This is a genomic window from Candidatus Cryosericum hinesii (assembly GCF_003570985.1).
Classification (GTDB): Bacteria; Caldisericota; Caldisericia; order Cryosericales; family Cryosericaceae; genus Cryosericum; species Cryosericum hinesii.
Genome location: NZ_QXIW01000031.1, coordinates 171066 through 286408, shown reverse-complemented (window position 1 = coordinate 286408; position 115343 = coordinate 171066). Strand labels below are relative to the sequence as shown.

Below are 115343 nucleotides of genomic sequence, written 5' to 3'. Positions count from 1 at the left end.
TTGGTCGGGATAACCAGAACCTTGATTCGCGAAGATGGTTTGCTGATGTCTGCCGCCTCACCGCGCTTCTTGGTGCGATTCGTTTCGGCATCGAGTTCTACGCCCAGGAACTCCATGTCCTTGACGACCATTTCACGAACGATATCGCTGTTTTCACCTATCCCGCCTGTAAATACGATCGCATCGGCTCCGTTCATGGCCGCAATATACGAGCCAATATACTTCTTGAGCCTGTAACAGAACACTTCCAGTGCCAGCGTCGCACGCTTGTCGCCCTTGGCAGACTCTTCCTCCAGAGTGCGGAAGTCATTGCTGACGCCCGAAATGCCCAGAACGCCTGAGTGCTTGTTGAGCAAAGCATTGATCTGCTGAAGGTTCAGTTCTTCCTTCCCCATAATATAGAGGGGGACAGCAGGATCGATGTCTCCACAGCGCGTCCCCATGGGTAGCCCTTCGAGAGGAGTGAACCCCATGGATGTATCGACGGATCTGCCGTGATCGACAGCGGTAACGGAAGAGCCATTGCCCAGATGACACGTGATAAGCTTGAGTTCATCGACGGCCCTTCCCAGCATTGCGGCAGCCTCATACGAAACGTAGTAGTGGCTGATGCCGTGAAAACCGTATTTGCGGATGTGGTTCCGGGCGTAGAAAACGTAAGGGATCGCATACATGAACGCTTTGTCCGGCATCGTCTGGTGGAATGCGGTGTCGAAGACGGCAACCTGGGGAACCTTGGGCAACAGCTCCGAGATGGCGTAGATACCCGCAAGATTCGGCGGGTTGTGGAGAGGTGCGATGTCAATGCACTCCTCGATTTTGGCCACCACCTCGGGGGTAATCAGTGTCGATTCCGAGAACGATTCGGCACCATGGACCACACGGTGCCCGACAGCCTGAATGTCCTCAATGCTCGTGAGGACACCTTTTTCCGGGTCAACCAGGACTTGCAGGATGAGCTCGATGCCGGCGTGGTGCTCAAGGACCTCGTGAACAGAGACAAGCTTCTTCCGTCCGGCAACCGTGTGACCGAGCTGTGCCTCGGCAGTGCCGATCTTCTCCAGCAGGCCTTCGGCCAGCTGCTGGTCATCGTCGTACAGCTTGTACTTGATAGAAGAGCTGCCACAGTTCAGGATCAGAACCTTCATATCTTCTCCTCCGCGTTGTCGACAGGAGTCTCATAGCTGTAGAAGCCCTTGCCCGTCTTCACTCCCAGGTGCCCACGTCGAGCCAGATTCCGGACAAGCGCCTGTGGACGATATCGAGTCTCGCCAAGCTCGCGGAAGAGGTGCTCCGACCACCCGAGGACGATATCCAGCCCGATCTGGTCGGCCAGAGCAAACGGGCCCTTGTTGAAACCGAATCCAAGGCGCATGGCGACATCGATGTCCTCCTTGCTGGCCGTTCCTTCCTGGTAGAGCATAATGGCTTCGTTGATAAGGGGCACGACAAGGCGCGCCGTGATGTAGCCTGGGTTTTCGAGCACGTCGACGGGGGTCTTGCCCATGCGGCGTGCCAGTTCCTTCGCACGGTCGACGGTCGCTTGAGACGTGTGGACGCCTCGCACCATCTCGACCAGTTTGATCGCCGGGACAGGCGCGAGGAAGTGCATGCCTACGAGACGCTCCTTGTTGACCATCTTCAACGCGATGTCAGTGATGGGCAGGATAGCAGTGTTGCTGACGTAGGTGACCTCAGCGGGGCACATCTGTTCAAACTGAGACTCAAGTTGGGCAAACAGCTCCTGCTTGGCCGCAAGGTCATCCGGAATGGCCTCGATGACAAGGTCGACGCTGCCCACGTCACTGCGATTCAACGTGAACTTGATGTGGGAAAGCAGGACCTTCTTCTCCGATCCTGTAATGCCCCATCGCTGGAGTTCGAGATTGAGACTGTTCTCGATGCTCTGGCGGGCATGCGTCAGTCCGTCCTCCGTTTGGTCGACGAGCACCACCTCGAGACCGTGCGCTGCTGCGTCCTGAGCAATTCCCGCTCCCATGACACCGGCACCAAACACCGCAATCTTTCGAATTTCCATGTTCACCTCTCCTGGTACGAGATAGGAAGAGTGGCACGCAGTGCGCCCACTGTAATCCTCACGTTAGTGCAGGTCTCCTCTACTTTCGCGCATCTCCTCGTCGCTGAGACCGAAGTAGTGGCCCAGTTCATGCAAGACCACGTGCTGGACAAGAGGCATCAGCTCGTCGACCGTATCGACCGAGGATTCGAGAGGCACCTTGAACACGCTGATCTTGTCGGGCAAAGTACCACTGTAGTGCGGTCCCCGATCCCTGAGCGGAACCCCCTGGTACAATCCCAGCAGGCCGTAGCCGTTGACAACTCCGGTACGCTTCAAAACATCCATCGGAGGGAAATCCTCGACGACGACGTCGATGTTCTTGAGCGCCGTCCTGAACTGGTCAGGAAGCGTGACAAGAGCGACGAGCACGAGTTCTTCGAAGTCCTTCTGTTCCAGTTCAATCACGACGCATCCTGCTCCCTGATCCGACCGATAGATATCATATACTTATCATACCACAACCATTGGAGAGGCCAACACCGTTGTATGACGCCGGCATCTGCAACGCCGATCCCGGCGGCCGGCCCTCTCGCCATGACACCGTATATGCTCACAATTCTTGCATTACCGCAGGACTTCCTTTAGTATATCGATGAGGGATGCCGTAAGGCATGCAACTGGGCACTAGGAACGGCTGGAGCTTTCTGGCTCATCTCCTGGTGTCCAGCCCCTCAGCGATCGATTTCACCGTGTGCCTCGGGAGGTGTCCATGAAACAACGCAACGTCGTTCGCACCATCTACTTGTATCTCGTCACAGTAGTCGGGATCGTCATGGCTCTTACCGGGCTTATCGGGGCAATCACCAATGTCCTCAATATGTATGTCTTCCGTCTGATCACGTCGGACAGCATGCAGAACGAACTGGCGTCACTGCTGTCCTTCGCCTCCGCGGTGGCAGTCGGCGTGCCGGTCTGGCTGTACCACTGGGACATCATCCAGGAAACACGCCAGCATGCGCCAAAACTTGCGACAGCTCCCGCCGCAGTGACAAACGAACCCATCGCAGCTACTATGCCACCACAGCCGGAGGCTCGCCGGGATCTCATCAGAAGGCTCTACATCTATCTGCTATCCGCCATTGGGCTGTTCATCGTCATGTTCAACCTCATCAACATCGCCCCCGATGTCTATCGGGCGTTCTTCATGTCGCTGAGTCCGGTGACAACCCCCGTACAACCCAACATCACCGGTCCCGCCTCGTTGAACAATACGTACGCGATCCAGAGCCTTATCAGAAACATCGTCGCCGTTCTCGTCGGGACTCCCGTCTGGTTGTACCACTGGCATCTCGGACAGCGCGAACATCGGGACCCGCTGGGCAACTGACACAAGCGAAGCAACACACGGACCTCATCAGAACACTCTGTCCACGAAGGCGCCAAGTCCCTTGCAGCAGCTCAATCGCAAGTCTGTAAAGGGCTTTGCGTCTTCTTGTTTTGAGGCCGTTTAGTATATAATGGCTACGTGGCAATCAATCCTGCAGAGGAGAAAAATGGGTAAGAAAAATGTTCCCCGGTCCCTTGGCCGTAGCTCCCGCAGTCGCCGTGTCGATGGGTTGCGAGAGGACCCGCCTGACGGCGGGAATAATAGCACCGTAGTTCCGTTGACCCCAGGGCTGTCTCGGCCTGGACGGTCCCAACTTTCTGCCATGGTGGGTGTCAGACCGTGACAGGAAGATTCTGGCGCCAAGAGGGGCAGCACCTGCCCTCTCCACCGCTGTAAGGGAGTGAGGCCATGAAAGCACTGGAAGTACGCAACATCTCCAAGATGTTCCCCGGAAATCTTGCGAATGACAACATCTCGTTCTCAGTCGAAAAGGGAGAGATTTTTGCCATCGTCGGCGAAAACGGTGCGGGCAAGAGTACTCTGATGAACATCATCTACGGCATCTACACACCATCGGGCGGAGATATCCTGGTCAACGAGAACGAAGTCAATATCCGTTCGGTCGAGGACGCAATCAAGCTCCGGATGGGCATGGTGCACCAGGAATTTATGCTGATTCCAAGGTTCACCGTCACCCAGAACATCGTCATCGGCGATGAGCCGCACAAGGGAATCTTCCTTGACTACGGCAGGGCGGTGCGCGAAGTCCGGGAACTCTCGGAGCGCGTCTCGCTGACCGTAGATGCCACAGCTCTTGCGGGCGACCTGCCCGTCGGCGTCCAGCAGCGTATCGAAATTCTCAAGGTGTTGCGCAGAGGTGCCGAGATCCTCATTTTTGATGAGCCCACGGCCGTTTTGACACCCGAGGAGACTGTCGAACTGTTCGTGACCATGCGCAAGCTGCAGGCTGAGGGAAAGACCATCCTGTTCATCAGCCACAAGCTGAAAGAGGTCATGGAGATCGCCGACCGCATAGCGGTCCTGCGTCGCGGCAAGCTCCAGGGCATCGTGAACAAGAAGGACACAAACGAAGAGGAACTGGCTCGCATGATGGTCGGCCGCAACGTCGTCCTCGAGATTCCCAAGATCGACGTAGAAGTAGGAGCTGTGGCATTTGCATGTCACGATCTGCACGTCAGAAACAACCGTGGATACGAGGCCGTCAAGGGTATGAGCTTCGACGTTCACGGCGGAGAGATCGTCGGCATTGCAGGCGTTCAGGGCAACGGCCAGGATGAACTGGTCAACGCCATGATCGGTTTCTCGCATCCAGTCTCGGGTTCGATGGAGCTCAACGGAAAGAACATGCGCATGGTCACGACGGCGCAACTGCGCAAGGAAGGCATGAGCTACATCACCGAAGACCGTGCACGCAGAGGTCTTGTCATGCCATACACAGTACGCGAGAACTCCGTCATGGGTCAGCACCTGGATAGACCGTTCAGCAGGGGTATCAGGATGGACTACGACAAGATCGGGGAGTTTGCTGAAGGGAAGGTCAAGGAATATGATATACGCCCTGGCGACGTCTATGACACGGCAGGATCCCTCTCCGGCGGCAACCAGCAGAAGCTCATCCTGGCCCGTGAGCTGTCGATGCCACACAACTTCCTGATCGCTTCACAGCCGACACGCGGCCTGGATGTGGGCGCCACTGAATTCGTCTATCGCAAGCTGCTTGAGGAGAAGAAGGCCGGCAAGGCCATCCTGCTCATCTCGCTCGAACTTTCTGAAATCCTCGGCCTGTCCGATCGCATTCTGGTCATGTTTGAAGGCCGCATCGTCGGAGAGACAACCCCGGACAAAACGACCGAGGAGGCCCTGGGTCTCCTGATGCTCGGCGTTGGTATCGACGAGAAGGTGCAATCGTGAGCGAAAGCAATTTCACCACCAAGTTCCTCAAACTCTTCGGCATCGACAACCAGGGACACAGTCGGAGAGACTATCTGAATATCTGGGTCCCTCTCATCTCCGTGGGCCTGGCTCTGATCCTCGGCATGATTGTCATAGCCGCCTCCGGGCGAAATCCCTTTCAGGCATACGGGCTCCTGTTTGGCGATTCGGGACTCATCCCCGGTGGACCAGCATGGCGGCGCGAGTTCGCCGAACTACTCATCAAGAGCGCCATGTACATTGCGACAGGTCTTTCGGTCGCACTGGCATTCAAGGGTGGCCTGTTCAACATCGGCGCCGAGGGTCAGTTCTGGGTAGGCGCCATTGTAGCGACCTTCTTTGGATATTGGTCTCCCGTAGCCCATACTTTTGGGGCGATGTACATTGCCCTGGGGAGCTTCGGCTGGATAGCGCAACTCCTGCATGGAGCCATCTGCATCATCATGGGCATGCTTGCGGGCGGTGCATGGGCGGCAGTCGCCGGCTATCTCTATGTCAAGCGCGGCGTCAACATCGTCATCGGCACGATCATGCTCAACTGGATCGCCTGGTTCCTGATCACAAGCTGGCTGGTGATTGGGCCCATGACGCCTCCCTCCCAGACGTTCACTTCCGGCACCTTCTATGTGGCTGACACAGCCAAGCTGTTGCGGATCATGATGCCGACACGCCTCAACACCAGTATCCTGCTGGTGTTGCTTGCGGCGTATGCCACCTGGTTCCTACTGTACAAGACGACGATCGGCTACGAGATCCGGGCCATCGGCTACACCGCCAACATCGGCATGGAAGCCCCGCGTGCACAGGGGATCAACATCAGCCGCCGCATCATGCAGCTCATGTTCTTGTCCGGAGCCCTTGCAGCGCTTGGTGGCACCTTCTTCATCCTGGGTATGCAGTACCAGTTTCCCAACACCGCGATCATGGGGTACGGCTGGACTGGCATCGCCATTGCATTGATCGGCCAGAGCGAACCCATGGGTGTCGTGCTGGCAGGGCTGTTCATCGGCGCACTACGCACCGGAGCCACGTCCATGCAGGTCGCCAACATTCCCAAGACATTCTCCGACATCATCGAGGGCATGGCCGTCGGCTTCATCGCCATGCAGGTCGCCGTGCGGTACTACCTTGTCAAGATTATCCAGCACCGCCGCGCCCGCAGGGATCCGCCGGCGGACCAGGAGGCCGCAGCATGAACATCGCACAGATCAACCTCACGATTGCCCAGATGCTGGACTACACCATGCCGATCCTGTTTGCCGCGCTGTGTGGCGTCCTCAGTGAAAACGCAGGCGTCGTCAACATTGGTTTGGACGGCATCATGCGTTTCGGCGCGTTTTTCGGGCTGCTCGGCGCATTTTTCTCTCACTCCCCGTGGATCGGCCTGCTGTTCGGTATCGCCATCGGTTGCCTGGTGGGAGCACTCCACGCCTTCATCACGATCAGGTGGAATGGTGACCAGACCGTCTCCGGAGTAGCCATCAACGTCATCGCCGTTGGCCTCATGACGTACTTGCTGGAATTCGTCTTCAGCACGACCGGGTATTCGCCGCAGATCCAGAACTACTTTGGAGCCCAGGCCTACCGCGTGCATCTCCCTTTCCTTGCCAAGATACCCCTTCTGGGCGCCTTCTCCAACCTGTCGTTCATGATATGGTTCGGCTTTATCTGTACGGTTCTCATGCACGTGCTCCTGTACCACACGGTCCTCGGCCTGCGCATCCGTACCTGCGGTGAGAATCCCAAGGCAGCAACGACACTCGGTATCAACGTATTCCGTATTCGCTGGTTCGCTGTCGTCGCAGGAGCCGCACTCGCAGGCATTGGTGGTGCTACGCTGTCCATTAGCTCATTCTCGGGATTCAGCGACTCCATGCCCAACGGTGTCGGGTTCATTGGCCTGGCCGCCATGATCTTTGGCAAATGGACCCCATTTGGCGCTCTTGGAGCGGCACTGCTGTTTGGGACAGGCCAGATCGTGCAATCCATCATCGCCGTCACGGGTATTGCTCCCAAGCTGGCGCCCGGGCTCACTCTTATTCTGCCATACGTTCTTACACTGGCTGTCCTTGCAGGTTTCGTCGGCAAGTCTATCGCTCCCGCGGCAGACGGCCTCCCGTATTACAAGGAACAGCGCTAGTCGATCCTTATACCGGTCGCCGTGGGGACATTGTCCTCCGGCGACCTTTTCACTACTCCCATGGAGGTGAGTCATGAGCAGTCAATCGGGTGAACAAAAAATGCAATGGGCGATCCGTCACATGCCGATCCTGTCATCAGTTGCCGAGCGCTTCGAGAAGGAACAGCCCTTTGCCGGGCTCAATGTCGTCATCGCTCTCCACCTGGAGGCCAAGACAGCCAACCTGGCCTGCGTGATGCAGCGTGGCGGCGCCAAGGTCGCCATTACGGCGTCCAACCCCATCACCACACAGGACGACGTGGCTCAGGCACTTGCGGAACGTGGAGTCACGGTCTTCGCCAAACGCGGCGAGACGCCGGCTGAATACAAGGAATATTTCAGCAACGTCCTGGCCACCAAACCCAACCTGCTGATCGATGACGGTGGGGATCTCGTGAGCGCCGTTCACTTCGAGCATCCAGAACTATTGCCCGCCATTGTGGGAGCATGCGAAGAAACCACGACCGGAGTCACCCGCGACCGTGCGTTGGCCCGCGCGGGCAAACTGGCCTTCCCGATCATCGGGGTCAATGAAGGCCTGTGCAAACACCTCTTCGACAATCGTTTCGGCACAGGACAATCCGCCTGGGACGGCATTCTGCGGACGACCAACATGAACATCGCCGGCAGGATTGTGGTCGTTGCCGGGTATGGATGGGTTGGCAAGGGGGTAGCCATGCGTGCCAGAGGCCTCGGCGCCCAAGTCGTCGTCACGGAAGTCGATCCTGTGAAGGCCGTCGAAGCCCACATGGAAGGCTATCAGGTCATGCCAATGCTCGAGGCCGCAAGAATCGGTGAGATCTTCATTACCTGCACGGGCGATGCGAAGGTCATCTCCAAGGAACATTTCGCCGTCATGAAGGAGGGTGCCATCCTGTGCAACGCTGGGCACTTCGATATCGAAGTCGACGTTCAACATTTGCGGAACAAGGACCCTCAGCACCACGAAGTCCGGCACAATATCGAGGAGTATACTTCCGATGGCAAGCACTTCTATGTCCTGGGCGAGGGGCGCCTTGTCAACCTGGCATGCGCCGACGGGCACCCCATCGAGATCATGGACCTGACATTCGCGTTGCAGGCGTTGTCGGCTGAGTACCTGGTCAGACACCAGGAGTCACTGCCTAATGAACTCATTAATGTACCCGAGACGATCGACGACATGGCATCGAGAGCTTTCCTTGCTTCCTGTGGCCTGTCCATCGACACACTGACCGAAGAGCAGAGAGCGTACCTCAGCTCATACTAGACCTCAGAGATAGACATAAATCATGCCGAAGCCAAGGGCCGGACGTTACGTCCGGCCCTTGGCAATGGAACGTTCATGAAACGGTTCTAGCCCAGAGCGTACCAATCTCCTCCGTCCCGCTTGACTCGGTGCAACGCTTCATCCGCTCGTGCGATGATGTCGGCAGCTGACGCGTCCTTGTAGTCAACCATCGACCCTCCGACCGAAACGGAGACCTCAATAACGTTCTTCAGACTCTCCGGCGATGACAGGACCGAGTGGTGGACGAGCCCGACGAGCCGTTCGCTGAGCTTCTCAACCCCATCAAGTTCGATAAGCGGACACACGATGATGAACTCGTCACCACCAAACCGGGCGAGGAAATCCATCGAGCGCATCGTGCGCTGCACAACAGAGGCGACAAACTTCAGCGCTTCGTCTCCTGCCAGATGTCCAAAGGTGTCGTTGATATTCTTGAACTTGTCGACATCGATCACGACAAGCCCAAATCGCTGAAAATGCCGCTTGAACAGCCCGTATTGCTGATCCAGGATCGTGTCGATGTAGTGCCGATTGTAGAGACCGGTCAACTGGTCGATGATCGATGCGTCAGATAGCTGCTTCAGCCTCTCCGTAAGAGCGCTTCCAGCCACCGATTGGAGTTCACCGAATACCTCCACGCCATACCGTTCATCTCCGACCTGCAGGACCAACGCCTTGATGTAGACAGCCAACCGCTCTCCGTCTTTCCGCTTAAGGAAAACTTCCTTGGCCTCCTGCCGCTCGCCGGTCTCGATGCATTTCTGCAACGGGCACCCGTCGAAACACAGGTTCTTGCCGAGAACATCGGTATGAACCAGGATGTTGTCGTAGCAGTGCCTGTTCAGAACTTCGTCAGATGAATAGCCGGTAATGCGTTCCGCCCCCTTGCTCCAGAAAACAATCTGGCGCTCTGCGGTCGTTACGTACACGCCGTCCGAAACAGCGTCCAGGATTCCGCGCAGGCTCTCATCAAGTACTCCCACATTCATCATACCCTCCTGATTGGCAAAAATCGTGCGCCCCCCACCCCGCAATCACGAGATCGTGACAACGACGGGGGTATGGTCTGACGGCTTCTCCCAGCGCCTCGGCTCGACGTCGACCACGCAGTCGACAATATGCACGGACAACGCCTCCGAACCCCAGGCATAGTCGATGCGCATGCCCATGTGGCGCTTGAACATGTTCATGCGATAGTCCCACCAGGTAAACTGCTGCTCACTGTGGAATTTCCGGAACAGGTCGACGAAACCCCACCCGCATAGATTCTCGAGTGCCTCACGCTCTTCCTGCATGAAGCCGATGGCGTCCTGCATCTCCTCGGGAGCCCAGACGTCCCGGGGATCTCTGGCCACGTTGAAATCGCCCATGAACAGCAGGCGATGGTCTCTGGAATATGTTGCGTCGAGATACGTCCGAAATTCCTGGAAGAACTGAAGTTTATGCAGAAATGCCTCGTCGCCACGTTCGCCACCATGCGGCAGATACCCGTCGATCAGCGTGACGTCACCGACGTCCACTGCCAAAATCCGGCTCGGATCATTGCCGGCCCAGCCCTTGACGACCCTGGAAATGGGTAGTCTGGACGCAATGGCAACGCCGTTGTAGGTCTTCTGGCCTGACATCGCGACCTGATATCCCAGCGCCTCGAACTCTGCAACAGGAAATGTCTCGTCGACCGTTTTGGTCTCCTGCATGGCGAGAACGTCCACCTGCGACTCCTGCAGCCACTTCTGGACAACAGGCAAACGGGCGCGCACCGAGTTCACGTTCCACGTCGCTATCTTCATGGCTCACTCCTCATGTTTAATGCAGGCAGGTTTCCGCCCGACTTCACGGCCTCTGGTCACTATCCTCGCCATAGCGGCTGCAAGCCGCTGTCTATCCCACAGTTCGACCCCCGACCTTGCCGCCAGCTCTCGGGCTGATTCCGTGAACCCGCTGCTCGCGACGACCATGCCACGCGTGCCACGGTAATACTGCACGGCCCCCAGAGCCTCCTGCACAGCGCCGATGCCGACGTTGCCGCTATACCTCTTTGCCTGCACGACGATGCGCTTACGGGACGACGTCAGCACCAGGTCGGCCCCGAAGTCATGACTCATGCCAACATGCTGGACGCGGTAACCCAGATGGACAAACAGCACTGCCAGAAACTCCTCGAACTGCGTACCGTCCATGGCGTCGATGGAACTCAGCGTTGCTCCGTGAAACACTCGGTCGCGACGCATCCGGATGACGATACCGGCCACTGCTATCAGAACAAGAAGCGCGGCAGTTGCCACCAGAGAAGGAACGAATGGCAGAAATGCATTCCAGCCGGCAGACACGGTCCTGGAGGCCCACTCCGCGGTCCACTGCTGCAGTGCACCCAGAATCCTCTGGATGTCAGGCAAGCAGCGCCTCGATCTCCGCCTTTCTGCTCATGGCTGCATCATACCCTCGCACGACATACCCGTGGACGTCCGCAGGCGCACAGCCCTTGAGATCAGGCCGGATAACCAGATCAGCCGCCTCGAGCTCCGGCCTTGCGATGTTGTTGAACATCAGGTTGAGCGAACGTTCGAGCAGTTTTGGGATGTTCAGGCTGGGCTTGTACTCTTCTTGCTGATCCGGATCATACAGTGATACCGCAATGACCCTCGTGGCGCCCCGCTTGCGCAGCTCCGTCACGGGAACCGGCAGCGACATGCAGCCATCCAGCAGATGCTGGTCGCCGGACTCAACAACCGGAAACATGCCTGGCAGGCTGAAGCTCCCCGACAAGGGACCCCAGATGTCCCCACTGTCAAAAAGAAGGGCTTTACCGGTCTGCACGTCGGTCGCGGCGATGCAGACGGGTTTCTTGAGAGCCTCGAAAACCGTCACCGGGAGCGATTTGCGGAGAGCGGCGCGCAGGCGCAAGGGCGTCGTCAGGCCACTCACAGAAATGGCGGACCCGAGCAGCGTGGCCACCTGGGCGCCGTGCTTGACGCTGAGGGCTTCCAGGGCTTCGGAGTCGAGGCCCGCCGCACTGAACACGGCTACCACGGCGCCCATCGAAGCACCCGAAAACAGGTCAACCTGAACGTGAAGCTCTTCCAGCGCCCGCAGCACGCCTATGTGCGCATACGCAAGGACCCCGCCCGAACTGAGAGCCAAGCCAAGCTTTTGCTTCCTGTGAGTCCTCATCGTCACTCCTCCTGTTCCGGGGCCGGGAATAATCCTCTTCTTAGTAATATATTAGTATATTGCGGATACGGCAGCTGGGCAACAGCGCTCCTCACCACATCTGTCGGCTTGACACGACCCCCTCCATCCTATACTTGGAGTGACATCAGGAGGCACACATGGCCATTTTCGACGTCATGGGGCCGATCATGATCGGACCCTCCAGTTCGCACACGGCAGGCGCTGCCAAGATCGGCTATCTGGCACAGCGCGTCTATGACAAGCCTGTCAGAAGAGTTCGAATCATACTCTACAATTCGTTTGCAGAGACCGGACGGGGCCACGGCACGGACAAAGCGATCCTGGGCGGCATCCTGGGATTGCGTGTTGACGACCCCCGGATCAAGCAGAGCTACGACATTGCCGCGCAAGAAGGGGTCGATGTCGCCTTCGAGCAGGCAATCGACCCAGAGAAACACCCCAACTGCGCCTCCATCACCTTCACCGATCCCGACGGGGACCACCCATTTGTCGTTGAAGGCATTTCTGTCGGAGGGGGTTCCGTCAAGATTGTCGGTATCAACGGCGCACGGGTCGATTTCTCAGGAAAGCATAACTTGCTCTTCGTGACATATCGCGACGTTCCCGGCATGATGGCGCTGCTCGGCGATGCGCTCGGCGCACGCGGCATCAACGTCGCCTATGCCCAAATCTCACGTGACAAGAACACGGGAGGTGCAATGGCGATCATGAAACTCGACCAGCCCTGTCCGGGCGACCTCGCCGACTATTTCCGGTCAAACACAGACGTTACCGACGTCGTGACTATCAACAAACTGGGGAACGAATATGAGCGTGCCGAAGAAGACTGAAGTGCTGGACGAGATCAAGCGCATCCGTATCCACGGGCTTTCGGATGCACGTCGTCTCATGGAAGAGTATGACATCCTGACACTCGCCGGGTTCTTCGTGATGTATGAGTCCAAGAACCAGGAGCTGCCCGAATCCGAGGTTATCTCGCGCATGCATACCGTCCTCGACGCCATGCACGGGACGCTGCGAGAGGGACTGGAACACCCGAACCGAACCCCCTCACGCATGATCGATGGAGGTGCCGCCCATATGGATGCCCTCATCCGAGGCGGCGGGTCACTACTCGGCAATCAGTTCAGCACCGTCATCCGCAATACCCTGGCTGCGGCCGAGAACAACGCGTGCATGGGACGGATCGTCGCGGCCCCCACGGCAGGCGCAAGCGGTGTTCTTCCAGGCGCCTATCTGACGATCGCCGACGCTCACCATGTCGCCGAGGAACGCATCGTGCAGGGACTGTTTGTCGCCGGGGGCATCGGGGAGTGCATCGCCCTTCAGGCCTCGTTATCAGGTTCACAGCACGGCTGTCAGGCCGAGAACGGTTCCGCCGGCGCCATGACAGCCGCGGCCCTCGTTTCCCTCTTTTCCGAAGATCAGGAGGCGATCGAAAGCGCTGCGGCCTTTGCGCTGAAAAGTGTCCTCGGGCTGGTGTGTGACCCCATCGCCGGACTGGTCGAGATCCCCTGCGTCAAGCGCAACGTCATGGCCGCCGTCAACGCAGTTGCCAGCGCGGAGATGGCACTCGCCGGCATCCGGACGGTCGTCCCCTTCGATGAAGTCGTCCAGGCCATGGACCATATCGGCCGCGACATGTCGAGTTCCCTCAAGGAGACGTCACTCGGTGGACTCGCAGCCACGCCCACCGCGGTTCGCATCGCTGCCGAATTCAAGAGGATACGACCGTAACGCTTCGCATCAGCGATATATAGGATGAAACAGACGACACTTAGCCAGGAACAACAAGTTGCCAGCTCTGTCCGCGATCGCTCGGACCTTGCGCGTGGGTATCCCATCGCTGTGGCCAGCGCCATCATTCTGTCGACCACGGCCATCTTCATCCGCTACCTCACACAAACCTACAACATGCCGGCGCTGGTTCTGGCCTTCTGGCGAGACTCGTTCGTGGCGCTCACGATGCTGATTGTTCTCGCCATCCTGCATCCGCGCCTGCTGCACGTGGAGCGACGCCATGCGGGCTACCTTGTTGCCTATGGTCTCATACTGACGATGTTCAATTCCTTCTGGACGCTGTCCGTCTCTCTCAACGGAGCAGCCGTGTCGACTGTTCTGAGCTACTCCTCGGCGGCGTTCACCGCTCTTCTGGCCAGATGGCTCCTGAAGGAACGCCTCGGATGGGTCAAAATTGTGACAATCGCAGGCTGCCTGGGAGGCTGCGTTCTGGTTTCCGGCGCTCTCGAGCCCGGCGCATGGCAGGGAAACCTGACAGGTATCGTGACAGGAACGCTGTCGGGTCTCTGGTACGCGGGTTACAGTCTGATGGGCCGTTCAGCCTCTCAGCGAGGTCTCAACCCCTGGACGACCCTGCTGTACACGTTCGCCTTCGCAGCGTGCTTCCTGCTTCTGCTCAATCTGTCGTTCGGGAGGTTCCTGCCCGGCGCGGCCGTTCGCCCCGCGGATCTGCTGTGGCTTGGAAAAGCCGCGCGGGGCTGGTTCATCCTCTTCCTCCTGGCGGCAGGTCCCACTCTCGCGGGTTTTGGACTGTACAATGTCAGCCTCGGCTACTTGCCGTCAAGTGTCGCCAACCTGATTCTTACCCTCGAGCCGGCATTTACCGCAGTGATCGCCTACGTCGTGCTGGATGAACACCTGAACGGTATCCAGATCGCCGGCAGTCTCCTCATCCTGGGTGGCGTCGTCTTCCTGAGAGTCTACGAGAGCCGGCACAGCATCCAAGTACCGATCACGCCGTAAACCTCGACACCGTGTACATCTCCCCAACTCCCCGCACTACATATCCGACGTCACACACCCTCGGTGAGATGATGTGACACCTGCGCCCTGCCTCGCATCCTTGCGCTCTTCATCTGCGGCAGTATCATGAATTGTTACATGATTCGAAAGGAGCAGCGCACATGAATCAGCCTCAGGTTCGAAAAGGTGGAATCCTGGTCGCCATCGCGTCGGCCGTCATCTACAGCGGCGTCTCGGTCCTCGCCAAGTTCGCGTACCGGTACAACCTGAGCCCTCTGGAGCTGCTGAAGGAGCGCTACCTCCTCGCCAGTATCATCCTGGTCGTGGTCATTGGGCTCTCAAACTGGCACCTGCTGTTTCCGCGCAACTGGCATGAGGCAGGCGTCCTCCTGGGCTTCTCGGCCGTGTTCGTCACCGGGCCGACGTTGCTATACTTCACCGCCCTCCGGCTGCTGCCCGTGTCGACCGCCATGTTCCTGTTCCACTGCTACCCCGCCTTCGCCGGCCTGTTTGCCTGGATCTTCCTGCATGAACGCGTGACGCGCGCCTACCTGGCGTCCGTAGGAGTCATCGCCGTCGGCCTGCTGCTCCTGCTGGGCGCGAGTTTCCGCAGCGTCTCCGGGATCGGCGTCCTGACCATGCTGGCCTGCACAGTGGCCTATGCGCTGTACGCCGTGCTCTCGCAGCGCGTCATTCGTGGAGTCGACCCGCGCACGCTCGGCCTCTACAACCAGGTGGCTCCCGCTATAGTTCTGTGCCTCCTCACCATAGGCCAGCCCGTCTTCTACCCGGTCGTTTTCAGCTCTCGCACGGCTATGCTCGCCTTTGCCGGCATCGGTTTGTCGGCCGCAGGCGGCATGTTCCTGTTCGTGCAGGGCATCGCCATGATCGGCGCTCAGCGTGCCGTCATCATTGACTCCCTGGAACCGGTCCTCTCTGCCTTCTATGCATTGGTTCTCCTCGGCGAACACATGAAGCCTGTTGCCCTTGCCGGAGGTCTCCTCATCGTGACCGGTGTCGTCGTCGGCAACCTCCCGACACCGAAACTCAACGTACCGTCGACATTGCCTTCAACCACTGGTCAATGAAGAAGGGGCCAAAGCGATTGTCAGCCTTAGATAACTTGTCGTACCAAAATACTTGCCGTTTTGCATCTCGTGTTATACTCTCCACAGCCAGAGAACACTGAGAGGAGTTTCAGGGGAGGAACAATGGCAAGAGGCCACAGCGAGAAGTTCAGGCGCACAATAGCGGCTTCCGTCCACAAGCGGACTGAGACGTCCGGGGTATCACGCGGTGACAAGGCGTTCATCTACGAGGGCGAACTGGAGACCATGGCCCGTTTCGTCTCAGACTATCCAAGTATCGAGACCGGTGGAGACCTCTTTGGTTTCTGGACCCATACGGGTTCACCGATGATCGAGTATGTGCTGGGCCCAAGCGAAACTGCTAAACACGACGACGCAGCATTCCACCAGGAGTCTTCGTTTCTCAAGTCTGCCGGCGGAATCCTCCACGACCTGCACGGCCTGCAGCATGTCGGCACCTGGCACTCCCACCACAGACTCGGGCTCACCGTACCGTCCAACGGCGACTCGAACACAATGCAGCGTGCACTCGACAAGAACGGGTTCAATGCCTGGTTGCTCACGATATGCAATTTCGCCGACAAGTCCGACAGAGTCGAGATGCGCGCATATCTGTACCATGCACACGGAGGTGGAGAACGCCGGCAGCTAACGTGGCTCATCCTGCCCGGTTCCAGCCCCGTACGTACTGCCATGGAGGCCGTCAAAGGATTTCCACACGGAGAGCCACGCACTCCCGTCTCAACCTATGAAGCCATCCCCAGCACAACATTTGCCGTCATGGCAGCCACGCCTCAGACAGCCAATCCAACCTTCCCCAGCTCCTCGTTCATGGCGACACCCGAAGGGCGGGGCGAACTGTACCGCCTGTCCCAGGAGTTGTCGGCGCTCGAACGAGACGTTGAGATCCTGCAGCGAGAGGATGGACGAGTGTCGTTGGCCTTTGAGCGCGATGGCTACTCCTTCGAGGTCGTTTTTCCACATTCCTACCCTGTCGTCAAGCCCGTCGTCGAATGTCGGCCCGTGGACATTCCAGCAGGACAGGAGGAGTCCTGGAAAACCCCGCGCACCCTGTTTGTAGCCATGGACCGTGGTGACAATGTCGTTACACACATCGAGGATCTGGTTACAACGTTCCTTGTCAATCGGGAACACACGGGGTCTGACGCCCCCCGCGACAGAGAGGGCTGAGTCCCGTGGGCTGGTCTTCGCAGCAGTCAACGAGACTGCATCTAGAAATGGATATCCTGTCGCGCTATTTCCCGACCTTCTTCCTGAAGGACAGCATCATCCCCGGTCATGCCATCATCGAGGGAACCTTGCGCTCCAATGCGGGCCACGAATATATCGTCCGTCTCCACGTGCCCGCCGACCTGCCAAACTCCGTCCCTATCGTCGAGATCGTCAGTCCCGTCCTCCGAGACCGCTTTGGGCACTCCCTGGCCGACCTGGGGACATCGTACCCAATGCACCTGCTGAAACCGGAGAACGGCGTCGTACGCATCTGTCACTACAGCGCCTCTCACTGGAGCCCCAATATCACATTCTCCAAAATCCTGCTAAAAATCCGGGCCTGGCTCGAAGCCTATGAAGGCCATCTGGACAGCGGCTATGCCATAGACCACTATCTGCCACACATGACAGCCTGATCACGAGGAGGAACACGATGGAAGAGAAAGACTCAAAGAGCGTCCAGGACCATCTGGCACAGATAACACAGGGCAAGATGACGACCAAGAAGCTGGTCTTCGACCCGCGAACACAAGAGCTGGTACTTGTCGACGCCAAGTCCCCTCAGCTCTCGCCGGATGCTGTGACGGCGGATGACCCAACGCGCGACGGCTTCTTCGCCTGCGGACTGCCATGACACCCCTGGTCTATGTCTTTGAAGAGCAGGTCCGCGACCTGCTCAGCCAGGCGGGGGACGTCCGCCTGCTCGATGGTGTCGCATACGGGTTCGACGACTGGACGGTCTTCCACGCGTATACCGAGAAGCCTTCTTTCACGCCTTCTGGGCACATCTGCCCTTGTGTCGCGATGCGTTCGGACGCTACGGGGTTCGTCGACGAAGAGAAGCTCATGCTGCAAGTTCGCAGTCGTGTCGACCCTGACGGGGGACCCATCGTGGTCCTGTTGGTGGGGACCGGCGTGGCGGATTCACCCTCCTGCCGCGCACTTGTCCTGACCGAGAAGGGCGTAGCCGGCGCAGACACGCGGTTTGTCCCTCGCCGCTCCGAGTTGTTCTCCCGCAACACCGGGCTCCTCGAGACGTCGGCGCTGGCCGAGAAAAAAGTCGTCATCGTCGGTCTTGGCAGCGGCGGTTCCCCCATCGCTCTGGAACTGGCCCGCGCGGGGATCGGCCATTTTACTCTTATCGACTTCGACCGACTCGAGCTGGGGAACATCAGCCGCCATGTGTGTGGCGTGAACGATCTGGGCCGGTACAAGACGCTCGCGGTACGGGACCAGCTGCTGCAGAAGAACCCTTTTGCCGAAGTCTCCACGATGGAAGTCAACATCAACCAGGCACTGAGTCAAGTCGAGGATGCGGTCGCAGCCTCTGACTTGCTCATCGTCGCCTCTGACAATGACCAGAGCCGTTTCAACCTCAACCAGATGTCCCTCAACAACAACAAGGTCGCCCTGTATGGACGCGCCATCACACGCGCCGCAGGCGGCGACGTCCTGCGCGTACGACCCTGGAAGGGCCCCTGCTACAACTGCATATTCTCCTCGGGCCTTATCGACGGCCGCGAAGAGGAGATGTCACAAAAGCGGCAGGCTCTCGCCATATTGCCCGCCTACGTCGAGGAAGACAAGATCAACACCATGATCCAGGTCGGGCTGTCCTCCGACATCGCTCCCATCGCGAATATGATGACCAAGATGGCACTGGTGGAATTGTCACGCGGTATCGAGACCGGGATGAGTACGGTCGACGAAGACCTCGCCTCGGATTTCTACGTCTGGGCAAACCGGCGCGAAGAAGCCTATGCGAACTGGCCGCGCATGGGGTTCAAGTGGACACACCCGAGCATTCTTCGGTGGTATGGCGCCCGCGTCGACCGTGATCCGAACTGCCTGGTGTGCGGTGGCCATCTGGAGGAAGAACCAGCGACATAACGTCACGCCCAAACATGACCGAAATGGCCCACCCCGCGGGGTGGGCCATTATCATATTCTGTGTGCAGGACACGTGCTAGAAGAAGTCGTTGCGATCATCCACCCTCGTGTTCAGCAAGCGCAGTACAACAAACAGGATACCAAACACGATACGGACGATAAGCCAGATGACACGCCCGGCCACGGCCCAGCCGCTCAGGTCTTCCTGCGCACGCTGATCCGGGACGTTGGCCCACACGTCACTGAACTGACCGCCTCTCGTGCGCTCCTGAGAGCGCATCGCCTCCCACATCGCCTCAGCTTCGGCCTGCCGCTCACGCGGGTCCGCCCCCGCGTTGCCCCACTGTGGATTCCATGTGGACTGAGGTCCCGCGCCGGCAGCAGGGTTGCGGTATACAGACTGTCCGTAGCTGCTGGGAGCAGCGGTCTCACCCCAGCTCTGCGACGATGCGCTGATCTGGGCGTCGTACTGCTGCCGCTCCTCAGGGTTGCCGAGGACGTCGTATGCCGCGTTGACCCGTTCCATCATGAGAGCGGCACTCGCGTCGCCGGGGTGCAAGTCCGGGTGGTATTTCCTCACCAGGACCCGATACTGCGAACGGATCTGCTCCTGGGGCGCTGACGGGCTCACGCCGAGAACGCCGTACAGGTCCTTCTCAGGCGTCACTGTCATTATCCTCCGCGTCCGTCGGGAGCCCGACCGCTTCGGCCAGATTCCGTTCCTGTGCCGCCCTCACAGCGTTGCCCATGGCATCGCACGCCACACTCATGGCGAAGTGGAGCTGCGCCCGTACCTCGGGATCCGATAACATCACCTCGAGAGCCAAACCCTGCTCATACTGGCGGATGGCCTGTTCGTGCTCCCCTGCTGCCTCCGAGACATCTCCGACCGCTCGCATGGCCTCGGCCTCGAGCAGACTGTCACTGCACGAGTGAGCCAGTGAGAACGCCCCCATGGCCTCGCTGCGCGCAGACACCAGGTCCTGCCGGGCAAGGCTGACCTGTGCAAGAGCAAGCAACGCATTGATCTGCCCGGCACAGTTGTCCGTGGCGCGTGACACTTCGAGAGCGCGGCTGTCCTCGTACATCGCCTTCTCCCAGTCTCCCACCTCCGCGTACATCGCTCCCAGGTCGGATGAGATGTGGTAGACAAGTTCAGGGTCTGGCTCCAGGTGAGCCGCCAGTTCCTCAGCCTTCCTGGAGAACCTGATGCCGCGCGGGATATCTCCCGTCTGGGCAGCGATCGGACCCATGTTGGCGTACAACTGAGCAACCTCTTCGAGACGCGACTGCTCCTCGTACATTTTCGCTGCCTTGTCCCAAAGCTCCAAAGAGCCAATGGCCCTATCCTCGGAAGCAAGCGACACGCCCATCTCGTCCAGGAAGCCTGCGACATCACCGTCTGGCGGTACAAGCGCTTCGACTGCGCGTACGAATGCCCGCAGGTCCTTGCGATTTGCTTTCAGCAGGGCGACCACACGCTCTTCGACCGTCTGGCTGTTCCTGTCATTCATTTTCGTCTCCTTTGGGGTCAGCTGGTAATTACGCCTCATGATGGTACATTCGTCGCTCCAGCCGGGCCGACATGTCCATTATTGTAGCAGAACACCTGGCGACAACCATGACCATGCCACGGACATCGTGTCCAACAGGCATGACCTGCTTTTCACAGATTGCCCTCCTGGTTTCGCAAGATGAACAGACGAAGTGCCTCTCAGTCGGCGACGCCGGCTGCTTCCTGAACGTCCACTACAATGGCAGTACTGTTGTCCGGCCCTCCACACGTGTTGGCAAGGTCCACCAGACGGTGCGCAGCCTCCTCTGGAGATCCCTCTGTCAGGCCGGCCTTGAGGTCGGACTCGGAAATCGTGCCCCACAGCCCGTCTGAGCAAAGAAGATACCGGTCGCCAGCGCACAGCTCGTCCGACACGACATCGACCTCGACCCTCGCCGCAGTCCCGAGCGCCCTGGTCAGGATGTTCCGTTCGCTGACGTTCCGCGCATAGGCGGGGTCCAGCAGTCCCTGGCGTATCATGTCCGCCGCCATGGTATGGTCCTCCGTCAGCTGAGTCAGTACATCGCCTCGAAGGCGGTAGCACCTGCTGTCACCGACGTTGCAGATATACGCACGCTCTGCGTGCGGCACGAACCCCACCAGTGTCGTCCCCATGCCCGCCAGTTCCTCCGACGAAAGCGACAGGCGGTAGACGACCGCATTCGCTTCATGGACGGCGAGCCGCAGCCGCTGTTTCGTGTCTTCGGCCGACAACTCCCGCGAGCACCATGCCGCGACAAACGTCTCCACAGCCGTACGCGAAGCGACTTCTCCTCCCTGTGCTCCGCCGAGACCATCGCAAACGACGTAACACGCGCCCTGACGCTCGACCTCCTTGCCCTCCTGCGTGATGGCAAAGCTGTCCTCATTGGTGTCCCGCTGCAATCCGATGTCTGTCCATCCAGCCCCGGTGATTCTCATGGCCACCTCCTGACACTGAGTATATTCTTCCCTGGAGGCGATGGCAAACTCGTGCGATTCCTCCCAAATGAATTGCGACACCGTGGCATGCTTGTACCAGATGCACACAACCAACCCAACTCTGGAAATACTAAACGCCCCATAGCAAGTGAGACGTTCGTCTTCGCCATGTCAGAGTTCGCACTCCGACACATTTAGTCTATCGGAACCGTAGCCAATGCAACCTCCGGTTTTGCGCAGAAACGGTAGTAACATCCGATCCCCCTCGGCAAATGTCCAACACCGAAGCTAATGGTCGGGCTACCAACGGCGGCGGACTTCTCGCAATGCGGAAATGAGAAGCGCAGGTCACAGCGGTGCAGAATCTCCTTCCTGCTTGCCTGTCGCTTCCGGGAACCCATCCGAGGTGCTGGCCAGTTTCGCCGCCCACGTGCCCAGTCTGTTGGCGAGCCAGTCCTGCTGCAGCCAGAACCAGTCGGCCCATTGCGTAGTATCCTTCCGGTGCCAAGAGGAATAAACAAGGAAGCATGTCATGGCAACGTAGCAGGAAACGAATGCCCCTTGTAAATTTCTGACAGTATGCATAAAATGCAAACACGATGGCCATAGAAAATGAAGAATTCTTCACATCTTCTATGGACGATTCTTTAGGGTGAGGGGGTAGAGAAGAATGAAAAAGCTTCTGACAGTGATGATCGTTCTGGCAATGACCCTGAGTCTCGTCGGGTGCGGTAAATCAAGCAACACAAGCAGCAAGACGCTGAGTATTGGTGTGTTCGAACCGGCCTCCGGCGATAACGGCGCTGGCGGCAAGCAGGAAACCCTGGGTATGCAGTACGCCAACTCCGTGACTCCCACCGTTGCGATCAACGGCGAAACCTACAATGTGGTTCTGAAGATCGTGGATAACCAGTCTGCCACCGACAAGGCCCCTACGGCCGCACAGCAACTGGTGTCCGATAACGTGTCTGTGGTGCTGGGCTCTTACGGTTCCGGTGTGTCCATGGCTGCGGCGCCTATTTTTGAGCAGGCAAAGATCCCCGCCATCGGCGCTAGCTGCACCAACCCCGCCGTCACACAGAACCGTCCTTACTACTTCCGGGTGTGCTTCATCGATCCTTTCCAGGGCAGCGTCATGGCCAGCTTTGTCAAGGACCAGTTCAATGCCAAGAAGGCATACGTTCTCAACATGTTGGGCGAGGACTATGGCAGCGGACTTGCCACTTACTTTGCCAACGCGTTTAAGAAACAAGGCGGCGAGGTCAAATCGGAAGCGTTCCCCGAGGGCACGTCTGACTTCTCCGCCTATATCCAGAACGCCATCTCCTACGGTGCGGACGTGATCTTCGCTCCCTCCGCCACCACCTATGCCTCCCTGATCATCAGCCAAGCGGCATCCGCCGGGTGCAAAATCCCCATCACCGCTGGAGACACCTGGGAGTCCTCCGTGATTCTGGACGCGCAGAAGGGCACCAATCTGAAAGTATATGTCTCCACCTTCTTCGACGAGAACGACAAATCCGGCGTGGCCGCGACCTTCGTCTCGGGCTTCAAGGCATGGCTGAACGCCGATTCTCAGCACAAGACCGACAACGGCGGCAACGACATTGTTGCAGCTGTGTCTGCACTGGGCTATGACGCCTATATGACCGCCATCGAGGCCATCAAGATCGCCAATTCCACCACGGGCGAAGACATCAAGAATGCCATGCCCAAGGTCAGCTTTGACGGAGTAACAGGCCACATCAGCTTCCCGAATGGCGGCGATGCAGCCAAGAGCGATGCCTTCATCAAGCAGGCAGACAATGGCGTCTTCAAGTTCGTCAAGCGGCAGTCTGGTGCAAGCTGATACGTATCAGTTGTAGAGCAGCGTAAGGCAAAAAGCGCCGGTGGAGGCCCCCCCGGCGCTTAAATATAGGCTTTGGAGGTTCCCTTATGGCTAGAATATTGCCCTACTTGCTCGGCGGCATCTCCGTAGGTGGTCAATACGCTCTGATTGCCATAGGCTACACGATGGTCTACGGTATTCTGCGACTGATCAACTTTGCCCACGGCGATATTTTCACCGCGGCCGGCTTCTTCATGGTGTACGCCGCCGCCAGCCTTCCTATCTACGTCTCTGTTGCCGTCGTGATTCTGTTGACCATTTTCATGGGTGTTCTGGTGGAACGAGTGGCGTATAAGCCCCTGCGCTCCGCGCCCCGCATGTCTGTCATGATCTCCGCCATCGGCATGAGCTATCTTCTGCAGAATGTGATGTGGTATATCACCGGCGGTCTGGCCAAGCGGTACCCCATTATCCCCTGGATCAGCAACTCCGTCACCATCCTGGGCTACACCACGAAGCGCGTGACCATCATCACGCCCTTCTTGACGCTGATCCTGGTGGTAGCGCTGGTCATCCTGATTCAAAAGACAAAAATCGGCATGGCCATGCGCGCCGCGTCCCGTGATTTCGAGACAGCTCAGCTCATGGGAATCAAGATCGACAACGTCATCAGCTTCACGTTTGTCGTCGGGTCTGCACTGGCGGCGGTGGGCTCCCTGCTGTACTTCTCCAATTACGCCACTGTCACTCCCGTAGTGGGCGCCATGCCCGGCCTGAAGGCCTTCGTGGCCGCAGTGTTCGGCGGCATCGGCTCCATCCCCGGCGCCGTGCTGGGTGGCTTCATCATCGGAATCTCCGAGACCTTGACCAAGGGTGCCGGCCTGACCACTTTCTCCGACGCCGTCACGTTCGCTCTGCTGATCATCATTCTGGTAGTCAAACCCACCGGCCTCTTCGGAGAAAAGCCGACGCAGAAAGTGTGACGGCATGAAAAGAAATAGAATACCTCAGTTCTTCATAATCGTCGGGGCCTTTTTGCTTCTCCTTGCGGTCGTGCTAATGCTGGACAACGTCCCCGGTGTTCCCGTCATGCTGCTGATTGTCTTGCGCAAGGGCGCGATCTACGCGCTGGTAGCCGTGTCCATGAACATTCTTAACGGCTTTACAGGCCTGTTCTCCCTGGGGCAGGCGGGCTTTATGCTGCTGGGCGCCTACACCTACGCCATCCTGACCGTGCCGGTGGAGAACCAGGCGTTGGTCTATCAGCGCTATCCGAACGGCGGCATCGGCTTTTCTGTCACGGAGAGTCTCGGTAGAGTTCTTGGTCAGCCGGGACTGCTGTTGGGCGTTATCATCTGCCTGATTCTGGGAGGCATCGTGGCGGGCGTCTTTGCATATCTGATCGGACTGCCAGTGCTGAGACTCAAATCCGACTACCTGGCCATCGCCACCCTGGGCTTTGCCGAGATCATCCGCGCCGTGGTGCAATACGAAAAGCTGGGGCCCATCACGAACGGCTCCAACCTGCTCAGCAACTTCACAAACTTTTCGAACTTCCATCTGGGCTCTCTGAAACTGGACACCGTGATGCCGTTCGTCTTCGCGGGCGTCTGCATCTGGGTCATTACTTTGATAATCAACTCCACCTATGGCCGAGCGTTCAAGGCCATCCGGGACGACGAGGTAGCCGCCGAGGCCATGGGGATTAATCTGGCGAACCACAAACGCATGAGCTTTATCATCAGCTCGTTCTTCGCCGGGATCTCTGGCGCCATGTTGGCCATGTATCAGGCCAGCGTCCAGGCTACGATCTTCAAGGCGGCCATGACCTATGAAATCCTGCTGATCGTCGTCCTCGGCGGCATCGGCTCCATCTCCGGCTCCATCATTGCCGCTTTCCTGTTTGTCGGCTCCTCCGAGTGGTGGCTCCGCTTTTTGGACAACACGACTGTGTTGCCCAACTTCAACGCCAAGCTGCTGTTCGCGATTATCTTCGCTGCCATCGTGGTGAGCATCGTGTTTCTGGTGGTATACAGGCAGAACAAGGCGCAGAAGAGCCGCCCTGAGGCCGTCGGACGCGGCAGGAAGATACTGTCGCTCAAGCTATCCGGGGTCATTACCCTCGTGGTGGGGACGCTGTTGCTCCTGGGGGATCTACGTTTCCTGATCAGCCCGGATCTGCAGGTGCCTCTGCTGCGCTCCGGGTTCCGAATGGTGGTCTTCTCCATTATCGTCATGATCGTCGTGCTGTTCTTCAGCAGGGGACTGATGGGCGACAGGGAGCTGCCAGATCTGTTCCGCACACGACACAAAAGACTCTGAACGTCCAGGGGATGACTGCAAATGAGCGACAACGTACTGAAGGTTGAGAACGTTACCATGCAGTTCGGCGGCGTGGTTGCCGTGGATAATGTGAACCTCGAGGTCAACGCAGGAGAGATCGTCTCCCTGATCGGGCCCAACGGTGCTGGAAAAACCACGGCCTTCAACGTCATCACCGGAGTATACCCCCCAACCAATGGCGTGGTGTACTTCGAGGGCAAGAAGATCGTAGAGAACTATCCTCGCGGGAAAATGAAAAAACTGTACAAGACTGAGAACAACGGAGCGTATACCCACGCGATTGAGCCAACCCCTGATAAAATCACCCGGATGGGTGTGGCCCGCACCTTCCAGAACATCCGCCTCTGGTCGTCTCAGACGGTGTTTGAAAACATCCTGATCGCCAAACATTGCCGCGTCACGGCGGGATTGTTGTCGGCCACCTTCCGTATGAACAAGCTCGAGGAACGACGCCAGCGGGAGGAGTGCGACGAGCTGCTGCGAATTCTGGGATTGGAGGGGGTCCGCAATGAACTGGCAACCTCACTACCCTATGGCCAACAGCGCCGCGTGGAGATCGCCCGGGCACTAGCGACTCAACCCAAGCTTCTCCTCCTGGACGAACCGGCCGCTGGCATGAACCCCCAGGAGACGCAGGAACTGACCGCCTTTATCAGCCGTATCCGCACCGACTTCAGACTGACGGTGTTCATCATCGAACATCACATGGCCCTGGTCATGGATATCTCCGACCGAATCTATGTCCTGGACTTTGGCAAGCTGATCGCCAGCGGCACACCCGCCAAGGTTCAGAACGATCAGCGCGTCGTTGACGCGTATCTGGGGGTGAGCGAGGATGCTTAAGATTGAGAATCTCCATGTCTCCTACGGAGGCATCCGCGCGCTTCGCGGCATTTCACTGGAGGTGCCCGACGGCAAGATCGTCACGTTGATCGGCGCCAACGGCGCTGGGAAATCTACCATGCTGCGCACCATCACCGGTCTGGTCAAGGCAGAGAGCGGCTCAATCCGGTGGAATGATCACGAGCTGCTGGGTCAACCTACTGACCGGATCATCGGTACGGGTATCGCCATGTGTCCTGAGGGCCGCCGCGTCTTTGCCGACCTGACCGTTCTGGAGAACCTGAAGATTGGGGCCTACCTTCGTAAGGACAGAGCAGGCATCCAGGAAGACCTCCAGTCGGTGTATGACCTGTTCCCCCGTCTGAAGGAGAGGGTCTGGCAGATGGCAGGCACACTATCCGGTGGCGAACAGCAAATGCTGACCGTAGGCCGCGCCCTGATGAGCCGCCCCCAACTGCTGCTTCTGGATGAGCCCTCCTTGGGCCTGGCGCCCCTGGTGGTGCAGGATATTTTCTCTATCATCAAGAAGATCAACAAGCAGGGCACCACTCTGCTCCTGATCGAGCAGAACGCGAATATGGCATTAAGAACGGCGGATCTGGCCTACGTGCTGGAGACCGGCAACATCACCATGTTCGGCACTGGCGCCGACCTGCTGGCCGACGAAAAAGTGAAAGAGGCTTATCTCGGCAAGCACAAGAACTGACAAGAAAGGGGGAGCGGTATCTCGCTCCCCGCTTCTGTAGATTACGACAGAATCCTCACGTTTCGTTGGATTCCCCGGCTTGCGCTCAGTCCGTCGCAAACGACGTAACAGGCGCCCTGACGCTCGACCTCCTTGCCTTCCTGAACGACGGCAAAGCTGTCCTCATTGGTATGACGCTGCAGTCCGATGTCCGTCCAACCCGCTCCAATGACCCTCATGGCGACCTCCTGACTGAGCCTATCCGATCCCGTCAACAGTCACAAGTCTAGCACGTTCCTCGCGGACAAACCGGTCCTGCGTCACACGGCGTATACTGCGATCGCGGCAGTGACCGCGAGCAGCGTCAGCGTGAAACTCGACGTGGCCGCTTCCAACGCATCGTTTCGATGCCACGCACGCGACGGAACAGCACAGTGACACCCCGCACACGACGGCCGATGCCAACGGGCCTGCGACGTGTTCCCGCTACTGCGTCCACGATGACACTTCCAGCCCTCCAGGCAAGCAGTTCATCCATCGATGCCTCCGGACAATCTCAACAAATGCCTCTCCATATTCAGTGTAGTTCGCAGAAGATAAACTCAAGGGCAGGGACAAACCGGACAAGAATTGTACTTTTGTCGGCTAAGGTACAATTTCAGCACGACGAATTGTACCTTCACATACAATGGGGTGGTCGGGTTGCCGACCCTCTCAATTACCAGATGTGACATGGCAGGCACGGTGACCAGGGCAAGTTTGCTCGCAAGCCGTTGCGCGTTAGTACGCGATTCCATAATCAGCTAGCCTGCTGCCTACTCGGAGACCACAAGGGTCTTGGTGGCCATGCACAGTCGTGCGGGCATGGGATACTGCAGCTCCCACACGATGTTCATTGGGTGACTGCCAGTGGATTCCACGAACGTCGCCGGACCCAAGTAGTAGTAGGGTGCTCCGATTCCGTGTGACTGCTTGTTCTCTCGAACGAACAAGAGAACGGTATTTCTCTGCTCAGGTTGATGGATGTACCTCTGTCCTGTGATCGATGTCTCTGACGTTGTGCTTTGTGACTGCCAGTGGAACAGGCGGTCGCTGATGGCGTAGTCTTGATACATGGTGGACTCAGAGTAGTCCTTCTCGGACTTGTTCAGCGTAACCAGTAACACGTCACAGTCCTTGTCCGGCAAGTAACGCACACCTTCGAGCAGCGATGGTTGGCGCTCCCATGAATAGTGGCCTAGACCAGCCAAGAGCTCGTCACGGAGATAGGAGCGATGTAGCTCCAGAACACTCACAAACGGCAGCCGCACTGATTGAGAGCTGATGCTGACGTGGTCAAGGCACCACTTTGTCAGTTCCACGTACTCGCTACGCATTGTGGGGTTCCTAGCGAAGACTTCAGCAACCTGCTGCCACGAGGAACAAGTGGCTCGATCAGGCTTAGTTTGCCACACATCGCACCACAACATTACCGCGAATGGACTCTCCGACTGTGAGAGGTTCATATCCCCTTCAAGGGCGTCGATAATGAAATGCAGAAACGAGGGCGAATCAGCGTGCGCAAGTCTCAACAGCCCCTTGGTGAGACGATCCTCGTCTGGTTCCGCCCATGCTGTCCTCTTACCTGCTTCAGAGCATAGTCGACTCCAAGACCTTCCTGTCTCGTAGATGCTGTAGGCTTCCAGTTGGTGGTACTCAAGGAATGCGGCCATCGTAAGAACCTGTTGGGCTTCGTCTTCGAACTCAGCAATTCGCTGGACCATCCGGTTACGCCCAGTTCGTACTGCAGACCTAATGTTCTCCAGGACACTTTCCTTGGCTACGCGCTCAAGTTGTATGTTGCATCCTTTGGGAAGAAATGGGAAGTCGTCATTGACCTCTGCCTGGATTGACCGGGCCGTATGGCCAAGGAGTGCTTGAAAGCGAGCCTCGAAACTGTAGTTTTGTTGCGCCTTCCCTATGAAATCAAGCACCGTCAGACACTCTTTTCCTTCATCGATTCGCAGCCCTCGCCCAAGTTGTTGAAGAAACACTGTAAGGCTTTCAGTTGGTCGAAGGAACAGGACCGTGTCGATTTCCGGGATATCGATGCCTTCGTTGTACAGGTCCACGGTGAAGATGAAGTTGACTTCCTTGTTACGGAGTAGACTCTGGGCTGCGATGCGATCCGTCGGGGCAGTTGCAGCCGAGACTGCAACAGAGGGAATGCCCGCACGTCGGAAGAAGCCGGCCATGAACTCTGCGTGCTCGATACTCACACAGAAACCTAATCCACGGGTATCTTCCGCTTTTCTGCAGTAGCGTTGGACGGCATCCACTATGAGGCGTGCCCTGCTCTCGTTTGCTGAATACGCTTGATTCAACTGTTGGATATCGTATCCGCCACGACTCCATCGGAATGTATTGAGGTCAACAACGTCGGTCACGCCGAAGTACTGGAAGGAACATAGTAGTCCGCGATCAACGGCCTCCGGCAACCGAATTTCAGCTGCTATGCGACCCCCAAACCACCTGAGTATGTCTTTGCCATCCATGCGTTCTGGCGTTGCAGTGAGTCCAAGGAGAATATCCGGCTGCGCATATTCCAGAAAATCGACATACGTCGGCGCTTCAGCATGATGGAACTCATCGACTACGACGTAGTCGTATGTCGTGGGGTCGCGAAAAAGCGCCCCCAAACCTCGTGCAGCGAGCATCTGGATCGAGACAAACAGGTAGTCTGATTGCGACGGTTCCGAGTTGCCTACAAGTACGTCGCCGAAGTTCGCATCGTGGAGGACATTCCGAAAGCATGCCAGCGACTGCCATAGGATCTCTTGTCGATGCGCGACAAACAGTAGGCGATTCTTCTTTCCTGGATGCTCTTCGCAGTACCGCTTGTAGTCAAAGGCAGCAACAACTGTCTTCCCAGTGCCAGTTGCCGCAACGACGAGATTCCGTCTTCGACCGTGCAGTTCTCTTTCCGCGTTCAGCCTTTCCAGTATGTCTTGTTGAAACCCGTAAGGGTGCATGTCCACTAGGTATTGGTGTTGATCGGTAGTCCTCTCGTTTCCCAGAGCTACTCTGAGAGCAGGTTCGTCCTCTAGCGAGTAAGCCCGAAACTCGGCATCACTCCAGTAGGTCTCGAACGTCCCAACGAATTTGTTGATGATCTCTACGGCGTCTCTGGCAGTGACTTTGATGTTCCACTCCAGCCCACTCGTAATCGCGGCACCTGAGATATTAGACGAACCGATATAAGCGGTAGTGAACCCGCTGTCGCGATGGAACAAATATGCCTTGGCATGCAGACGTGTGCGGTCAGTGTCGTACGATACCCGCACCTGAGTGTGCGACAGAGAGGCCAACAGCGACACAGCCCGAAGGTCAGTTGCCCCCATATACGAAGTCGTGATGATTCTCAATGTTGCGTTGGGGCGTGACGTAAACTCGCGCAGCTCCTTTTCGATGAGGCGTAGCCCGCTCCACTTGATGAATGACATAAGAATATCGATCCTGTCTGATGACAGGATTTCTTTCCTCAATTCACTGGCCAGGCTTGGCTCCCGCGGAGAACCCGTGAGTAGAGCGGACTGGCTCAGGCCTGTCTTGGGTCGAAGCTCGCCCAGCCGATCGATGCTTACGTCTGGTAATGTTGGTCTATCAAGCAGTGCAAGAAGAATTTCAACTTGTGGAGGTATGGTGCTGCCACCCAGTTCGGCCGCGGGAACCCTTGAGCTGGTCAGTTCGACAATGTCATTGCAGAGAGACACTCGCTGCTGCAGCGCTTGGTCCCCAGTACATGCATCGAGTGCGCGACGTACCACTCTTTCCAGATATCGGGACAGAATGATGGGGCTCTCTGCGGCATCAATGGCTTCCTGGGTCCATGCCCATCGGGTTGGATCGAGGTCGCTCAACTCTCTCCGCATCAACTCGTCGATGAGTTGCTCGTAAAGACCGGAATTTGGTTTCAATTGTCCTCCTCCGCCTAGTGCGCCCAGTCGAAAAACTAACAGCATACCATATTGTCACGGGCTCTTCTCGAGAACTGAACATCAACCGGTCCTGACCCCAGCGACCACTTCGTCATGTTAGGAATTGTGTATACCTATTTTCCTCAGCAGAGTAGATGCAGCAGGGTCGCTTGTGTGATTTAGAATGACAAACCGCACCAGAGACTCCTGGTGCGGTGTCGAATCGTGAGCTCCAAGCCCAGGTTCAGGCTGCCTGCCATTTCCTGTGCGGACACCGTCCACGAGCGCGGCGACCGTCTCAGAGAAACAACCTCGCTGTGCCGGCACGTGTGCCAGCACAGCGAGGACAGTTCTTATATCAGTATACTACTTCTTGGCTACGAGTTTCTTGACGACCGGCTTCTTGGCTACGGGCTTCGCGGCCTTGACAGCGGGTTTGACTGCAACAACCTTCTTCCCTGGAGCTTTGGCAGCAACAATCTTCTTTGCCGGAGCTTTGACGACCAACTTCTTGGCTGCCGGCTTCGCGGCCTTGACAACCGTCTTCTTGGCCACTGGCTTCGCCACGGCCTTGACAGTCTTCTTGGCGACCGGCGTAACCTTCTTCACTGCCTTCGGTGCAGCGACGACCTTCTTTACTGTTACTGCAGACTTCTTTGTTGTTCCAGCCATTGCCATCTCCTTTGTTGAGATTCATGTTGAGATTCATGTTGACGTTGATACCAGCACTTGATGTCAATACTCTACGACAAAACAAGTTTCATAAAAGATGTCAAGCCCCCGCGCGTGGGCACGTCGCAACATCTCACTACCACCAACGCCGCTTCTGGAGATACGATACGGACTTCGTGACGTTTTTGCGCGTACGGTTCAATTGTCGACGTTTGTCTCGAAAGGCATAGAAATCGCTGCTCCGGGCACTTCTTCGTCCGGTGGAGCATAGTCCGGAATCAGAACCTCCACATCGCGGATATCGCGCACCATGAAGCTCGCGACGCTCACCACGAGCGCCACGCCACCAAACAGCACAAACATGAGAGCCATGCCGGCACCACGACCGACGCCGACCAGTGGGCCAAACACTCCTGCCAGGATCCCTCCTGGCATCATCCGGGGCTCAAATACGAGGTCCGCCAGTGGTCCAGCCGTCAGCATGGCCACGGGCACCGAGACTTGCGCGATCATCAGGCGCGTGCCAAAGACCTTGCCCTGCACGTCGTGGGGCACCTTCGTCTGCCAGATAGCGTCGTTGCAGCCGTTGAGAAACGGGATAATGAGCGATCCGAGAAATCCGGAGACGAGCCAGATGGGCAACGTTCGACCAAATCCCATGAGCATGATGCCCAGAGCGGACACAGACACCATGCCCCACAGGACGCCGTACACCTTGCGGCGTGGACCACCCCAGGCCGTCATGAGAGCGCCTCCGACGACACCACCAACAGCGGACACCGTGTTGATGATGCCCAGTGTGGTCGGCCTGTCACCTGTACGCGCCAGGATCATGGGAGTCCACAGCGTCATGCATACTGACGCGATGAGGTTCGAGACGAAGAAGCTGAGCTGCAGCAAGAGCAAAGGTCGACGCGCCACGATGTAGCGCCAGCCGAAGACTGTTTCCTTCCAGAGGCTGCCGTGTGCCTCTTCACCTGCCTGTGACCGCAAAGGACGGGGAACAGCGACTGCCAGCAGCAATGCGACGGCGATGCAGAATGAAGCGATGTCGAACAGGAAAATCGGCACCAGTCCCCACATGACGACAACCGCACCCGCAATGATGGGCGCAAGGATGCCGGAGCCGCTCTGCGCCAGCGACATCATGCCCGCAGCCTGGCCATACTTCTCCCTGGGCATCATGGTGCTGATCGCGGCCTGATACGCAGGCCACTGGAATGCCTGGAACGTCCCCGACAACGCCCCCACGACGCAGAGGTGCCAGATCTGCAGGTGCCCAGTAGCATACAGGACAAGCATGATGACCGTACCCAGTCCTGACGCTACATCCGAGACCCCCATGGTCACCTTGCGGTTCCACCGGTCGACCAGCGCTCCAGCAATCGGACTCATAATGATAATGGGCGTGAAACTACAGAACGCGACGATGCTCAGGGCGGTTGCACGACCTGTGACCTGCCACGCCCACACGCTCACACCAAAAGCAGTCATCGCGGACCCGATCAGCGAGACCACCTGACCAGCCCAGATGAGAGTAAACGCCTTCATTCCCTTCGGTCGAACTCGAGCCATAGAGCCCTCCTTATGGGTTTCTACAACTAAATGCTCGTGCACAGAGGATAGAGACGTCCTTGACTTTTGCAACAAGCGCGGCGGCCCGGAAGAGAAAGGCGCCGCACCAAATTTGGTGCGGCGCCTGGAAAGAACGTGCCGGCAGGAAGATGTCTACTCGACGACCACCATCTCGTACTGCCGCGTACCCAATCCGATCTCCTCGGCATGGGCGACCTGGGATTCCCAGTGCGTATCAGGGTGGACATGGGTGAACTTGTCGCCCTGTTCGAAGTGGACGTCCCCAAGGACGCTCCCCTGATTGGCGACGGCTTTGTTGACAAGGTCCACGCATGCCTGGTCGAGAGCCACCGGGTCGAAGCTCGCGGCGATGCCAATGTCGGGCACGATGGCCGCATCATTGAGGCCCCAGCAATCGCAGTTGGGGCTGACGTTCATGATGAAGCTGACGTGGAACGCCGGCTTACCATGCAGGACGGCATAGGCGTATTCCGCGATCTTCTCGTTGAGCGCGTCATTGGTCCCCTGGAACACGGGGCGCGCTGCGCCATACATGCAGACCGCGACGCACTGCCCACAGCCGACACACTTCGTGTAATCGATGAAGGCCTTGTGGTCAGCATTCCATCCGATCGCGACCTGCGGGCAGGAACGGACACAGGTACCGCAAGCGGTGCACTTGACGACGTCGATACGCGGCTTGGATTCAGAATGCATTTGCATCTTGCCGCCCCGCGAACCACTGCCCATGCCGAGATTTTTGAGCGTGCCGCCGAAGCCGGCCTGCTCATGCCCCTTGAAGTGCGTGAGCGAGACAATGATGTCGGCGTCGGCTATTGCAGTGCCGATCTTGGCTGTCTCGCAGCGCTTCAGGTGGATGGGGACCTCCCGGTAGTCCGTGCCCTTGAGGCCGTCGGCGATGATAACATCTGCCCCGATGGCGATACGGTTGAAGCCGTTCTCCTGGGCAGACTGCAGGTGATCGACCGCGTTGGAGCGGCCTCCCGAATACAGCGTATTACAGTCGGTAAGAAAGGGCCTGCCGCCCAGTTCATGAATCAGCCTGACGACCCGCGCCACATAATTGGGACGAATGTAGGCGAGATTACCGGGCTCTCCCAGGTGCAGCTTGAGGGCAACGAACTTGTCCTTGAAGTCGATGGTTTCGATGCCGGCAGCGCGCATCAAAGCCTCGGTCTTATCCAGCAAATTGTGACCGGGACGCGTACGCAGGTCCGTGAACCACACTTTCGATGCGTTCATGACTGCTCCATTGCGGTTTGCAGCCATCGCAGCTCTATTGTTCGATCGATACAATGATCCTTCATCTGTTCCTCCTGACGTGTTATATCTCTTAGTTACTGTAGCGTGAGGACGCCCGTGCGCAACCTCCGCGTCGTTGGGTGAAATGAACTCCCGCGAGCAGTAAACCACATCGAGGAGATGCTGAGAAGATGGGAGACCAGAAACGCATCTCGTTCACAATCGGTTCACGAACAAGTGACATACCTGTTCGACCAAGAATGGCTCTCCAAAACGACCTGGACGGCAATTCGAACCGCCCAGCCCCGCATGTTGACTTTTTCCTTCTGCGTGCGACAATCTTTTATGGTTATACGTGCAGTACTGCTCTCCATGACAGTCGAACCATCTCACCCACTCACTATGGCCACGTTTCATGTCTTCCGTTCGTCTGTTCTCAGCAGGAGAACGACCACAGCGACGCCGAGCACAACTGACCCAGCGCACGTGTCTGACCGCGCCAACATACCGGACGAAACCGGCCTTGCAGGGGAGATTTCTGCAAGGCCGGTTTGCGTTCGTCGAAGGAGGTGATGCCACGACCGGCGATTCCGTAAAGCCTCTGTACCCACACACCACAAACCTATATCCCGGAGGAACCATGATGAAACGAACCATCGCATTTTTGCTTGTTCTTACAGTACTCGTCGCAGGCGTTACCGGTTGCAGCACCGCCACCAAAGTAACTGACCAGGTTGTCAATCTGGGCGGTATCTTCCCGATGACCGGCGCCGCAGCCACCTTCGGTGTTTCCAGCAAGAACGGTGCAACCATGGCCGTCGAGGAGTTCAACGCTGCCGGCGGAGCAACGATCGGCGGTGTCAAGACTACGGTCAATTACATTAACGAGGACGACACTGGTTTACCCGAGGTCGGCGCCAGTGCTGCTCAGATGCTCATCAACCAGGACAAGGTCATTGGTATTGTCGGCCCCCTCATGAGCAAAGTCTCCCTGGCTGTCGCGCCTATCTGCCAAGCTGCCAGCGTCCCCATGATCGCGACAGGGTCCACTGCCACACAGGTCACACTGGTTGGTGACTACATCTTCCGTGCCTGCTTCATCGACCCGTTTCAGGGCACGGTGATGGCAAACTACGTCTGGAACACACTGAAGCTCAAGACAGCGGCTGTCCTTTATGATAATGGTAATGATTACAACAAGGGTCTTGCCGAGTACTTCAAGGCGGGTTTTGAGAAGAACGGCGGCAAAGTCGTCGCCTTTGAAGCATTCACGGACGAAGCGAAAACGGTCGACTACAAGGCTCAGCTGACCGTTATCAAGGCCGCCAACCCCGCGTTCCTGTATCTGCCCAACTACTACGCCTCAGTAGCCCTCCAGTTGAAGCAGGCACGCGAGATGGGTCTGAACGTCCCCGCCGGCGGTGGCGATGGCTGGGACTCACCCGACCTCGTCAAGATAGGTGGTGCAGCTGTCGAGGGTGGCGTCTTCTCTAACCACTTCTCCAAGGACAACCTCAGCCCCAAAGTCCAGGCTTTCGTCACGAAATACACGACCAAGTACGGGGCAGCACCCGACGCGCTCGCTGCTCTTGCATATGACGCCGCGGGGTTGTTCCTCGACGCATTTAAGACTGCCGGCTCGATCAAGGGCTCGGACATCAGGGATGCCATGAAGAATACGATCTTCTCGGGCGTCGCCGGCGCCTACAAGTTCGACGCAAACCGCAACCCCATCAAATCCGCAGTCATTCTGCAGATCAAGAACGGCCAGCAGACGTACCTGACGACCGTCAACCCGTAACCGATACGATGACAGTCGCGGCGACAGGGTACGCCCCACGCCGTGACTGTCATCACCAGCGACGTACGTCCGTGCGCCGCAAGCCTTATCCAGACCCTGCACGCATCCCTGGCGACCTTATTTATGCCAATCTGCGCCTCGACATGCATGTCGGTACTCGGGCGGCCCATGGACAGGAGGTCACGTACACCTTGACAATTCTTACGGCATCGCAATAGTGTGCGGTAGAAGGTTGAATACATGAAACGGCACTTGGAATATCTCAAATTAGCAATATCAGACCTGATGCGAGGTGCTGAAATGCGGCGCACAGAGATCTATTCCGTCACAATCGGATCCGCCCCTTACGTTGCTGGTATGCCTATGTCGATTCTTCTGAACATCTCTCCGGGACTTATACAAAGACACGTCACAGTACAGCACGTCGAACCTCTCCCCTGTTGTCTGTTCACAGACCCACGTGCTCGGTCATGCCGAAAGATGCCGCTAAATGCACTCCTATAGCTCCTTTACTGTCCTTGGCCCCTGTTTGTTGACTTTTTTGTCGATTTTGCGAGAATTCACCATGGACATCAAATGGTTCCCTTTTCTTGTCTCATACCTTGACTCGCCACACCCATTCGGTTCATGCTCACGCCTGGTGCCAGATGGCTGTGCCTCAGACCCGCCGGACAGGATTCTGCCCGGAATCTGCAGTGAGCAGGGACCCAAGCCCTCAGCTTGTGCAGTAACTAGAAGACCTCACGGAAAATATGTCGTGAGGCCTTTCCGCTTTCTTGGAAAGGGGGTGTCGACAGGCCTGCAAGCCTGACGATGCTCTGGCATTCCACGAACAGGTTCTACACATCCGCATCAAGAGAGGAGAAAACATGAGAAGAGTACTTGCCATTATTCTTGTCTGTACACTGATTGCCGGCGTTGGCGTTGGATGCAAAGCAAAAGCTGGGGTTGTCAACCTGGGTGGTATCTTCCCGATGACCGGCGCCTCGGCCACCTTCGGTACTTCCAGCAAGAACGGTGTAGACATGGCCGTCGAGGAATTCAACGCTGCCGGCGGAGCAACGATCGGAGGCGTCAAGACGACGGTCAACTACATCAACGAGGACGACACTGGTCTGCCAGAGGTCGGTGCCAGCGCCGCCCAGATGCTCATCAACCAGGACAAGGTCATTGGTATTATCGGTGCCGTCATGAGTAAGGTCAGCCTGGCTATCGGGCCTATCGCGCAGGCTGCCGGCGTGCCGGAGATCTCGCCCACGTCCACCAATACCAAGGTCACGCTGGTCGGTGACTATATCTTCCGCGCCTGCTTCATCGACCCATTCCAGGGCACGGTCATGGCCAACTACGCGTACAATACCCTCAAGGTCACGACTGCCGCAGTGCTGTACGACAACGGCAACGACTACAACAAGGGTCTTGCCGAGAACTTCAAGGCGAGTTTTGAGAAGCTGGGCGGCAAAGTCGTCGCCTACGAAGCATTCACCGACGAGGCGAAAACGGTCGACTACAAGGCCCAGCTGACCGTCATCAAGGCCGCCAACCCTGCGTTCCTGTATCTGCCCAACTATTACGGCTCGGTTGCTCTCCAGTTGAAGCAGGCACGCGAGATGGGTCTGAACGTCCCCGCCGGCGGTGGCGATGGCTGGGACTCACCTGACCTCGTCAAGATAGGTGGCGCGGCTGTCGAGGGTGGCGTTTTCTCCACCCACTTCTCCAAAGACGACCCAGCCCCCAAAGTTCAGACTTTCGTCAAGGCATACACAGCCAAGTACAATGAACCGCCCGACTCAATGGGTGCTCTTGCATATGACGCTGCAGGACTGCTCCTCGACGCCTTCAAGACTTGCGGATCGATCAAGGGCTCGGACATCAGGGATGCCATGAAGAACACGACCTTCTCGGGCATATCCGGCGCCTACAAGTTCGATGAAAATCGCGACCCGATCAAGGCCGCAGTCATCATCAAGATCGTGAACGGCCAGCAGAGCTTCCTGACAACTGTCAACCCGTAACCTGGCACGCATCTCGGCGCAGCGGGGACCAGGTACCTCCCGCTGCGCCCCCTGTTGGAGGAGAAAACATGGGTCAGTTTCTGCAGCAACTCATCAACGGCATTCAAATAGGCAGTATCTATGCCTTGATTGCCCTGGGCTATACAATGGTGTATGGCATCGTGCGCCTCATCAACTTTGCCCACGCCGACATTTTCATGTTTGGCGCATACATGGGATTCTTCCTTGCCCCCGTCATGGCCAAGATCTTTGGTGGCGCCTTCATCCCGACAATCATCGCAGCCATGCTTATTACCGGCCTGCTTGGCTTCATCATGGAGAAACTTGCATATCGCCCGCTGCGCTACAAGTCCCGCCTTTCGGCACTGATCACGGCACTGGGCGTTTCCATATTCCTCGAGAACTTCTGTGCAATGCCCTTCGTTTTCGGCCCTACGTACCGCGCCTTCCCTAGCATGATCGTGGCCAGAAACATCACCATTCCGGGCAACCTGGGCCTCGTCATTTCCAATGTGCTGTTACTCGACGTCGGCGTTTCGGTCTCCCTGATGGTCCTGCTGTTCTGGTTTGTCAACAAGACGCTCATGGGCAAGCAGATGCGCGCAGTATCGTTCGACAAGCCGACGGCCAGCCTCATGGGCATTAACATCGACGTTGTCATCAGCACGGCGTTCATCGTGGGTCCTGCGCTGGCAGGCGCCGGCGGTATCCTTTATGGCACGACCTACGGCATGCTGGCATCCCCATTCCTGGGAATATGGCCGGGTATGAAGGCGTTCATCGCAGCGGTCCTGGGCGGCATCGGTAACATCCCCGGCGCCGTGCTCGGCGCCTATGTCATGGGCATCTCGGAGGCATTTGCGACGTCGGTCAACTCCAACCTGGGTTATGGTATCGCGTTCGTCATCCTTATTGCCATACTGCTTATTCGACCTAGCGGCCTGCTAGGCAAGTTTGTGCCAGAGAAGGTCTGAAATGACGTTTCTCCGTACACACCGCACCATAACCACAATCATTGCATTCGTGCTGTTGTATGCCGTCTTTAAGGTCCTGTATCTGACGGGTATCCTGAACACGTACTACATCCAGCTCATCATCCTGGTTGGTATCAACATCGTCATGACCGTCAGCCTGGGTATGGTCAACGGTTTCACCGGTCAATTCTCCATCGGACACGCCGGCTTCATGGCTGTCGGCGCCTATACGTCAGCCATGATCACCACGACCTGGTTGCATGTGAGTACGGCAAATCCATGGGTCGGCTATCCTGTCTTCGTTCTATCACTTCTTGCCGGCGGGTTGCTGGCTGCAGGAGTAGGCTATCTTGTCGGTGCGCCATCACTCCGTCTCAAGGGCGACTATCTGGCGATCGTGACGCTATCGGCCAACGAGCTGATCCACGCGATCCTCAACGCTACTGAAGCCGTCGGCGGCCCCCGTGGCCTGGGCGGCATCCCCAAGTTCACCAACTTGGAAGTCGTCTTCGTGTTTGCAATCGTAAGCGTCGCTCTCATGCGCAACTACCTGTTCTCCTCGCCCGGACGCTCCATGAAGGCGGTCCGCGACTCAGAGATCGCCGCTGAATCCACCGGAATCAACACGACAAAGCAGAAGGTGTTTGTGTTCGTTTTCTCGGCCTTCTTCGCCGGCGTGTCGGGCGGTGTCTTCGCGCACCTGCTTCAGTTCATCGATCCGAGTAGCTTTACCTTCGTGAAGTCGCTGGAGTATCTTATCTATCTGTACGTCGGCGGTGCCATGTCAATCAGCGGTGCCATAGTCGGCCCGGTCATCTTCACGCTCCTGCCCGAACTAATGCGCAGCCTGCAGTCGTGGCGTATGGTCATCTATCCGCTGATCCTCATCCTGACCATGATCTTCCGGACGGAAGGCATCATGGGCCTCAAGGAATTTAGCTTCATCCTCATTCCCCAACGTCAGAGAAAGGAGGTGAGCGCATAATGGCTCTCCTCGATATTCAACATCTCACGCAATTCTTCGGTGGCCTGCGTGCCGTTTCCGACTTCAACATCCAGCTCGAGCATGGTGAGATCGTCGGCCTCATTGGACCCAACGGCGCCGGCAAGACGACCGTCTTCAACGTGATCACCGGCGTTTATGCGCCGACCAAGGGTACCATCGTCTTCGACGGGCAGAGCATTGTGGGCAGGAAAACCTACCAGATCACCCAGGCAGGGATCGCCCGCACGTTCCAGAACATCCGCCTGTTCAGCCAGTCCAGTGTTATCGACAACATCAAGATTGCCTATCATTTCCGAATGTCCTATGGCAACACTGATGCGTTCCTGCACACACGCAAGTATTGGCAGGGTGAGCAGCAGGTCGACGACTACGCTATCGACCTCCTGCGCCTGTTTCACTTGGAGGGACATGCCGACGACATCTCGGGTTCCCTCCCCTACGGGGCTCAGCGCCGGCTGGAAATCGCCCGCGCTCTTGCCACCAAACCCAAGCTTCTCATCCTGGACGAGCCCGCAGCCGGCATGAACCCGGCAGAGGCAGACGAACTGATGGAAATGATCCACTGGCTCCGTGACAAGTTCGACCTGACTATCCTGCTCATCGAACACCAGATGAGGGTAGTCATGGGCGTGTGCGAACGCATCAAGGTCATGGACTTCGGTGAAACCATCTGCGAAGGCGTGCCCGAGTACATCCGCAACGACCCCCGGGTCTGCGAAGCATACCTTGGAAAGGGGGCCTGACATGTTACTCGAAGTCAAGAACATCGACGTTTTCTATGGCTCCATCCGTGCGTTGAAGGGCATCTCCTTCAGCGTAGAAAAAGGCGAAATCGTCTCAATCATCGGCGCCAATGGCGCCGGCAAGTCGACGACGCTGCGCGCCATCTCCGGCATTCTGCGCGCAACGTCCGGCAGTATTATTTATGACGGACACGATATCACCCACACGCCGCCGCATCTCATCGCACGCATGGGTATCTCCCACGTTCCCGAAGGCCGTGGCATCTTCGGCAACCTGACGGTACAGGAGAACCTGGACGTGGCTCTATCGTCGGTCAAAGATAAGAAAACGGCCGGCCCCAACCTGGACAAGGTATTCTCGCTGTTCCCGCGTCTCAAGGAACGCAGACGACAAGTCTCTGGCACACTGTCAGGCGGTGAACAACAGATGCTGGCTGTCGGCCGGGGTCTCATGCAGAACAACCCGTTCATGCTCCTCGATGAACCTTCCATGGGTCTGTCGCCCGTCCTGGTCGAGGAGATCTTCGGCATCATTGTCGAGATCAACCAATTGGGCAAGACCGTGCTGCTCGTCGAGCAGAATGCTTTCAAGGCACTGTCTATCGCTCACCGCGCATACGTGCTGGAAACCGGTTCCCTGGTTCTGTCAGGGACGGCCAAGGAACTGCGCGACAACCCCGACGTCAAGAAGGCCTACCTGGGCGGCTAACCTCCCCGCCCTTTTCCTCCTGTACGGCCTGTCGGGCAGCGGAAACGAGCAGTCGCTGCCCGACACGATGTTCTGGACACCCGGCAACAACGAGCCCCTCCTGACGGAGGGGCTCGTTATCTCGACCTTTCAAACCAGGGGATCAGACCCCTCAGCACGTTGTGGACTAAGCGCGCTCCAGTTCGGGACCGTAGGAGCCGGAACGGGCCGCGCTATTGCACTTGCTTCGATGATAGAAGGCCGCCTGCGCTGCCACCACGTTTGCCTGCTCGCCGTGCCAGATGGTGAGCGCGGGTTCCTGCAGTGCCCGTCCGTACGAGTAGCTCAGTTCCCACGGATGCGGTCCCAGCTTGTTCATCGCATTGAGATGAGCGGTCGCCAGTTCGGACGACTGCCCTCCCGAAAGGAAGACGATGCCCGGAACGGCGGCAGGAACGGTACGGCGCAGTGTGCGCACGGTCGCCTCGGCCACGTCCTGGACCCCCGCCTGCCGGGGGCAGGACTTGCCAGAGATCGTCATGCTCGGCTTGAGTAGTATACCCTCGAGCAGGACCCCTTGCCGGGCAAGCTCGTTGAAGACCGACCTCAAGACGCCCAGGGTGACGAGTTCACACCGCTCCTGATCATGATCGCCATCCATGAGGACTTCGGGTTCGACGATCGGAACAAGTCCAGCTTCCTGTGCCAGGGCCGCATAGCGCGCAAGAGCCTGTGCGTTGGCACTGACACATGCCCTGCTGGGGATACCCGCCCCAATAGTGATGACGGCACGCCACTTGGTGAACCGCGCGCCCAGCGATCGATACTCGGCCAGCCGTTCACGAAGGCCATCCAGTCCCTGTGTGACCTTCTCCCCGGGGTGAAGCGCCAACTCAACCGTTCCCGTGTCGACTTTGATGCCGGGGATGATAGCCTTCTCGGCCAGCAGCCTGGGAAACAGCGTTCCACCGAGGGACTCCTGGCGGATCGTTTCGTCATAGAGGATAACGCCTGAGATAAATTCCTCGACACCGGGCGTCGTAAACAGCATGTCCCGATAAGTGCGATGCGTCTCGGCAGTCGACGCCACGCCCAGTTTCGCAAATCTCTTGCCGATGGTTCCTACACTCTCGTCGGCCGCCAGGATTCCCTTGTGCGGTGCCACCAGAGCTCTGGCCGTCTCCTTCAACTCACGTTCGTACAACATACCATCCTCCTTATCCGCAGGTCATCTGTGACAATGCGGCACATACGCATCCAATACACGATCAGTCGGCTGAGTCGTCCGGCTCGTCCATATCCTCGTCGGTTTCGTCGAGGTCGGCAGCGCGGCTGCGATAGTCTTCTGCCAGCTCTTTGTTTCCCGCTTCCTCGTACGACTCGCTCATTTCCCAGAACAACTGCTGTCGAAGATCGAGATCGGGCTGGTCGGCTTCGAGGTCCAGCGCCTGCTGGAACAGGACGACAGCCTGCTCATGGTTCCCGTCAAGTGCGCTCGCATCGCCGATCGTCTGCAGTGCACGCGCCTGAAAAAGCTTATCGTGCAGAGCCTTGCCAAGAGCACCACCCTTTTCCGCCAGCTCACGTGCCTTGGCTGCATCTCCCTGGGCGATGGCCACCTGGCTCATGATGAGAAGAGCATCAGTTTCAAGGTCCTTGTTGCCCATACTCTTCGATGTGGTACAGGCGACCTGGAAGTAGTGCATCGCCTTGTCCCACTCCTCCATCTCCGTATACATGCCACCGAGGTCACTCGCGTAATGCAGCGTGAGCTCAGGATCCGCCGGCAAGTCCTTGGCCAGGGCTTCGGCCTTCAATGAGAAGGTAATGCCCTTCTCCATCTCGTCGAGCATGCCATACAACGGACCCATGTTGACATAGACGTGGGCCAAGCCGGCATTATCATGCTTGGCCTCGTACAGCGCGATCGCCCTGTCCAGCAGGGCCAGCGCGGGTTTGAACTCGTCCTGCTCCGCAAGAACCACCGCTGCATCCAGCAACGCGGTCGCAGGCGGCGTGCCCACCGGACACGCCTGTTCCACCTTCTGAACGAAGTCCTTGGGGTCCTTCTTGAACGAACGCGTCAGCTCGGCGAGGCGTTCCCGCTGTCTGCGGTCCTTGCGGTCCTCCGCGCTGCTGCTCATGGGTTCTCTGCTCTTGTCTGTCATGTTTGGTCCTCCTGTGCTGCTCTGCCGCGGCTACGCGCGCGGACTGGCCAGCTGACCCGCGGCAAACGCGATCGCGCGCCGCATGTATGCCTCGTCGAACCCGCTTAGAACGGCTGGTGTTTCAAACACCCGGTGCGGGATCGTCAATTTGTTGAAGTCGAAGCCGTTCGCAAACTTGAACGCGAACTTCGCCCGATAGATATCGTCTGCGGTTGCTGCCAACTGTTCCGCCGTCAGGTCGTACCCCGCCGCGGCAAGCGCCCGCAGTGTCAGCTCCGGCGTGTAGATGCCACGGGCGAAGAAACACACCGTGAGCGAACTGAGCACCTGGCGCCAGCGCTCCTCGTCCATGAGCTTCTGAGCTAGCTGTTCGGCCGGAATGAGTCCTTTGATCAGCTCCTTCTGGTCGATGGCATAACCGGCATTGTCCAGATGGCTGTGACGTGCTCCCAGCATGAACCCCAGGTAGCCGGCCGGGCCCGTGTGGTACCCGGGCATCTCGTTACCACCAAACGCCATGGCAAAGTCGGCGCCACCATAACGGGCAGCCGCTGCGTCGACGCCATGGCTCAAAATGCTCCAGAACTCGTTGGCCTTGCTGGTGATGGCCTCGACGCCTGCGACATAGCCATCGACCTTCCCGAACTCGAGCTTCATGCCTCCCGTGTCCTGTTCCGTGACCAATCCCTTTTCCATTGCTTCGGTCGCCCAGGCCAGGCACACGCCGGAGCTCATGGCGTCCAGTCCCAGGACTTCTACCTTGTCCATGAGGCTCAGCACCTGCTCAGGATTGCTGAGGCCAAGCATCGAACCGAGCGCATAGATAGGCTCATAATCATAGGAGATCATCGTCGTCTTGTAATAGTACGCCTCATCCTGATAGGGTTCACGCAGCGCCGCGATGTGGATACAGGCGACGGGGCAATGCGAGCAGGCCAGGCGACGGCCGAGGTAATGCTCGGCGTAGTGCTCGCCCGAAATAGCTTCAGCAGACTCAAAGTGTCCCGCCTGCACGTTGCGCGTAGGAAGCCCACCGAGGGCGGACAGCGGCTGGATGTTTTCCGCTGTTCCCAGATCGTGGTACTTCTTCATGACGGGGCTTCTGACCGCCGCGGTGTTGATCTCGTCGTAGAGTGCCCGGTACACGACCTTGTCCGCGACTTCAAGCGTCCGATTGCCCGATACCACGACAGCCTTGAGCTTCTTACTGCCAAAGACCGCCCCCATGCCGAGCCGCCCGAAGTGCCTGTAGGTCTCCGTGCTGACGTCGGCGTAGGTTACCAGGTTCTCCCCTGCACGACCGATGCGCATGATGCTGCGCAGGCCCGCCGAACTCTCGCTCTGCCGTAGTATGCGCCCTGCCGTCACGCTGGATCTCATGCCCCACAGTGTGGTGGCATCGTGGAAATATGCCTTGCCTTCCTCGATGCTGAGGTATCCCGGATTGACGTTGGCGCCGGTGATGACGATTGCGCCGATCCCCGACATACGGATGGCGACTGCACTACGGCCGCCCGCATGCGATTCGCCCAGGTTGCCAGTGTGTGGCGACTTGAACATCGCCACGGTCTTGGACCCGAGAGGGAAGAGTCCATCCAGAGGTCCGGTCGCAAGTACGACAGGCGCCTCGGGGGCCAGCGGATCCATGGCCGCTGGGCAGTTCTCGGTCAGAAGCTGAATAGCGACTCCCGCCCCTCCGAAATACTTCCCGAACAGGTCCTCGCGACGCTCGACCCATGAGCGCTTCTTGCTCAGGTCGACGTACAGGACGTTGGCAAGCGGATCATTTGGCAGCATTGGAGACCTCTTGGCGGCGTTCTTCGAGCGCCAGTACTCCATGCGGGCAGTACTTGGCACAGTAGCCACAATGCACACAGATGATCGGCTTCTCTGCTTCCTTGTCCCAGAAAATGGCACTGACGATGCACGCTTGCCGGCACAGTCCACAGCCGGTGCACTTCGAGGGATCCAGAAGGACTCCTCCGCCCTTGCGCAGGACCAATGCATCCTCCGGGCATACCTTGGCACACGGGGGGTCCTGGCATGCTCGACAAACGACCACCGAAAGACCATGTTCCATGCCGCCCACGGACTTGACGTGGATTGCCGTCTTGCCCATTCCCGCATAGCCCAGCCGGCGAGTGCACGCAAACATGCATATCTGGCAGCCTGTACAGCGTTCCGCGTCAATGACGGATAGTCTCATGGATTCTTCTCCTTGCACTGCTACGTTGTTGGTGGCTACATCCGCCTGATCATTTATAGTATATGTCCAGTATGGCTATGTCATGCTTACATAGTGACTTATCCAACATACACGTGAATCGTTCCGTCAACTCATGAAGCACAGAACTGATTGCTTCCAGGCCAGAAGCCGCTCTCCAGAACCACAATAGTCATCGACCATCAAAACCAGACTGTCAAGTTTCCTTTTCTGGCGAGCCTGCGGCCCTGTGGTTCGTATAAGGTCTGGTTTGGATATACTTTCTTTACAGTACTGGGAGGTTCTGATGGAACAGTTTCATGAGACAATGAGTGGAGCAACGGTCACGAGGATGCCGGTCGGCCCCCTGCTGACCAATTGCTACCTGGTGCAGTCAGGAACGGAGCTCATGCTGGTGGACCCTGGCATGGTCTGGAACCGGGAGCTTGAGGAAGTGGCCACCGTCATCGAGAGCGCTAACGCCCGCCTCCGGTGGATCGTCTGTACCCATGGGCATTTCGATCACATCTCGGGCGTCGACACGGCGATGAAGCGTTTCCCAGACGCGACGCTCCTCATGGACCCTCTGGAGGTTGAACTCGCCAGAGACCCAGTGGCAAACTACGCCACACAGATGGGGTCCACATTCGCAATGCACGCTGAGCCATCTCCGCTGATTGTCGGGCAGGAAGTACCCCTGGGACTCATCACCTATCGCATCGCGACCATACGAGGGCATACGCCGGCCAGTAGCGTCCTCATCGCGGGAGACCACGCATTTGTCGGCGATACACTGTTTGCCGGTAGCGTCGGTCGCGCGCCCAACCAGAAAGAGTTCGAACAGCTGCTTGACGGGATACGCGTGACCCTCATGACGCTCCCCCCGGCCACACGCATCTTTCCGGGGCACGGAGAACCGACGAGCATCGGTGCCGAACTGGGCGCGAATCTTTGGCTGTAGTCAGGATCGGGACCTCGCTCGCAGCTGCGAGCGCGTCTGTTCCAGATCGCGGGAGATGCTGGCAAGCGCAATCAGGTAGAAAGGTGTCCAGCACATCGCAGCACCCGCGACGACCACGATGAATGCCGTGCCTAGACTCGCCCGATCGGCAACAAGCCCAGCCAGAAACGGTGCCAGGGCCGCGCCAGTCGCCTCGACCAGGCCCTGCATCGCAAGGGCGGTACTCCGAACCTCTGGCAGGCTCACGTCACTGATCGTCGCCCCTATGTTCGGAGCTGCGAACGAGGTCAGGAAGACTCCGGTCGCCGCCAGCAGGACAAACAGGACCGGCTCCGTTGTCGGTGTAAGAAGCGCCGTGCACAGCAGAACAGACCCTGGGAGCGTTGCTATGCCCGCAAGGAGACGGCCCTGGGGCATCCTCCGGAACAGTCTGTCACCGAGCACTCCCCCCAGCGGGAAGCCCACGCCGAGTCCCAGGACTGTCAGGGTCGCCACCGAGAGCGACGTTGTACCAGTGTAACCCCGTTCAGTTTCGAGATACCGAAAGAACCAGAATGTCACAACATTGATGGGCAGAACGGCAAAGAACCCCTGGGCATACAGTGCCACGAGGGTCCTTCGCCGCAGCAGGCTGCGCGCGACCGCCCAGCTGAACCGTGCTGCCACAGCCGGTGCCCCTGCGAGCTCCGGCTCTGTCGCTCCCCGTGCAACGTCCTTGACGACGAGCGCGACGAGCACGGCAACGACCAGGCCCGCCCCTCCGGTCATGACGAAGATCCACCGCCAGCCGACGCGCGGAGTGAGGGTCGTCGCCAGCACCGCACCAAGGACATACCCAGCCGGCATCGCCGTCTTGAGCAGAGCATACACCCTCCCCCGCACGCGCGGATCGAACGTGTCGGCAAGCAGGCTGTAGACGCCAGGCGTACTGGCGTCATCGACACCGGTGGCCGCCCGTGCCACGACGAACCAGCCGAAGGTGGGAGCGAGCGCCGAGAGCCAGGTTGTTGCGCCCCAGATGGTCGCGGCCAGTGCAATGAGTCGCGCCCGTGAAAACCGGTCAAAGAGATATCCCCAGACCGGGAAAAGCAGACCGCCGACGATAAGTGCCCCCGAGACTACCGCACCCATCTGCCCCTCATCGATCCTGAAGGAGGCCATGATAGAACTTGTCAGTGGGCCGATGAGCAGCCGGTCTGCCTCATGAAGCAGTGTGAAAAGGGTCAGTACTGCCAATACGGCCCACTTGCTGAATCGTCGGTGCTTCATCCTCATCTCTCCGGACGTTACGCCACTACTGTAAGCCAACTCACGCGATGTGTCCAGCCACAGATTTGAAGTCAGATATCAGTTCTGCACATTCTTCCTTTGGGCCATCACCATGCCAGTGGTATCATGAATTGATAAAAGACACAGTTCACGGAGGTTGACATGATCGACGTTTTTGTTATCGGTGGCGGACCCGGAGGGTACGTCGCTGCAATCAAGGCATCTCAGCTGGGTCTGTCGGTCGCGCTGGCAGAAGAAGCCGACATGGGCGGGGTCTGCACAAACTGGGGCTGTATCCCCACCAAGACAATGCTGGCCAGCAGCAAGCTCTTCACGCGCATGCAGGAGGCGCGCAAGTTTGGTCTGACTGCTGACAACGTGGGTGTTGACTTCGGCGCCGTCATGACCCGCAAGGACCAGGTCGTCGTCCGGCTGCGCAAAGGCATCGAATTCCTGATGAAGAAGAACAATATCCAGGTGTATAAGAGCCGCGCAACACTCAAAGACCCGACTCATGTCTGCATCGACGCGACCGGCGAGGTCGTTGAAGCGAAGAACGTCATCATTGCCACTGGCAGCTCTCCCATCAAGTTTCCCCCCTTCACCGACCCGGGCATCTGGACCAGTGACGACGTCTTCCGCAACAGGGAACAGCCGAAAGAACTGGTCGTGATCGGTGGCGGTGTTATCGGCGTGGAGATGGCGACATTTTTCAGCGCCATCGGAACAAAGGTCACCATCGTCGAGCTCATGCCACATATCCTGCCTGCCGAGGATGAGGACGTAGCACTGGCCATCGCTGCAACCCTCAAGAAGCGAGGTATCACCATCATCACCGGGGCGAAGACCCAGTCGGTCATGCCCACGGAGACTGGTTATAGCCTGACACTCGATGTGAACGGCGTCACGCAGGAAGTCCACGGTGATCACGTTCTGCTTTCTATCGGACGGCGGTCGAACGTCGGCCCGGAACTGGAAGCGGCAGGGATCACCCTGTCAAAGAAAGGCATCGTCGTCGACGACCACATGCGCACCAGCGTCCCCGGCGTCTATGCTGTCGGTGACGTAAAAGGGACCTACATGCTGGCACATGTCGCCGAGAAAGAAGGAGTCGTCGCTGCCGAGAACATCGCCGGGCATGACACTCACATGGTCTATACCGCCGTCCCTTCCGTCGTGTTCACCGACCCGGAGATCAGTGTCGTGGGCAAGAGAGAATACGAACTCAAGGCAGAAGGAATCCCGTACAAGGCAGGGACATTCCCCGTCAGCGCCAGCGGCAAGGCGCGGACAATGGAGGAAAGCATCGGTTTTGCCAAGGTCCTGGCGCATGCCGAAACCCACGAGATCCTGGGGATCGCCCTCTATTGCCCCGAAGCCACCGACCTCGTCATGGAATCGGTCCTGGCCGTACAGTTCGGGATGACGGCGGAGAAACTGCTTGAGGCGATCCACCCCCATCCGACGATGACAGAGATGATCATGGAGGCCACAGAAGGCTCGATCGGACTACCTCTGCAATTGTGAATACCCAAAGTACCTGGTACTATGGGGATTCACAATTAAGGATGAGCGGTTGCCCGGGAACGCCGCATATCGCGCAGTAACCGCAGGACAGCTTTCTCTTCCTCCACCGCCTGCTCCCCGGCGAAGTCGACGTCATAGATACGCCAGACAAGACCTTCAATGTCAGGAGACGGCGCAGCACGATGAACAAGCTCGAGAAGCGTCTCGCCGGGCAGTCGCCGTTCTCCGACAAGGTCCTCTAGCGCTGAAGCGAGCCGACCACGCCTGTCCTCTGCCCGACGGCGCAGGAACAGGAGTGCCAGGACGGCTGTAACCACAATACCGGAAAGGACACGCCAATCGCGCAGCAAGCGCGACGCCACCGTCCGGAAGGACTCGAATGCAGAGGTGATGGCACGGCCGCTACCTGTGAAAAACCGGCCGAGACTGTTGGCCGTCTGCACCTGCCTGGCCAGATCATACGTGACGACGTTCCGGTACCAGGCCATACGAACGTTGTCCAGGATATTCGTGATCAGCGACACCTGCTGGAAGGAACTGGGCGTCGGGTCGTAGCGGACCCAGGTGTCCCCGTCCAGGACTTCCACCCACGTGTGCGCGTCCTTGGCCCGCACAATGAGATACCCTGAGGCTTTGTTCCACTCTGTGGCCACAAAGCCTGACACCAGGCGGGCGCGGACGCCCTGGGAACGCAGCAGCAACACCATGGACGTGGCAAAGTGTTCGCAGTACCCGGAGCGCCGGTTGACGACGAAGTCCTCGATCGACGTTGCTGTCGGGTTCAGTGAGTACTCATAGTTGGCAAGGAGATAGTCGCGGGTCGTCTGCGCCTTGTCTCTGACCGTCAGGCCCCGCACGACACGTGCGGCAACGTCCCTGAAAGCCTGCGAAAGCTCCGGGACCTGAAGGTATCTATCCAGCAGCACCGGCCGGCCGGCCACGAGACTGTCGACAGGGACCGTGTCCTGATCGAGTGACGAGACGTCATACCGGATGGTCTTGTAGTAGGGCGCATCCGTGAACAGATTGCTCTCCGCGTCGCGGCGGAGGTACTGGAACTGCCCTCGCAGACCAGTAATGTGTTCCAGCCCAAAGACGACATCCGTCCCGGTCGGCTCGAGGTATACGGTCGTCTGCGTATCGGGCTGCTGGTCGCTTACTATGAACGAATCGATCCCGGAGGACGCATACAGGGACTCGGGGTGACCGGCCGCGACCAGCCACTGCTTGCCACTAAAGGTCGTGTAGCGCATACCCGAGATATAGGCAGGCAGGGGCAACCGGGACCCACCCTTCCCGGGATCGACACGCATGACAACGGTATTGTCCTGCTGTACCTCCCCAGGACTGATCGTGATGTCCTTGGAGAAGCCTGTCGTCTGGGTCGCCAGTGCAGGACTGCCTTTGATATAGCCCAGTGTCCACCGCGGAAGGGCAAAGAATACGCCAAACGCAAATACAAACGACACGAGCGCAGACACGACGATGGCGCTATAGAATCCCCGGGTGATATGCGGGACCCTGCCTTCGAACTGCGCCATGATCAGCAGGACAGTCGCGATCAGAAACTCAGCAAGCAGCAGAAGCCCGAACGCCACCGAAATGGACCCGGCGGCGGACAGGACAGTCACGAAGACAGCGATGAGCACCAGCCCCTGATAGTCGCGCGTATTGTCCGTCAGGACGAATCGGCACGCCATTGCTGCCAGCATCGCCTGCGCCAGGAGGGCGAAGAGCTGGGTCCCCAGGACCATGAGGACGAGAAACCAGACAAGGGGAAGTGCTTCGAGAACACGCCGTCCCCAGCGCCCATGAACGTGTCCGGCCAAGGGCAGGGCTATGAGGAATGCGACAGCATACAGAGCATACCATGGCTCGACGACGGACAGAAACCCGCACGCCGTGAGGCCGAGCAGAAACCCCAGCACGCGCCGGATGTCCAGCGAGTTCCTCATGGGGCACCGTTCACGAAGCTGATGTCTTCGTGCGTGAAGCTGTGCAGAGGTCCAGGATGGGGTGGGTCCTCGGTGAGTTCCGCCAGGGCCAGCAGTTCCATTGCCTGCTGCCACGCCCTGCGGTCACGTCCGTCCAGAAACGATCCGGGAAGCGCAAGCGCGATGGCCTCTCCCGATTCAAAAGCCGATGTCAGGCCACTTGCGATCTTGGAGACCCCCAGTTCGAACACTTGGCTGTCAGGCCACGCGCCCTTTGCCGTGTCGAGGTAGAACACGGTCTCCTGCTGGTACCTGGCTTCCTGTTCCACAACGTAAGGGTCGCCCCTCCGCGCCGACACCTTCCAGTCGATGTGGCGGGAATCGTCCCCCGCATGGTACCTGCGTAGAGAAAAGAAATCGCCATCGCCGCCTGCCCTCGCCCTCTCGAGACGGTGCTCACCCTGTTCGTCTTGTCGCTGCAGAAGGACAGGGTGGACCTGTGGGTATACGATCAGTTCGCCGCCGACAGCTACGTCTCTGCTCATCTCGACGATACCAAAGGGGAACGCCGACGCGATGCCCGCCCGCAATCCCTTCACACGGCCACGCGTGGGCAGGGTAAGCGTGAGCGGAAGTTCCACTGCAGAACGAGCGCCCACAAAGGGGACACTCAGCGATACAGTGTCTCCACCCGCCCGGACACTGACGCGCGCGAAGAACAACGGGAACGAACCGGTATTGCGAACCCGGACGGCCAACGACGCCGGACGGCCTGCGTAGACCTCGTCGACCGTGTCGAGCGAGATCTCGAGACGGCGAAGGTTGGCGACCGACAACAGTCCCGAGAAGATAAGTGCAGAAAGGAGTGCACTGAAGACGAGATAGAGAAGGTTGTTGCCCGAGTTGACGGCGACCGCCCCAATGCCGATGATGGCAAGGAAAAACAACAGGCCGCTGCGCGTCAGCCGTTCAGCCCGGTGGTACTTCCTGAAACGCACCTCGACCAGACTCATGGTGCTCCGGCTGCCGGAGACCCTCGTCACGCAGGCGCCGGCACCTGCTCAAAGATGCGGTCGATATCGGCACGCGATGCCCCTTTTCGGCTGCCGCGACGCAGGATGCGGTGAGACGCCACATAGGGAGCCATCCTCTTGACGTCGTCAGGGACGACGAACGCGCGACCCTGAAGCAGCGCCCATGCGCGAACTGCCTTGAGCAGATCGATCGCGCCCCGAGGGCTGACGCCCACCTCGAACAGCGTTTCGGAACGGGTCGCGCGCGCAAACGCGAGGACATAGTCCAGCATCGCCGGCGTCACCGTCACCTGGTCGACCGCAGTCTGTGCGTCCAGTACCTGCTGGACCGAGGCTACCGGCTGCAGATTGATGGAATGCTGTCGTACGGGGCGTTCGGTCAGGATCCTGCGTTCCGCCTCGACGTCCGGGTATCCAATGCCCATGCACAGCTGGAAGCGGTCCAGTTCGCTCTCGGGAAGAGGATACGTCCCCGCATACTCGATGGGATTCTGCGTGGCGATGACGAAGAACGGGTCCGGCAACTCCCATGTCGTCCCGTCGATGGTGATGCGTCGATCGTTCATAGCCTCGAGAAGAGCGGACTGGGTCTTGGGACTGGCTCTGTTGATCTCGTCGGCCATGACGACATTCGCGAAGATCGGGCCGCGCCGAAACCGGAACTCCCCGGTAGCAGCCTCATAGATGTTGACGCCGAGGATATCGGCGGGAAGGAGGTCGGACGTAAACTGGATGCGGCTGTAGGAAGCGCCGATGGATTGCCCCAGCGCCTGTGCAAGTGTCGACTTTCCGACGCCCGGCACGTCCTGCAAGAGCAGGTGTCCACCTGCAATCATGGGAATCAGGGCCAGCAGGACCTGCTCATGCTTGCCCCGCACCACGGTCTCGACGCTGGCCGCTATCGCGGTCACCGTATCCATCGCTGCCTGCAGTCTGTCTGTTTTCTCGCTCACATCCACTCCTCTCTTGCTTAGGTTATACAACAATTGAGAAAGAACTGCAAACCTGTGAACAGCCACGCCGTCCTGTCGGAGCAGCCGGGAGGTGTCAGTCTTCATGGAAGTTTTAGCGCCATCAAACCTTGCAGATTGTGATAAAGCCTATCACACGGCCTTGCTTGCATCGGATGTCGCACTACATATGATTGTGCACGGTCATGGAAGGGAAGGCTGCGGCTTTCCCTCACCACCCAACCTTCCTCGGAGAGCGGACAGCTTCGGCTGCCTGCTCTCCAGTTTTCCCGCGCGCACCCTCAGCTCCCGGCGTCTTCGCAGTAACAGGTTTGATGCCTCCCGTCTTTTTGGAATATACTGTAGCGAAATCATACGCCAGGAAAACCAAGGGGTCCGCATGAACACGATCCGCAAAAGAGAAGAACTGGGGCACAACGTCGTCAGATGTGTCGTCGACGCGCCACTCGTCGCAACACACAGAAAACCCGGGCAATTTGTCATCATCCGCGTGACGGACCACGGTGAGCGGATCCCGCTGACGATTGCCGACGCAAACCCCGAGATGGGGACCATTTCCTTGATCGTCCAGTCCGTCGGCAAGACCACGCGCGAGATGGCCATGCTCAAGCCTGGGAATGCCATCCACGACATCGTGGGACCCCTGGGTCGACCGACACATATCCAGCGGTTCGGGACCGTGCTATGCGTGGGCGGTGGCATCGGAATAGCCCCGCTCTACCCTATCGCGAAGGGCATGAAGGAAGCTCGCAACCGTGTCATCACGGTCCTCGGAGCCAGGACCCACGACCTGCTCATTCTCGAAGACGACATGCGCAATGTCAGCGACGAACTCATCGTCACGACCGACGACGGGTCATACGGCACCAAGGGACTCGTGACCGACGCGATCCGCTCTCTGGTGAGCGACGGAAACCACATTGACCAGGCTGTCGTCATCGGTCCCCCTCTCATGATGAAGTTCACGTCTCTTCTCACTAAGGAACTCGGTATCCCCACGATGGCCTCCCTGAACCCCATCATGATCGACGGGACCGGCATGTGCGGCGGATGCCGCGTCACCGTGGGCGGCGAGATCAAGTTCGCCTGCGTGGACGGCCCCGAGTTCGATGCGCACGAGGTAGACTGGGACAGCATGATCCGTCGTCTCGGGACCTACCGCACAGCGGAGCAGGTTGCTGCTGACCGCTATGACCACGAGTGCCGCGTCGGCCTGGACGCCGGGGAGTCACGATGAACGCTGCCACTCGGTTCAAGCTGCCACCCGTCGTCATGCCCGAGCAGGACCCTGCCGAACGCGTCCACAACGTCCGTGAGGTGCCACTGGGGTTCACACCCGAGATGGCGTTGCAGGAAGCGCAGCGCTGCCTTCAGTGCACCAACCAGCCCTGCGTCGAAGGATGCCCCGTCGGCGTGCGCATTCCCGAGTTCATCCAGGCCATCGAGTCCGGCGACTATCTCGCCGGGATAGGAATCATCAAGCAGACCAATCTGCTGCCGGCGGTCTGCGGGCGTGTGTGCCCCCAGGAAGAACAGTGCCAGAAGAACTGCACGGTAGGCAAGGCACACCGGGACGTCGGGCAGGCTGTACAAATCGGCAAGCTGGAACGATTCCTGGCCGACTGGGAACGGGAGAACCACGCAGCAGTCATCCCCCAGATTTCACCTTCGACCGGCAAGCGAGTGGCCGTCATCGGCAGTGGTCCCGCAGGACTCACCGTGGCCGGCGACCTCATCAAGCTGGGGCACGCCGTCACCGTGTTCGAAGCGCTGCACATGCCGGGAGGCGTCCTGGGATATGGCATCCCCGAGTTCCGTCTGCCAAAGGAGATCGTCTACCAGGAGGTTGCCTACCTGACCAGGCTCGGCGTCGATTTCCAGTACAACATGGTCATCGGCAAATCTCTCACGGTCGACGAAGTGCGCAAGGACTACGACGTCATTTTCATCGGGAGTGGCGCCGGGCTTCCCAATTTCCTGCACATCCCGGGCGAGAACCTGCTTGGCGTGTATTCCGCCAACGAGTACCTGACACGCACCAACCTCATGCACGCCTACGACGAGAACTCTGACACTCCCATCCTGCGTGGTAAGTCTGTGGCGGTCCTCGGCGGCGGCAATGTCGCCATGGACTCGGCCCGGACGGCGCTGCGGCTGGGAGCCCTCAGGGTCATGGTCATCTATCGACGCTCGGAGGAGGAAATGCCCGCTCGCAAAGAAGAATATCACCATGCAATCCAGGAGGGAGTCGAGTTCCATTTTCTCCAGAACCCTGTGGAGATCCTCGGCAATGGTGAGGGATGGGTCACCGGCCTGACTGTGCAGCAGATGCAGCTCGGGGAACCGGACGCTTCTGGTCGCAGGCGCCCCCTGCCCATAGCCGGCCAGACCAGCAATGTCCCTGCGGACGTTGTCGTCGTAGCTATCGGCAACGACCCCAATCCACTGATCCCCGCCGCCCTCCCGGGTCTGCAAGTGAACAAGCACGGGGGCATCATCACCGACGAAGACACCATGGAGACGTCGGTTCCGGGAGTCTTCGCGGGTGGCGACATCGTGCTGGGCGCTGCGACAGTCATCCTGGCCATGGGCCAGGGCCGCAAGGCTGCACGTGCCATCCACGCATGGCTCATGAGAACCACCGAGACGGCCAGACGCTAGACCAGGCTTACGTATGGACAAACTGCGAAGATTCATGAAAGAGAACTGGTGGAGATACCTGATGAACATCGTTCTCGCCGGCGGTGTCTACTGGTCCTCGACCTGGTACACCATGACCAACCATACGACCGCGAACGTGCACGTCTTGCAAACGGCCTTCGATCGGTGGGTCCCGGTCATCCCCCAATTCATCGTCCCGTACAACTGGCTGGAACCCGTCCTCTACTTCTGTCTCCTGTTCTTCTTCGTCTTCCATCCGAAGATCTTCACGGCATTCGGCGTCGCCTTCATCGCCATCCAGGCTATCAGCAACGGCGTCTACATCGTATTTCAGACGTACGTACCCCGCCCGACCAACCTGGTCGCCGGTAGCAGCAGGTACGTCGACGCACTGCTAGCCGTTTATCTCCACGACAACCCTTACAACTGCTTCCCATCGCTGCACTGTGGCCTGTCTGCTCTTGCCGCAAGCTTCTGGTGGGTCAAGAGGCGCTACCGTCCCGTCGCCTGGCTGATGACGATTTTTGCCGTGGTCACGGTCGTGGCGACTCAGGTCCTCAAGCAGCATGTTATCGCGGACACCGTCGGCAGCCTGCTCGCCATTGCGCTGTACCTTCTGGCCTATCACATCTTCAACCTGAAGACGGAACACTGAGTCTCCGCTGGTCAGACGATCTATAATAGTACCACCTGCATTCCTCTGTCTTGCATTCCTGCCTGTCTCGCAGAGAATGAATGGAGAGGATTTTCTCCAGGAGGTGCCACATGGCAGATGACGCATTGTTCGACAGCAAGGCCGACACTTATGACAACTGGTACATGACACCCTTGGGTGCCTACGAGGATGAGCTCGAAAACGCACTGGTCTTCAAGCATGTGGGTGTCGTGCGAGGCAAGACCGTCCTGGACGTCGGATGTGGCACCGGACTGTACAGTATCCGGTTGTCCGAAAGTGGCGCCGACGTTACTGCCGTCGATATCTCCTCGAAGATGATCGAGATAGCACGCCGCAAGGCCAAAGACCGCGGTCAGTACATCTGGTATGACCAAGCCGACATGGCCAAACTCCCCTACGAAAACAGGACCTTCGATATGGTCGTGTCGATTACCGCGCTCGAGTTTGCCGCGGACCCGCTGCCGGTTCTCATGGAAATGGCCCGGGTACTACGACCAGGTGGCAAGCTGGTCATCGGCGTCCTCAACAACGATTCTCCATGGGCCGACGCTCGCCGCGAACACGCCAAACGCGAGGAGTCCATCTACGGGACAGCCCATTTTTTCTCGTCGTCCGACCTGCGCTTGCTGTTCCACCGGACGGGTACCTTTGGCGCCCTGACGATGGAAAGCTGCATCTATACGTTTCCTGACGTGGACGAGTTTCAGGACAGCACCGCCTCGCGGCAGGAGTTCTTCGGTCGCATGTTCAGGCCGCTGACCGGTGCATTCCTGGTCGCCACCGCGCGTAAGCGCTAGGGTCTCGGGGAGAAACTGATGCTTGTCCGTGACTACATGACACACGACCTTGTGACAGTCGAGCCCGAATCACGGTTGTCCGACGCTCTCAAAACTATGCGCACGCACAACATTCACCGTCTTCCTGTCATCGAAGACAATCTGCTGATCGGCATCGTCTCCGAGAAGGACCTGCTGTATGCGCTGCCCTCTGCGGACCGACCCATCAGCTGGGTGGAGGCCAGCGCCCAGGCCGCTGCCCTGCCTGTGCGTCAGATCATGCAGCAGGACCTGGTCACGGTCGGTCCTGACTGTCCCGTCGAGTTGGCTGCTGCGACCATGGCTGACCACAAGATCGGCGCATTGCCCGTCGTGAGCCCTCCAGAGTCGCGTACGCTTGTGGGGATCATCACCGAGACGGACATCTTCAGGTTGTTCATCGAGATGCTCGGTTCACGTGCACCAGGAGTCCGCGCATCTCTTGAGATAGACAACCGCAAGGGTGCTCTCGCGTCGCTGTTCAACCGTATCGTGGAAGCGGGCGGGGGTGTCACGACCGTGTCGTCGTTCCCTGCAACATCGCCACATCGTCTCCGGATCATCCTCAAGGTGGCAGATGTAAACCAGGACACAATGCGCCGTCTCCTCAAGTCCGAGGAGACGGTGATCGACCTGCGCGAAATCCAGGGATCTCGCTCGACCAGCTCCTCATCGCCGGTTGGCGCATAGGCAGGTAGTCAGGGCGCAGTATTCCTCTCGACTTCGGCCGTGCGCCCTGTCTCGCGGGAAACAATGGTTGTGGTCGTGCCGCCGCAGGCGACCTTCTAACTAAGCGTTTGCAGGAACTCGTTCACGGCCCATGTGTCGTTGGCAGGGTCCATCTTATGCTCCCCGGATAAGAGGCATGACCTCCCTGTCAAACATCTCGGAAGCATTTTCGACGGTGATCCCGTGGACGATCGTGTCATCGACCTTGACCGGGACCGCCTCGGCACACATCCCAAGGCAGAAGGAGCCCTTCAGCTCGACGATATCCTCCAACTGGTGCTCTTGGATTTTCCTGCGGAACACGTCGACGATCGACTGTGCAGACTTCAGATGACAAGCGCTTCCCATGCAGATGTACAGTGACTTCACAACTGTTCCTCCTTTTCGATGCGTACCGGCACGCCCTTGTAGGCCGGCGTGTGTGCGACCGGGTCAGTATCGTTGGGCACAAGAACGTTCAGTGCCGTATCCTCGTAGTGGTTGGGGATAAACACGAACCCCCTCGGCACGCCGGTGCCGATTCGTGCTGGCGCAATCAGCGTACCCTGCCTCGAGGTTACCCTCACCACATCGCCTGATACTGCGCCGATCTGGGACGCATCGTCGCGGTTGAGCTCGACGTAGCCGGCCGGAGCGATGCGGTTCAGCTGGTCGATGCGCCGGGACATGGTGCCGGTGTTGTACTGCGCCATGAGGCGCCCAGTGATGAGGGTGAACGGAAATTCCGCCGTCAATCTGCTGGTCAGGTCAACTGTCTCCAGCGCCGACAGACGGGCCTTTCCGGACGGGGTCGCAAATCGTTCCGCATACAAGATCTCGGTCTCATCTCCTCCCTCCCCGACCGGCCACTGCAGGCCGAAGCCGGGCGTGTTGAGCAGGGGATACGTGATGCCGGCGTACGCGGGGACAACCCGGCGGATCTCCTCGAAGATGTCCTCGGGCTTGCGGTAATACCAGTCCGCTCCAAGTGCGTCTGCTATGTCAATAAGGATGCGCCAGTCTCGGTTTGCAGCCTCGGGGCTCTCCACCACCTTGCGGACGCGCTGAACCCGCCGCTCTGTATTGGTGAAGGTACCGTCCTTCTCGGCCCACAGCGACGCCGGCAGGACGAGATCGGCATACCGGGCAGTCTCCGTCATGAAGATGTCCTGCACGACCACAAAGTCCATGGCCTCCAGCCCGCGGACGACAGCAGCGCCGTCCGCCTCTGACAGCACCGGGTTCTCGCCGATGATGTAGGCTGCCTTCACGGTCCCCGCCTGTGCCGCCTCCCATACCTGCGTCGCGAACAGCCCGGGCCGCTGGGGCAGCGGTGCGTGCCATTCCTGTTCAACGATCGTGCGAACGGACGTGTCAGACATGGACCCACCGGGCAGTCCGTCTGGAACGGCCCCCATGTCGACGGTGCCCTGGACGTTGTTCTGGCCACGCGCGGGGTTCACACCCGTACCGGGACGCCCGATGTTACCGGTCACGACGGCCAGCTGGCACAGCGCGGCGATCGTCGCTGTACTCCCTACATGCTGGGTCAGGCCCATGCCAAACAGGATGGAGCTGGCGGGCGACGTCCCATACGCGAGAGCAGCCTCCCGGATGAGCGCGGCGGGGACACCCGTCAGCGACGACGTCAGCTCGAGTGTATAGAGCTCCACCGACTTCGCCAGCTCTTCAAACCCTTCAGTACGGCGCTCAATGAACTTGCGGTCCAGCAGGCCCGTCTGGATGACATAGTTGATCATGCCGGCGAGAAGCGCGATGTCGGTGCCGGGTATGGGCTGCAGGTGCAAGTTTGCGACCTTGGCTGTCTGTGTGATGCGCGGATCAACCACGATCAGCTTCGCCCCCGCCTTCCGGGCGGCAATGACGTGCTGGAACAGCATCGGGTGCGTCTCAAATGGGTTATAGCCCCAGACGAGGACACAACCTGCCTCCTCGAGATCGTCCATGCTGTTTGTCGAGGCGCCTCCGCCGAAGACCCGCGTCAGCGCATATCCTGAGGGTGCATGGCACATGCGTGTACAATTGTCGACGTTGTTGGTCCCGATGACCACTCGTGCAAATTTCTGCGCCAGATACGACTCCTCGTTGGTGCACCGTGCCGATGCAAACACGTAAATGCTGTCGGGGTCCCGTTCACGCAGCGGGCCGAGGTGCTCGCGCATCATACCAAGGGCGTCGTCCCACGATATCTGTTTCCACGTATCCCCATCGCGCCGCATGGGATACTTCAAGCGGTCTGGCCTGTTGACGAGAGCATAGCTGAACCGGCCTTTCGGGCAGAGCATGCCACGGTTCACCGGGTGCTCAGGCCAGCCTTCGGCACCGGCGATACGCCCATGGTCGATGACCAGGTACATGCCACATCCAACCCCGCAGAACGGGCAGATGGTCTGGACAACGTTTGTACTCATCGAGGCAGGGTCTTCCTCAGTTCACGCTGATGCTCGATGACCAGGTCATACGGCAACGTGATGGGACAGTGCTCACTGCACAGGCCACACTCGGCGCATTCATCGTACAGGTCGAGGACAAATGCGGCCAGCCATTCGGCTGGAGATTTCACCCCCTCCAGCAGGTGCTGGACATATTCATCGGTCCGGAGAGGACAGGCCTTCATGCACTCGCCACAGAGCGGACACGCGTTGATCTGCTCACCCGTCTCCACCAGGTCGGTCTCGAACTGCCGGCGCCGATATCGCCATGACGCGTCCGTCTTGAGGTCCAGCAGGTGCTTGCGCATGGCGCGGGCATCGTCGGGAACCGGCTCGACCACCAGGGCCCGGTCGCGCACCATTGCGTCGACAAGCTCGGCCGCCTCCGCCGTGTTCACCGTCACGTACGTCCTGCCCCGGTCACTTCCAGTCCCCCAGTACCCGCAGGAAAAATGCGAGGTGACGGGCTCGGGCGTCACACAGCGCTCGCAGGCCGGACGCACGGTCTTCCGCTCCGGAAACTCGTGGACCTGCTCCTCGCCCCGGAATGAGACGGAGTATCCCCCCTCACCATGGATGACGCGCTCGACGTCCAGCAGCGACTTTCCGAGACGCTTCACCTCCTTGCCGAGGTCGTTCGCGCTGAAGAGGCCGCCGCATACGAGTCCGATGCGGAACAGCTGCACGGGCAGTTCATCTTTGTGAATGAGGACGTCCAGCAGCTTCTCCTCGCAGGGCATGACCGGCAGGGCCACGCGCCCACTGCCGGCGTACTTGCGCAATGTCTGGACGATGTTGAGGGGCGCGGTGACAACCGTACCCGCAAGCTCAGATATTTCCCGAGGGTCATCGATGAACCGGGTATGCGTCAAGTTGCGTTCCCGATCATGCTCTACACCCAGCACCGCGTCCACCCGCTTTGTCGACAGCAGATACCACATGGCTGTCGTCACGAACGCCCCGTTCGTGGCACGAGTCAGCAGTTCCTCATGGGTACTGCGCGCGTACAGATGATCACCAATTGTTGTCATTGTTGCCACCTCGGTTCCATCACACCATATTCCACGCCGGCTGCCACGCGACGGGCCACAGACACCTCGCACCATGTGAATTCTATCATAACTGCGGTGTCCCGACAACGAGAGACCATGACGTGACCATCGCTGTGAACAAATGCGGACGGTACGCAGTCCAATTATTGTGGGCAAGGAGACCAGGTGCCCTCCTGGTGTCCTTGCCCCCTTTTCATGTTCCCGCGAAGGCGCCGACCCGTTTGTTGGCGCAATCCGGATATAATAACCTGTATGTTGGAGTAATCAGCCGGCAACGAGGAGAGTGTTGGATGAGAAGACTTATGACGATCATGGCCTTCGCAGGAGGCTTGCTGGGACTGGGCAACTACGTCTGGGACGGATGGGCCATGGCATCCGGCGGGCGCAATCTCTATGTTCCCAGCAATATCGTGTCGGTGTTGCTCCTGGTGATCGCCGGTTCAGTGGCCGCGACCATGCTGCTGCGCGACCACGGCCAAATGATTGAAGAAGAACGCAAGGAGTACCGGGCAACACTCGCCCTTTCCATAGCCGCACTGGTTATCCTGAGTTCCTGGATTCTGTTCCGAGCCCTCAAAGTCGCCTGACGCTTATTCGATCGTGTTCCTGAGGACACCGATACCCTCGATCCGGCATTCGACGACATCACCGCTTTTGAGCCATCTAAACGGACGGAAGCCCATGCCGACACCCGCCGGCGTCCCTGTGCTGATGATATCGCCCGGCATCAGGGTCAGACCTTTGCTGAAATCACTGACAATCTCCGTGATGTCAAAGATGAGGTCCGACGTAGCTGCCTTCTGCCGCAACTCACCATTGACACTGCACTCGATGTCCAGAGCCGGCGGATACGCGATCTCGTCTGCGGTGATAATGACGGGGCCCATTGCGCACGCACCGTCCAGACTTTTCCCCTTGAACCACTGATCGTGGCTCTTCTGCAGGTCCCGTGCCGAGATGTCGTTAAGGACGGAGTAGCCGAAGATATACTCGGGCACACTCGCTGGGTCGATGTCGTGGCCAGCCCTTCCGATGATGACGGCAAGCTCGGCCTCGTAGTCCAGCATACTCGTGACATCCGCGTGGACGGGAACGGACTCGGTTGAGCCGCGCACATGGTCGATCATCTTGGAGAAGTAGACAGGAGCAGTTGGAATGCCTGATGTGAGACCGCCAAGGACCGCAGCTTCCTCCACGTGATCTCGGTAGTTCTTGCCCAGGCAGATGATGTTGCGTCGTGGATGCGGGATGGGAGCGACGAGCCCGACATCTGCCACGGGCAAGCCCGTGTCCGGTGAGACCGATACCGCCTGCAATTGGGGACCCAGATCCCTCCACTGTTCGATGATCTCGATCATCGTCGCGGGAGCATCGACACCCAGCAGTTGACTGAGCGGCAGGATCCTGGTATGGTCCTGCACAACGAGTCCCACTTCCTCACGACCAAGGTACGAGAATGTTGCTAGATGCATGACTCACCTCCTCCTGTCAAAGAGACTCCACTAGTTCGGCGATCTTGGCCGCCGCCTTCAACCCATGTCCAGTAAACGCTGTGACGATCGTCTCGCCCGACGCTGCGGTGCGGGCATACCTGCGTGCGCCCGCGATAACCGCTGCGGACGTCGGCTCGATGAACCAGCCGTCTCGACAGCAATCCCGAAGACTTGCGACGATCTCGTGTTCGGAAACTGCCACGAACGATCCATCGGTGGCACGCACTGCGGCCAGCACCTGCGAACCACGCGCGGGGGTCGCAATGGCGATGCCCTCGGCAGCCGTATGACTCGCATGGATCTCGACGGGTTCATCCAGGCCCTCTGCGAACGCGCCGGCAAGAGGCGCGCATGCCGCAGCCTGTACAGCGATGATGCGCGGCATATGACTCACGATTCCCGCCCGTGCCAGCTCCGTGAACCCCAGATACGCTCCCAGCAGCAAGGTGCCGTTGCCTGCGGGCAGGACCAGGATATCGGGGACCGTCCAGCCGAGCTGTTCGGCGACCTCATACGCAAACGTCTTGGTCCCCTGCAGAAACCACGGGCTGTACACATGGCTGGCGTACACACACGTCACAGCCACCTCGAGCGCCGCGCGCGCCGTGTCTTCACGCGTTCCGGGGACACGGTGCAGCGTCGCCCCATATGCCTCGATCTGCGCCGTCTTGGCCGGGGACGTGTCCATAGGGACATAGATGTCGCAGGCAATACCCGCGCGAGCAGCATAAGCAGCCACCGCACACCCTGCGTTCCCTGAGGAGTCTTCGACGACACGCTTCACGCCGAGCTCGCGCAGATGGGTCATGAGCACTGCCGCGCCCCGGTCCTTGTAGGAACCGGTGGGGAACAACTGCTCCTGCTTGACGAGAAGCTGCCGGCCCTCGAACGTCACCGGAAGGAGGGGCGTCCAGCCCTCTCCCATCGTCACAACGTCATCACCGACAGGCAGTGCCTCGCGGTAGCGCCACTGGTCGTACGGTCGGCCAGCCGTCATCCCGGGTCGGAAGGACGGCTCGAACCACAGGTCCAGCATGCCTCCACACTCGCAGCGCAGGCGTCTCCCATCATCATCGTAGTCCCGGCCGCACCGGACGCAGCACAGGGAATGACTCACCGTCCCTCCGGCAGCACGTCGAAATCGGTACCGGCATCCCCGGCGAGGACATCTACCATGGCGGTGCCGAATCGTACGGCAAAGGTCTCCAGCGCCGCCTGCGAGGCTGCAAAACCGGCAGAACCCAGCTCCCGCTGCAGTACTGCACTCATGGTGGAATAGAGGTGTGCCGTGTGGTAACTCCATGGGAGAATGCGCGTCTCCTGAGCACGCTGTGCCTCTTCGTGGACCAGGATGCCCTCGAACGCACCCTGATAGACGAACTGGCACAACCGGCTTCCATTCGTCCTCGTCCCCTTCACATCGATGATCAGGTCGGCGTTGAACCCACGCACAACAGCCTTGTCGATCTCCTGGCAGTAGTACTTGCCGTAGTCAGTGAGTCCTTCCTGCTGCCACGTCGTGGCCCAGCAGCAGCGACGCACCTGAGTTCGGAGGTCTCCTCGCCAGGGCAGGCCTGTCTGCTGCATCTCGCCCACAGGAACCTCCCATTCGCGATATGAGAGATAGCTCGCCATTGAGAGAGGCTGTCCATCCTGCTGTGCCCGCAACGCCATGCGATGGCCGCACTGTTCGCCATACAGTCGAACGGCCGCGCGTATGACAGGCGCGGCCTCCTCCTCGCCAATATGCACGATCGCCTCCCGGGCGATCCACGCGAACAGCAGCGCATGGTGTTCGGCAGTAAAGGCTTCTCTGGTCTTCGCGTCGTGCACTCGTACCTCCCGGAGTCCTCCGAAAATGGACTCCTGCGTCTGAAGTGTATCGGGACAACCCCTTCAGGCAAGCCCGGGCTTGCATATTTTCGCGTCTATTCTGCTATCATGTCTGCATGAGAAAACAGGCTTCGTTCATCGCGAACCGTGCCCATCAGTGGCTGGAGAACCCATGGCCGTTTGCGGTGCTTGTCGGTACAGCGCTGATCTATGTCGCCTTCCTTGCTTCGGGTCTCGCGGAGGAGATACTCGACAATGAGAGCATCGTCCGCGTAGACGGCTGGCTCGTGCACTGGTTGGCCGCGCACCGTACGCCGTTCGGCATAGGTTTCTTCGATGCAGTCTCGTTTGTGGGCAACTGGGAAGTGGCAACTCTAGTGGTGGTTGCCGCAGTCATCTTCCTGTGGAACCGCAGACGACGGACAGCCCTGACGATTGCACTGGTATGCGCCGGATCAGAACTGGTCGTCTACTTTGGCAAGGCTGGTTTCGGACGCCCGCGTCCACCGGCAATTCTCTCTGTCGTGACAGAGTTGGATGGCAGCTTCCCTTCAGGCCACGCGAACATCTCAGTCGCCCTTTACGCGCTGGGCTTCTACCTGCTGTTCCGCGCCACGCGCTCATCGCGCCTCAGGAAACTCTGGCTTGCCCTGGCATTTCTCTTCCCGCTGCTGATCGGGTTCAGTCGCCTGTACCTCGGCGCGCACTACCTGTCGGACGTCCTCGCAGGATGGGGTGTCGGGCTGTGGTGGTCCATTCTTGTTCTGGGTATACCCGGCTTTGTCCGTCGGCGGAGAGGCATGAAACGTCAGGCAGCAGACTTGAGGTCACGCCCGAAGACCGCGAAGTAGATTGTGCCGGCCGCCCCGAAGGCCGCAGCGGTGAAGAAGTTCACTCCCGGTCCCCTGTTCCACAACCAGGCGGCGCCAAATGCGGCGACCGAGACGACAGGCTGCGAATGGCACCGGTAATGCCACGGCGCGGCACGCGCTCCTGATTCATCTTGTCGACAGGAGTCATGCCGCGCCGTTCAATTATTCTTACTCGCTACTTAGGGCCGTACGAATGCAGTGTGTCCGGCGTAGGAAGCCTGGTTACCCAGTTCCTCCTCGATGCGCATGAGCTGGTTGTACTTCTCGACACGTTCGCCACGGCAGGGTGCGCCCGTCTTCAGGTGACCGGTGCCCATACCGACGGTGAGGTCGGCAATGAAGCTGTCGACCGTCTCGCCGCTGCGGTGAGACACCATCGCGCCCCATCCGGCCTTGCGCGCCATCGTAATAGCCGCAATGGTCTCGGTCAATGTGCCGATCTGGTTCAGCTTGATGAGGACGGCGTTGGCCGCATTCTCGTCGATGCCGCGCTGAATGCGTTCGACATTCGTGACAAACAGGTCGTCGCCAACGAGCTCGATCTTCTGCCCGATGGTCTGGTTCAACAGCTTCCAGCCGTCCCAGTCGTCTTCGGCCAGGCCGTCCTCGAGGACGACGAGGGGATACTTCTCCACCCAGTCGGCATACATGGTGACCATTTCAGCGGAGGTCGCTTTGCGGCCCTCGGTACGCAGGTTGTACAAACCGTCTTCATAGAAACCGCTGGAGGCTGGGTCGAGAGCAATGGCGATCTGCTCGCCCGGCTTGTACCCAGCTTTCTCGATGGCCTGGATGATCAGCTCAATGGCTTCGGCGTTGCGCTTGAGCGCCGGAGCAAATCCACCCTCGTCACCGACGCCGGTGGTGTAGCCGGCAGCCTTGAGAACGCCCTGGAGCGTATGATACGTTTCGCTCGCCCAGCGTACAGCTTCCCGGAACGTGGGTGCGCCCACCGGGGCAATCATGAATTCCTGCAAGTCGGTTCCCTGCCAGTTGGCGTGGACGCCGCCGTTCATGATGTTGAACATGGGGACGGGCAGCACTGTCGCCGTCACGCCGCCGATGTACCGATACAATGGAAGGTCACAGGCCAGCGCTGCAACCCGTGCGGTTGCCAGGCTGACGCCCAGGATGGCGTTGGCGCCCAGTTTTGTCTTGTGGGGCGTACCGTCCAGCTCGATCATTGCATGGTCGATACCAGCCTGATCAGTCGCATCTTTGCCGATGACAGCAGACGCGATCTCTTTGTTCACATGCTCTACGGCCTTCAGGACGCCCTTCCCGCCATAGCGGGCCTTGTCGCCGTCACGCAGTTCCAGTGCTTCGTGAATCCCTGTCGACGCTCCAGATGGAACGCCCGCTCGTGCCATGATGCCGGATGCGAGGGTGACTTCCACTTCGACCGTCGGGTTGCCGCGTGAATCAAGGATCTCTCGTGCATGGACACTCTTGATAGCTGTTGTCATTGTTGTTCCTCCTCGTACAGGATTGTGGACACCACAGTATTGTTCAGCCAATCAGTGTTTCCAGTGTGAGTGATGTGTGAGTTTACGTGTTCTCGCGGGCGACCTTGAGCCGGAAGAACGCGTACAAGGCATCATAGACGGCGAATTGAACCTCCAGGTTGTCGGTGTCGTCCGGATACATCAGCGAGAATCCCTGCGCTAGCGCTTCGAGCCCCCTGGCGTACGGGTTCGTGTCCAGCTGATCCGTGTCCGCGGCGTTGACGACGTCGGCAAGCTGCAACAATGCCTTTTCTGTGAGATGATACTTCTCCATGATGGAGACAAAGCTACAGTGACCGTCTTGATGACCCAACTCGGCGCCTTCAATGTCGAACGGTATCGCAACCTCGTTCTTGGCAAACTGATCCACGATGTCGGGCGCCACAAACACGAACTCCGCGTTATTGTCGACGAACCGGCTGATCAGCCATGGACACGCGACCCTGTCCACATGCACGTGCGCGCGCGTTACCCACTTCATATGAGCCTCCCCGATGACGAACTTCCTTCAGATAGTACAGTTTGCCCGGAACGGTCAATCGGTCAACTGGTCGGTTCCTTGTCTTCCATCGGTGCGCAAGCCCTCGCTTGCCACCAGCGCAATCGACACTGCTGTCAGGACGAGTGCCACCGCCATCGACCACGTGAACGGACTGCGGAAGATGACCAGCGACAACAGGGCTCCGGCCAGAGGACCAACGGCAAAGAAAGCTCCCGTGCGGGCTGCGCCCATGACCTTGAGTGAAAGGATGAACAGCACCAGAGAGACCCCATACGAGATGCAGCCAACGCCGAGACCGGCCAGGAGGCTGCCCAGTGCAGGCAGACTGCCTCTGATCGCCCACGAGAGTCCCAAAGAGAAGAGCCCCGCCGCCAGTCCCTTGATACTGACCAAAATAAGCGGATCGCAGCGGGATAGCCGCGCGGACACGTTGTTGTCAACGCCCCATCCAATGGCAGCACCCACGATCAGCAGCGGTCCGATCATACTGGACCTCCCTCCCGTGGTGACCCCGGTGAGCAGGACACCAGTCATCGTCATCAGCACGACCGCCTCCCAGACCAGCGGCGAAACACGCTCCTTGAAGAACATCCACGCGATAAGCGCTGTAGTAACGCCCTCGAGGTTCAGGAGCAGCGACGCCGTGAACCCCGACGCCGCGCGCACGCCGAACATCAGGAGCACCGGAGCCATGATCCCGCCGACGATGATCATCGTGAGCACATACGGCACGTCCAGGCGTCGGAGTGGTTCGCTGTGCAGTCCACGTGTCACCCCGAGCAGACGGCCGACAGACACGGCCGCAAATGCACCGAGATAGAGGACACCCGCGAGTGCAATCGGATCCATGCCGGCGACGATGAGTTTCGACAACGGGGCACTGAGTCCGAACAGGACTCCTGCTCCCAGCGCAAGCGGGATGCCTCGGCGGACGTTCATCGCTCCGCTGTCTCCCACGCCAGTGAACGCCGCTCGTCGTCACGTCCGACGACAACAATGGCTGCCGCCGTCAGCACGAGCGCAGCAACGACAACCCAGGTGACAGGCGTTTTAAACAGCACGAGCGACAGCAGGGCACCAGCCAGCGGCCCGATGCCTGCGAAAGCGGCTGTCCGTGCTGCGCCCATGGTCCGCAGGGACACGAAGTAGAGCAGCAGGCCTGCTCCGTTGGACACGGATCCCAACAGTATTCCCAGCAGGAGATCGCGCACCGGGAGCAGGCCACCCATGCGGACAGCGGCCACCAGCGTGAGTATCAATGCTGCAGGCAGGCACTCGAAGAGCGTGATCAACAACGGATCACGTGACGACAGCGTCGTCACGACATTTGTTTCGATCCCCCATGCGACGCAGGAGCCGAGAATGAGCATTGCTCCGGCAACAGGCGCTGATCCTGCACCTCCCGTGCCGGTGACCAGGATCCCCATGACCGTCATGCACAGAACAGCAAGCCAGATCGATGGAGACACACGCTCGCCGAAAAATGCCAGTGCGATAAGCGCCGTTGCGACCGCCTCCATGTTCAGCATGAGCGAAGCAGCAAATCCGCTGGAAATACGGATCCCATACATGAGGAGGACAGGTGCCGCGATCGTCCCGGTCAGCACTGCGACAGTGAGACGTGGAACATCCCGGTGCGTGACGGGCACATACCGCCTTCGGTTGCCGAATCCCAGCAGCAGCGCCAGTGCGGCGATAAGCGTCGGACCGGTAAACAACGCTCCTGCAAGGGCTACGGGGTCCATCCGGGAGACCAGCAGCTTTGAAAGAGGAGCTCCTGCTCCCAGCAGCGTACCGGCGCACAATGCCAGTGGAATTCCACGCCGTACGTCAGGTTGTCGCATCATGTCCAGGTCTCCACCAAAGACACCGCGATTTCAGAGGAGAGCCGGCGCCTTTCGTCCAGTATATGCAAAAACGGGCCACGGCGTGCGCCGTGGCCCAGATGAACGCTCGGAAATTATTGCTATGGTGTCGTCTTCAGGGCGTCCAGTTTTGCCAGGACATCCTCGAGCGCCTTGAGTTCCAGTCCGGCATTCGCGAAGTCGCCTGTCGCCGTGTACTGCTTGTACCGGGTCATCGTGGCGACTGCTTCTGCGATGAGCGCCTTCTGTTCAGCAGTCACCGTCTCGGGCGTGACATTCCCACCCGTCGTCCCCGTCCCTGGTGGTACGACCGGACCAGGTGTTACAACCGGCCCAGGTTCGGTGGTCGCAGGTCCTACCCCGCCAATGTCCACCGGAGTTCCCAGCAAACTGCTCAGAGCCTGATCCAGATTATCCCCCCACACCAGCTTGTCTTTGGTGGCCGCGACGATCTTCTTGATCTGCGGCATCTTGGAACTGCTCGACTGCAGGTAGATGGGCTCGATATACAGCAGTGAGCCGTCGACCGGAAGGATGAGCATGTTGCCCCGCAAGACTTGCGAACCCTGCTGGTTCCAGAGCGTCAACGTCTGGGAGATCTCCGTATCCTGGTCGATGCGGGCCTCGACCTGGAACGGACCATAGACGACACGATCCTTGCTGAACTTGATGACAGACACACGGTTGGGACTGCTGACGTCAGAACTGATTGCCATGAGCGCCACAAGGTTGTCCTTACCGACCGGTGTAAATGGCGTGACCAGCGAGAACACAGGCTTCGTCGACCCCGGCAGTCTGAAAAAGATGTAGTAGGGCTCGATAGCGGTATCCGTTCCCAGGTAGCGTTCCTTTGCCACCGCCCACTGGTCTTCCTGTCCATAGAACACGCGGGGGTCCGTCATGTGGTACTTCGAGAATACATTGCTCTGCAGGGCACCCAGCCCGGATGGATACCGATAGTGGTCCTTGACGAACGAGGGAGCGTCATCGAGCGACTTGAACAACCCCGGGTAGACGCGGTCGATGGTAGCCGCAATGGGATCGGCTTTGTCAATGAGGTAGAAGGTCGTCGTTCCATCGAATGCGTTCACGGTGTACATGAAACTGTTGCGAATGTAGTTGACAGCCTTGCCGTTCAATTCTGTACTGGAATTGTAGTACTCGCTATAGGGAAAGTACTGCGACGTCGTATATCCCTGGCCAAACCAGAAGAGCTTGCCCTCGGGGTCCGCGACGATGTAGGGATCACTGTCCACCTCGAGGAATGGCGCGATGTGCTTGATGCGTTCCTGGAGATTGCGGTAGACCATGATGCGTGATTCGCTGCTGATCTGTCCCGATATCAGGATGTTGACGTCCTGGTTGACGAAGGAGAAGGCAAGCCGGTTGAGCAGCGACAGACGGATGCCGCCGTTGCCCGTGTACTGGTACTGTTTGTTGGCATCGCCCTGCGGATAGTCGAATTCCGACGAGTTGCCCTTGACGATGGCAAACCCGCTCGTGCTTTCACCATAGTAAATGCGTGGCTCGGAAATATTGGCAAAACCACCGCTGCTGACGGGGGGAATGTCCTTCACTGCGTACACGGGTGCGCCTTCGGACGAGAAGTCGCTGACACCATTCACGACCACACCGAACCCATGGGTGTAGACCAGGCGATCGTTGACGAAACTGCGCGACGCATCTGGCAACAGTGACTGGTCCAGTTCACGCGCAGCGATCATGACCTCCTGCGACGTCCCGTTCAATGTGTAGCGGTCGATGTCGATGTCATTGAACTTGTAGTAGCTGCGGATGGACTGCAGCTGTTCGTTAGTATCGGCCAGTGCACGCCAGTCCCACAGCCGCACGTTCTGAAGCACGTCCTTGTTGGCGATGACGGCGCTTGTAGTCAAGGTCGTCTGCGTGCCGGGATCGGGGATCACGTTGACGGCCGACAGGTCGAAAGCAGTGTTGGTCGCCGCGATGTTGTTGGCCAGATAGGGCGTCTCGCGCGCGAGTTCGTTGGGTTTGACGACAAAGCGCTGATAGAGCGCTGGAATACCGGACACAAGCAGAATATACGCGATGAGCGTGACGGCGCCCACCCAGCCGAGGAATTTCGGGTTGGCCAATCGTGGCTTGAACGAAGCCAGCAGGAATACGATGCCACATAACAGGACCCCCACAGCCGTCACCTTGATGAGCGGAATGCGGACGACCTGATCTGTGTTGCTCACACCGAACACGACGCCGTTGCTCTGGAACAGGAGTCCATACATCGAGATCCAGACTCCCACAGCCGCGATCAGCAGCAGGATGCCTGCGAAGAAGCTCAGGCGGTTGCGCAGCCCACGGCGCAGTGCGGCGTCGCCCGGCACGGAACTCGCCATGAGGAAACTTGCGCCGATCACTGCCATTCCACCCACGACGATACCCGCAAGAATGCCCAGGAGCCCTCGCACGACCGGATAGGTGAAGAAGTAGAAGCTGATGCTGTGTCCGAAGATGGGGTCAGTGTACATCGTCGAGGCCACCTGGCGTACAGCCGCCAGCAGCTGCAGACTGAGACCGCTTGCGCCCAGCCCGACGAAATTCGCCGCGACAAAGGCGATAACGATACGCGTCCATTTGAGGACCTGGGACGTGTGGCGAGCGTCGTCCGCGTTCATCCCAGCGAACAGGCCGCGCGGAAGTCCTGTAACTGCCCACACTATGGCATAGGCCACGACGGCCCCCGCCACATAGGCGGCGATTCGCGCCAGTGTCCTTGTCCAGAAGACCTGCCGGTAGCCGACCTCGGTGAAGAACAGGAAATCGGTGTAGATACCTGCCAGCGCCGAGAACAGCAGTCCCGCGACTGCGACGAGCAGGAGCGCTACGCTGAGCCCCAGGGCCCAGCCCCCGAACTTGCTCCTGCGCACCCAGATGAAGATAGCGACAGCCACCAGCAGCAGTACGCCGAACGCCGATATCATTGCCGTCTGTCCAGTCATGATATGTCAACCTCCTGTTTCAAAGCAGAGCGATTACTCTGGAGCAAATCAATGTGCACGCAGCTGGAGTCGATCAGGTTCCTGCAACAATAGGGAGAACACCCGCATCACCCCACGCCGTCGAGAGCATGGAAGACTCCTTATGACAGTCTAAGCCGTTCACCGGCCGAGACAACGCTGACGGCTTGGCAAACAGCTTTGCGTGACTTGCTCCCACCACTTTTAGAAGTGGGGGCTTCTCGCTCAAGAGCAAGATCTGCTCAGTATCAACGAGCTATCCCCGTGTACCCCACGGTTCGTGTTGACTAAAGACAAACCAGCGTTCTTGATGTTGATTGCCGCATTCAGATCTCGGAGAAGATGTGCGCCGCAAGCGCAATCCCATTCGCGATCCTTGAGCGTCAACGCATGATTAACTGCTCCACAAACATGGCACGTCTTGCTTGACGGAAACCACTTGTTGATAGTAACCAGTCGTTTCCCTCTCTCTGCCAATTTGTAGTCAAGGAACAGGCGGAACATACCGAAGCCGTTGTCATTGGTTGATTTTCCCAATTTCAGCGATCCGGCCATCCCGCGCAGGTTGATGTCCTCAACACAGACGTAGTCCCACTTATTGGCAAGTTCCGTGCTCTGCTTGTGAAGCCAGTCTTTGCGGCAGTCCGACACGCGTTCGAGCATCACCGCAATCCTTCGTTTCTGCCGGGCATAGTTGTTGCTGCCTCGAACCATTCTTGAAAGTCTGCGTTGCTCTCTGTTCAAGATACTTTCGGCTTCCCGGTAGAAATGCGGCATATCGGCTTCCGTGTCTTGGCTATCGACGTAGAAGTGGGGACTGCTGTAATCCAGACCGAGAGCTTTGGATTCATCCAACGCAACTACAGGAGGTGTGAACTCGTACTCTGTGAGAATAGCGGCATAGTATCTGCCGGACGAAGTGCATGAAATGGTAACGGATTTGATCTTGTGATCTACCGGTATCTGCCGGTGCAGTTTGATACAAACTAGACCGGTCTTCGGCAACTTCAGGTGTCCGTTCTCGATGCAAATATTGTCATGTATGAGATTCGTGGTGTAGCTGTCACGATGTGATTTCCTGCTCCTGAAGTTGGGGAATCCAACCGACTTGTGTCGAAAGAAGTTGGTATATGCTGTCTGCAATTGGAGTTGAGCATTGCAAAGAGCGAATGCGTCGACCTCTCGCAACCACTTGAAACGTCCTTTGTACTGTGCCGGAGTATTGTGCAGCACGGTCTTGTCAGTCTTATACTGCACGATCTTGTCTGCGAGCATCTGGTTGTAGACGAACCTGGCGCATCCGAAAGCCTTTGCGAACATTGCCTGCTGTTCGGTATTCGGGTAAAGCCGGAATTTGTACGCTTTACGCATGATGCTCACCTCCTTTGCTACTATTAATTATACCGCAGAACGAAAGTGTTGCAGATGTATGCAATTCATCTCGCCACTTTAGAAGTGGGAGAACTCTTGCACAAATATTGTTAGAGTTGTTCACTCCTCCGGACGTTATTGAATCGCCATGTAGCAAGCACAAACATGAGCAGGCCGATCCCTGCGATGATACCAAGTGAAAGATTTGCATTCATATCGGTCTTCGTCTGGTAGGCAAGCCCCACAAAGGACTGTAAAGCATGTGTGGCAGGGAAAATGCGTCCCAACCACATAAGCGACTTGGGCAGCATGGTTGCAGGGAACATAATGCCACTTAAGAGCAACGACGGAAGGAATATGACCATGGAAAGCATGGTTGCAAAAGGTTGGTCGCGTGCAACGACGCCGATGAGCAACCCAATTCCGATACTTGCAAACAGAAATACTGCCAGAACAGCGAAATAGAGTGCTGGAGATCTCGGTATTGCTGAGTGAAAGGCAAGCGGTGACACCACATAGATAATCACAGAGACCAGAAACAGGTGAAGGAAAGCACTGATGGCCTGGACAGACAGCACGGCCATGTCGGGTATGCCATTCACCTTGAAGGCGCGCAATGTTCCCGATTCCCGCATTTTGACGATTGGCGCAGGGCAACCCATAACCGCGCCCATTGTTACGGAGAAAATGGTCATTGAGGCTGCAAGCGTCGTTTTCATCAATGGATTGATCGATGAAAAGACCGCGCCCATTACAAAGAAAAATATGAGTGGCACAAGATAAAAAACCAGCAGAGTCCCCTTGTCCCGCAGATCCATTTTCAACTGAATCCATAGGTACTTAAAAAAGGCTTTCATCTGTTTTCAACCCCTTTCACTAGTTCAAGAAAGCGTTCTTCAAGAGACGGCCGTTCTACCCGCAGATCTTCAACCGTATCGTCGGCGTCCTGTACCCGCTTTAATAGTTCAGTAACCGAAGGTGCAATATCACGGCAGTTCCATTCGAGATAGCCGTCATTGGCTTTCACAAACGTAGCGCCTCCGATATCGCCGCCGGGCAGCAGGGAACCTTTGGTCGTACGCATACGGATACGTGTCTCTTTGCTGCCGGCCGCCGTCACCTGTGCAGGAGTTCCACACACGGCAATCTTGCCATGAATCATGATGGCGATGCGGTCACAGAGTTCTTCGGCCTCCGCCATGTCGTGGGTGGCAAGCAGCACGGTAATGCCCTGCAACCTGATGGTCCGTATCTCTTCATGAAGTTGTGCCCTGCTCTGTACGTCCAGCCCGGCTGTCGGCTCATCCAGAACAAGCACATCCGGGTTGTTCAACAGCGCAAGCACAAGGTGAAGCCGCCTTTTCTGGCCGGCCGACAGTTCCCTGTACTGTTTCTTTAGCAAATCGCTTATCTCAAATTTCTGAATCAGGTCGAGACGTTCGGATAGACCATGCCAGGCACAAATCAGCGCTATCGCTTCACCTACCCGGATGCTGTCCGGCAGCGACGAGGATTGAAGCTGGACACCCAGTTTACTGCGAAGTTCACGCTGATCCGACTGCGGGTCACATCCGGCAACACGCAGTTTACCGCCATTAGCTTTTCGCATGCCTTCCAGACATTCCAGTGTCGTAGTCTTGCCCGCACCGTTTGGTCCCAAAAGCCCGAACACCTCACCACGGCCGACTTCAATGTCGATCCCGTTTACCGCAGTAAACGAGCCGTACCGTTTCACAAGACCCTTTATAGAAACTGCCGATTCAGTCATTCTTACCTGCCTCCATGTTCGAAAGTTGGTTTGAAGATACACATCGAGACCACGGAAAACTTTCTATGACAGTCTAAGCCGTTCACCATTCGAGACAACCGCAGACGACTGATTCATGCGCATCGCGCGGCAGCACCGGATATGAAAACACCCCCATGCGTGGGGGCATCTTCATGCCTGCGGGCCAGGGGAATCTCAGGGTTTGGGGTATGTGATGGTGATCGTCTGGGTCGAGCTTTGCCACTGCACGTCGGCGCCCAGGCTCTCGGCGACGAAGCGCAGTGGGAGCATCGTGCGGCTGTTCAGGATCTGAGGCACGACCTTTGGGTTTGTGCTGTCAATGGGCATCGATTTGCCATTCACCAATGCGCTCGACTTCCCGATGACGAGATTCAGTTTAGTCCCGCCCAGCGATATGGTCACCGTCCGACTGCCGGCATCCCAGGCAACGGTTCCACCAAGTGATTCGATGATTGTCCGGATCGGGATCAGCGTGCGCCCCTCGACAATGACCGGCGGCGCATCCAGAACGATGCTGGAGCTGCCGACTTTCATGGTTGGCAAGCCGACGCGAAGGACAAGAACCGTCCGGGGTTGTTCTGCGAGGACACGCACGGGAATGGAACGCGCCTTTCCTGCAAGTGCCTCCCTCCCTCCGTCTCCGCCAAACAACTGAAGCTCGTCGACATTCAGCTGTGTCGTTCCACCCTCAAGTGCACGAAACGTCAGGACAGCGATACTACCGTTTCCGCTGACCGGCTGGGCGTCGCCCTTGAGTGTCGACGCGATGCGAACTTCGCCTGCGATGCCGTGTTCCTCGATGAACAGCGTATCGGGGCCCATGAGGTCCCCCTTCGCGATACTCACGAATTGCAGCGCCTTGCCGTCATAGGTGACACGGCATCCCGCTCCATACAGATTCTCCGCATCCTGTGCATCCAGCGACACTTGTACCGTCGCTCCCATGGACGTCTCGACCAACCCCCCGCCGACAACCACAGGGGGAGCAGTACGAATCACAACTTTGGCATGGACGGTCGTGGCATTCGCGGGGTCCAGAGCACTGTGAACTTGAACATCCACGGCACCAACTGTCCCCGGCGCGAGGCCCACCGGGACATGAACCGTCACCTCAACCGTGCCTGTCGCTCCAGACGACACTCTAACCGACGCGGGACTGACCGAACTCGACCACCCGCTTCCGCCACTGACGGTCGACTTGACTGTGAATGTGTCTGTCCGGGCACTCCGGTTGCGAAGACTCACCTGGAAACCGGTCGTCGTTCCAGCGGAAACTGCACGCTCCACGGTGTCCAGCCGAACGGTCACGGCGGTCCCCTGTGGCGCCTTTGGCTGGCCATAACTGAGTTCACGGATCACATTATGGAAAGCGTCGGTCACATAAAGGGTGCCCTGCGCCGACCACGCCATCCTGCCCGGCAGATACCAGGACCTGGCCGTAGTCCAGGCGACCGATCCGTCCTGACGGAACGCGACGAAGCGCCCATTCTCGGCGTCGCTTACCAGGATAAGGCCGTCAGGCAGCAGCATCGCATCGTGAGGATAGTACATCTGGCCGGTGCCGCGACCTCCGCCCTTTACTCCGAACACCCGGATAATGGCTCCTTTGGAGCTGTAGCGAACCACCTGTTGAACTTCCGAAGATTCACCCCACAGGCAGACGAGCAGGTCTCCGTTGGGAAGAACGGTCAGTCCGCCGGGCACGCCGGCAGTTTTGAACCGGCCCAGCTCCGTGCCATCGGCCGCCAGATGCACAACAGACCCGTCGCCCTGGTTGCAGGCCCATAGCGTCCCGTCGCTTGCCACCTCGAGATCGCCCGGTCCGTCAACTTTGCCGGCGGCAATAGTCCGGACATAGTTGCCGGCTTCATCGTAGACAGCGATGAATCCGCCGTTGACGTCCTGCGCCGCGACATACACCAATCCCGTACCGCCTGCAGCGACAGACTCCACCAGCTGCATCGAACGGGAACCTGCCTGCATGACGGTGAACAGCTCGTTGCCACTGTGATCCAGAACGTCCACGTATCCGCGGTTCCACCCGATCGTCTGACCGTCGGTGGAGATGACGGGCGAGCTGCAGGCTACCCACAGCTGACCTTTGCCGTCCATTGCGACATCCTGAGGGTTGTTCAGCCGTCCCGGAACGTCGATGGCATAGTCCTGGACAGCCACCACGCCGCCGCCAGGTGCATACTCGATGAGTTTCGCGTGGAAGCCACTGCCGAAGGGATTGGTTGCGTCGCGGAAGAACCCGCTGTTCATGACGTAGACTATGCCGTCAGGCGTGACGGCGACACCGCCGGGGCTGAGAACTTCGCCGTCCTGGATGTCGGTCATGTCGGCTGGGTACTCTCCGAAGCTGCGCAGATACTGCCCGCTGCTGGAGAAGACCTTGACGGCAGGAACCGGCAGTGGACCGGTCCCGCGGTCCGCGACATAGATGTTGCCACGAGCATCGACCGCGAGGTCGGCGGCGCTGGCAATGAGGTTCTCCGCTTCTCCCGGGGCAGCAAAGATACGCACAGCCTTTGTTCCGCTCAACCGATAGACAGCGCTGTTGCCACTGGAAACGACGTAAGGGACAAGGCCCGCCAAGGTCATGCCGGCGGGACGAGAGATGCCTGTCACGGTTGTCACATAGGCGCCTGTCGCGGTGAACTGCTCCAGGCGATCGTTCAACTGGTCTGCGACCCAGATGCTGCCGTCCGGTGTCACCGCAATGCCGGCGGGCCCTTCGAACTGGCCGGCTCCCTTGCCTTCCTTGCCGAACTCCATGAGGACCGAACCGTCGTTGCGATACTTGACAACCTTGTTGCCAAAGAAATCAGCGACATAGATGTTGCCGGCGCTGTCCACGGCGACGTCGGCCGGGTACTGCAACTGACCGCGCCCACTCCCCAGCGACCCGATGACGCGCTTGTGGACAAGGTCGACCGAGAGAATGTGGATGCGGCCATACCCAGTGTCGCACACGACGACATCCCCATTCGGCAGAACAGCCACGCCTTGCGACGGGAATGCTCGTGCCGATGGGTAATCCTTCTCGACAGTGTTGACACTTTCGATGGTCAGTGTCCCGACATAGTCAGAGGGCATCACGCCAATCATATCGACCTCAGTCAACGCGACAGCGCCCCTCGCCATTCCCGTGCCTGGTACCAGCAACGCTCCAAGAAGCGCAATCACACACAGCAGGCCAATTGTTCTCTTCATTCCCGTCTCCTAGGGGTACACGTCGCCATAGTGCTGGCGCAGGATCTGCAGGTCGGCGTCGTCGACGCGACCATCGCCGTTGAGGTCTGCCGTGTTGTCATACTGCTTGTCCCCGACCTTCGAACCATAGGCACGGGCAAGAATGACCATGTCACCAAGGTCCACGCGCTTGTTGCCGTCGATATCCCAGACGTTCGCTCCCGACCGCAACGTCACAGCCAGCGACTGGGCGATCGTTTCTACCGTCCCGCTGCTATTCGTCGCCAGAGGCTTCCCAAGCCACAATTCCGTAGAACCGTCGTGCAGGACAGTAAATGTGATCGTACACACATTGCCGTGCCCCTGGACCTGGGCCATCCCTGTCGCGCCTTTGACTGCAACGCTGCCCGCCAAGGCGTCAACAGTGGAGGCAAAGCTCGACGGGGTTGTTCCCCCCTGGTTCAGGAAGTCGCCTTCCTGGACCGACTTCACCGATAGGTACCATGGTTCGAATTGCACGGCAGCCGCTATGCCTGCAATGCTCGTCGTGGTGTCGGCACTCAGGCTGACTGTCACGTCCTGGCCCACGCGCAGATTCCCGCCCACGATGTTCAGACTGAGCACCGGAACACCTGCCATGCCCATGACATGAATGGGCACCGACTGATGCGCCGCCTCGGAGATCTGCAGGTTGGCCGGATCGTTGTTACTCTCGAGGACCGATGTCCTCAGGAGATAGTCTCCGTCGGTCAGGAAGAGGTTGCCGTGAACATCCCGACCGTTCCACGTAAACCCGTGGTCGCCCACGAGCAACAGCGACCTCCGGTACACGGTCCCGAACGTTGTCACGCCATCTATGCCCGTGACCGCAGCCACGACCTCCGATGCAAAGCTGGAACCCTGGGGGCCTTCACCTGCCTCCACGGCAGGTCGCACGCCACCGTAGCCAATGTTGAACTGAACGTCCATCGTGCCACCGGGCGCCGCCAAGGTTGCTGTGCTCGTCTGCATCTCGCTCAACTGTTCAGGGACCTTAACACTCGCACGCCAGAAGATGTAGGGCACGTGCAAGATTCCGCTGATCGACTGCAGGGTGATCATCCCCTCGTGTGGCCCATCTTTGACGGTTGCCGGGTTCACAGTCGTGGTCACGCTCACCTGCGCGGTCCCGCCGGGTGCGACGACGACAGATGACGGGACTACAGTCACCTCCACGCCTGCCCGCGCGTCCATCGTCCAGCCGAACGAAGGCGAGAAAGTCACACTATGATCCGAGAGACTGCGTATAGTGATCGTCGTCGCAGTCGCAATGCTGTCATCGTCGACAAGAACGGTCCCTGTCTGAAACGTCGTCGTTCCGTCGGATGTGGCTACCTCGGCCACGGCTGGAGTGTCGATGGCAGCCGGTACATCGACCCGGCCGGCTCCCTGCAATGTCCACGTGATGACTTCGCCATTCTGCCAGTTGCGAAGAACATTGGAGGTGTTCATCAGCGCCAGCTTGACCGTCTGCGGTGTCCAGTCGGGATGTGCCGCCTTGATCAGCGCGACGGCTCCGGCCACCCCCGGCGAAGCCATCGACGTGCCGTCCAGCCTGGCATACTCGCCGCCCAGAAACGTCGAGTTCACCGTGACACCGGGCGCAGACACCTCCGGCTTGAAGTGAAAGTCCTCGGTGGGACCCATGGAGCTGAAGTCTGCAAGCGTCCCCAGGTCGCTCCGTGTCCCAAACCGGACGACAAGTCCCCTCGTCGTCAACATCTTGAGGTCCAGTCCTGCGTCCTGGGTGATGCCAATGCAGGGGATATAGTTCCTGGTCTCGTCGCCAGCCGCTACCCTGAGCGTCATAGAAATGACTCCAGGGCTGTGGTTGTAGATGATGACACCGGCAGCTCCCGCCGCCTGCGCATTCAGGACTTTGTCGCGGAAGTAGATCCCGCTGGTCCCGACAGGGCCCCGCTCGACAAGTGCGACCTTGCCCGTGACGTTCACAGCAGCGAAATCCGCCTTCGAGCCATACCCGGCATCCACGATGCTGTACATGGAGCCTTCCTTGAACGCTGGAGCGATGTCGGCATAACTACCCATGATGTTGTCCAACCCCGTTCCGGTCGGCGTTACAACCTCCACTACTGGATACGGGCCGTCGTTGGAGGCGGCTACCGCGATGGCATTCAGCGCTGTCGCCGGCGAACCCAGGGGCCAGTTGGTCTCGGGGTTACGTGGGCCGGAGTTGCCCGTCGCTGCGACGACTACGACACCCGCCTTGACCGCGTTGTTGATCGACTCGTTCTCGGGCGTATCGGCGGTTCCCCCAGACGTGCCCAGGGACAGGTTGACCACTGTGCAGCGGTTCCGCACGGAGCGGTCAAGTGCCGCAATGATGTCCCCATCAGCAGCTCCTCCTCCCTGGTCACTGAAAACCTTGTAGGCATAAAGCTTCGCCTTTGGCGCGACACCCTGCACCTTGCCGTCCGCGGCGGCAATGCCTGCAACGTGTGTACCGTGGCCCTGAATGTCAATGGGGTCGCTGTCCTTGTCGGCGAAGTCGTATCCTCCCACCACCTTTGCATTGGGAAATTTCGCTCCGCCAAGGTCCGGATGCATGTAGTCGATACCTGTGTCGATGATGCCAATGGTCGTACCGGTTCCGTCAAGTTTTTGCCCCCCCGCCGATGTGCGGTTCCACAACGCCTGATCCACTCCCATGGCGGCATTTGTATCCTCGTCCAGGACTTGCGCCTGCTGAGATTCGTAGACAAACGAGACATGGTTCGTCCCCGCAACCGCTGCGAGGTCATACCCCACAACGCTCAGTGCGAGACCATTGAAGGTCACGCTCAGTCGCTGCTTGATCGTATACCTGACACCCTGTGCCGCCAGCGACAACAAAAATACATTTTGCTCCTGCGAGATCGCTGCTTCCGATGCGTGCGTGGTCACGGTGTCCAGCCACCCTTCCGCTCCTGCATCCTGGACTCTACCGACCAACGGAAGACCCTGCATGCGGACGATGACGTCCTGTGGTGATGGCGATGACCCGGCACGGGCCAGAAATTCGGCGTCGATCGTGGGCAGGTTCACTGCACTGAGAACCGGCTTCCCTGACAGCGCACACGCTAATACCAGAGCCACCACTACCATGATTCTCAGACACCACTGCAGTCGCTTCGTCATCGTTTTCCTCCTGCGCCGCCGGCGGACCGCATGCTCAACCCGCACAGAGGCAGATGTGTTGGGTATACAGCCAAACCGCCCTGAGGTCAATGAAGACACGGGTTCTTGCCGTACCGGTGCGGACGTCTATACTATTGTTCTCTGCAACTGCAGAGAACAATTCTTCGAGCTGCCCGACCTTCGGCGCAAGCCATGGCGTACAGCCGGCAGGGTACGGCGGGAAACGGCCATGCCTCCCATTGTGGAAAGGAGAAGACATGAACGAATGCACGAAAGCAGCAACGGGTGATTATGATCATCCGGCAGTGTCTATACGTGGCCAGACTACAGATAAAATTCCCTTTAAGCTGACCTACGCGACCATGTTTGAGCCTCCACCCGAACTCCATGCAAGGTTTGAACGTGCCCTTGAAACCCTCACACCGACTCTTGGAGCAGCCTACCCCATGCTGTGGGGCGGGGAGTCGCACTACAGTCCGGACGTGTTCGAGGATCGCTCGCCCACTGATGGAACAGTCCTCGGGTACTTCCAGAAAGGAACGGAACAGGACGCGACCGATGCACTGACAGCAGCCCGCGCGGCGGCACCGCTGTGGGCTGCAACCCCTTGGAAGGAACGCGTGCGCGTCATGCGTGCCGCAGCCGATCTGCTTGAGGAACGCGTGTTCACTCTGGGAGCCATTCTGTCGCTCGAAGTCGGCAAGAACCGTATGGAAAGCCTTGGTGATGGCGCCGAGGCTATCGAGATGATCCGTTATGCGTGCAGTCAGATGGAACGGGCCAATGGACTAGCTCTGCCGATGGAGTCCGACCCACTGCGTGGCTACCGCGGTACAAACATGTCCGTATTGCGACCATACGGCGTCTGGGTGGTTATCAGCCCATTCAACTTCCCGGCTTCCCTCACGGCAGGTCCCACAGGCACAGCGCTGGTTGCAGGCAATACCGTTGTCATCAAACCGGCAACCGATACGCCGTGGGGACCGTGGTTCATCGCCAGAACTCTGCTGGATGCGGGAGTGCCGGCAGGTGTCGTCAACTTCGTGACGGGTCCCGGCTCAACACTCGGTAAGACACTCACCGACAGCCCAGAGGTCGACGGGCTGACGTTCACGGGATCATATGAAATCGGCATGGGCATCTACCACTCGTTCGCGGGCGGAAAGTGGGTCAGACCCCTTGTGCTCGAGATGGGAGGGAAGAACGCCACGATTGTCTCTCGTCACGCAAATCTGGATGACGCCGCGACAGGTATCGTGCGCAGTGCCTTTGGACTACAGGGACAGAAATGCTCAGCCTGCTCCCGGGTACTGGTCGAGGACGACGTCTATGACGAACTCCTGAAGCGTCTCGCGGACATGACGTCACATCTTGTCGTGGGGAATCCCGTCGAAGCTGCCGTCGCGTGTGGCCCCGTCATCAACCGCAAGGCGCAGCAAGACTACACCGCTTACTGCGCAGAGCTCCAGGCGGTCGGCCGGATTGTCTGCGGCGGCAAGATCCTGCAGGACGGGCCATGCGAGCATGGTTTCTTCTGCGCTCCCACGGTCGTGGCAGACGTCCCGTTCACGCACTCCCTGTGGAGCACGGAGATGTTCCTGCCGATCACGATGATTGGACGTGTATCATCGCTTGACGAGGCCATGAAGATTACCAACAGCGTTGACTATGGGCTGACCGCCGGTTTCTATGGAAGCAGAGAGGAAACCGACTGGTTCTTCGACCACATCCAGGCAGGCGTCACCTACGCCAATCGCCCGCAGGGAGCCACAACGGGAGCCTGGCCGGGATTCCAGCCGTTCGGTGGATGGAAAGCTTCGGGTTCCACCGGCAAGAATGCGGGCGGCGTCTATTATCTGCCTCTCTACATGCACGAACAGATACAGGTGACGATCGAGAAGATCGACTGACAGACAGTCGGTTTTAACAGCGAAGAGGGTTGAGGCCGTACAACGCCTCAACCCTCTTCGCTGTTGCTGCCCCGTTTCTTGCCGTACCGGTGCAGACGTTTATACTATTGTTCTCTGCAAGTGCAGAGAATAATTCTTCGAGCTGTCCGACCTTTGGTGCAAGCCATGGCGTACAGCCGACAGGGTACGGCGGGAAACGGCCGTGCCTCCCATTGTGGAAAGGAGAACTAATGAAACGAGGTCTGTCACGTCTGCTGGTCCGTCGCATCCTTGCGGCGGCACTCATTCTCGCGTTTCTGTCTATGGCGTCCGCTCTCCCGGCGCGCGCCGCAACATTGTCCGACATTGCTGGGCGTCCCGACCAGGCCGTCATCGAACGGGTCGTCGCCAAAGGGTTCATGAAGGGCTATCCGGACGGGACGTTCCGCCCCGACGCCTCTGTCACCCGTGCCGAGTTCATCGTGGCACTTGCGCGCTCTGCAGGGCTCGACCCCGTGCAGTCGCCCGCCAAAATGCTCAAGGACCTGCCCACGAGCAACTGGGCTGCTCCTCTTGTCTACGCCGCTATCGCCAAGGGCTGGGTCTCCGGATACCCGGACGGGACTTTTCACCCCACAGCCAATATCACACGTGAGGAATCGATGGCTGTCGTCGCACAGCGCATGGGTTTCGAGATCCGCGGTATGGCGACGCACGTCGTCCTGGACAAGGTCGCAGGATCAGATGATCTCTCAGAGTGGGCCCGGACAGCTGCTGCTGCCTGTGTACAGGAAGGTATGGTCACCGATGTGACCAAGCCGACCTCTGCCATCACCCGTGCTCAGACTGCCGCCTACTTCCCTGCCATCCTCGACTACAAAGAGCCCGCAACGCAGTCGATGATCCTCTCTACGACGACGTCCACCTATGACTCTGGACTCCTGACCTTCCTTATCCCCATTTTCGAGAAGTCCAACCACGTGAAGGTCAAGATCATCTCCGTCGGCACCGGTCAGGCCATCACGACTGGCCGCAAGGGCGACGCCGATGTCCTGCTCGTACACGCGCGTGCCCAGGAAGATCAGTTTATGGCCGACGGCTTTGGCCTCTTCCGCGACGACGTCATGTACAACGATTTTATCATCGTCGGACCGGCTAGCGACCCTGCGAAGATCAAGGGCATGACCAACGCAACCGCGGCATTCACGAAGCTTGCCGCTTCCGGTTCGACCTTCATCAGCCGTGGCGACAACTCCGGCACCAACACCAAGGAGCTCGACATCTGGAAAGCAGCGGGCATCACGCCTGCCGGCAAGCCCTGGTATCTCAGCGCGGGACAGGGGATGGGTGAAGTCCTCATGATGACCGACCAGAAGCAGGCCTATACACTGACCGACCGCGCCACGTACCTCGCGTATCAGAAAGGCGGCAAGATCAACCTGCCGATCCTCGTCCAGGGGTCCCAAGGGCTGCTCAATCCCTACGGCCTCATGCCCATCAATCCCGCCAAGTATCCAACGGTCAAGGTCGACCTCGCCGTTCGATTCGCTGATTTCATGACCGGCCTGCCCGGTCAGGAACTCATCAAGAGCTTCGGCGTCGAGCAGTACGGGCAGACCCTCTTTTTCCCGGACTCCACCGAATGGAAGGCTACGCGCAGTCTCGACATTGTTCTCCCCGGCGGCAAGACAATTGCCTACCGCCTGAACGACGTGCGCAAGTTCCCTGTGACGACCATCAAGGTCTACCCACAAAACAACCAGTCACTGACACCGGTTTCGTACGGCGGTGTCCAGCTCATCGACATCCTGAAGGTCATCTCGCCTGATCTTGCAGCCGCTGAGCGCCTGACTGTTATCGCGACCGCCACCGACGGCAGTCACGTGACGCTGGATTACAACGACATCTACAACACAAGCACCGGCACGAAGATCACAGTCGTCTACCTCAAAGGCGGTGCGACACTCTCGACCGATGACGGCTTCATGGCTCTCATGACCACGAATGGTACGTTCCTCGTGAATACCGTCAAGTACATCTACCGTCTCGAGATCTCCAAGTAGGATGCAAACGACGCGGAAGGACACCGATGGGTGATATCGGCCGGGGCTTCGTTCAGGCCGTACGGCTCATCGTCTCCCTGGACCCCGGTACGTACGAGGCCCTGGGAACGTCCCTCCGCGTCACGTTGAGCGCCCTGTTCTGGTCGGCGCTCGCAGGGTTCCCTCTCGGCATCCTGCTCGCTTTTTCCCACTTCCGGGGCAAGCAGGGCGTCATGAACATCGTCTACACCCTGATGGGGTTTCCACCCGTAGTGGCGGGCCTCCTGGTATACCTCCTGTTGTCCCGCAGCGGCCCTCTCGGGCCGCTGGGACTGCTCTACACGCCAACGGCGATGGTGATCGCCCAGATCGCGTTGGCTCTCCCGGTCATCGTAGGCCTTTCGGTCCTTGGACTGCGCGGTGCCGACAAGGGCGTCTTTGATCTCGCGCTCACGCTCGGCGCGACACGCACGCAGGCGTCCATTGCCCTGCTCCGCGAGGCACGGCTGGCCATCCTGGGCGCCGTCATTACAGCGTTTGGCAACGCTATCAGTGAGGTTGGTGCAGCCATGCTGGTAGGTGGCAACATCCAGGGCGCGACGCGAACCCTCACCACGGCCCTTGTGCTTGAGACCCGTGAGGGCAGCTTCGACCGCGCCATTGCACTGGGCATCATCCTGCTCCTCGTCTCCTTTCTCGTCAACGCTCTCCTGTCCCTCCTGGGCGAGGGCACGTCGGAGGTCGGCAATGTCCGCCATCTCGACTGATCTGGTCACAGCGCGAGGCCTGCGTAAACGCTTCGGAGCCCGGGAGGTCCTGCAGGACATCGACCTCAGCGTCTCCGCAGGCAGCATTACCGTCATCCTTGGCACGAACGGAGCCGGAAAGACGACGCTCCTGCGCATCCTGGGGTTGCTGGAACCTGCCGACGAAGGTACTGTCGCCTACGACGGCATTGTCCCAGGTGTGTCGACCGTCACCTACGACGCTTCAACCAGGAACCCTACTCAGGACCCACACTACCTGCCCCTGCGACGCCGGATGCTGCTCGCGTTTCAACACCCAGCGATCTTCAGCAGCTCGGTCCTCAGCAATGTGATGTATGGGCTGCAATTGCGTGGCGTGAGCCGCGCCGAGGCAGAGGAGCGATCCATGGCCGCCCTGCGCGAGGTCGGCATCGCAGAGCGCGCCCGCCAGCACGCTTCGTCGCTTTCCGGCGGTGAAGCGGCACGCCTGTCGGTAGCCCGCGCCCTCGCTCTGCAGCCACGCCTGCTCTTCCTCGACGAGCCGTCTGCCAGCCTGGACCCCTACGGCACCAAGTTGCTCGAGGACCTGCTGCTTCACATGAGGGATGACCTGGGCATGACAGCTGTCGTCGTGACACAGGACATCTTTGAAGCCCGTCGTGTCGCCGACCAGGTGGCGTTCCTGCACGAGGGACGTATCATAGAACAGGCGCCACGCGACGACTTCTTCACCCATCCGCGCGACGACCGGACCCGCCGCTTCGTGGCAGGCGAGCTGCTTGTGTAACATGAGACACACGGCATTCTTGTAACATCTGTCACTGGAGGAATAATGCTGAACATCGAGGAAGCGCTCAAGGCGATACTGGACCACGCAACGCCGCTGACCCCTGTCACCATGCTGCTCGACGAGGCTGCAGGACTGGTACTTGCGGAGGATGTGATTGCACACGGAAACGTGCCCCCCTTCGCCAACTCCGCCATGGACGGGTTCGCCGTCATCGCCGCCGACATTCAGCAGGCATCCGAGGCTACGCCTGTCCGCCTGCACATCCTGGAAGATGTCCCTGCAGGCAGTGTCGCGACCCAGCCTGTTCGGCCCGGCACCGCCATCCGTATCATGACAGGTGCACCCCTCCCCGACGGCGCCGACACCGTCGTCCACGTCGAGGTGACCCGCGCGGAAGGCGACGACGTGTTCATCCTCCTGGCCCTCAAGACCGGCGTCAACGTTCGCCGGGCAGGCGAAGACATGATGGACGGTGTAGTCGTCCTCACCGCCGGCACAGTCCTCCGCCCCGGCGAGGTCGGCGTGTGCGCCGCTGCGGGTCATGCCACTGTCACAGTCCACCCACGCACACGCGTTGCCATCCTGACCACGGGCAGCGAGCTGGTCGACGCCGCTCAGATACCTGGACCCGGACAGATCCGCGATGCCAACGCACACTCGCTGCGTGCACAGGTCGCCGCGATGGGGGCAGAACCAGTCGTCTTCGCCCGTGTGCCCGACACGCGTGAAGCCGTGAGGTCCGCGCTCGAAGGGGCACTTGCCCAGACCGACGTCGTTCTCACCAACGGCGGCGTCTCGGTTGGCGACTACGATTTCGTGAAGGACGTCCTGCAGGAGATGGGCGCAGAGCTGGTCTTCTGGCGTGTCAAGCAGAAACCCGGCAAGCCGATGGCGTTCTGGACCATGGGTTCCAAACGTATTGTCGGACTGCCCGGCAACCCCGTCTCCTGCATGGTCTGCGCGGAGGAATACGTGCGCCCCCTGGTGCGTCACATGATGGGCCACGCCCTGTTGTACCGTCCTGTCCGCACCGCCGTTCTCGACGAACGTTATGCCAAAGGTGTCGACGCTGGACGTACCCACTTCGTGCGGGTCCGCCTGCAGGAGCGTGACGGAGTCCTGCACACGACGTCGACCGGTCCCCAGGGATCCGGCATCCTCACGTCCATGGCACTCGCTGCCGGCATTGCGGTCATCCCCGAGGATACGATCGTCGTCGAAGCCGGCCAGACCGTTCACGTACAGCTCACCGACTTGCCGGAGGACCACTGATGACCGACCGTTTCGGACGCACCATCGATTACATACGCATCTCCGTCACCGACCGCTGCAACCTGCGGTGCCGCTACTGCATGCCCGAAGAGGGTGTGCCCATGCTGGAGCACGAGGACATCCTGCGGTTCGAGGAGATCGTCGCATTCATGCGCGTCGCCGTTTCCGAGGGCATCGTCAAGGTGCGCCTCACCGGTGGTGAACCGCTGCGCCGCCCCGGCATTGTCGATCTGGTGCATATGCTGCTGGCCGTCCCCGGCCTGCAGGACCTCTCGCTCACCACCAACGGCATCCTGCTTCCTCAGTTTGCCGGCCAACTCAAGGCTGCAGGATTGAAACGTGTCAACATCGGCCTTCCCTCGCTGGACCCCGCCGTCTACGCTCACCTGACACGTCTCGGCTCACTGGACACCGCCCTTGCCGGCCTCAAAGCGGCCGTCGACACAGGGTTCAGCCCCATCAAGCTCAACGTCGTCGTCCTGCGTGGCGTCAACGACGACCTGGCGCCGTACCTCGACCTTACCAGGCGCCTGCCAATCGAGGTCCGCTTCATCGAGTACATGCCCATCGGCCCACTGGGGGAGGACAACTGCCTGGTACCCGCCGCCGAGCTGCGACGCAAGCTGGAAGCACTGGCCCCTCTGGAACCAGCCGACAAGCCACGAGGCAACGGCCCCGCGCAGGAGTATCGCCGTATCCCGGGAGCGCCTGGGACAGTGGCTGTCATCGCGCCCGTCACCGAGCATTTCTGTCCCACGTGCAACCGTCTGCGTCTGGTCGCCGACGGCCACCTGCGGCTGTGCCTGTTCGGCGCCGACGAGATCGACATCCGGCCAGCCCTGCGCCCCGTCGTCAACGAGGAGGCGCTGCGCGCGCTGCTTGTGCGGGCGATGCAGCAAAAACCCGAGTGTATGCCGGAGACGGCCCGCGACTATGGCCGCGCCATGGGAAGCATAGGAGGATAGCATGGAAAGCAATGAACTGACACATCTGGACGACAAGGGCAACGCGCGCATGGTAGACGTCGGTGGCAAGTTGGAGACAGTCCGTGAGGCCGTCGCCCGCTGCCGTGTCCTGCTGGCGCCCGCGACCTTCGAGCTGATCAAGGCGGGCAACCTCAAGAAAGGCGACGTCCTGACGGTTGCGCAGGTTGCCGGCATCCAGGCCGCGAAACGTACGTGGGAACTGATTCCCCTCTGCCACCAGATCAACATGACCTTCGTCGGTGTGACGCTGATACTGAACGAGACCGATCATGCCGTTGATATTGAAGCGACCGCGCGTACCAAGTCTGAGACCGGCGTCGAGATGGAAACCCTGGTCGCCGCCTCCACCGCCGCACTCACCGTGTATGACATGTGCAAGGCTGTCGAACGGGGTATCCGCATTACCGACCTGCGCCTTGTCCGCAAGAGCGGCGGCCAGTCGGGTCTGTGGGAGGGCGCATGAACCATCCCGTCGTGGTCTCGGTCAACATCTCTGAGCAGAAAGGCACACGCAAACATCCCCTGCAGGGCCCCGTCACCATCACCATGCTGGGCATGCAGGGCGATGCCCACGCAGGCGACTGGCACCGTCAACTCAGCCTGCTGGCGCAGGAGAGCATCGACAAGATGCAGGGCCACGGTCTGGTACTGCAGCCCGGCGACTTCGCTGAGAATATCACCACACAGGGCCTGGACCTGCTGACCCTGCCAATCGGGACACGCCTCCAGATCGGCAACGATGTCACGATGGAGATCACCCAGATCGGCAAGGAGTGCCACCTGGGCTGTGAGATCCGCAAGCTGGTCGGCGACTGCGTCATGCCCCGCGAGGGCATCTTCGCCCGCGTCATCACGCCCGGCACACTTGAGGCCGGCGACATCATCACCGTTATCAGCAAAGGAGGAACCCTATGAAAGCAGCAGTTCTGACCGTCAGCGACAGTTGCGCCGCCGGGAGCCGCGTCGACGAGAGCGGGCCCGCTATTGTAAAGCGTCTCACAGATGCCGGCTGGGCCATCGAGGAAGCGACGATCGTCCCCGACGAGCAGGCCGAAATTGCCGGGATCCTTGAGCAGTGGTCCACGGAACGCCACGTGAACGCCATCATCACCACGGGCGGCACGGGCTTCTCTACCCGTGACGTTACCCCCGAGGCGACGCTCTCCGTCGTCGACCGCCGCGCGCCCGGCATCAGCGAAGCCATCCGTCTCTACGGCCTCAACAAGGGCGTCCCGACCGCCTGCCTCTCCCGCGCCGAGGCCGGCCTGCGAGCCACCACCCTCATCGTCAACCTTCCCGGCAGCCTCAAGGCGGTTCAGGACGGCATGGACGTCCTCATCCCTCTCCTCCCTCATGCATTGGAGATGATCGCGGGGAAGGGACATTAGAGCAGCATAGAGAGACCTATCAGTCTGTCTTCAACAGATACGGGAAAGAGGCCATGATGTTAGAATCGCCTGAGCTTCAGTTTTTCGAGTCCCGTCTTTGAAAACATGAGAGAAGCATTTATTTCAGCGCCCATCAAAATGATGATGCTGCTCACATAGAGCCACATGAGCAACGCAATGATACCGCCAAGGCTTCCGTATACCTTCGAGTAATTGCCGAAGTTGTCGATGTAGTAGGAAAAGGCAATAGAAACAATGATCCAGCCGAGGGAAGCAATCACTGCACCAGGTACGACCTCTCTAAACCCCAATCGACGGTTTGGGGTATTTTGATAAAGGGATACAAAAACAAGGATGGTCGTGATCAGGGTAATGATGTATCCGAGGTAGCTCCAAATTGCTAAGGATACATCCGAGAAACCCAAAAAGCGAAACAGCTGCGTTCCCAGAACTTTACCAAAAACGATAAGGACCAGGGAGAATATGATCGCGATGGCGAGTTCGAATGTGAAATACAGGGAAACAGCTGATACCTTCCAGGAGCGACGCGTTTCTTCCTGATCATAGGCCCTGTTTATGCCCTGAATAAGAGTAGTAACGCCACTGGCAGACGACCACAATGCAGACAACATGCCAAAGGATAACAGGGTAACGCTCCTGCTGGCTATTGTCTGATTGACCATATCCCGCAGGATCAGATAGGCATTTGCAGGCATAAGCGCGGCAAGGGCTTGAATACTGTCCTGAAAATTGACCATAGGCATATAGGCAAGAAGCACAATCAGGAAGATGAGAAACGGGAAAAGGGAAAAAAGCAGATAGAAACTTGCCTGGGCTCCTATTGAAAGGAGATCATCATTCATAAATCTGGCATATATGTCTTTGAGGAATTTCCACGACTTCGTCTTTCTCATGACATTGTCTCCAGGAAACAAGTGACCACTATGTATCGAGAGTATACTTCAATCCCGAAGTCTGCGTCTGANNCTGGACTTCGTGACCGACCAGGCTTGTGTCCTGTGCTTTTCCTATTGCAGGCCGTAGTATTTCCTTGCCTGCTGCTCGACATTATCCATCAGTTCTTTGGCTATTACGGTGTTAAACAGTTGTGTCTTTGAGAATATCTCGTTGTAATACTCCAGTGGAAACATCTTCTTGATACTTGGCGCATAAGCAGTTCCATTCTCCGGTAGTTGATGTTTAGTTATTGCGTAGCCTTGTTGGGAGAGTGTGGCTATGAGGGTAATTGGACCGTCCATGCCGGTTCCAGCCACAAGTTTTCTATTTTCCGAACGATATTCCTCCCATAGCGCCCAAAGGTATATGTACACCTTGTTGTTCTTGATTTCGCTCCCAAAGAGGGTATAGGCGCAGAACATCTGTCCACCCCAGGCAGGCTGTAGAATCTTGTTCTGCAGATAGGCATAGACGTCTTTCCCGCTGATACCTTTTGGAAGAGATACCCTAGTGGAGATATTTCCAGTGCTATCCGTTATGAGCATGACTGGTTGCAAACCAGGCATCAAGAGTTTTTCTTCTTCCTGCTCGAATGCTATCGAAAGGTGTTCGTCATATCCGAACTCCTTTGTTGTCCCATTCCATTCATAGGCCTCAACGGTGATCTTGTCAGTCACTGCTGGATCTGAAGAGCTCTTATCGATCGTGTATTGATAGATGACGCTATTGCCTTTGCCATCATTTGCAAAACTCAACTTCACTTCATGCTGGACAGAAGCACCTTCGCTGAAATACTTTGGCAAAGACAGCGGCATATTCTTGTCTCTGAAGTTGGCGACGGAAAGCTTTCCGTTTTCCAGCTGACAGATAGTGTAGTCTTCCGTATAGGCTCCACCTGTTTGCAAATCGACAAGAGCTTCCGGGATAGAATCGCCGTTCATATCAATGGTTTGGGCGATAAAGGGGTCTCCCCTCTCTCCAATGCTCGTAGTATTGGGAAAGGCCCTCTTCAGTGTTGCGGTCAATTCCTTGCCGTCATAGAAGGCATATTCGCCGTACGAAAGTTGGTCTATAAGCCATGCGCCCCTGGCATTAGTGTTCCTCACCCAAAACATTATTGGGGTTTCTCCTGCATTGCCGCCTTGGGCCATTTCCACACTCGTCATGAGGATAATCTTCCCTTTTACCTGTATCGTATAGGAGTCCAGCTTCTCCATCGAAATGATTTCAATCTTTTCAGGCCATGGGCTTGACACATCTCTTCCGGGGGCTCTTGTCGGATCATTCGTCAAATTCAATAGAAAGGTAGAACTTACAAAGGGGGCATAGATTGTTTCTATTTCTTGAGAAACAATCTCCCCAGGAGCGGTTAAAGAAACTTCTTTTAACTTTAAACCGAAGTTCTCAACAAGAGCAGTTACCTCAGCCTTTTCATCTTTTTTGATCGTGTTTGGATTCATAAAATTCCAGAAGAAAAACCCTGCGACGAAAACAACTACAACAAGTAAAACAATCCCAGCAGCAATTAGAAACCTCTTGCTCATTCTGCGCCTCCAACACGTGTTTTCAATAAACAGCCTATTCAAAAAGGTCGATAGAAGGGAAGGAGATACCGCCTGGTGTGCTAATGGAGGAACCCTGCTTTCCCTTCGCGTCAAAACTTGTTATTGAAGTCTTGTCTATATGCAAGTTTCCAAGAACTGTTCCAGACGCATCTACAGCATAATATAGAGAGTCCCAGTTGGCATCGGGATACTCAATGATCAACGTACCATTGTCGCTTGCCAGCTGTGCCTGGAGTGACGACTCAGCGTTCTGCGGTCCTTCCCTAAAAAGCTTTGTAAGAAGCGTATTGATATTCTCAGGCACCGTCACCGAGGGCGAGGCTGCTGCCGTGTCGATGCAGCCGATTTTCGTGTGACTGTGGGTGAAATAGAGGAGCGACCCAACACGGGCAAAGCTTGGACTCTGATCCGGAATAAGACTTCCGCCAAATGCAGACAAATCACCGCATCGTACCCACGATCCCGTCCCGTTGTTCATGCGAAGAAGCCAAAGCGAATCCGCCGCGTTCGCCACAACCTTGTCTCGCGTTTCAACAAGAATGAAACCATTTGTTATGCTGCCGCTTCCATACACGACGACTATCTGCGTCAAGCCAGAGGGGACAGGGACCGTCAGCGTTTGCGCCTTTGAACCAGAAGAAATGCCTTGCTCCGTAATGGAAAGAGTCTTGCCATCCAGCGTCTCATGTGGCGGCAGAGCGTCCAGTTCTAGTGGAACGGATACAAAAACATTCTCATCTGAAGCGTACCATCGTTTGATTTCACCATCTTTGGTTGATAAATACTGCATTCCCTCTGGAGGAGTCAGAAGACTTACATCCTTGGATATCGTTGTTATGAGGGGTTTCTTGCTCAGGTAGCTCCATTGTTGAACGACTTGAACAGGTGGACCGGGTTGCCAGCACAGCGGACCCCCGTTATTGACATCGCTCATATAGACAACGGGCGATTCAGATGCCTGCAGCGTGTTCCACCCGACATTCCACGAGAGCGGAACGACATCATATCTTGTTGTGCTGATTTCCCCCATCAAGTTGATCTGCGGACCTTCTGGCGAAACAGGCGCCTGCTTGAACTCAACCGCACTGGGGATGTAAACGCGCGGATAATCCAGCCATTGAGGTTGGAGAACTCCGGAAATACTATATTCCTGCCCTGCGATAATTTGGGGATACCCATTGCCACCATACACGACGCTTCCGTCGGGGAGCTGTTCCGCCTTATTCGAGAGCGGCTGGCACAGGTAGAGATACCCCGCATTCCCGGGCCCCTGGTGGCTAAACTGGACAGGAGAAAGTATCTCCACCCTGATAGTTCTCGTGTCCAGAACATCTATGACTTTCACGGTGGCCGAAAAATCCGTAGTGACTGCGTTCGTTCCATTCAGCACGAAAGCAGGGACATTCTCTGTTGTGTATATGGTTGTCCCTTTCTTGATTTGTGTTGCCATGTCGTCACCGACCGGAACAGCAATCGTGGCTTTTCCATTAGGTCGATACAAGAAATATACGCCAACAGAAATGACGAGCAGCAGTACCATACCGACAAGGATGAATCTGGCCAGTCTGTCAATCATGCTATGTGCCTCCTTCGCGTGCCTTCAACAAGGACGGCGGATGAAAACCCGGTCACCAGCGCTGTCAGCGCGCCGCATCGGTTCGCCACCCCAGCGCAGATCACGCCCTTTATATAAGTGTAACGCGTTGATGATGTTTTTGCTAACCTCCGTATTGACTCATCTAACACGGAGGTGGCCCGGCTCCGTAACCTCATGAAAACAAGGAGGTGAACGATGACAGAAGAGTGCTGGTCCTTGAGATGAGAACAGGGCAGCGGGAATGACGGGGGCAGGACGGTTCACGTCAAGTCCTCAGGGAGTTGATGATCACGTTGCCCTACGGTGTATATGTGATCGTGATCGTCTTGGTTGCAGCTGCCCAGACGACAGAGCATCCAAAATTCTCGGTAACAAATCTCAACGGAAGCATGGTCCTGCCACTGATGATAAGGGGCACAACCTTCGGGTTTGCGGGATCAATGGCGACCCCTTTGTCATTGACGTATCCGATATTGCCCCCAACAGCAACGTCCACAGAGTGTTCTCCCAGGAACATGTCTACTGTTCTTGCAGACGGACTCCAGATGACCCTGCCACCAAGCGTCTCGATCAGGGAGCGGAGAGGAATGAGGGTACGTGAGTTCATAATGATGGGCGCTGCCTCCAGTGGCACTGCTTTCCCATCCACGTGCATTGTCGTGCTACCAATCTTCAGTTGAATGACCTTCGTTGAAGCAGAGACTGGACCATATCGGAAGACGCCGCCATCGGTTCCGGCATACAGGATAGAAGGAGTGCGGGGGTTGATGACAACACTTCTGACGTTCGCGTTGCCAAGACCAGTGTTCATTGCTGTCCAGGTGGTCCCGTTGTTCGGGGAGCGTAAGACACCCCGACCTTCCGTACCGGCATACATGGTTGCGGGGGTGACAGGGTCGAAAGCGATGGACATGACACACTGAGAATTACTGGCGAGACCCATGTTCATCGCAGCCCAGGTGGCGCCCTTGTTTGCAGACCGCAAGGCGTTGCCCCAGGTACCGGCATACACAGTGGAAGGAACAGCAGGGTTGATCGCGAGAGAGTTTACCGCCCCCTTGGGGTTCAGTACCATCGTCCATGAAGTGCCGCTATTTGTGGAACGGTAGACTCGGCCTTCTGTGTTTGCATAGAGAGTAGAGGGGCTGATGGGGTCGACGACAAGACAAGAAACCCCATAATCGCTGGGAGGAGTATCTATCGCTGTCCAGGTGGTGCCACTGTTGAAAGATCGAAAGAGTCCGTCGTAACGAGTGCTGCAATAGATTGTGGCAGGAGTGCGTGGGTTGATGGCAAGAGCCCGCGTATTGAGGCCTTTCTGAGTAAGCCCACTGTTCATAGCTGTCCAATGACTTCCACTGTCCATGGAACGAAAAACGCCATCATCTGTCGCGGCGTACAGAATTGAGGGTGTACGTGGGTTGATAACAATACCGGCAGCGTTTGCGCCAGCGAGACCACCGTCCAACATGCTCCAGGAAGTACCGCCATTGACCGAGCGGAAGACTCTGTTCTGTGCAACGGCGTACAGGGTTGAAGGAATGAGAGGATTTACGGCAAGAACGGTAACATTCATGTCCGTAATACCAGTATTGGTCTCTGTCCATGTCTTGCCGCCATCGACAGTCCTGAACACTCCGCTCTGAGTGCCGGCATACATGTGAGAAGGAGTGTCGGAATCGATGGCAAGAGCAATGACGCGCAAGTCGTCAAGACCAACATTCCTTGTTGCCCACGTAACTCCACGATCGGTGGACCGCAAGATTCCTTCGCCGGAAGTAAGGTATAACGTAGATGATGTCTTCGGATCAAAAACGACGGAGCCGATGTACGCATCATTGGGAATCCCGTGCATCCGAGTCCACTGACTGCCGCCGTCTGTTGAGCGAAAGAGGTTGGTTCCGTCGGGAGACACGGAGTAGTCATAGCCGACAATAGCATACATTGTGGCAGGAGCAGAGGGATCGATGATGAAGCCTACAAGGGACTCTCCTTGTGGGAGACCTGCATTCTTCGCTTCCCAGTGATCCCCGCTATCCGTTGAATGAAAAATGCCGTGGCTCCCCGTAACAGCGTATAGTCCAGCAGAGATACGAGTGTCAAAAACGAGAGACCTGATCCCGTCACCTTCTGGAAGACCAGCACTCACGTTCATCCAGTGATCTCCGCCATCCATGGAACGAATAATGCCAGCGGTCTCGTTGATGACAATATACAAAGCAGTTGGCATGTGAGGATTGATGGCAAGAGAGATGATATCATCACCCTGTGCAAGACCAGTGGCTAGTTGTGTCCAGTGGTTTCCGCTGTCGACAGAACGGAAGACGCCGCTTCCATAGGTAAGATATCCCTGTGGGCTTACCATGAGAGCATAGAGGATACGAGGGGTAACTGGGTTGACAACAATGGCTCCAATATCTGCGGTCACGATACCAGCAGCGTTCACAGCTGTCCAATGATCTCCGTTGTCGGTAGAACGGAAGAATGCGCCATCCGGAGATTTGCCATACAGGATGGAAGAAGAGGACGACGCTGTGGTGATGTTGGCAATACCAGCATTCACTTCTCTCCAGTTCTCTCCGCCATCAGTTGAATGGAAGACACTGTCCCCCGTGTACGCAGATAGTCTGGAGGGATTCTCTGGGTCAATGACGATGTTGTACACAGTGCCTCCATATAGCGGGAGACGTGACCAAACAGACATCCCTGCTGCCTGCGTTGTGGGAACGCTCCCCAGCATGCCTGGGGTTGCCAAGACCAAGCACAGGATCAAAGCTATCAAAGCGCCAATTCGTGAACAGACTCGCGATTTCGTTGTTATCATGCCATGCCCCTCCAACAGGTGCCTTCAACAAGTATGGTGAATTGAAACCCGGTCACCACAGCCGTCAGCGCGCCGTATCATTGCGGCGTCGCAGCGGAGGTCATACCTTCCCACTACAAAACACAGTAAAGCTCTATGGACCCGGAGCGACTATAGATGTTACGGAGCCTTTGCAGCCGCAGCTATGGATTCGGCACTGGCATAAGCTTGTGTAACAGTAACCCAGCCAGAACGCATATCCTCGAGGAACTGAGCTGCAGGAATGAAATTGCTCCCCACTGGTGCGTTGTCTATGTACACCTGAAGAGAGCCGGCATTGATATTGCCGGTGGCATCTACGTTTGCAACGATCTTGATCATATAGCTCGTCCCACTTGAATCAGTCATGGCAGACTTGATCGTGCCACGCCAATAAGCGATATCGTCTTCAACAGCTTTCCTGGCGGCAGCAGAGATCGCAGCGCCGTGATCATGAAGGTACTGAAGTTCCCCTGCGATCAGCGGCTGAGCATCCACCGGCCCACTGTTCAGGGCGTCCATTGTCACGATCATTATCAAAGCTTCCACCTTCCCTGCCTGGACGTACTTGCTGTCGACCGTAATAATGGGTTCTGCCGTCATGTGATGGTCTCCAGCTGCCACTGCCTGCTCAGCGAAGGAACGTGCCGCATCGTTAACCACCTGCATATCGATGCTGTCCACCAAGTTTTGCTTGAATTGAAGCGCAGTGGGAATGTAGGCACGCGGATCGTCCCGCCATGGGTGCTGGAGGACTCCGACCACGTCATACGACTGTCCCGTGATGATCTGAGGATACCCGTTGCCACCATACACGACCGTTCCGTCCGAGAGCTTTCTTGCCTTCTCTGACAGGGGAGTGCAGAGATAAAGATATCCCGCATTCCCAGACTGCGGTTCAAACATAGCAGGAGAGAGCGTCATCACTCTGATGGTCCTCGTGTCCAGAACATCCAGGACTTTCACCGTGGCCGAGAAATCGGCAGTGAATGCGCCTGTTCCATTCAGGACGAAGGCAGGGACATTCGCCGTTGTGCAGATGGTTGTCCCTTTCTTGATTTGTGTTGCCATGTCGTCGCCGACCGGGACTGACTGGGCCGAATACGTCACGGACTTGTATGGTCGAAACCAGAAATATGCGCCAACAGAGATGCAAAGAAGCAATACCACTCCGACAGCAATGAACCTGAGTAATCTGTTAGTATTCATGCTATACGTCTCCTTCACTGCCACAGATCGACTTTGCCATCTGATGCAATGACAAAGAAGCCTTTGTCCACGGGGTGAAACACAAATGTGTTGTCGACAGAAGTCTGGTGCCAGACCACCTGCGAGATGCGCTTGTTCCACAACTCCTTACCTGTAGCTGGGTCAAGAGCTGCCACCAGTCCTCCACCATCTTGAACATACAGAACATCTCTTGTTGTGGTCAGGGTCATATCCGGGTGCAGGTCATACGATTTTCCAAGATCGGGACCATCGGTGATAGGTGTTTTGTAGGACGCAAACTGATGTCTCCATGCTTCCTTCCCGGTAGCAAGGTCAAGAGCCACAAGCACTCCACTGCTGCCTTGAAAGTAGACATTCGCCTCATCGACAGCAAAGTGGGCCGGATTTGTGTCAATCTGACGCGTCCAGAGCCGCTCTGTCTTGTCGAACAATCCTGTACGCATCTTCCACACGTCGATCGACCGTTCTTGCTTGCTGTTGGACAATAAGACTGACAGCGTATCGCCCTGCTTGATGAGATCTGTTGCTTCTCCGCTGACATGTTCTGTCCATAGCGTCTTGTTCGTATCGCAATTGAAAGCTATAAGAGCGGAGCGTGATGTTGGAGACACGGATTCGAGAATAACGGCATACAACGTCGCGCCATCGCACAACAGCTGTCCAGATGTCTCTGAGTCAATGGGCAGTGCAGTCCAGTCGATACGATCAAGCGATGCACCAGTGGTCGCATCCCAGATCCATATACCTGGGTGACGCACTTCCTCCGTAGTGGGAACTGAGGTTGACGTTCGTTCTTCTTCACCAATAACGTAGACGCGATCTGCTGTATGGCTCTGCTCATTGATATGCACGGCAATGTTGCCGCGAACTCCAAAGACAAAAGGTGACGTGACTGTTGGAGTACTTTGCCAGACGGTTGCACCCGTTGTCTTGTCAAGACACGCGATAGACGCAACAACGCCGGGCTCGCCCGACTTGAATATGTCCGTGCGGACAAAAAAGAGGTGCTTCCCATCCGTCGTAAATGTCGTATACGGTCGTATATACGCAAAGGCGTTCGTGTATACTGACCAAAGCTTCTTCCCCGTTGCCTGGTCCCATGCAGTCGTCCATTGAGTCAAGTCGTCATGGTACGAGAACGTATACAACGTACCATCCAGGAACTGTGGTATGCCGGCACAACTGTCATTGCCCAGGTTCAGATTTTCAGTGGCGTATGATGCGGCGACTTTTGTGGGTGCCGTAAGGAGACCGTTTACATCGACAAAGGTGCTATTGACAGTGCCCGACGCTGTCTGGTGCCGGCATCCTGTCATGGCAGTACTGAGCAGCGCCAATATGAGCAGCCCTGCGATGATCCATGCACGCTTCTGCAGTTGTTTGTTCGTGTTCATTTCTTGCCCTCCGTTCCTTGACCTGATGGTGGACTGGAACTCGGCCACCAGAACCGTCAGCGCGCCGTATCGTTGCGGTATCGCAGCGGACATCGTGTCCTCCACTACAAATATAACGCGTTGGTGATGTTTTTGCTAATCGGCAGGACAGAAGGCCCGGAATACCAGAACCTCAATGCATCTACCAAGATCTTACTACGTCTGCCAGAACTTTGACACCTATACCGAGACCTTAATTCTTCATTCCAAGTGCACAGCCATGGGCTCTTCCATCTGACATGAGCTGTCCTGCAAAATATGTAGACCTGACCCCGTTCAGCGTCCGGTTAGCCTAGAACGAGAACGGAGACTGAAGAGACGCTGGCGGATAACCGTACACAATCCTCCATTGGTCAATCACGCTATCGTGGACGTAAGCCGCAGTTCGCCCGGAGTCAGCGCCAATATACACATGGACAACGCCTGTAAATTTGTGAGGGCTGTAAGTTGTTACTACTTCTGCGGGCAGTAAAATATCCCACATGTAGTGGTCCGTATCCGACATAAATCCATCTGGTGGAGTTAGTCTGACAAGAAGGGTAGTGCAACGATCTGCTGTCAAACGCAGATATCCTTTACTGAATGGCACAGAGAAGGATGACAACTTGGGGTTTGCTAGTGAATCCTTCGCAACGGCAATGGCTTGAGACCGAGAGACACGCGTATGAATCATCCAGAGAAACAGCGGATTAGAGACCGCTTCGCCAGGATAGAGGTGACTGTTCGATCCTAGCCACATGAGGCCAACTACCACCACAAGAAGCACGACTGTGATTATGCGAGCGGTACGACGCTTCTGTGGTTGTTTGTTCATGTTCATCTCTTGCCCTCCGTCTTCCCTTCTTGATCCAATGGTGGATAGGAACCCGGTCACCAGCGCCGTCAGCGCGCCACATCTGTACGGCGTCGCAGCGGAAATCCTCCCCTCGTTCTGTCAGTTTTCCCAGTACCGTGTGTCTTTGGTGTCGATGTAGCCCCATTTGCCGTTGAGTCCCTGTTTGCCGTTGAGTTGGACTTGCGCAAGACCCTCGCTGAAGGGATTTGCCCAATCATAGACTGCCGGTATCACCATGGTCCCTTTGGTGTCGATGTAGCCCCATTTGCCGTTGAGTCTAACGGGCGCAAGACCCTCGCTGAAGGAACTTCCGTCGTTATAGACTGCCGGTATCACCATGGTCCCTTTGGTGTCGATGAAGCCCCATTTGCCGTCGAGTACAACAAGTGCAAGACCCTCGATGAAGGGACCTCCGTCGTCATAGACGGCCGGTATGACCATGTTCCCTTTGGTGTCGACGAAGCCACATTTGCTGTTGAGGTGGACGGGCGCAAGACCATCGATGAAGGGACCTACACTGTCATAAACAGTGGGGATGACCATCTTCCCCTTGGTGTCGATGTAGCCCCATTTGCCGTCGAGACCAACAGCCGCAAGACCATCGCTGAAGAGAAGTACGTTGTCATAAGCAGCAGGTATCACCATGGTCCCTTTGGTGTCGATGTAGCCCCATTTGCTGTTGAGGTGGACGGATGCAAGACCCTTGATGAAGGGATCTACACTGTCATAGACTGCCGGTATGACCATGGTCCCTTTGGTGTCGATGTAGCCCCATTTGCCGTCGAGACCAACAGCCGCAAGACCATCGGTGAAGGAACCTCCGCCGTCGTCATAGACTGCCGGTATGACCATCTTCCCTTTGGTGTCGATGTAGCCACATTTGCCGTTGAGTACAACACCCGCCAGACCATCGCCAAAGGGACCTGCCCCATCATAGGCAGCCGGTATTGCCATCTTCCCCTTGGTATCGATGAAGCCGAATTTGCTGTTGAGGTGGACGGGAGCAAGACCCTCGCTGAAGAGATCTACACTGTCATAAACAGTGGGGATGACCATTTTCCGGTCTCGATTGCAGAATCCCCATTTATCACCCTTTCGGTAGGGGATGAGCGCTACAACCTTCTCGTCCTTGCCAGCACGTGTTCTGATCACCTGGTACACGGCAAAAGACGAAAACAGTAAAACCAGCACAATAACAATCGGCAGAATGACTTTAAGGCTGGAATACTTGCGCTCCTTTTTCTCGTTTGTTTTCATTTTTTATCTCCGATTCCCCTGTTGTTCAACAGTGGACAGAAACCCGTTCACCAGCACCGTCAGTGCGCAGCTTCTTCTCATAGACCTGTCCGGTATGCCCTTCTTACCTTTTGTATCACCCACAGGATCAGCAATGTGATCAGGAGAAGGCTTCCCCAGACCAGGACGAGATCAAGAAAGTAGTTGGGCCAGATCATGTGGGTGGGGTTCTCGAGAGGAGACAGAAGATGGGTACTTCCGGCAGAGAAGCCGATCTTCATGTGTCCTATCTCGCTCCCAAACTCCCACGTCTGATTCTGATACAGGAAGGGGAACGGCAATCCCTTGGGTATGTGCGAGGCCGCATCTGCTGTTGTGACTGTCTGCTCCCTGTATAATGACCGGAACAGCAGCAGGTTTGCTGTTACCCAGGTCACGAGGCCAATCGTCCAATAGGTACCTCGCCTTGTAAGAATATTGGTTGATTTCTCCTCAGGGGATTTCGTTGTCGTCACAATGTATGCCTCCTGCGCCTAGTTCCACAGATCGACTTTGCCATCTGATGCAATGACAAAGAATCCTTTGTCGACGGGTTGCAACACAAACAGGTTGTCAGTATGAGTCTGGCCCCAAACCACCTGCGAGATGCGCTTGCTCCACAATTCCTTACCTGTAGTTGGGTCAAGAGCTGCCACCAGTCCGCCGCCATCCTGAACGTACAGGACATCTCTCGTCGTTGTCAGCATCATGTCCGGATAGAGGTCATACAACTTCCCCATATCGGGACCGTCTGTGATAGGCGTTTTGTATGATGCAAACTGCTGTATCCATGCTTCCTTCCCTGTTGCAAGGTCAAGAGCCATGAGCGTTCCACTGCTATCTTGAATGTAAAGATGGGCGTGATCGACAGCGAAGTGAATGGGGTTCAGAATATGTTCCACCCCAATTTTATGAGTCCACAGCAGCTTCGTCGTGGTGGAGATTCCTGCTCCGACGGTCCATACATCTATCCGCTGTTCTTGCCAGTCCCTGGAGACTGGGACTATCAACATGTTCCCCTGTTTGACGAGGTTCTCTGCGTGCCCGCTGAACTGCTCGGTCCACAATATCTTGTTCGTACCGAGATCAATAGCCGTAAGCAAAGAAACAGTCGGGGATTCAGGGATACTTGTATACAGAATCCCCCCGTCGCACAACAATTGACTGCTTGCCCCCGAATATGGGGAGAACACCGGGTAGTTGACGAAATCAAGCATTCCGGCGGTTGTTATGTCCCGCGCCCGTATTTCAGCCCCACGACCAATTGCTTGTTCAATCCCATTACTGTAATTACCAAGCGATGGATTTCTCCTTTCTTCATCACATAGGAGATACATCGTGTCCTTAGTGTGATCTTGCTGGTCAACATTTACAGCGATATTGCTGAGAACATTGGTATAGAGAGTTCCAACTGCCTCAAGGCCAATGTCCTGTTCGGTTACTCCTGTTGCCTTGTCAAGATAGACAACGAATGGATCTATCTGTCCGGGCACACCTTGCGATTCTTGCCTGATGAAGAACAGGTACTTGCCATCTGTCGTGAACGTTGCGTTCGATGATATGTAAATGTCAGCATTTGTCGGTACTGACCAAAGCTTCTTCCCCGTTGCCTGGTCCCATGCAGTCGTCCATTGAGTCAAGTCGTCATGGTACGAGAAGGTATATAGCGCACCATCCAGGAACTGTGGTATGCCGGCACAACTGTCATTGCCCAGGTTCAGATTTTCAGTGGCGTATGATGCGGCGACTTTTGTGGGTGCCGTAAGGAGACCGTTTACATCGACAAAGGTGCTATTGACAGTGCCCGACGCTGTCTGGTGCCGGCATCCTGTCATGGCAATACTGAGCAGTGCCAGCACGAGCAGTCCCGTGATGACCCATGGACGTTTCTGTGATTGTCTGTTCGTGGTCATTTCCTGCCCCCCATTCCTTGACCTGATGGTGGACAGGAACCCGGTCACCAGAGCCGTCAGCGCGCCGTATCGTTGCGGCGTCGCAGCGGAGGTCATACCCTCCACTACAAATATAACGCGGTGGTGATGTTTTTGCTAATCGACAGGACAGAAAGCCCGAGTGAGCTGGACGGCTGGCTTGCCCACAGATCTGTTCCAGGTTGCATGTCTCTCGTTTTGTGTACTATACTAAACAAGGAGGCTTCATGGAGAATCTGCCAGACGAACTGGTCCAACTGATCGACCGCTTCAAGGAACACCTGGAGCAGTACAAGGGTGCTTGGTACGACGAGGCCAACACACGTACTGACTTCATCGATCGCCTGTTTGAGCTGTTGGGTTGGGACGTCGCCAACACGGCCGGCTATGCCGAGCAGTACCGCGAGGTCATCCGAGAGGACAAGGTCAGCATCGAGGGCGGCACCAAAGCCCCTGATTACTGCTTTCGTATCGGCGGCAGCCGCAAGTTCTTCTTGGAGGCCAAGAAACCGTCAGTCGACCTCCGTTCCGACCCCAGTCCCGCCTATCAGCTGCGCCGCTATGCGTACTCAATCAGACTGCCGCTGTCCATTCTGACGAACTTCCGTGAGTTTGCCGTCTACGACACGCGCATCAAGCCCAACCCAAACGACGGAGCCTCGGCCGCGCGAATCCAGTACTTCACCTTCGAGGCGTACCCCGACAAGTGGGCCTTCCTCACCAGCACCTTCTCCCGTGAGGCAATCCTGCATGGCGCGTTCGACAAATATGCCGAGGAGAGCATTGAGGACTTAATTTCCCAGTCGTGTTCCACGCTCGGAGATCCGGAAACGCCCGGCACAACGACTGCGGAAGCACATCAGGAGATGCTCGGCCATCTCAGCGACATGCTTGGTTTTCACATCGACCGCATTGTCAAGGACGACGTTGACCCCGACCCGATGTTCTGGATGGAGGTCAACGGGTCGCGTCGCGTACGTATCGGAACAGTCGATGTCATCGTTCAGCTCCGGAAGTTCTCCAACAAGGTACTAAGCACGGTCGGCGAGATGATCCCCGATTTTGACCGACAGCAGTGGAGGAAGATCGCGACCCTTATCGTCAAGTGTGCTGAAACAGCAGAGGGTATCACGGACGGACAGTTCGAGGACAGCACCAAATCTTTTGTGAGAGAGTATTTGCTGGCAGCTAAGATTGGAGAAGACGCCAACGAAGCAATGACATTAGGCGGGCCGTTTCTAAAGGATGACTACGTGTACATTTCTCTTGAGTCGCTGAAGAAGTGGTTGTACTACACGCGGCATCAGGACATCAAAGACCAGACTCTTGCACAGTATTTGTCAAACGTGGGGTGTGCGAGCAAGCAGTTCACGTTCACGCTGCGCTCCACTGGTAAACAGGTAGGCCGTCGCGTGTGGTCTGTCCCCCCGGAACTTGTGCCGCACTCTCACAGAAGCTGACATGGCTGGAGTAGCAGCAAGTGAGAAGCTAGCCTTCAGCTGCAGATCGCTGCCGTCGATCGCGCCATCGACTCCCTTGTCTTCCGGCTGTATGAACTCTCGCCCAAGAAAGAGGAGATACTCGGAGGAGTGAACCCGGACCAAGGAGGCCAAAGTGATTGATGACAAGTACCTGAAGATTCTTGCGGCCATTTACTATCTCAGCCGCCAAAGACCTACCAGCTCCGTCTTCCCTTCGATCCAAGTCGCCGAGACTATTGGAGTCGACCATGACGCGATGCTTCCAGATCTGCGGTATCTTCAGAGCGCAGGCCTGTTGACAGCCCAATGGGTAGGGACGGTTCAGGCGCTGCTGGCCCTAACCTCAAAAGGCACCGATTACGTCGAATCCCCGTTGGATGCTCTGCGTACTGTGGAGAAATCCCTGATACAGACAAACACGATCAACGTTGGTGGCAATTTCAATGCCATTGAGTCTACAGTCGTGCAGATGAACAGCGGCACCATTTCAGAAGCTGACGCAAACATCGTGCGAGACAGCTTCGACACAGTAGTTGGACAATTACCCTCTGACTTGGCCGCATCGCAGGAACTTCGGAAGAACCGAGAAACTCTCAATACAAAACTCCAAGCTGGCGACCGGCTTGCAGCAGCCGGAATCATATCCGGTCTCGCCAAGGTTGTCTCGATAGCGAAAGATTCCGCGGTCCTGATTCAGTCGCTGCCCATCATCTACCATGGAATTCGACTGCTATTCCACCTGCCATAGTCAGTGTGATGAACAGTCAGCTCCTCGAAGTATCGATTTCGGCCGTTGCTCGACAGTGGTCTCATCGGCGAACTCGCTAGGCGATACATGACAACAAGCGGCAATAGAAACGCCTTCGGGCTGCGAGAACTTCTTGGCGCAGCAGATCACAATCGCAAGATGAATATTGCATTACTGCCAAGCTGGTATTCGGCATTCGAGGAGATCATCATCGCGCACAACGGCTTGATGACACCAGGGCTAATTACTGGGCTCACCGGCAAACCGGGAGTCGTGTTCATGCTCACCAACTACGCCTTTTCCTACTTTGTTGCTGCCGTCGATATGGTCTTCTCCGGCCAACTGCCAGCCTGCTATGCTCTCCTGCGTATGTGCATCGAATGCATTGTGTATGCTCACGCCATTGTGGGCTCACCTGATCTTGGCAAAGTGTGGATACGACGCTACGACACTCGGTCCAACAAAACTCAGTTCAAGGTCAAGTTCAAGATTACCAACCTTATCGATGCCTTGCCCACTGGGGGAATCGTGCCAAGCACTTATGTGAAGGAGTTGTACGAGAGGACCGTAAGCTACGGAGGACATCCCAATCGAGACGGTGTATTAGCGGTTGGCAGGTGGATAAAGTCTGAGCGAGCTACGAGGATCGAGGTCGGCCTGTTCACGACAGGCAAACCCCTGCTGCTGGCTCTGAAGACCGTGGCTGAGATCGGATACGTCATGACCGCCCTAGGAGGCCTGATCTTCGGGGTCCAGCTTGCACCTCAAACCCTGCCTGAACGGATACAGCTGTTGTGTAAGCAGGGACTCCCCGATGAACTTGCGAGGGAAAGCGGGAGCCTAGCAGACATCACCGCACCGGGCGCACAGGACAAGCCCCTGCTTTGACGACGACCGCGGGGCTCTCTCCACGAGAAATTCCCTCATTTGTCAATTGATGCGGGATGTCTTCCATCCTGAAGTCATGAAGCTCGCAAACCTCTGATTGTTCCATGGCTTTTCAGCACTACCATTCTCTAGAAAGGAGGTGATACAAATGGGAAAGACATCAGGACTGAAACCAGGCTCCATAACTCCCGCCAGTGGTCAATACGAGGAGATTGGGCCAAGGGGCGGCAAGGGACCCGAGGTTACCAGTGTACAGGGAAAACCGTTGCCGCCGACTCAGAAGCCGGGGTCGACCTATACGTTGGTTGACCCGACAAAGAACGAGAGCGGCAAGGGCAAGTAGGACACAATCCAGCATACACAGATCAATCAGAGGGCGGACTGAGGCTCTGGTGACCATATGCGCGGGGATGAAGTCAGTATGGACTCCAGGGCAATTCATCCCTGTGGTCTTGACATTAATCCCATTGCGGTTTACATTATGTGCAGTCTGCACATAATGTAAACCAACGTGATGAGATGCGGTCAACCGATCTGGGGAGGCGTTGCCATGGAGATTGGCAGCAGACTACGTGTAGCTCGCAAGCAGAAGGGACTGTCCGTGCGAAAGCTGGGAGAGATCGTGGGTGTAAGCGGGGTTGCTGTATCCAAATATGAACGTGATCTGGACATGCCAAGTTCAGGCGTCCTCATGCGCCTGTGCCAAGCGCTAGATCTCAGCCTGGAACGACTGTTCCGATCGACTGCTGTTGTCCTGTCGGAACCAGCATACCGCAAGCGTTCGGACCTGGCGGTCAAGGAGTGCAAGGCCATCATGACGGCCGTTCAGGACAAGGCAGAGCGTTACAGCGAAGCCGAGGAGCTGGCACAACGTCACGAAAAGCTGAAGTTGCCCGTATTGAGTATCAGCGATGCCGCAGATGTGGAAGACGCGGCCAAGAGACTACGTTCTGATTGGCACTTGGGCCATGATGCCATTCCGAGCATGGTGGCACTGCTGGAAGACCACGAGATCCAGGTCATCGAGTTGACTGCGCATGATCACTTCGATGCCTGTGCTCTGGAATCCGACGGTCGGCCCTTCGTCGTCGTTCGTACAGGAGCTCCCGTCGATCGAGTCCGATTCACGCTCGCCCACGAGCTGGCTCACCTGGTCCTGCAACATCCGTCAGGTAAGGTGCCAGAGGGGCTGGCCAACCGCTTCGCGGGGGCATTTCTCGTTCCTGCTGATACTGCAATGCGCGAACTCGGTGAGCACCGCGATCACCTGAGCAAGGTTGAGCTGCAACTGCTGAAGGCGAAGTACGGTCTCAGTATGAGTGGATGGATTCACCGCGCAGCGGACCTCAAGATCATCACGCCCGCCGAAAACGTTCGATGGCAGAAGCTGCGCAATCTGGAGGGATGGCGGACAGAAGAACCTCCTTGCGGACTGACGCCCGAGACGCCACAGCGGATGGAGCGCATGGTCATGCGCGCGTATGCTGAGGGTGAAGTCACGGGAATGCGTGCGGCCGAGCTGCTTGGTTGGAGCCTGGAGAAGGTTCTCGGTAACGGAGAAGGGCATGCCGATCTACTCGTCGCTGAGCCTGGTCATTGACAGCAATATCTGGATATATCTGTACTATTGCGGTCTGGTTGACGCCGCCTTCAGATTGGGCTCACTTCACGATCCAGATCTGATGCTCACCAACGAACTCCTCACTCAACTGTCCTGGCAAGATCTGCAGGACAAGGGTACTACACTCGATGAGCTCACGTCAGACAGCATGAGGACTCTCGCCGAGATCAAAGCCACTACTCGAGGGGTCTCGGTATGCGACGTCGCGTGCCTTGTGCTGTCAGAACAGATGGGTATTCCTCTAGCCACTCATGACACCGATCTGCACAAGCTGGCGCAGACGCGGAATGTGCCTTGTTACAACTTCGACGCATTCCTTGATCTCATGGTGACAGCAGACATCATCGACAGTAAGACCCGACAAGCTGCTATTGACATCCTCGTCAGGATCGGTGAGAGACCAGAATAGGCAACTAAAGCTTATGTCCCTGAACACAGACTAGCAACGCAGTCCATTCTCGACTTGACTCTCTGTGAGATTGCACAATACTTAAGAAAATTTTAAGGGTTGCGCAAATGGGAAAGACACAGGAATCGGAACGCAACATACGAACCATTGCCTCTCGCCAGCAGGGATACTTCACTGCCAAGCAAGCTCTTGAAGCTGGTTACTCCTATGCCACTCAGTACTACCAGGCGGCATCGGCGAATTGGATCCGCGAGGAACGAGGCATCTATCGCTTTGCGGACTATCCGGCAACTGACCGACCAGACCTGGTGCTGTGGTCTCTGTGGTCAAGCAACCGAAAGGGCAAGCCTCAGGGTGTGTTTTCCCATGAGACAACCCTTTCCATCCATGACCTCTCTGATGTTATGCCGGCACATCTCCACATGACGGTTCCGCCATCGTTCAGGAAGTCGGCCAAGATACCCAAGGTCCTCGTCATCCACCGTGCCATACTTGCGGCCACTGACATCCAGGAGATGGATGGGTACAGCGTCACGCGGCCCCTGAGAACCATCATCGATGTCGCCTCCCTGGAGACCGTGTCTGCCGAACTTCTTGAGCAGGCTGTGCGACAAGCTCTCCAGCGCGGGCTGGTGAAGCGTGACGATCTGGCCAAAGCTGCTGAACTGAACCCGTCGTCGCGCTTAGCGGAGATCATGCAGAGCAATGTCTTGTTGCCCTGCCGAGTGACCCGGCATAGAATACTGCCATGAAATACTGCGTCATCGATGCGTTTGCAGGCATTCTGGCCAAAGGGGCCGAAGAGGAGGTTTGATATGCCATTGAAGAAGGGGTATGGCAAGAAGACGGTTGGGGAGAACATCAAGACCGAACTCAAGGCCGGCCGTCCTCAGAAACAGGCCGTAGCAATTGCACTTTCTGTGGCAAGGAAGGCCAAGAAGAGCCACGGCAAGTAGCAGAACGTACGTAGATGGTCCGGAGCATCTGGACGATCTCGTCAGTGCAGACTGGGACGGCAGGTGAGTTGAGCTGTGGCTCCAGGACAACCTCACAGAGGCATTGCTATTGTGTTTCAGGAACAATGACATTGCGTGACGAGGCTTCTGGTCATAGAATATTAACATGAAATACTACATCATCGATGCGTTTACCAATAGGTTATTTGCTGGGAATCCGGCAGCAGTGTGCCTCCTGCAGGAACCGCTGGCGGACGAGGTCATGGCATCCATCGCACGAGAGATGAACCTGTCGGAGACAGCGTTCGTCCTGTGGGAGAACGACGCCTGGCGACTGCGGTGGTTCACGCCGACGGTGGAAGTGCCATTGTGCGGCCACGGGACCCTTGCTACTGCCCGGGCGTTGCGAGAGGCCGGTATCGTGACAGACGGCGAGGTCTACTTCCGCAGTTTGAGTGGAGACCTTGCCGCCCGGTACCAGGAAGACCAGATCGAGCTCGACTTCCCATCGCTGCCTCCCACGCCTGCGCCCGTCCCCGAAGCGGTCCTCGACGCCCTGAGAATCAACACGGCACCCAGTTGGAGCGGTGTCAACGATCACGACTACTGGCTGCTCGACCTTGGGTCGGCAGCAGCCGTGCGGGCCCTGACACCCGACCGTGCAGCCACGATGGCAATCGACCTGCCCGGCATCATCGTCACAGGAGCGGGTGATGCGCCGTATGACTTCACGTCTCGCTTCTTCGCGCCCGCCGACGGCATCTTCGAGGACCCAGTCACCGGCTCTGCACACGCTGCCCTGGCGCCTTACTGGAGCAACGTGCTCGGCAAGACCGACTTCCTTGCCTTCCAGGCCTCCTCACGCGGGGGCATTCTGAAGGTACGCCTGGCAGGTGACCGCGTGCTCATCGCGGGCGAAACGGTCGTGGTGGCCACAGGAGACCTGCGCATTCCCTGAGGCATTACCTGCAACAACACGCCTGCAGACAACGGTAGGGTTGGATTCCTGCATGCGCCGAAAGCACCCCTCGTATTGAAAAGAAATACTCGGGGGGGAATGACGTATCACACCACTGATGCCCCGCTCCTGACCCTCACACATATTCCCACCCTCCTTCAGCGCTGCCGGGGGTCGGCAGCGCTGAACTATTTCTGGATACCCCGCATCAGCAAAATCTAACCCATTGCGTTACCTCTATGAGGAGATGAGGCAAATGCGCGTAGAGGGGTAGGGGAAAGTTTGGCTTGCTGGAAACATTTGACCCAGCAATGGGAGTAACTCCACCATAAAACGGAGAACAGATGAGACACATGCATGTAAGCAGCAAGACAAAAAAGTTCTTGTTCATCATCATTCCAGTAATTGCCATATTCAGCGTTGCACTCCTTCTCTGGCGGCCATGGTACACACCAAAACCATATTCTTCTCTTCCACCCGATCCATGGGCGCGCCTTCAGTATGCCCATTCGGAACTACAGGAGTCCCAGAAACTGGCAGACAGCGGCAAACGTGCCGATCTCCTGGATCCACGGAAAACACTGTCCTCTTTTATTGCAACAGATGCTTCAGGAGAGGGTTCTTTCGATTTGCGACCTCAATTCAGCAACTTAAACATCACACACGTTCAGTCCATCCAGGATTATGGAAAGGACCCAAAGAATGGGGATCGCTTGTTTCTGGTTACGTTTTCAGAGCAAACAAATGTTGTCGTCTTCAGACTGCGGCAACTCCTTGGCACAGAACCGACTAAGATCTGGTCTGTCCTCGGCTATCTGATCACTTCAAGTTCCTCTTCACGTGCCTCATATAGTACAAGCTGGCAGGAATCTGACGGTCCGTTTATCAGCGGTCTATGACTCGGGCCGGGCTCATCGCCCGACTTATCTGCTGCAACACTGCCAACAAGACGTGATACTGTAAATTGCTTATGAGACTCTTTTTGAGGAGCAAAAGGGACATGGATCGGAAACAACCAGGAAAAACAGCTACATACCACGGTTCATCTGGGTTCTATGTTCCAGATCCTCACCAGACACAACACAGATCTCCACCGCGGATGCATCGGCGCAAAAAAGGATGTCTGACCGTTGTCCTTGTCCTGATCCTTGCGATCGGATCACTGATGTGGTACCGGTCGCAGGCGGCTGCACGTGGAGATGTCACGCCTCCGACGCTCAACACACCGTTCAGCATTCAGCATCCGATTGCCTCCATCCGGGCACGCGACGCCGAACAGGCAACGTGGAGCGCGATATCGGCTCAGGACCCGACCGCCATGGAACACGAACTGACTTTGGAGGATGCCTTCTTTCGTCGTGCTACGACCCAGGCAAGGGAGTGGCAGGTCCTGCTGCTGGCAACGCCACAGCAACTTGCACCGCCACTGATTGGAACACTTGTCGTTACCTCACCGTTTGGCCTGCGCGAACATCCCATTATTGGCCAGGAGCTTGAACATCACGGCGCCGACTTGGTTGCGGCAACCGGCACGCCAGTCATGGCAGCCGCGCGTGGTGTTGTCGTCTGGCGTGGCAACAAACTGGGATACGGCAACTGCATCGTCATACGTCATGGGACGCACCTGTCCACCATCTACGGCCACCTGAGCCACATTGGCGTGGACACCGGACAATCGGTCAGCAAAGGAGAAGTCATAGGACTGTCAGGTTCCACGGGCTTCAGCACTGGGCCCCATTTGCATTTTGAAGTGCGCAACAACGGTACGCCAGTTAATCCCCTGCCGCTCCTGGCACCCAGTGTGTCTGTGAGATCATCAGATCAATGCTACAGTAGTGGAGGCGAGCTATGGAACCTGTACAGAGACATATACATATAAGCAGGAAGACAAAGAAGCTCTTGTTTATCATCATTCCAGTAATTGCCGTACTCGGCGTTGCGCTTCTCGTCTGGCGACCATGGTACACGCCAAAGCCGTACGTCACGCCTGATCCCTGGGTACACATTTCATATTCCCACGAGGAACTGCAACAAGCCCAGAAACTGGCAGACAGCGGCAAACGCTCTGACCTTCTGGATCCACAGAAGACACTGACCTCTTTTGTTGCAACGGATGCTTCGGGAGAGGGTTCTTTCGATTTGCGGCCTCAATTCAACTACCTGAGCATCACACATGTTCAGTCCATCCAGGATGAGGGAAAGGATCCAAACAATGGGGATCGTTTGTTTCTGGTTACGTTTTCGCAGCAAGAAAACGTCGTCGTCTTCAGACTGCGGCAACTCCTTGGCACAGAGCAGACCAAGATCTGGTCCGTCATCGGCTATCTGATCACTTCAAGTTCCTCTTCAGGTGCCACTTATAGTACAACTTGGCAGGAATCTGACGGTCCGTTTATCAGTGGTCAATGACTCCAGCCGGGCTAGCTGCCCTGCTTATCTACGACAGCATATGCTCCGGCAAAGTCGCTGATCACAAGTCCTTTTAGCTGCGTTGTATCGACGATCTGGACAACGCGTCCTTCGACGGTATTCACGATTGCTGTCAGATCAGGATCGGTTTCTTTAGCTTGCTGCAAGCGCACGGCAACGAGCGTTCCTGACGAAGCAACCTGCTGTGAGGAAGAAGACGCACGA

102 protein-coding genes and 2 riboswitches (1 of these 104 only partly in view) are annotated in these 115343 nt (G+C 57.7%); of the genes, 53 read left to right on the top strand and 49 right to left on the bottom strand.

Annotation, left to right across the window (positions count from 1 at the left end; all coding sequences use genetic code 11):
- The 3 genes from SMC3_RS07895 to SMC3_RS07885 form a co-directional block, all read right to left on the bottom strand.
- Positions 1–1148, bottom strand: partial view of an acetate kinase gene (locus tag SMC3_RS07895; protein WP_119088008.1) — the 5' portion only. 52 nt of this gene lie to the left of the window's left edge; only the first 1148 of its 1200 coding nucleotides appear in the window; its start codon is at positions 1146–1148; the stop codon falls past the left edge of the window.
- Positions 1145–2038 (bottom strand): 3-hydroxyacyl-CoA dehydrogenase family protein, encoded by an 894-nt coding sequence (locus SMC3_RS07890; RefSeq protein WP_119088007.1) that lies wholly within the window; start codon positions 2036–2038, stop codon positions 1145–1147. The genes SMC3_RS07895 and SMC3_RS07890 overlap by 4 nt, the downstream gene beginning before the upstream one ends.
- Positions 2039–2101: 63 nt before the next feature.
- Positions 2102–2485, bottom strand: coding sequence for a metallopeptidase family protein (locus tag SMC3_RS07885; protein ID WP_119088006.1), 384 nt, complete (start codon positions 2483–2485; stop codon positions 2102–2104).
- 304 nt (positions 2486–2789) lie between these two features.
- Between SMC3_RS07885 and SMC3_RS07880 the strand changes: the two genes are divergently transcribed.
- The 5 genes from SMC3_RS07880 (at position 2790) to SMC3_RS07860 (ending at position 8788) form a co-directional block, all read left to right on the top strand.
- Positions 2790–3407, top strand: coding sequence for a DUF5671 domain-containing protein (locus SMC3_RS07880; RefSeq protein WP_119088005.1), 618 nt, complete (start codon positions 2790–2792; stop codon positions 3405–3407).
- A 408-nt stretch (positions 3408–3815) separates the two neighbouring features.
- Complete coding sequence (locus tag SMC3_RS07875) at positions 3816–5339, top strand: ABC transporter ATP-binding protein (RefSeq protein ID WP_119088004.1); 1524 nt, start codon at positions 3816–3818, stop codon at positions 5337–5339.
- Positions 5336–6556 (top strand): ABC transporter permease, encoded by a 1221-nt coding sequence (locus tag SMC3_RS07870; RefSeq protein ID WP_207799721.1) that lies wholly within the window; start codon positions 5336–5338, stop codon positions 6554–6556. Before SMC3_RS07875 ends, SMC3_RS07870 begins: the two co-directional genes overlap by 4 nt.
- On the top strand, positions 6553–7500 hold the full coding sequence (locus SMC3_RS07865; RefSeq protein WP_119088003.1) for an ABC transporter permease: 948 nt from the start codon (positions 6553–6555) through the stop codon (positions 7498–7500). Before SMC3_RS07870 ends, SMC3_RS07865 begins: the two co-directional genes overlap by 4 nt.
- Positions 7501–7573: 73 nt before the next feature.
- Positions 7574–8788 carry an adenosylhomocysteinase gene (locus SMC3_RS07860; RefSeq protein ID WP_119088002.1) on the top strand — a complete coding sequence of 405 codons (1215 nt, stop codon included), beginning with the start codon at positions 7574–7576 and terminating at the stop codon, positions 8786–8788.
- 86 nt (positions 8789–8874) lie between these two features.
- Here SMC3_RS07860 and SMC3_RS07855 read toward each other — a convergent pair whose 3' ends face one another.
- From SMC3_RS07855 to SMC3_RS07840, 4 genes are read right to left on the bottom strand one after another with little or no spacing between them, the layout of a single operon-like run.
- Positions 8875–9798, bottom strand: a complete 924-nt coding sequence (locus SMC3_RS07855; protein WP_165848249.1) for a diguanylate cyclase — start codon at positions 9796–9798, stop codon at positions 8875–8877.
- A 45-nt stretch (positions 9799–9843) separates the two neighbouring features.
- Positions 9844–10599: an exodeoxyribonuclease III gene (xth, locus tag SMC3_RS07850; protein WP_119088000.1), complete on the bottom strand. Its 756-nt coding sequence runs from the start codon at positions 10597–10599 to the stop codon at positions 9844–9846.
- A gap of 3 nt (positions 10600–10602) precedes the next feature.
- Positions 10603–11205, bottom strand: coding sequence for a restriction endonuclease (locus SMC3_RS07845; RefSeq protein WP_119087999.1), 603 nt, complete (start codon positions 11203–11205; stop codon positions 10603–10605).
- The gene (locus tag SMC3_RS07840) at positions 11198–11980 is read right to left on the bottom strand and encodes a patatin-like phospholipase family protein (RefSeq protein WP_119087998.1); all 783 of its coding nucleotides are present in this window, start codon (positions 11978–11980) and stop codon (positions 11198–11200) included. The genes SMC3_RS07845 and SMC3_RS07840 overlap by 8 nt, the downstream gene beginning before the upstream one ends.
- Positions 11981–12138: 158 nt before the next feature.
- Between SMC3_RS07840 and sdaAB the strand changes: the two genes are divergently transcribed.
- From sdaAB to SMC3_RS07800, 8 genes are all read left to right on the top strand, one after another.
- Positions 12139–12831 carry an L-serine ammonia-lyase, iron-sulfur-dependent subunit beta gene (gene sdaAB / locus SMC3_RS07835; RefSeq protein ID WP_119087997.1) on the top strand — a complete coding sequence of 231 codons (693 nt, stop codon included), beginning with the start codon at positions 12139–12141 and terminating at the stop codon, positions 12829–12831.
- The gene (gene sdaAA / locus SMC3_RS07830; protein WP_119087996.1) at positions 12809–13738 is read left to right on the top strand and encodes an L-serine ammonia-lyase, iron-sulfur-dependent, subunit alpha; all 930 of its coding nucleotides are present in this window, start codon (positions 12809–12811) and stop codon (positions 13736–13738) included. The genes sdaAB and sdaAA overlap by 23 nt, the downstream gene beginning before the upstream one ends.
- Positions 13739–13762: 24 nt before the next feature.
- Complete coding sequence (locus SMC3_RS07825; RefSeq protein WP_119087995.1) at positions 13763–14764, top strand: DMT family transporter; 1002 nt, start codon at positions 13763–13765, stop codon at positions 14762–14764.
- 161 nt (positions 14765–14925) lie between these two features.
- Positions 14926–15852 carry a DMT family transporter gene (locus SMC3_RS07820; protein ID WP_119087994.1) on the top strand — a complete coding sequence of 309 codons (927 nt, stop codon included), beginning with the start codon at positions 14926–14928 and terminating at the stop codon, positions 15850–15852.
- A 123-nt stretch (positions 15853–15975) separates the two neighbouring features.
- Positions 15976–17043: a hypothetical protein gene (locus tag SMC3_RS07815; RefSeq protein ID WP_119087993.1), complete on the top strand. Its 1068-nt coding sequence runs from the start codon at positions 15976–15978 to the stop codon at positions 17041–17043.
- A gap of 47 nt (positions 17044–17090) precedes the next feature.
- Positions 17091–17501 (top strand): hypothetical protein, encoded by a 411-nt coding sequence (locus SMC3_RS07810; RefSeq protein WP_119087992.1) that lies wholly within the window; start codon positions 17091–17093, stop codon positions 17499–17501.
- A gap of 17 nt (positions 17502–17518) precedes the next feature.
- On the top strand, positions 17519–17719 hold the full coding sequence (locus SMC3_RS07805) for a hypothetical protein (RefSeq protein WP_119087991.1): 201 nt from the start codon (positions 17519–17521) through the stop codon (positions 17717–17719).
- Positions 17716–18975 carry a HesA/MoeB/ThiF family protein gene (locus SMC3_RS07800; RefSeq protein ID WP_119089987.1) on the top strand — a complete coding sequence of 420 codons (1260 nt, stop codon included), beginning with the start codon at positions 17716–17718 and terminating at the stop codon, positions 18973–18975. The genes SMC3_RS07805 and SMC3_RS07800 overlap by 4 nt, the downstream gene beginning before the upstream one ends.
- A gap of 76 nt (positions 18976–19051) precedes the next feature.
- On the opposite strand, the gene SMC3_RS07795 is transcribed toward SMC3_RS07800, so the two are convergent.
- From SMC3_RS07795 to SMC3_RS07785, 3 genes are all read right to left on the bottom strand, one after another.
- The gene (locus SMC3_RS07795) at positions 19052–19642 is read right to left on the bottom strand and encodes a J domain-containing protein (protein WP_165846678.1); all 591 of its coding nucleotides are present in this window, start codon (positions 19640–19642) and stop codon (positions 19052–19054) included.
- Complete coding sequence (locus SMC3_RS07790; protein WP_119087987.1) at positions 19632–20489, bottom strand: hypothetical protein; 858 nt, start codon at positions 20487–20489, stop codon at positions 19632–19634. Before SMC3_RS07790 ends, SMC3_RS07795 begins: the two co-directional genes overlap by 11 nt.
- A gap of 200 nt (positions 20490–20689) precedes the next feature.
- The gene (locus SMC3_RS07785) at positions 20690–21451 is read right to left on the bottom strand and encodes a Stp1/IreP family PP2C-type Ser/Thr phosphatase (RefSeq protein ID WP_119087986.1); all 762 of its coding nucleotides are present in this window, start codon (positions 21449–21451) and stop codon (positions 20690–20692) included.
- Between the two features lie 670 nt (positions 21452–22121).
- On the opposite strand from SMC3_RS07785, the gene SMC3_RS07775 reads away from it, so the two are divergent.
- The 5 genes from SMC3_RS07775 (at position 22122) to SMC3_RS07755 (ending at position 27171) form a co-directional block, all read left to right on the top strand.
- A complete protein-coding gene (locus SMC3_RS07775; RefSeq protein ID WP_119087984.1) occupies positions 22122–23300 on the top strand; it encodes an ABC transporter substrate-binding protein in 1179 nt (392 codons plus the stop codon).
- A gap of 86 nt (positions 23301–23386) precedes the next feature.
- The gene (locus SMC3_RS07770; RefSeq protein WP_119087983.1) at positions 23387–24262 is read left to right on the top strand and encodes a branched-chain amino acid ABC transporter permease; all 876 of its coding nucleotides are present in this window, start codon (positions 23387–23389) and stop codon (positions 24260–24262) included.
- A 4-nt stretch (positions 24263–24266) separates the two neighbouring features.
- Positions 24267–25601 carry a branched-chain amino acid ABC transporter permease gene (locus SMC3_RS07765; RefSeq protein ID WP_119089986.1) on the top strand — a complete coding sequence of 445 codons (1335 nt, stop codon included), beginning with the start codon at positions 24267–24269 and terminating at the stop codon, positions 25599–25601.
- A gap of 21 nt (positions 25602–25622) precedes the next feature.
- A complete protein-coding gene (locus SMC3_RS07760; RefSeq protein ID WP_119087981.1) occupies positions 25623–26465 on the top strand; it encodes an ABC transporter ATP-binding protein in 843 nt (280 codons plus the stop codon).
- Positions 26458–27171, top strand: a complete 714-nt coding sequence (locus SMC3_RS07755; RefSeq protein WP_119087980.1) for an ABC transporter ATP-binding protein — start codon at positions 26458–26460, stop codon at positions 27169–27171. Before SMC3_RS07760 ends, SMC3_RS07755 begins: the two co-directional genes overlap by 8 nt.
- A 41-nt stretch (positions 27172–27212) precedes the next feature.
- Here SMC3_RS07755 and SMC3_RS09415 read toward each other — a convergent pair whose 3' ends face one another.
- The 6 genes from SMC3_RS09415 to SMC3_RS07735 all read right to left on the bottom strand — a co-directional run bounded on the left by SMC3_RS09415 (position 27213) and on the right by SMC3_RS07735 (position 34616).
- Positions 27213–27389: a hypothetical protein gene (locus SMC3_RS09415; protein ID WP_165846338.1), complete on the bottom strand. Its 177-nt coding sequence runs from the start codon at positions 27387–27389 to the stop codon at positions 27213–27215.
- Between the two features lie 125 nt (positions 27390–27514).
- Positions 27515–27688 carry a hypothetical protein gene (locus SMC3_RS09410; protein ID WP_165846677.1) on the bottom strand — a complete coding sequence of 58 codons (174 nt, stop codon included), beginning with the start codon at positions 27686–27688 and terminating at the stop codon, positions 27515–27517.
- Positions 27689–27965: 277 nt separating this feature from the next.
- Positions 27966–31106 (bottom strand): DUF3427 domain-containing protein, encoded by a 3141-nt coding sequence (locus SMC3_RS07750; protein WP_207799720.1) that lies wholly within the window; start codon positions 31104–31106, stop codon positions 27966–27968.
- 366 nt (positions 31107–31472) lie between these two features.
- Positions 31473–31778 (bottom strand): histone H1, encoded by a 306-nt coding sequence (locus SMC3_RS07745; protein ID WP_119087978.1) that lies wholly within the window; start codon positions 31776–31778, stop codon positions 31473–31475.
- 198 nt (positions 31779–31976) lie between these two features.
- A complete protein-coding gene (locus SMC3_RS07740; RefSeq protein WP_119087977.1) occupies positions 31977–33353 on the bottom strand; it encodes an MFS transporter in 1377 nt (458 codons plus the stop codon).
- Between the two features lie 153 nt (positions 33354–33506).
- Complete coding sequence (locus SMC3_RS07735) at positions 33507–34616, bottom strand: DUF362 domain-containing protein (protein WP_119088037.1); 1110 nt, start codon at positions 34614–34616, stop codon at positions 33507–33509.
- Positions 34617–35256: 640 nt separating this feature from the next.
- Between SMC3_RS07735 and SMC3_RS07725 the strand changes: the two genes are divergently transcribed.
- From SMC3_RS07725 to SMC3_RS07700, 6 genes are all read left to right on the top strand, one after another.
- Complete coding sequence (locus SMC3_RS07725) at positions 35257–36417, top strand: ABC transporter substrate-binding protein (RefSeq protein WP_207799719.1); 1161 nt, start codon at positions 35257–35259, stop codon at positions 36415–36417.
- Between the two features lie 869 nt (positions 36418–37286).
- A complete protein-coding gene (locus tag SMC3_RS07720) occupies positions 37287–38432 on the top strand; it encodes an ABC transporter substrate-binding protein (protein WP_119089985.1) in 1146 nt (381 codons plus the stop codon).
- 68 nt (positions 38433–38500) lie between these two features.
- Positions 38501–39406 carry a branched-chain amino acid ABC transporter permease gene (locus tag SMC3_RS07715; protein ID WP_119089984.1) on the top strand — a complete coding sequence of 302 codons (906 nt, stop codon included), beginning with the start codon at positions 38501–38503 and terminating at the stop codon, positions 39404–39406.
- A gap of 1 nt (position 39407) precedes the next feature.
- Positions 39408–40391, top strand: coding sequence for a branched-chain amino acid ABC transporter permease (locus SMC3_RS07710; RefSeq protein ID WP_119087974.1), 984 nt, complete (start codon positions 39408–39410; stop codon positions 40389–40391).
- Positions 40391–41155, top strand: a complete 765-nt coding sequence (locus SMC3_RS07705) for an ABC transporter ATP-binding protein (protein WP_119087973.1) — start codon at positions 40391–40393, stop codon at positions 41153–41155. The genes SMC3_RS07710 and SMC3_RS07705 overlap by 1 nt, the downstream gene beginning before the upstream one ends.
- Before the next feature lies 1 nt (position 41156).
- Positions 41157–41864 (top strand): ABC transporter ATP-binding protein, encoded by a 708-nt coding sequence (locus tag SMC3_RS07700; protein WP_119089983.1) that lies wholly within the window; start codon positions 41157–41159, stop codon positions 41862–41864.
- 166 nt (positions 41865–42030) lie between these two features.
- Here SMC3_RS07700 and SMC3_RS07695 read toward each other — a convergent pair whose 3' ends face one another.
- From SMC3_RS07695 to SMC3_RS07680, 4 genes are all read right to left on the bottom strand, one after another.
- Positions 42031–43050, bottom strand: a complete 1020-nt coding sequence (locus SMC3_RS07695) for a class I fructose-bisphosphate aldolase (protein WP_207799718.1) — start codon at positions 43048–43050, stop codon at positions 42031–42033.
- A 61-nt stretch (positions 43051–43111) separates the two neighbouring features.
- Positions 43112–44011 (bottom strand): tetratricopeptide repeat protein, encoded by a 900-nt coding sequence (locus SMC3_RS07690; protein ID WP_119087971.1) that lies wholly within the window; start codon positions 44009–44011, stop codon positions 43112–43114.
- Between the two features lie 30 nt (positions 44012–44041).
- Positions 44042–45808: an aldehyde ferredoxin oxidoreductase C-terminal domain-containing protein gene (locus SMC3_RS07685; protein WP_119087970.1), complete on the bottom strand. Its 1767-nt coding sequence runs from the start codon at positions 45806–45808 to the stop codon at positions 44042–44044.
- A complete protein-coding gene (locus SMC3_RS07680; protein ID WP_119087969.1) occupies positions 45795–46217 on the bottom strand; it encodes a 4Fe-4S binding protein in 423 nt (140 codons plus the stop codon). Before SMC3_RS07680 ends, SMC3_RS07685 begins: the two co-directional genes overlap by 14 nt.
- Positions 46218–46521: 304 nt before the next feature.
- On the opposite strand from SMC3_RS07680, the gene SMC3_RS07675 reads away from it, so the two are divergent.
- Positions 46522–47175, top strand: coding sequence for an MBL fold metallo-hydrolase (locus SMC3_RS07675; RefSeq protein ID WP_119087968.1), 654 nt, complete (start codon positions 46522–46524; stop codon positions 47173–47175).
- Here the strand turns inward: SMC3_RS07675 and SMC3_RS07670 are convergent, their stop codons facing one another.
- On the bottom strand, positions 47176–48444 hold the full coding sequence (locus tag SMC3_RS07670) for an MFS transporter (protein ID WP_165846676.1): 1269 nt from the start codon (positions 48442–48444) through the stop codon (positions 47176–47178). It abuts the gene before it with no gap.
- A gap of 162 nt (positions 48445–48606) precedes the next feature.
- Between SMC3_RS07670 and lpdA the strand changes: the two genes are divergently transcribed.
- Positions 48607–49971: a dihydrolipoyl dehydrogenase gene (gene lpdA / locus SMC3_RS07665; protein WP_119087966.1), complete on the top strand. Its 1365-nt coding sequence runs from the start codon at positions 48607–48609 to the stop codon at positions 49969–49971.
- 35 nt (positions 49972–50006) lie between these two features.
- On the opposite strand, the gene SMC3_RS07660 is transcribed toward lpdA, so the two are convergent.
- From SMC3_RS07660 to SMC3_RS07650, 3 genes are read right to left on the bottom strand one after another with little or no spacing between them, the layout of a single operon-like run.
- Positions 50007–51926, bottom strand: a complete 1920-nt coding sequence (locus SMC3_RS07660) for a transglutaminaseTgpA domain-containing protein (protein ID WP_119087965.1) — start codon at positions 51924–51926, stop codon at positions 50007–50009.
- On the bottom strand, positions 51923–52918 hold the full coding sequence (locus SMC3_RS07655) for a DUF58 domain-containing protein (protein ID WP_119087964.1): 996 nt from the start codon (positions 52916–52918) through the stop codon (positions 51923–51925). The genes SMC3_RS07660 and SMC3_RS07655 overlap by 4 nt, the downstream gene beginning before the upstream one ends.
- Before the next feature lie 26 nt (positions 52919–52944).
- On the bottom strand, positions 52945–53892 hold the full coding sequence (locus tag SMC3_RS07650) for an AAA family ATPase (protein WP_207799717.1): 948 nt from the start codon (positions 53890–53892) through the stop codon (positions 52945–52947).
- A gap of 397 nt (positions 53893–54289) precedes the next feature.
- On the opposite strand from SMC3_RS07650, the gene SMC3_RS07645 reads away from it, so the two are divergent.
- The 5 genes from SMC3_RS07645 to SMC3_RS07625 all read left to right on the top strand — a co-directional run bounded on the left by SMC3_RS07645 (position 54290) and on the right by SMC3_RS07625 (position 58752).
- Positions 54290–55147, top strand: a complete 858-nt coding sequence (locus tag SMC3_RS07645) for a sulfide/dihydroorotate dehydrogenase-like FAD/NAD-binding protein (RefSeq protein WP_119087963.1) — start codon at positions 54290–54292, stop codon at positions 55145–55147.
- The gene (gene gltA / locus SMC3_RS07640) at positions 55144–56571 is read left to right on the top strand and encodes an NADPH-dependent glutamate synthase (protein WP_119087962.1); all 1428 of its coding nucleotides are present in this window, start codon (positions 55144–55146) and stop codon (positions 56569–56571) included. Before SMC3_RS07645 ends, gltA begins: the two co-directional genes overlap by 4 nt.
- A 61-nt stretch (positions 56572–56632) precedes the next feature.
- Positions 56633–57226, top strand: coding sequence for a phosphatase PAP2 family protein (locus SMC3_RS07635; RefSeq protein WP_165848318.1), 594 nt, complete (start codon positions 56633–56635; stop codon positions 57224–57226).
- Positions 57227–57336: 110 nt separating this feature from the next.
- The gene (locus SMC3_RS07630) at positions 57337–58044 is read left to right on the top strand and encodes a class I SAM-dependent methyltransferase (RefSeq protein ID WP_165846675.1); all 708 of its coding nucleotides are present in this window, start codon (positions 57337–57339) and stop codon (positions 58042–58044) included.
- Positions 58045–58062: 18 nt separating this feature from the next.
- A complete protein-coding gene (locus SMC3_RS07625) occupies positions 58063–58752 on the top strand; it encodes a CBS domain-containing protein (protein WP_119087959.1) in 690 nt (229 codons plus the stop codon).
- Positions 58753–58905: 153 nt separating this feature from the next.
- Here the strand turns inward: SMC3_RS07625 and SMC3_RS07620 are convergent, their stop codons facing one another.
- From SMC3_RS07620 to SMC3_RS07610, 3 genes are read right to left on the bottom strand one after another with little or no spacing between them, the layout of a single operon-like run.
- Positions 58906–59160: a (2Fe-2S) ferredoxin domain-containing protein gene (locus SMC3_RS07620; RefSeq protein ID WP_119087958.1), complete on the bottom strand. Its 255-nt coding sequence runs from the start codon at positions 59158–59160 to the stop codon at positions 58906–58908.
- Entirely contained in the window at positions 59157–61202 is a 2046-nt protein-coding gene (gene fdhF, locus SMC3_RS07615; RefSeq protein WP_119087957.1) for a formate dehydrogenase subunit alpha, read from the bottom strand. Before fdhF ends, SMC3_RS07620 begins: the two co-directional genes overlap by 4 nt.
- Positions 61199–62254 (bottom strand): Coenzyme F420 hydrogenase/dehydrogenase, beta subunit C-terminal domain, encoded by a 1056-nt coding sequence (locus tag SMC3_RS07610; RefSeq protein ID WP_165846674.1) that lies wholly within the window; start codon positions 62252–62254, stop codon positions 61199–61201. The genes fdhF and SMC3_RS07610 overlap by 4 nt, the downstream gene beginning before the upstream one ends.
- A gap of 311 nt (positions 62255–62565) precedes the next feature.
- Between SMC3_RS07610 and SMC3_RS07605 the strand changes: the two genes are divergently transcribed.
- Positions 62566–62862, top strand: a complete 297-nt coding sequence (locus SMC3_RS07605; protein ID WP_119087955.1) for a hypothetical protein — start codon at positions 62566–62568, stop codon at positions 62860–62862.
- A 3-nt stretch (positions 62863–62865) separates the two neighbouring features.
- Here the strand turns inward: SMC3_RS07605 and SMC3_RS07600 are convergent, their stop codons facing one another.
- From SMC3_RS07600 to SMC3_RS07590, 3 genes are all read right to left on the bottom strand, one after another.
- A complete protein-coding gene (locus tag SMC3_RS07600) occupies positions 62866–63747 on the bottom strand; it encodes a fumarylacetoacetate hydrolase family protein (protein ID WP_119087954.1) in 882 nt (293 codons plus the stop codon).
- Positions 63748–63763: 16 nt separating this feature from the next.
- Positions 63764–64804 carry a threonine synthase gene (locus tag SMC3_RS07595; RefSeq protein ID WP_119087953.1) on the bottom strand — a complete coding sequence of 347 codons (1041 nt, stop codon included), beginning with the start codon at positions 64802–64804 and terminating at the stop codon, positions 63764–63766.
- Between the two features lie 77 nt (positions 64805–64881).
- Positions 64882–65601 carry an L-2-amino-thiazoline-4-carboxylic acid hydrolase gene (locus SMC3_RS07590; protein WP_165846673.1) on the bottom strand — a complete coding sequence of 240 codons (720 nt, stop codon included), beginning with the start codon at positions 65599–65601 and terminating at the stop codon, positions 64882–64884.
- Between the two features lie 116 nt (positions 65602–65717).
- Here SMC3_RS07590 and SMC3_RS07585 point away from each other — a divergent pair, with 116 nt between their 5' ends.
- Complete coding sequence (locus SMC3_RS07585) at positions 65718–66452, top strand: phosphatase PAP2 family protein (RefSeq protein WP_119087951.1); 735 nt, start codon at positions 65718–65720, stop codon at positions 66450–66452.
- 200 nt (positions 66453–66652) lie between these two features.
- Here the strand turns inward: SMC3_RS07585 and eno are convergent, their stop codons facing one another.
- From eno to SMC3_RS07535, 10 genes are all read right to left on the bottom strand, one after another.
- Complete coding sequence (gene eno / locus SMC3_RS07580; RefSeq protein WP_119087950.1) at positions 66653–67939, bottom strand: phosphopyruvate hydratase; 1287 nt, start codon at positions 67937–67939, stop codon at positions 66653–66655.
- 82 nt (positions 67940–68021) lie between these two features.
- Positions 68022–68459, bottom strand: coding sequence for a chromate resistance protein ChrB domain-containing protein (locus SMC3_RS07575; protein ID WP_119087949.1), 438 nt, complete (start codon positions 68457–68459; stop codon positions 68022–68024).
- Between the two features lie 54 nt (positions 68460–68513).
- Positions 68514–69419 (bottom strand): DMT family transporter, encoded by a 906-nt coding sequence (locus tag SMC3_RS07570; protein WP_119087948.1) that lies wholly within the window; start codon positions 69417–69419, stop codon positions 68514–68516.
- A complete protein-coding gene (locus SMC3_RS07565; RefSeq protein WP_119087947.1) occupies positions 69416–70327 on the bottom strand; it encodes a DMT family transporter in 912 nt (303 codons plus the stop codon). Before SMC3_RS07565 ends, SMC3_RS07570 begins: the two co-directional genes overlap by 4 nt.
- A 119-nt stretch (positions 70328–70446) precedes the next feature.
- Positions 70447–73320, bottom strand: coding sequence for a UPF0182 family protein (locus SMC3_RS07560; RefSeq protein ID WP_119089981.1), 2874 nt, complete (start codon positions 73318–73320; stop codon positions 70447–70449).
- A 243-nt stretch (positions 73321–73563) separates the two neighbouring features.
- On the bottom strand, positions 73564–74709 hold the full coding sequence (locus SMC3_RS07555) for an RNA-guided endonuclease InsQ/TnpB family protein (RefSeq protein ID WP_165846672.1): 1146 nt from the start codon (positions 74707–74709) through the stop codon (positions 73564–73566).
- A gap of 110 nt (positions 74710–74819) precedes the next feature.
- Positions 74820–75566, bottom strand: a complete 747-nt coding sequence (locus SMC3_RS07550) for an ABC transporter permease (RefSeq protein ID WP_119087215.1) — start codon at positions 75564–75566, stop codon at positions 74820–74822.
- Positions 75563–76477, bottom strand: a complete 915-nt coding sequence (locus SMC3_RS07545) for an ABC transporter ATP-binding protein (protein WP_119087214.1) — start codon at positions 76475–76477, stop codon at positions 75563–75565. Before SMC3_RS07545 ends, SMC3_RS07550 begins: the two co-directional genes overlap by 4 nt.
- 195 nt (positions 76478–76672) lie before the next feature.
- Complete coding sequence (locus SMC3_RS07540) at positions 76673–79714, bottom strand: stalk domain-containing protein (protein ID WP_119087213.1); 3042 nt, start codon at positions 79712–79714, stop codon at positions 76673–76675.
- Positions 79715–79723: 9 nt separating this feature from the next.
- Positions 79724–82870 carry a S8 family serine peptidase gene (locus SMC3_RS07535; RefSeq protein ID WP_119087212.1) on the bottom strand — a complete coding sequence of 1049 codons (3147 nt, stop codon included), beginning with the start codon at positions 82868–82870 and terminating at the stop codon, positions 79724–79726.
- A gap of 150 nt (positions 82871–83020) precedes the next feature.
- A riboswitch (molybdenum cofactor riboswitch) is annotated at positions 83021–83138 on the top strand.
- On the opposite strand from SMC3_RS07535, the gene SMC3_RS07530 reads away from it, so the two are divergent.
- From SMC3_RS07530 to SMC3_RS07490, 9 genes are all read left to right on the top strand, one after another.
- The gene (locus SMC3_RS07530) at positions 83128–84780 is read left to right on the top strand and encodes an aldehyde dehydrogenase family protein (RefSeq protein WP_119087211.1); all 1653 of its coding nucleotides are present in this window, start codon (positions 83128–83130) and stop codon (positions 84778–84780) included. (Overlaps the previous riboswitch by 11 nt.)
- Positions 84781–84903: 123 nt before the next feature.
- Positions 84904–85021: riboswitch (molybdenum cofactor riboswitch) on the top strand.
- Positions 85011–86822 (top strand): substrate-binding domain-containing protein, encoded by a 1812-nt coding sequence (locus tag SMC3_RS07525; protein WP_119087210.1) that lies wholly within the window; start codon positions 85011–85013, stop codon positions 86820–86822. (Overlaps the previous riboswitch by 11 nt.)
- 26 nt (positions 86823–86848) lie before the next feature.
- Complete coding sequence (locus SMC3_RS07520) at positions 86849–87568, top strand: ABC transporter permease (RefSeq protein ID WP_119087209.1); 720 nt, start codon at positions 86849–86851, stop codon at positions 87566–87568.
- The gene (locus SMC3_RS07515; RefSeq protein ID WP_119087208.1) at positions 87549–88334 is read left to right on the top strand and encodes an amino acid ABC transporter ATP-binding protein; all 786 of its coding nucleotides are present in this window, start codon (positions 87549–87551) and stop codon (positions 88332–88334) included. Before SMC3_RS07520 ends, SMC3_RS07515 begins: the two co-directional genes overlap by 20 nt.
- 45 nt (positions 88335–88379) lie before the next feature.
- Positions 88380–89609, top strand: coding sequence for a gephyrin-like molybdotransferase Glp (gene glp / locus SMC3_RS07510; protein ID WP_119087207.1), 1230 nt, complete (start codon positions 88380–88382; stop codon positions 89607–89609).
- On the top strand, positions 89609–90574 hold the full coding sequence (moaA, locus tag SMC3_RS07505; RefSeq protein WP_119087206.1) for a GTP 3',8-cyclase MoaA: 966 nt from the start codon (positions 89609–89611) through the stop codon (positions 90572–90574). Before glp ends, moaA begins: the two co-directional genes overlap by 1 nt.
- A gap of 1 nt (position 90575) precedes the next feature.
- The gene (moaC, locus tag SMC3_RS07500) at positions 90576–91058 is read left to right on the top strand and encodes a cyclic pyranopterin monophosphate synthase MoaC (RefSeq protein ID WP_119087205.1); all 483 of its coding nucleotides are present in this window, start codon (positions 90576–90578) and stop codon (positions 91056–91058) included.
- Entirely contained in the window at positions 91055–91510 is a 456-nt protein-coding gene (locus tag SMC3_RS07495) for an MOSC domain-containing protein (RefSeq protein ID WP_119087204.1), read from the top strand. The genes moaC and SMC3_RS07495 overlap by 4 nt, the downstream gene beginning before the upstream one ends.
- The gene (locus SMC3_RS07490; RefSeq protein WP_119087203.1) at positions 91507–91983 is read left to right on the top strand and encodes a molybdenum cofactor biosynthesis protein B; all 477 of its coding nucleotides are present in this window, start codon (positions 91507–91509) and stop codon (positions 91981–91983) included. Before SMC3_RS07495 ends, SMC3_RS07490 begins: the two co-directional genes overlap by 4 nt.
- 59 nt (positions 91984–92042) lie before the next feature.
- Here the strand turns inward: SMC3_RS07490 and SMC3_RS07485 are convergent, their stop codons facing one another.
- From SMC3_RS07485 to SMC3_RS07440, 9 genes are all read right to left on the bottom strand, one after another.
- The gene (locus SMC3_RS07485) at positions 92043–92897 is read right to left on the bottom strand and encodes a YihY/virulence factor BrkB family protein (protein WP_119087202.1); all 855 of its coding nucleotides are present in this window, start codon (positions 92895–92897) and stop codon (positions 92043–92045) included.
- A 114-nt stretch (positions 92898–93011) separates the two neighbouring features.
- A complete protein-coding gene (locus SMC3_RS07480; protein ID WP_119087201.1) occupies positions 93012–94484 on the bottom strand; it encodes a hypothetical protein in 1473 nt (490 codons plus the stop codon).
- A gap of 34 nt (positions 94485–94518) precedes the next feature.
- Positions 94519–96081, bottom strand: a complete 1563-nt coding sequence (locus tag SMC3_RS07475) for a hypothetical protein (RefSeq protein WP_119087200.1) — start codon at positions 96079–96081, stop codon at positions 94519–94521.
- Positions 96082–96400: 319 nt separating this feature from the next.
- Positions 96401–98767, bottom strand: a complete 2367-nt coding sequence (locus tag SMC3_RS07470; protein WP_165846671.1) for a VPS10 domain-containing protein — start codon at positions 98765–98767, stop codon at positions 96401–96403.
- Positions 98768–99085: 318 nt separating this feature from the next.
- Positions 99086–100153 carry a hypothetical protein gene (locus SMC3_RS07465; protein WP_119087198.1) on the bottom strand — a complete coding sequence of 356 codons (1068 nt, stop codon included), beginning with the start codon at positions 100151–100153 and terminating at the stop codon, positions 99086–99088.
- Between the two features lie 14 nt (positions 100154–100167).
- A complete protein-coding gene (locus SMC3_RS07460; protein WP_119089980.1) occupies positions 100168–101661 on the bottom strand; it encodes a PQQ-binding-like beta-propeller repeat protein in 1494 nt (497 codons plus the stop codon).
- Between the two features lie 880 nt (positions 101662–102541).
- Positions 102542–103699: a WG repeat-containing protein gene (locus SMC3_RS07450; protein WP_119089978.1), complete on the bottom strand. Its 1158-nt coding sequence runs from the start codon at positions 103697–103699 to the stop codon at positions 102542–102544.
- A 77-nt stretch (positions 103700–103776) separates the two neighbouring features.
- Entirely contained in the window at positions 103777–104193 is a 417-nt protein-coding gene (locus SMC3_RS07445; RefSeq protein WP_119089977.1) for a hypothetical protein, read from the bottom strand.
- An 18-nt stretch (positions 104194–104211) separates the two neighbouring features.
- Positions 104212–105726 (bottom strand): PQQ-binding-like beta-propeller repeat protein, encoded by a 1515-nt coding sequence (locus tag SMC3_RS07440; protein ID WP_119089976.1) that lies wholly within the window; start codon positions 105724–105726, stop codon positions 104212–104214.
- A gap of 149 nt (positions 105727–105875) precedes the next feature.
- Between SMC3_RS07440 and SMC3_RS07435 the strand changes: the two genes are divergently transcribed.
- From SMC3_RS07435 to SMC3_RS07385, 11 genes are all read left to right on the top strand, one after another.
- A complete protein-coding gene (locus SMC3_RS07435) occupies positions 105876–107108 on the top strand; it encodes a type I restriction endonuclease (RefSeq protein ID WP_119087196.1) in 1233 nt (410 codons plus the stop codon).
- Between the two features lie 154 nt (positions 107109–107262).
- Complete coding sequence (locus SMC3_RS07430; RefSeq protein WP_119087195.1) at positions 107263–107877, top strand: hypothetical protein; 615 nt, start codon at positions 107263–107265, stop codon at positions 107875–107877.
- Positions 107878–108036: 159 nt separating this feature from the next.
- On the top strand, positions 108037–108765 hold the full coding sequence (locus tag SMC3_RS07425; RefSeq protein WP_126850811.1) for a hypothetical protein: 729 nt from the start codon (positions 108037–108039) through the stop codon (positions 108763–108765).
- Positions 108766–108913: 148 nt separating this feature from the next.
- A complete protein-coding gene (locus SMC3_RS07420) occupies positions 108914–109108 on the top strand; it encodes a hypothetical protein (protein ID WP_119087193.1) in 195 nt (64 codons plus the stop codon).
- A 207-nt stretch (positions 109109–109315) separates the two neighbouring features.
- Entirely contained in the window at positions 109316–110365 is a 1050-nt protein-coding gene (locus tag SMC3_RS07415; protein WP_165846670.1) for a helix-turn-helix domain-containing protein, read from the top strand.
- A complete protein-coding gene (locus tag SMC3_RS07410) occupies positions 110331–110795 on the top strand; it encodes a hypothetical protein (protein WP_119087191.1) in 465 nt (154 codons plus the stop codon). Before SMC3_RS07415 ends, SMC3_RS07410 begins: the two co-directional genes overlap by 35 nt.
- A 107-nt stretch (positions 110796–110902) precedes the next feature.
- Positions 110903–111547, top strand: a complete 645-nt coding sequence (locus SMC3_RS07405) for a type IV toxin-antitoxin system AbiEi family antitoxin domain-containing protein (RefSeq protein ID WP_119087190.1) — start codon at positions 110903–110905, stop codon at positions 111545–111547.
- 63 nt (positions 111548–111610) lie between these two features.
- Positions 111611–111751: a hypothetical protein gene (locus tag SMC3_RS09405; RefSeq protein ID WP_165846669.1), complete on the top strand. Its 141-nt coding sequence runs from the start codon at positions 111611–111613 to the stop codon at positions 111749–111751.
- A 166-nt stretch (positions 111752–111917) separates the two neighbouring features.
- Complete coding sequence (locus tag SMC3_RS07400; protein WP_119087189.1) at positions 111918–112709, top strand: PhzF family phenazine biosynthesis protein; 792 nt, start codon at positions 111918–111920, stop codon at positions 112707–112709.
- Between the two features lie 1000 nt (positions 112710–113709).
- Positions 113710–114588: a M23 family metallopeptidase gene (locus tag SMC3_RS07390; RefSeq protein WP_207799716.1), complete on the top strand. Its 879-nt coding sequence runs from the start codon at positions 113710–113712 to the stop codon at positions 114586–114588.
- Positions 114558–115118, top strand: a complete 561-nt coding sequence (locus tag SMC3_RS07385) for a hypothetical protein (RefSeq protein ID WP_119087186.1) — start codon at positions 114558–114560, stop codon at positions 115116–115118. The genes SMC3_RS07390 and SMC3_RS07385 overlap by 31 nt, the downstream gene beginning before the upstream one ends.
- The last annotated feature ends 225 nt before the right edge of the window (positions 115119–115343 follow it).

What these genes read in the sequence shown, in the direction of transcription:
- SMC3_RS07890 (WP_119088007.1), bottom strand. Translation starts at nt 2,038, where the DNA reads ATGGAAATTCGAAAGATTGCGGTGTTTGGTGCCGGTGTCATGGGAGCG.
- SMC3_RS07880 (WP_119088005.1), top strand. Translation starts at nt 2,790, where the DNA reads ATGAAACAACGCAACGTCGTTCGCACCATCTACTTGTATCTCGTCACA.
- SMC3_RS07875 (WP_119088004.1), top strand. Translation starts at nt 3,816, where the DNA reads ATGAAAGCACTGGAAGTACGCAACATCTCCAAGATGTTCCCCGGAAAT.
- SMC3_RS07865 (WP_119088003.1), top strand. Translation starts at nt 6,553, where the DNA reads ATGAACATCGCACAGATCAACCTCACGATTGCCCAGATGCTGGACTAC.
- SMC3_RS07860 (WP_119088002.1), top strand. Translation starts at nt 7,574, where the DNA reads ATGAGCAGTCAATCGGGTGAACAAAAAATGCAATGGGCGATCCGTCAC.
- SMC3_RS07855 (WP_165848249.1), bottom strand. Translation starts at nt 9,798, where the DNA reads ATGAATGTGGGAGTACTTGATGAGAGCCTGCGCGGAATCCTGGACGCT.
- xth (WP_119088000.1), bottom strand. Translation starts at nt 10,599, where the DNA reads ATGAAGATAGCGACGTGGAACGTGAACTCGGTGCGCGCCCGTTTGCCT.
- SMC3_RS07840 (WP_119087998.1), bottom strand. Translation starts at nt 11,980, where the DNA reads ATGAGGACTCACAGGAAGCAAAAGCTTGGCTTGGCTCTCAGTTCGGGC.
- sdaAB (WP_119087997.1), top strand. Translation starts at nt 12,139, where the DNA reads ATGGCCATTTTCGACGTCATGGGGCCGATCATGATCGGACCCTCCAGT.
- sdaAA (WP_119087996.1), top strand. Translation starts at nt 12,809, where the DNA reads ATGAGCGTGCCGAAGAAGACTGAAGTGCTGGACGAGATCAAGCGCATC.
- SMC3_RS07825 (WP_119087995.1), top strand. Translation starts at nt 13,763, where the DNA reads ATGAAACAGACGACACTTAGCCAGGAACAACAAGTTGCCAGCTCTGTC.
- SMC3_RS07820 (WP_119087994.1), top strand. Translation starts at nt 14,926, where the DNA reads ATGAATCAGCCTCAGGTTCGAAAAGGTGGAATCCTGGTCGCCATCGCG.
- SMC3_RS07815 (WP_119087993.1), top strand. Translation starts at nt 15,976, where the DNA reads ATGGCAAGAGGCCACAGCGAGAAGTTCAGGCGCACAATAGCGGCTTCC.
- SMC3_RS07810 (WP_119087992.1), top strand. Translation starts at nt 17,091, where the DNA reads ATGGATATCCTGTCGCGCTATTTCCCGACCTTCTTCCTGAAGGACAGC.
- SMC3_RS07805 (WP_119087991.1), top strand. Translation starts at nt 17,519, where the DNA reads ATGGAAGAGAAAGACTCAAAGAGCGTCCAGGACCATCTGGCACAGATA.
- SMC3_RS07800 (WP_119089987.1), top strand. Translation starts at nt 17,716, where the DNA reads ATGACACCCCTGGTCTATGTCTTTGAAGAGCAGGTCCGCGACCTGCTC.
- SMC3_RS07790 (WP_119087987.1), bottom strand. Translation starts at nt 20,489, where the DNA reads ATGAATGACAGGAACAGCCAGACGGTCGAAGAGCGTGTGGTCGCCCTG.
- SMC3_RS07785 (WP_119087986.1), bottom strand. Translation starts at nt 21,451, where the DNA reads ATGAGAATCACCGGGGCTGGATGGACAGACATCGGATTGCAGCGGGAC.
- SMC3_RS07775 (WP_119087984.1), top strand. Translation starts at nt 22,122, where the DNA reads ATGAAAAAGCTTCTGACAGTGATGATCGTTCTGGCAATGACCCTGAGT.
- SMC3_RS07770 (WP_119087983.1), top strand. Translation starts at nt 23,387, where the DNA reads ATGGCTAGAATATTGCCCTACTTGCTCGGCGGCATCTCCGTAGGTGGT.
- SMC3_RS07765 (WP_119089986.1), top strand. Translation starts at nt 24,267, where the DNA reads ATGAAAAGAAATAGAATACCTCAGTTCTTCATAATCGTCGGGGCCTTT.
- SMC3_RS07760 (WP_119087981.1), top strand. Translation starts at nt 25,623, where the DNA reads ATGAGCGACAACGTACTGAAGGTTGAGAACGTTACCATGCAGTTCGGC.
- SMC3_RS07755 (WP_119087980.1), top strand. Translation starts at nt 26,458, where the DNA reads ATGCTTAAGATTGAGAATCTCCATGTCTCCTACGGAGGCATCCGCGCG.
- SMC3_RS09415 (WP_165846338.1), bottom strand. Translation starts at nt 27,389, where the DNA reads ATGAGGGTCATTGGAGCGGGTTGGACGGACATCGGACTGCAGCGTCAT.
- SMC3_RS09410 (WP_165846677.1), bottom strand. Translation starts at nt 27,688, where the DNA reads ATGGATGAACTGCTTGCCTGGAGGGCTGGAAGTGTCATCGTGGACGCA.
- SMC3_RS07745 (WP_119087978.1), bottom strand. Translation starts at nt 31,778, where the DNA reads ATGGCTGGAACAACAAAGAAGTCTGCAGTAACAGTAAAGAAGGTCGTC.
- SMC3_RS07740 (WP_119087977.1), bottom strand. Translation starts at nt 33,353, where the DNA reads ATGGCTCGAGTTCGACCGAAGGGAATGAAGGCGTTTACTCTCATCTGG.
- SMC3_RS07735 (WP_119088037.1), bottom strand. Translation starts at nt 34,616, where the DNA reads ATGAACGCATCGAAAGTGTGGTTCACGGACCTGCGTACGCGTCCCGGT.
- SMC3_RS07725 (WP_207799719.1), top strand. Translation starts at nt 35,257, where the DNA reads ATGATGAAACGAACCATCGCATTTTTGCTTGTTCTTACAGTACTCGTC.
- SMC3_RS07720 (WP_119089985.1), top strand. Translation starts at nt 37,287, where the DNA reads ATGAGAAGAGTACTTGCCATTATTCTTGTCTGTACACTGATTGCCGGC.
- SMC3_RS07715 (WP_119089984.1), top strand. Translation starts at nt 38,501, where the DNA reads ATGGGTCAGTTTCTGCAGCAACTCATCAACGGCATTCAAATAGGCAGT.
- SMC3_RS07710 (WP_119087974.1), top strand. Translation starts at nt 39,408, where the DNA reads ATGACGTTTCTCCGTACACACCGCACCATAACCACAATCATTGCATTC.
- SMC3_RS07705 (WP_119087973.1), top strand. Translation starts at nt 40,391, where the DNA reads ATGGCTCTCCTCGATATTCAACATCTCACGCAATTCTTCGGTGGCCTG.
- SMC3_RS07700 (WP_119089983.1), top strand. Translation starts at nt 41,157, where the DNA reads ATGTTACTCGAAGTCAAGAACATCGACGTTTTCTATGGCTCCATCCGT.
- SMC3_RS07695 (WP_207799718.1), bottom strand. Translation starts at nt 43,050, where the DNA reads ATGTTGTACGAACGTGAGTTGAAGGAGACGGCCAGAGCTCTGGTGGCA.
- SMC3_RS07690 (WP_119087971.1), bottom strand. Translation starts at nt 44,011, where the DNA reads ATGACAGACAAGAGCAGAGAACCCATGAGCAGCAGCGCGGAGGACCGC.
- SMC3_RS07685 (WP_119087970.1), bottom strand. Translation starts at nt 45,808, where the DNA reads ATGCTGCCAAATGATCCGCTTGCCAACGTCCTGTACGTCGACCTGAGC.
- SMC3_RS07680 (WP_119087969.1), bottom strand. Translation starts at nt 46,217, where the DNA reads ATGAGACTATCCGTCATTGACGCGGAACGCTGTACAGGCTGCCAGATA.
- SMC3_RS07675 (WP_119087968.1), top strand. Translation starts at nt 46,522, where the DNA reads ATGGAACAGTTTCATGAGACAATGAGTGGAGCAACGGTCACGAGGATG.
- SMC3_RS07670 (WP_165846676.1), bottom strand. Translation starts at nt 48,444, where the DNA reads ATGAAGCACCGACGATTCAGCAAGTGGGCCGTATTGGCAGTACTGACC.
- lpdA (WP_119087966.1), top strand. Translation starts at nt 48,607, where the DNA reads ATGATCGACGTTTTTGTTATCGGTGGCGGACCCGGAGGGTACGTCGCT.
- SMC3_RS07660 (WP_119087965.1), bottom strand. Translation starts at nt 51,926, where the DNA reads ATGAGGAACTCGCTGGACATCCGGCGCGTGCTGGGGTTTCTGCTCGGC.
- SMC3_RS07655 (WP_119087964.1), bottom strand. Translation starts at nt 52,918, where the DNA reads ATGAGTCTGGTCGAGGTGCGTTTCAGGAAGTACCACCGGGCTGAACGG.
- SMC3_RS07645 (WP_119087963.1), top strand. Translation starts at nt 54,290, where the DNA reads ATGAACACGATCCGCAAAAGAGAAGAACTGGGGCACAACGTCGTCAGA.
- gltA (WP_119087962.1), top strand. Translation starts at nt 55,144, where the DNA reads ATGAACGCTGCCACTCGGTTCAAGCTGCCACCCGTCGTCATGCCCGAG.
- SMC3_RS07635 (WP_165848318.1), top strand. Translation starts at nt 56,633, where the DNA reads ATGAACATCGTTCTCGCCGGCGGTGTCTACTGGTCCTCGACCTGGTAC.
- SMC3_RS07630 (WP_165846675.1), top strand. Translation starts at nt 57,337, where the DNA reads ATGGCAGATGACGCATTGTTCGACAGCAAGGCCGACACTTATGACAAC.
- SMC3_RS07625 (WP_119087959.1), top strand. Translation starts at nt 58,063, where the DNA reads ATGCTTGTCCGTGACTACATGACACACGACCTTGTGACAGTCGAGCCC.
- fdhF (WP_119087957.1), bottom strand. Translation starts at nt 61,202, where the DNA reads ATGAGTACAAACGTTGTCCAGACCATCTGCCCGTTCTGCGGGGTTGGA.
- SMC3_RS07610 (WP_165846674.1), bottom strand. Translation starts at nt 62,254, where the DNA reads ATGACAACAATTGGTGATCATCTGTACGCGCGCAGTACCCATGAGGAA.
- SMC3_RS07605 (WP_119087955.1), top strand. Translation starts at nt 62,566, where the DNA reads ATGAGAAGACTTATGACGATCATGGCCTTCGCAGGAGGCTTGCTGGGA.
- SMC3_RS07600 (WP_119087954.1), bottom strand. Translation starts at nt 63,747, where the DNA reads ATGCATCTAGCAACATTCTCGTACCTTGGTCGTGAGGAAGTGGGACTC.
- SMC3_RS07595 (WP_119087953.1), bottom strand. Translation starts at nt 64,804, where the DNA reads ATGCTGGACCTGTGGTTCGAGCCGTCCTTCCGACCCGGGATGACGGCT.
- SMC3_RS07585 (WP_119087951.1), top strand. Translation starts at nt 65,718, where the DNA reads ATGAGAAAACAGGCTTCGTTCATCGCGAACCGTGCCCATCAGTGGCTG.
- eno (WP_119087950.1), bottom strand. Translation starts at nt 67,939, where the DNA reads ATGACAACAGCTATCAAGAGTGTCCATGCACGAGAGATCCTTGATTCA.
- SMC3_RS07575 (WP_119087949.1), bottom strand. Translation starts at nt 68,459, where the DNA reads ATGAAGTGGGTAACGCGCGCGCACGTGCATGTGGACAGGGTCGCGTGT.
- SMC3_RS07570 (WP_119087948.1), bottom strand. Translation starts at nt 69,419, where the DNA reads ATGAACGTCCGCCGAGGCATCCCGCTTGCGCTGGGAGCAGGAGTCCTG.
- SMC3_RS07565 (WP_119087947.1), bottom strand. Translation starts at nt 70,327, where the DNA reads ATGATGCGACAACCTGACGTACGGCGTGGAATTCCACTGGCATTGTGC.
- SMC3_RS07560 (WP_119089981.1), bottom strand. Translation starts at nt 73,320, where the DNA reads ATGACTGGACAGACGGCAATGATATCGGCGTTCGGCGTACTGCTGCTG.
- SMC3_RS07555 (WP_165846672.1), bottom strand. Translation starts at nt 74,709, where the DNA reads ATGCGTAAAGCGTACAAATTCCGGCTTTACCCGAATACCGAACAGCAG.
- SMC3_RS07550 (WP_119087215.1), bottom strand. Translation starts at nt 75,566, where the DNA reads ATGAAAGCCTTTTTTAAGTACCTATGGATTCAGTTGAAAATGGATCTG.
- SMC3_RS07545 (WP_119087214.1), bottom strand. Translation starts at nt 76,477, where the DNA reads ATGACTGAATCGGCAGTTTCTATAAAGGGTCTTGTGAAACGGTACGGC.
- SMC3_RS07540 (WP_119087213.1), bottom strand. Translation starts at nt 79,714, where the DNA reads ATGAAGAGAACAATTGGCCTGCTGTGTGTGATTGCGCTTCTTGGAGCG.
- SMC3_RS07535 (WP_119087212.1), bottom strand. Translation starts at nt 82,870, where the DNA reads ATGACGAAGCGACTGCAGTGGTGTCTGAGAATCATGGTAGTGGTGGCT.
- SMC3_RS07530 (WP_119087211.1), top strand. Translation starts at nt 83,128, where the DNA reads ATGAACGAATGCACGAAAGCAGCAACGGGTGATTATGATCATCCGGCA.
- SMC3_RS07525 (WP_119087210.1), top strand. Translation starts at nt 85,011, where the DNA reads ATGAAACGAGGTCTGTCACGTCTGCTGGTCCGTCGCATCCTTGCGGCG.
- SMC3_RS07520 (WP_119087209.1), top strand. Translation starts at nt 86,849, where the DNA reads ATGGGTGATATCGGCCGGGGCTTCGTTCAGGCCGTACGGCTCATCGTC.
- SMC3_RS07515 (WP_119087208.1), top strand. Translation starts at nt 87,549, where the DNA reads ATGTCCGCCATCTCGACTGATCTGGTCACAGCGCGAGGCCTGCGTAAA.
- glp (WP_119087207.1), top strand. Translation starts at nt 88,380, where the DNA reads ATGCTGAACATCGAGGAAGCGCTCAAGGCGATACTGGACCACGCAACG.
- moaA (WP_119087206.1), top strand. Translation starts at nt 89,609, where the DNA reads ATGACCGACCGTTTCGGACGCACCATCGATTACATACGCATCTCCGTC.
- moaC (WP_119087205.1), top strand. Translation starts at nt 90,576, where the DNA reads ATGGAAAGCAATGAACTGACACATCTGGACGACAAGGGCAACGCGCGC.
- SMC3_RS07495 (WP_119087204.1), top strand. Translation starts at nt 91,055, where the DNA reads ATGAACCATCCCGTCGTGGTCTCGGTCAACATCTCTGAGCAGAAAGGC.
- SMC3_RS07490 (WP_119087203.1), top strand. Translation starts at nt 91,507, where the DNA reads ATGAAAGCAGCAGTTCTGACCGTCAGCGACAGTTGCGCCGCCGGGAGC.
- SMC3_RS07485 (WP_119087202.1), bottom strand. Translation starts at nt 92,897, where the DNA reads ATGAGAAAGACGAAGTCGTGGAAATTCCTCAAAGACATATATGCCAGA.
- SMC3_RS07480 (WP_119087201.1), bottom strand. Translation starts at nt 94,484, where the DNA reads ATGAGCAAGAGGTTTCTAATTGCTGCTGGGATTGTTTTACTTGTTGTA.
- SMC3_RS07475 (WP_119087200.1), bottom strand. Translation starts at nt 96,081, where the DNA reads ATGATTGACAGACTGGCCAGATTCATCCTTGTCGGTATGGTACTGCTG.
- SMC3_RS07465 (WP_119087198.1), bottom strand. Translation starts at nt 100,153, where the DNA reads ATGAATACTAACAGATTACTCAGGTTCATTGCTGTCGGAGTGGTATTG.
- SMC3_RS07460 (WP_119089980.1), bottom strand. Translation starts at nt 101,661, where the DNA reads ATGTCCGCTGCGATACCGCAACGATACGGCGCGCTGACGGTTCTGGTG.
- SMC3_RS07450 (WP_119089978.1), bottom strand. Translation starts at nt 103,699, where the DNA reads ATGAAAACAAACGAGAAAAAGGAGCGCAAGTATTCCAGCCTTAAAGTC.
- SMC3_RS07440 (WP_119089976.1), bottom strand. Translation starts at nt 105,726, where the DNA reads ATGACCTCCGCTGCGACGCCGCAACGATACGGCGCGCTGACGGCTCTG.
- SMC3_RS07435 (WP_119087196.1), top strand. Translation starts at nt 105,876, where the DNA reads ATGGAGAATCTGCCAGACGAACTGGTCCAACTGATCGACCGCTTCAAG.
- SMC3_RS07425 (WP_126850811.1), top strand. Translation starts at nt 108,037, where the DNA reads ATGAATATTGCATTACTGCCAAGCTGGTATTCGGCATTCGAGGAGATC.
- SMC3_RS07420 (WP_119087193.1), top strand. Translation starts at nt 108,914, where the DNA reads ATGGGAAAGACATCAGGACTGAAACCAGGCTCCATAACTCCCGCCAGT.
- SMC3_RS07415 (WP_165846670.1), top strand. Translation starts at nt 109,316, where the DNA reads ATGGAGATTGGCAGCAGACTACGTGTAGCTCGCAAGCAGAAGGGACTG.
- SMC3_RS07410 (WP_119087191.1), top strand. Translation starts at nt 110,331, where the DNA reads ATGCCGATCTACTCGTCGCTGAGCCTGGTCATTGACAGCAATATCTGG.
- SMC3_RS07405 (WP_119087190.1), top strand. Translation starts at nt 110,903, where the DNA reads ATGGGAAAGACACAGGAATCGGAACGCAACATACGAACCATTGCCTCT.
- SMC3_RS09405 (WP_165846669.1), top strand. Translation starts at nt 111,611, where the DNA reads ATGCCATTGAAGAAGGGGTATGGCAAGAAGACGGTTGGGGAGAACATC.
- SMC3_RS07400 (WP_119087189.1), top strand. Translation starts at nt 111,918, where the DNA reads ATGAAATACTACATCATCGATGCGTTTACCAATAGGTTATTTGCTGGG.
- SMC3_RS07390 (WP_207799716.1), top strand. Translation starts at nt 113,710, where the DNA reads ATGGATCGGAAACAACCAGGAAAAACAGCTACATACCACGGTTCATCT.
- SMC3_RS07385 (WP_119087186.1), top strand. Translation starts at nt 114,558, where the DNA reads ATGGAACCTGTACAGAGACATATACATATAAGCAGGAAGACAAAGAAG.